General features: G+C 42.0%; 112 protein-coding genes and 2 tRNA genes (1 of these 114 cut by a window edge). 61 read left to right on the top strand and 53 right to left on the bottom strand.

Features of this window, described 5'->3' with window-relative positions:
- Positions 1 to 211: 211 nt before the first annotated feature.
- The 4 genes from LC608_RS10820 to LC608_RS10805 form a co-directional block, all read right to left on the bottom strand.
- Positions 212 to 673 carry a tRNA (cytidine(34)-2'-O)-methyltransferase gene (locus LC608_RS10820; RefSeq protein WP_229553529.1) on the bottom strand — a complete coding sequence of 154 codons (462 nt, stop codon included), beginning with the start codon at positions 671 to 673 and terminating at the stop codon, positions 212 to 214.
- A gap of 518 nt (positions 674 to 1,191) precedes the next feature.
- Complete coding sequence (gene hpnH, locus LC608_RS10815; RefSeq protein ID WP_229553528.1) at positions 1,192 to 2,211, bottom strand: adenosyl-hopene transferase HpnH; 1,020 nt, start codon at positions 2,209 to 2,211, stop codon at positions 1,192 to 1,194.
- Between the two features lie 168 nt (positions 2,212 to 2,379).
- Positions 2,380 to 3,363, bottom strand: a complete 984-nt coding sequence (gene hpnA, locus LC608_RS10810; protein ID WP_229553527.1) for a hopanoid-associated sugar epimerase — start codon at positions 3,361 to 3,363, stop codon at positions 2,380 to 2,382.
- The gene (locus LC608_RS10805; protein ID WP_229553526.1) at positions 3,363 to 6,077 is read right to left on the bottom strand and encodes an efflux RND transporter permease subunit; all 2,715 of its coding nucleotides are present in this window, start codon (positions 6,075 to 6,077) and stop codon (positions 3,363 to 3,365) included. Before LC608_RS10805 ends, hpnA begins: the two co-directional genes overlap by 1 nt.
- Here LC608_RS10805 and LC608_RS10800 point away from each other — a divergent pair.
- The 5 genes from LC608_RS10800 to LC608_RS10780 all read left to right on the top strand — a co-directional run bounded on the left by LC608_RS10800 (position 6,047) and on the right by LC608_RS10780 (position 11,264).
- Positions 6,047 to 6,247: a hypothetical protein gene (locus LC608_RS10800; protein ID WP_229553577.1), complete on the top strand. Its 201-nt coding sequence runs from the start codon at positions 6,047 to 6,049 to the stop codon at positions 6,245 to 6,247. The genes LC608_RS10805 and LC608_RS10800 overlap by 31 nt on opposite strands.
- On the top strand, positions 6,228 to 7,082 hold the full coding sequence (locus LC608_RS10795) for a ferritin-like domain-containing protein (protein WP_229553525.1): 855 nt from the start codon (positions 6,228 to 6,230) through the stop codon (positions 7,080 to 7,082). Before LC608_RS10800 ends, LC608_RS10795 begins: the two co-directional genes overlap by 20 nt.
- A complete protein-coding gene (locus LC608_RS10790) occupies positions 7,075 to 7,788 on the top strand; it encodes a phosphorylase (protein WP_229553524.1) in 714 nt (237 codons plus the stop codon). Before LC608_RS10795 ends, LC608_RS10790 begins: the two co-directional genes overlap by 8 nt.
- A 443-nt stretch (positions 7,789 to 8,231) precedes the next feature.
- The gene (locus LC608_RS10785) at positions 8,232 to 9,944 is read left to right on the top strand and encodes a bifunctional diguanylate cyclase/phosphodiesterase (RefSeq protein WP_229553523.1); all 1,713 of its coding nucleotides are present in this window, start codon (positions 8,232 to 8,234) and stop codon (positions 9,942 to 9,944) included.
- 195 nt (positions 9,945 to 10,139) lie between these two features.
- On the top strand, positions 10,140 to 11,264 hold the full coding sequence (locus LC608_RS10780) for a site-2 protease family protein (protein ID WP_229553522.1): 1,125 nt from the start codon (positions 10,140 to 10,142) through the stop codon (positions 11,262 to 11,264).
- Positions 11,265 to 11,413: 149 nt separating this feature from the next.
- Here the strand turns inward: LC608_RS10780 and nagA are convergent, their stop codons facing one another.
- The gene (nagA, locus tag LC608_RS10775) at positions 11,414 to 12,634 is read right to left on the bottom strand and encodes an N-acetylglucosamine-6-phosphate deacetylase (protein WP_229553521.1); all 1,221 of its coding nucleotides are present in this window, start codon (positions 12,632 to 12,634) and stop codon (positions 11,414 to 11,416) included.
- A 92-nt stretch (positions 12,635 to 12,726) separates the two neighbouring features.
- On the opposite strand from nagA, the gene purE reads away from it, so the two are divergent.
- The gene (gene purE, locus LC608_RS10770) at positions 12,727 to 13,245 is read left to right on the top strand and encodes a 5-(carboxyamino)imidazole ribonucleotide mutase (RefSeq protein WP_229553520.1); all 519 of its coding nucleotides are present in this window, start codon (positions 12,727 to 12,729) and stop codon (positions 13,243 to 13,245) included.
- Between the two features lie 36 nt (positions 13,246 to 13,281).
- On the opposite strand, the gene LC608_RS10765 is transcribed toward purE, so the two are convergent.
- Positions 13,282 to 13,467, bottom strand: a complete 186-nt coding sequence (locus LC608_RS10765) for a hypothetical protein (RefSeq protein WP_229553519.1) — start codon at positions 13,465 to 13,467, stop codon at positions 13,282 to 13,284.
- 283 nt (positions 13,468 to 13,750) lie between these two features.
- Between LC608_RS10765 and LC608_RS10760 the strand changes: the two genes are divergently transcribed.
- The 9 genes from LC608_RS10760 (at position 13,751) to LC608_RS10720 (ending at position 24,437) form a co-directional block, all read left to right on the top strand.
- Positions 13,751 to 14,530, top strand: a complete 780-nt coding sequence (locus tag LC608_RS10760; protein WP_229553518.1) for a class II glutamine amidotransferase — start codon at positions 13,751 to 13,753, stop codon at positions 14,528 to 14,530.
- Between the two features lie 470 nt (positions 14,531 to 15,000).
- Positions 15,001 to 16,146 carry a sulfate ABC transporter substrate-binding protein gene (locus LC608_RS10755; RefSeq protein ID WP_229553517.1) on the top strand — a complete coding sequence of 382 codons (1,146 nt, stop codon included), beginning with the start codon at positions 15,001 to 15,003 and terminating at the stop codon, positions 16,144 to 16,146.
- Between the two features lie 213 nt (positions 16,147 to 16,359).
- Positions 16,360 to 17,220 carry a sulfate ABC transporter permease subunit CysT gene (gene cysT / locus LC608_RS10750; RefSeq protein ID WP_229553516.1) on the top strand — a complete coding sequence of 287 codons (861 nt, stop codon included), beginning with the start codon at positions 16,360 to 16,362 and terminating at the stop codon, positions 17,218 to 17,220.
- A complete protein-coding gene (gene cysW / locus LC608_RS10745; RefSeq protein WP_229553515.1) occupies positions 17,207 to 18,082 on the top strand; it encodes a sulfate ABC transporter permease subunit CysW in 876 nt (291 codons plus the stop codon). The genes cysT and cysW overlap by 14 nt, the downstream gene beginning before the upstream one ends.
- A 149-nt stretch (positions 18,083 to 18,231) precedes the next feature.
- Entirely contained in the window at positions 18,232 to 18,498 is a 267-nt protein-coding gene (locus tag LC608_RS10740; protein WP_118168346.1) for an NIL domain-containing protein, read from the top strand.
- A gap of 473 nt (positions 18,499 to 18,971) precedes the next feature.
- Entirely contained in the window at positions 18,972 to 21,968 is a 2,997-nt protein-coding gene (locus LC608_RS10735) for a leucine-rich repeat domain-containing protein (RefSeq protein ID WP_229553514.1), read from the top strand.
- The gene (locus LC608_RS10730) at positions 21,965 to 22,585 is read left to right on the top strand and encodes a DUF4926 domain-containing protein (protein WP_229553513.1); all 621 of its coding nucleotides are present in this window, start codon (positions 21,965 to 21,967) and stop codon (positions 22,583 to 22,585) included. Before LC608_RS10735 ends, LC608_RS10730 begins: the two co-directional genes overlap by 4 nt.
- A gap of 832 nt (positions 22,586 to 23,417) precedes the next feature.
- Positions 23,418 to 24,080, top strand: a complete 663-nt coding sequence (locus LC608_RS10725) for an NIL domain-containing protein (RefSeq protein ID WP_229553512.1) — start codon at positions 23,418 to 23,420, stop codon at positions 24,078 to 24,080.
- An 18-nt stretch (positions 24,081 to 24,098) separates the two neighbouring features.
- Positions 24,099 to 24,437: an NIL domain-containing protein gene (locus tag LC608_RS10720; protein ID WP_229553511.1), complete on the top strand. Its 339-nt coding sequence runs from the start codon at positions 24,099 to 24,101 to the stop codon at positions 24,435 to 24,437.
- A 6-nt stretch (positions 24,438 to 24,443) separates the two neighbouring features.
- Here LC608_RS10720 and LC608_RS10715 read toward each other — a convergent pair whose 3' ends face one another.
- Together LC608_RS10715 and cysE are read right to left on the bottom strand one after the other, a co-directional pair.
- Positions 24,444 to 25,031: a Crp/Fnr family transcriptional regulator gene (locus tag LC608_RS10715; protein ID WP_229553510.1), complete on the bottom strand. Its 588-nt coding sequence runs from the start codon at positions 25,029 to 25,031 to the stop codon at positions 24,444 to 24,446.
- Positions 25,032 to 25,211: 180 nt separating this feature from the next.
- Positions 25,212 to 25,937, bottom strand: coding sequence for a serine O-acetyltransferase (gene cysE, locus LC608_RS10710; protein ID WP_229553509.1), 726 nt, complete (start codon positions 25,935 to 25,937; stop codon positions 25,212 to 25,214).
- A gap of 226 nt (positions 25,938 to 26,163) precedes the next feature.
- Here cysE and LC608_RS10705 point away from each other — a divergent pair, with 226 nt between their 5' ends.
- Complete coding sequence (locus tag LC608_RS10705; protein WP_229553573.1) at positions 26,164 to 26,634, top strand: Rrf2 family transcriptional regulator; 471 nt, start codon at positions 26,164 to 26,166, stop codon at positions 26,632 to 26,634.
- Between the two features lie 18 nt (positions 26,635 to 26,652).
- The gene (gene cysK / locus LC608_RS10700) at positions 26,653 to 27,615 is read left to right on the top strand and encodes a cysteine synthase A (protein ID WP_229553508.1); all 963 of its coding nucleotides are present in this window, start codon (positions 26,653 to 26,655) and stop codon (positions 27,613 to 27,615) included.
- 100 nt (positions 27,616 to 27,715) lie between these two features.
- Here cysK and LC608_RS10695 read toward each other — a convergent pair whose 3' ends face one another.
- A complete protein-coding gene (locus LC608_RS10695; protein ID WP_229553507.1) occupies positions 27,716 to 29,959 on the bottom strand; it encodes an ATP-binding protein in 2,244 nt (747 codons plus the stop codon).
- A gap of 576 nt (positions 29,960 to 30,535) precedes the next feature.
- Between LC608_RS10695 and LC608_RS10690 the strand changes: the two genes are divergently transcribed.
- On the top strand, positions 30,536 to 31,462 hold the full coding sequence (locus LC608_RS10690) for a cobalamin-binding protein (RefSeq protein WP_229553572.1): 927 nt from the start codon (positions 30,536 to 30,538) through the stop codon (positions 31,460 to 31,462).
- Between the two features lie 252 nt (positions 31,463 to 31,714).
- Here the strand turns inward: LC608_RS10690 and LC608_RS10685 are convergent, their stop codons facing one another.
- The 3 genes from LC608_RS10685 to LC608_RS10675 all read right to left on the bottom strand — a co-directional run bounded on the left by LC608_RS10685 (position 31,715) and on the right by LC608_RS10675 (position 33,012).
- Positions 31,715 to 32,017 (bottom strand): TMEM165/GDT1 family protein, encoded by a 303-nt coding sequence (locus LC608_RS10685; RefSeq protein ID WP_229553506.1) that lies wholly within the window; start codon positions 32,015 to 32,017, stop codon positions 31,715 to 31,717.
- 114 nt (positions 32,018 to 32,131) lie between these two features.
- Positions 32,132 to 32,560, bottom strand: coding sequence for a TMEM165/GDT1 family protein (locus LC608_RS10680; RefSeq protein WP_229553505.1), 429 nt, complete (start codon positions 32,558 to 32,560; stop codon positions 32,132 to 32,134).
- A gap of 101 nt (positions 32,561 to 32,661) precedes the next feature.
- On the bottom strand, positions 32,662 to 33,012 hold the full coding sequence (locus LC608_RS10675; RefSeq protein WP_229553504.1) for a YkgJ family cysteine cluster protein: 351 nt from the start codon (positions 33,010 to 33,012) through the stop codon (positions 32,662 to 32,664).
- 260 nt (positions 33,013 to 33,272) lie between these two features.
- On the opposite strand from LC608_RS10675, the gene psb30 reads away from it, so the two are divergent.
- Positions 33,273 to 33,416: a photosystem II reaction center protein Ycf12/Psb30 gene (gene psb30, locus LC608_RS10670; RefSeq protein ID WP_229553503.1), complete on the top strand. Its 144-nt coding sequence runs from the start codon at positions 33,273 to 33,275 to the stop codon at positions 33,414 to 33,416.
- A gap of 374 nt (positions 33,417 to 33,790) precedes the next feature.
- On the opposite strand, the gene LC608_RS10665 is transcribed toward psb30, so the two are convergent.
- Both LC608_RS10665 and LC608_RS10660 read right to left on the bottom strand, forming a co-directional pair.
- The gene (locus LC608_RS10665) at positions 33,791 to 35,902 is read right to left on the bottom strand and encodes a DHH family phosphoesterase (RefSeq protein ID WP_229553502.1); all 2,112 of its coding nucleotides are present in this window, start codon (positions 35,900 to 35,902) and stop codon (positions 33,791 to 33,793) included.
- Between the two features lie 240 nt (positions 35,903 to 36,142).
- A complete protein-coding gene (locus tag LC608_RS10660; protein ID WP_229553501.1) occupies positions 36,143 to 36,568 on the bottom strand; it encodes a hypothetical protein in 426 nt (141 codons plus the stop codon).
- A gap of 253 nt (positions 36,569 to 36,821) precedes the next feature.
- Between LC608_RS10660 and LC608_RS10655 the strand changes: the two genes are divergently transcribed.
- Together LC608_RS10655 and LC608_RS10650 are read left to right on the top strand one after the other, a co-directional pair.
- The gene (locus LC608_RS10655) at positions 36,822 to 37,073 is read left to right on the top strand and encodes a UPF0175 family protein (RefSeq protein WP_073645131.1); all 252 of its coding nucleotides are present in this window, start codon (positions 36,822 to 36,824) and stop codon (positions 37,071 to 37,073) included.
- Positions 37,066 to 37,500 (top strand): DUF3368 domain-containing protein, encoded by a 435-nt coding sequence (locus LC608_RS10650; RefSeq protein ID WP_229553500.1) that lies wholly within the window; start codon positions 37,066 to 37,068, stop codon positions 37,498 to 37,500. Before LC608_RS10655 ends, LC608_RS10650 begins: the two co-directional genes overlap by 8 nt.
- 239 nt (positions 37,501 to 37,739) lie before the next feature.
- On the opposite strand, the gene pstB is transcribed toward LC608_RS10650, so the two are convergent.
- The 5 genes from pstB to LC608_RS10625 all read right to left on the bottom strand — a co-directional run bounded on the left by pstB (position 37,740) and on the right by LC608_RS10625 (position 42,753).
- Entirely contained in the window at positions 37,740 to 38,567 is an 828-nt protein-coding gene (pstB, locus tag LC608_RS10645; RefSeq protein WP_229553499.1) for a phosphate ABC transporter ATP-binding protein PstB, read from the bottom strand.
- Between the two features lie 51 nt (positions 38,568 to 38,618).
- Positions 38,619 to 39,518, bottom strand: a complete 900-nt coding sequence (gene pstA, locus LC608_RS10640) for a phosphate ABC transporter permease PstA (RefSeq protein ID WP_229553498.1) — start codon at positions 39,516 to 39,518, stop codon at positions 38,619 to 38,621.
- Positions 39,519 to 39,523: 5 nt separating this feature from the next.
- Positions 39,524 to 40,465: a phosphate ABC transporter permease subunit PstC gene (gene pstC / locus LC608_RS10635; protein ID WP_229553497.1), complete on the bottom strand. Its 942-nt coding sequence runs from the start codon at positions 40,463 to 40,465 to the stop codon at positions 39,524 to 39,526.
- Positions 40,466 to 40,514: 49 nt separating this feature from the next.
- Positions 40,515 to 41,516 carry a PstS family phosphate ABC transporter substrate-binding protein gene (locus LC608_RS10630; protein WP_229553496.1) on the bottom strand — a complete coding sequence of 334 codons (1,002 nt, stop codon included), beginning with the start codon at positions 41,514 to 41,516 and terminating at the stop codon, positions 40,515 to 40,517.
- Positions 41,517 to 41,598: 82 nt separating this feature from the next.
- On the bottom strand, positions 41,599 to 42,753 hold the full coding sequence (locus tag LC608_RS10625; RefSeq protein WP_229553495.1) for a sulfate ABC transporter substrate-binding protein: 1,155 nt from the start codon (positions 42,751 to 42,753) through the stop codon (positions 41,599 to 41,601).
- Positions 42,754 to 43,297: 544 nt separating this feature from the next.
- Between LC608_RS10625 and LC608_RS10620 the strand changes: the two genes are divergently transcribed.
- The 3 genes from LC608_RS10620 (at position 43,298) to LC608_RS10610 (ending at position 45,607) form a co-directional block, all read left to right on the top strand.
- Positions 43,298 to 43,513: a hypothetical protein gene (locus LC608_RS10620; protein ID WP_229553494.1), complete on the top strand. Its 216-nt coding sequence runs from the start codon at positions 43,298 to 43,300 to the stop codon at positions 43,511 to 43,513.
- A gap of 7 nt (positions 43,514 to 43,520) precedes the next feature.
- Complete coding sequence (locus LC608_RS10615) at positions 43,521 to 43,946, top strand: type II toxin-antitoxin system VapC family toxin (RefSeq protein WP_229553493.1); 426 nt, start codon at positions 43,521 to 43,523, stop codon at positions 43,944 to 43,946.
- 92 nt (positions 43,947 to 44,038) lie between these two features.
- The gene (locus LC608_RS10610; protein WP_229553492.1) at positions 44,039 to 45,607 is read left to right on the top strand and encodes a metallophosphoesterase; all 1,569 of its coding nucleotides are present in this window, start codon (positions 44,039 to 44,041) and stop codon (positions 45,605 to 45,607) included.
- Positions 45,608 to 45,699: 92 nt separating this feature from the next.
- On the opposite strand, the gene LC608_RS10605 is transcribed toward LC608_RS10610, so the two are convergent.
- Positions 45,700 to 46,197, bottom strand: a complete 498-nt coding sequence (locus LC608_RS10605; RefSeq protein ID WP_229553491.1) for a DUF1772 domain-containing protein — start codon at positions 46,195 to 46,197, stop codon at positions 45,700 to 45,702.
- A gap of 193 nt (positions 46,198 to 46,390) precedes the next feature.
- On the opposite strand from LC608_RS10605, the gene LC608_RS10600 reads away from it, so the two are divergent.
- Complete coding sequence (locus tag LC608_RS10600; RefSeq protein ID WP_229553490.1) at positions 46,391 to 47,149, top strand: YebC/PmpR family DNA-binding transcriptional regulator; 759 nt, start codon at positions 46,391 to 46,393, stop codon at positions 47,147 to 47,149.
- Positions 47,150 to 47,388: 239 nt separating this feature from the next.
- The gene (locus tag LC608_RS10595) at positions 47,389 to 48,690 is read left to right on the top strand and encodes an FAD-dependent hydroxylase (RefSeq protein WP_229553489.1); all 1,302 of its coding nucleotides are present in this window, start codon (positions 47,389 to 47,391) and stop codon (positions 48,688 to 48,690) included.
- On the opposite strand, the gene LC608_RS10590 is transcribed toward LC608_RS10595, so the two are convergent.
- The gene (locus tag LC608_RS10590) at positions 48,653 to 49,273 is read right to left on the bottom strand and encodes a Uma2 family endonuclease (RefSeq protein ID WP_229553488.1); all 621 of its coding nucleotides are present in this window, start codon (positions 49,271 to 49,273) and stop codon (positions 48,653 to 48,655) included. The genes LC608_RS10595 and LC608_RS10590 overlap by 38 nt on opposite strands.
- A 264-nt stretch (positions 49,274 to 49,537) precedes the next feature.
- Here LC608_RS10590 and LC608_RS10585 point away from each other — a divergent pair, with 264 nt between their 5' ends.
- The 5 genes from LC608_RS10585 to LC608_RS10565 all read left to right on the top strand — a co-directional run bounded on the left by LC608_RS10585 (position 49,538) and on the right by LC608_RS10565 (position 53,590).
- Positions 49,538 to 49,912: a DUF433 domain-containing protein gene (locus LC608_RS10585; RefSeq protein WP_229553571.1), complete on the top strand. Its 375-nt coding sequence runs from the start codon at positions 49,538 to 49,540 to the stop codon at positions 49,910 to 49,912.
- The gene (locus tag LC608_RS10580) at positions 49,909 to 50,304 is read left to right on the top strand and encodes an ACP S-malonyltransferase (protein WP_229553487.1); all 396 of its coding nucleotides are present in this window, start codon (positions 49,909 to 49,911) and stop codon (positions 50,302 to 50,304) included. The genes LC608_RS10585 and LC608_RS10580 overlap by 4 nt, the downstream gene beginning before the upstream one ends.
- A 75-nt stretch (positions 50,305 to 50,379) precedes the next feature.
- Positions 50,380 to 50,754, top strand: a complete 375-nt coding sequence (locus LC608_RS10575; protein WP_229553486.1) for a pentapeptide repeat-containing protein — start codon at positions 50,380 to 50,382, stop codon at positions 50,752 to 50,754.
- A complete protein-coding gene (locus tag LC608_RS37515) occupies positions 50,702 to 51,052 on the top strand; it encodes a pentapeptide repeat-containing protein (RefSeq protein WP_374108388.1) in 351 nt (116 codons plus the stop codon). Before LC608_RS10575 ends, LC608_RS37515 begins: the two co-directional genes overlap by 53 nt.
- Positions 51,053 to 51,394: 342 nt before the next feature.
- The gene (locus LC608_RS10565; protein ID WP_229553484.1) at positions 51,395 to 53,590 is read left to right on the top strand and encodes a transglycosylase SLT domain-containing protein; all 2,196 of its coding nucleotides are present in this window, start codon (positions 51,395 to 51,397) and stop codon (positions 53,588 to 53,590) included.
- Between the two features lie 198 nt (positions 53,591 to 53,788).
- On the opposite strand, the gene LC608_RS10560 is transcribed toward LC608_RS10565, so the two are convergent.
- Positions 53,789 to 54,166 (bottom strand): hypothetical protein, encoded by a 378-nt coding sequence (locus tag LC608_RS10560; protein WP_229553483.1) that lies wholly within the window; start codon positions 54,164 to 54,166, stop codon positions 53,789 to 53,791.
- A 109-nt stretch (positions 54,167 to 54,275) separates the two neighbouring features.
- Positions 54,276 to 54,449 carry a hypothetical protein gene (locus LC608_RS10555; RefSeq protein ID WP_229553482.1) on the bottom strand — a complete coding sequence of 58 codons (174 nt, stop codon included), beginning with the start codon at positions 54,447 to 54,449 and terminating at the stop codon, positions 54,276 to 54,278.
- Positions 54,450 to 54,752: 303 nt separating this feature from the next.
- Between LC608_RS10555 and LC608_RS10550 the strand changes: the two genes are divergently transcribed.
- Positions 54,753 to 55,037 (top strand): DUF427 domain-containing protein, encoded by a 285-nt coding sequence (locus LC608_RS10550; protein ID WP_109012654.1) that lies wholly within the window; start codon positions 54,753 to 54,755, stop codon positions 55,035 to 55,037.
- A 141-nt stretch (positions 55,038 to 55,178) separates the two neighbouring features.
- Here the strand turns inward: LC608_RS10550 and LC608_RS10545 are convergent, their stop codons facing one another.
- The 10 genes from LC608_RS10545 to alr form a co-directional block, all read right to left on the bottom strand.
- Positions 55,179 to 56,258 carry a hypothetical protein gene (locus LC608_RS10545; protein ID WP_229553481.1) on the bottom strand — a complete coding sequence of 360 codons (1,080 nt, stop codon included), beginning with the start codon at positions 56,256 to 56,258 and terminating at the stop codon, positions 55,179 to 55,181.
- Positions 56,259 to 57,197: 939 nt separating this feature from the next.
- A complete protein-coding gene (locus LC608_RS10540) occupies positions 57,198 to 59,786 on the bottom strand; it encodes a HEAT repeat domain-containing protein (RefSeq protein WP_229553480.1) in 2,589 nt (862 codons plus the stop codon).
- A 69-nt stretch (positions 59,787 to 59,855) separates the two neighbouring features.
- Positions 59,856 to 60,296: a hypothetical protein gene (locus tag LC608_RS10535; protein WP_229553479.1), complete on the bottom strand. Its 441-nt coding sequence runs from the start codon at positions 60,294 to 60,296 to the stop codon at positions 59,856 to 59,858.
- 18 nt (positions 60,297 to 60,314) lie between these two features.
- Positions 60,315 to 63,317 (bottom strand): hybrid sensor histidine kinase/response regulator, encoded by a 3,003-nt coding sequence (locus tag LC608_RS10530; protein WP_229553478.1) that lies wholly within the window; start codon positions 63,315 to 63,317, stop codon positions 60,315 to 60,317.
- 118 nt (positions 63,318 to 63,435) lie between these two features.
- The gene (locus LC608_RS10525) at positions 63,436 to 66,261 is read right to left on the bottom strand and encodes a methyl-accepting chemotaxis protein (RefSeq protein ID WP_229553477.1); all 2,826 of its coding nucleotides are present in this window, start codon (positions 66,259 to 66,261) and stop codon (positions 63,436 to 63,438) included.
- Between the two features lie 60 nt (positions 66,262 to 66,321).
- Complete coding sequence (locus tag LC608_RS10520; RefSeq protein ID WP_229553476.1) at positions 66,322 to 66,819, bottom strand: chemotaxis protein CheW; 498 nt, start codon at positions 66,817 to 66,819, stop codon at positions 66,322 to 66,324.
- 4 nt (positions 66,820 to 66,823) lie between these two features.
- Positions 66,824 to 67,201: a response regulator transcription factor gene (locus LC608_RS10515; protein ID WP_229553475.1), complete on the bottom strand. Its 378-nt coding sequence runs from the start codon at positions 67,199 to 67,201 to the stop codon at positions 66,824 to 66,826.
- Between the two features lie 66 nt (positions 67,202 to 67,267).
- Positions 67,268 to 68,335, bottom strand: a complete 1,068-nt coding sequence (locus LC608_RS10510; RefSeq protein WP_229553474.1) for a response regulator — start codon at positions 68,333 to 68,335, stop codon at positions 67,268 to 67,270.
- Positions 68,336 to 69,127: 792 nt separating this feature from the next.
- Positions 69,128 to 69,209: transfer RNA gene (locus LC608_RS10505), tRNA-Leu, on the bottom strand.
- 165 nt (positions 69,210 to 69,374) lie between these two features.
- Positions 69,375 to 70,562 (bottom strand): alanine racemase, encoded by a 1,188-nt coding sequence (gene alr / locus LC608_RS10500; RefSeq protein ID WP_229553473.1) that lies wholly within the window; start codon positions 70,560 to 70,562, stop codon positions 69,375 to 69,377.
- Between the two features lie 303 nt (positions 70,563 to 70,865).
- On the opposite strand from alr, the gene LC608_RS10495 reads away from it, so the two are divergent.
- The 11 genes from LC608_RS10495 (at position 70,866) to LC608_RS10445 (ending at position 81,318) form a co-directional block, all read left to right on the top strand.
- On the top strand, positions 70,866 to 71,363 hold the full coding sequence (locus tag LC608_RS10495; protein ID WP_229553472.1) for an HNH endonuclease: 498 nt from the start codon (positions 70,866 to 70,868) through the stop codon (positions 71,361 to 71,363).
- Positions 71,364 to 72,149: 786 nt separating this feature from the next.
- Complete coding sequence (locus LC608_RS10490; protein WP_229553471.1) at positions 72,150 to 73,433, top strand: bifunctional oligoribonuclease/PAP phosphatase NrnA; 1,284 nt, start codon at positions 72,150 to 72,152, stop codon at positions 73,431 to 73,433.
- Positions 73,434 to 73,603: 170 nt separating this feature from the next.
- Positions 73,604 to 73,837, top strand: a complete 234-nt coding sequence (locus tag LC608_RS10485) for a PIN domain-containing protein (RefSeq protein WP_229553470.1) — start codon at positions 73,604 to 73,606, stop codon at positions 73,835 to 73,837.
- A gap of 149 nt (positions 73,838 to 73,986) precedes the next feature.
- On the top strand, positions 73,987 to 74,481 hold the full coding sequence (sixA, locus tag LC608_RS10480; protein WP_229553469.1) for a phosphohistidine phosphatase SixA: 495 nt from the start codon (positions 73,987 to 73,989) through the stop codon (positions 74,479 to 74,481).
- 108 nt (positions 74,482 to 74,589) lie between these two features.
- Positions 74,590 to 75,726, top strand: coding sequence for a citrate synthase (locus LC608_RS10475; protein ID WP_229553468.1), 1,137 nt, complete (start codon positions 74,590 to 74,592; stop codon positions 75,724 to 75,726).
- A gap of 389 nt (positions 75,727 to 76,115) precedes the next feature.
- Positions 76,116 to 77,234: an NADH-quinone oxidoreductase subunit NuoH gene (gene nuoH / locus LC608_RS10470; protein ID WP_229553467.1), complete on the top strand. Its 1,119-nt coding sequence runs from the start codon at positions 76,116 to 76,118 to the stop codon at positions 77,232 to 77,234.
- A gap of 144 nt (positions 77,235 to 77,378) precedes the next feature.
- Entirely contained in the window at positions 77,379 to 77,963 is a 585-nt protein-coding gene (ndhI, locus tag LC608_RS10465; protein WP_229553466.1) for an NAD(P)H-quinone oxidoreductase subunit I, read from the top strand.
- 195 nt (positions 77,964 to 78,158) lie between these two features.
- Positions 78,159 to 78,773, top strand: coding sequence for an NADH-quinone oxidoreductase subunit J (locus tag LC608_RS10460; RefSeq protein ID WP_308189855.1), 615 nt, complete (start codon positions 78,159 to 78,161; stop codon positions 78,771 to 78,773).
- A 59-nt stretch (positions 78,774 to 78,832) separates the two neighbouring features.
- A complete protein-coding gene (gene nuoK / locus LC608_RS10455) occupies positions 78,833 to 79,138 on the top strand; it encodes an NADH-quinone oxidoreductase subunit NuoK (RefSeq protein WP_006199065.1) in 306 nt (101 codons plus the stop codon).
- A gap of 6 nt (positions 79,139 to 79,144) precedes the next feature.
- Positions 79,145 to 80,065, top strand: a complete 921-nt coding sequence (locus LC608_RS10450; RefSeq protein WP_229553465.1) for an NAD(+) kinase — start codon at positions 79,145 to 79,147, stop codon at positions 80,063 to 80,065.
- 422 nt (positions 80,066 to 80,487) lie between these two features.
- On the top strand, positions 80,488 to 81,318 hold the full coding sequence (locus tag LC608_RS10445; RefSeq protein WP_229553464.1) for a GNAT family N-acetyltransferase: 831 nt from the start codon (positions 80,488 to 80,490) through the stop codon (positions 81,316 to 81,318).
- On the opposite strand, the gene LC608_RS10440 is transcribed toward LC608_RS10445, so the two are convergent.
- Positions 81,292 to 81,441, bottom strand: a complete 150-nt coding sequence (locus tag LC608_RS10440) for an EAL domain-containing protein (protein ID WP_229553569.1) — start codon at positions 81,439 to 81,441, stop codon at positions 81,292 to 81,294. The genes LC608_RS10445 and LC608_RS10440 overlap by 27 nt on opposite strands.
- A complete protein-coding gene (locus LC608_RS10435) occupies positions 81,374 to 81,682 on the bottom strand; it encodes a hypothetical protein (protein ID WP_229553576.1) in 309 nt (102 codons plus the stop codon). The genes LC608_RS10440 and LC608_RS10435 overlap by 68 nt, the downstream gene beginning before the upstream one ends.
- 274 nt (positions 81,683 to 81,956) lie before the next feature.
- Here LC608_RS10435 and LC608_RS10430 point away from each other — a divergent pair, with 274 nt between their 5' ends.
- On the top strand, positions 81,957 to 83,624 hold the full coding sequence (locus LC608_RS10430) for a glycosyltransferase family 39 protein (protein WP_229553463.1): 1,668 nt from the start codon (positions 81,957 to 81,959) through the stop codon (positions 83,622 to 83,624).
- Here the strand turns inward: LC608_RS10430 and LC608_RS10425 are convergent.
- On the bottom strand, positions 83,599 to 84,003 hold the full coding sequence (locus tag LC608_RS10425; protein ID WP_229553462.1) for a hypothetical protein: 405 nt from the start codon (positions 84,001 to 84,003) through the stop codon (positions 83,599 to 83,601). The genes LC608_RS10430 and LC608_RS10425 overlap by 26 nt on opposite strands.
- A gap of 38 nt (positions 84,004 to 84,041) precedes the next feature.
- Positions 84,042 to 84,614, bottom strand: a complete 573-nt coding sequence (gene cobU, locus LC608_RS10420; protein ID WP_229553461.1) for a bifunctional adenosylcobinamide kinase/adenosylcobinamide-phosphate guanylyltransferase — start codon at positions 84,612 to 84,614, stop codon at positions 84,042 to 84,044.
- 216 nt (positions 84,615 to 84,830) lie between these two features.
- On the opposite strand from cobU, the gene LC608_RS10415 reads away from it, so the two are divergent.
- The 5 genes from LC608_RS10415 (at position 84,831) to LC608_RS10395 (ending at position 89,004) form a co-directional block, all read left to right on the top strand.
- Positions 84,831 to 85,625, top strand: a complete 795-nt coding sequence (locus LC608_RS10415) for a hypothetical protein (RefSeq protein ID WP_229553460.1) — start codon at positions 84,831 to 84,833, stop codon at positions 85,623 to 85,625.
- 133 nt (positions 85,626 to 85,758) lie between these two features.
- Positions 85,759 to 86,691: a glycosyltransferase family 2 protein gene (locus LC608_RS10410; RefSeq protein WP_229553459.1), complete on the top strand. Its 933-nt coding sequence runs from the start codon at positions 85,759 to 85,761 to the stop codon at positions 86,689 to 86,691.
- A 142-nt stretch (positions 86,692 to 86,833) separates the two neighbouring features.
- Positions 86,834 to 87,790 carry a glycosyltransferase family 2 protein gene (locus LC608_RS10405; RefSeq protein WP_229553458.1) on the top strand — a complete coding sequence of 319 codons (957 nt, stop codon included), beginning with the start codon at positions 86,834 to 86,836 and terminating at the stop codon, positions 87,788 to 87,790.
- A gap of 32 nt (positions 87,791 to 87,822) precedes the next feature.
- On the top strand, positions 87,823 to 88,404 hold the full coding sequence (hpsU, locus tag LC608_RS10400; RefSeq protein ID WP_229553457.1) for a hormogonium polysaccharide biosynthesis acetyltransferase HpsU: 582 nt from the start codon (positions 87,823 to 87,825) through the stop codon (positions 88,402 to 88,404).
- 123 nt (positions 88,405 to 88,527) lie between these two features.
- Positions 88,528 to 89,004: a hypothetical protein gene (locus LC608_RS10395; protein WP_229553456.1), complete on the top strand. Its 477-nt coding sequence runs from the start codon at positions 88,528 to 88,530 to the stop codon at positions 89,002 to 89,004.
- A 43-nt stretch (positions 89,005 to 89,047) separates the two neighbouring features.
- Here the strand turns inward: LC608_RS10395 and LC608_RS10390 are convergent, their stop codons facing one another.
- The 4 genes from LC608_RS10390 to LC608_RS37510 all read right to left on the bottom strand — a co-directional run bounded on the left by LC608_RS10390 (position 89,048) and on the right by LC608_RS37510 (position 91,445).
- Entirely contained in the window at positions 89,048 to 89,446 is a 399-nt protein-coding gene (locus LC608_RS10390; protein ID WP_229553455.1) for a nuclear transport factor 2 family protein, read from the bottom strand.
- Positions 89,447 to 89,484: 38 nt separating this feature from the next.
- Positions 89,485 to 90,492, bottom strand: a complete 1,008-nt coding sequence (locus LC608_RS10385) for a zinc-binding dehydrogenase (protein WP_229553454.1) — start codon at positions 90,490 to 90,492, stop codon at positions 89,485 to 89,487.
- Between the two features lie 88 nt (positions 90,493 to 90,580).
- Complete coding sequence (locus tag LC608_RS10380; protein ID WP_229553568.1) at positions 90,581 to 91,375, bottom strand: aspartyl/asparaginyl beta-hydroxylase domain-containing protein; 795 nt, start codon at positions 91,373 to 91,375, stop codon at positions 90,581 to 90,583.
- Complete coding sequence (locus LC608_RS37510; protein ID WP_374108391.1) at positions 91,362 to 91,445, bottom strand: hypothetical protein; 84 nt, start codon at positions 91,443 to 91,445, stop codon at positions 91,362 to 91,364. Before LC608_RS37510 ends, LC608_RS10380 begins: the two co-directional genes overlap by 14 nt.
- A 47-nt stretch (positions 91,446 to 91,492) precedes the next feature.
- Between LC608_RS37510 and LC608_RS10375 the strand changes: the two genes are divergently transcribed.
- On the top strand, positions 91,493 to 93,007 hold the full coding sequence (locus LC608_RS10375; protein WP_229553453.1) for an amidohydrolase family protein: 1,515 nt from the start codon (positions 91,493 to 91,495) through the stop codon (positions 93,005 to 93,007).
- Here the strand turns inward: LC608_RS10375 and LC608_RS10370 are convergent.
- The 4 genes from LC608_RS10370 to LC608_RS10355 all read right to left on the bottom strand — a co-directional run bounded on the left by LC608_RS10370 (position 92,995) and on the right by LC608_RS10355 (position 96,060).
- Positions 92,995 to 93,906, bottom strand: coding sequence for a DUF4437 domain-containing protein (locus tag LC608_RS10370; protein WP_229553452.1), 912 nt, complete (start codon positions 93,904 to 93,906; stop codon positions 92,995 to 92,997). The genes LC608_RS10375 and LC608_RS10370 overlap by 13 nt on opposite strands.
- Positions 93,907 to 94,006: 100 nt before the next feature.
- Entirely contained in the window at positions 94,007 to 94,306 is a 300-nt protein-coding gene (locus LC608_RS10365) for a protealysin inhibitor emfourin (RefSeq protein WP_229553451.1), read from the bottom strand.
- Between the two features lie 131 nt (positions 94,307 to 94,437).
- Positions 94,438 to 95,517: a M4 family metallopeptidase gene (locus tag LC608_RS10360; protein WP_229553450.1), complete on the bottom strand. Its 1,080-nt coding sequence runs from the start codon at positions 95,515 to 95,517 to the stop codon at positions 94,438 to 94,440.
- 177 nt (positions 95,518 to 95,694) lie between these two features.
- Positions 95,695 to 96,060, bottom strand: coding sequence for a type ISP restriction/modification enzyme (locus LC608_RS10355; protein WP_229553449.1), 366 nt, complete (start codon positions 96,058 to 96,060; stop codon positions 95,695 to 95,697).
- A gap of 247 nt (positions 96,061 to 96,307) precedes the next feature.
- On the opposite strand from LC608_RS10355, the gene LC608_RS10350 reads away from it, so the two are divergent.
- A complete protein-coding gene (locus LC608_RS10350) occupies positions 96,308 to 97,510 on the top strand; it encodes a HAMP domain-containing sensor histidine kinase (RefSeq protein WP_229553567.1) in 1,203 nt (400 codons plus the stop codon).
- Between the two features lie 80 nt (positions 97,511 to 97,590).
- On the opposite strand, the gene LC608_RS10345 is transcribed toward LC608_RS10350, so the two are convergent.
- Complete coding sequence (locus tag LC608_RS10345; protein ID WP_229553448.1) at positions 97,591 to 99,861, bottom strand: bifunctional (p)ppGpp synthetase/guanosine-3',5'-bis(diphosphate) 3'-pyrophosphohydrolase; 2,271 nt, start codon at positions 99,859 to 99,861, stop codon at positions 97,591 to 97,593.
- A gap of 348 nt (positions 99,862 to 100,209) precedes the next feature.
- Between LC608_RS10345 and patD the strand changes: the two genes are divergently transcribed.
- A complete protein-coding gene (gene patD, locus LC608_RS10340; RefSeq protein WP_229553447.1) occupies positions 100,210 to 100,563 on the top strand; it encodes a heterocyst frequency control protein PatD in 354 nt (117 codons plus the stop codon).
- 138 nt (positions 100,564 to 100,701) lie between these two features.
- Here the strand turns inward: patD and LC608_RS10335 are convergent, their stop codons facing one another.
- The gene (locus tag LC608_RS10335; RefSeq protein ID WP_229553446.1) at positions 100,702 to 101,295 is read right to left on the bottom strand and encodes a TetR/AcrR family transcriptional regulator; all 594 of its coding nucleotides are present in this window, start codon (positions 101,293 to 101,295) and stop codon (positions 100,702 to 100,704) included.
- A 268-nt stretch (positions 101,296 to 101,563) separates the two neighbouring features.
- Here LC608_RS10335 and LC608_RS10330 point away from each other — a divergent pair, with 268 nt between their 5' ends.
- The 3 genes from LC608_RS10330 to sbcD all read left to right on the top strand — a co-directional run bounded on the left by LC608_RS10330 (position 101,564) and on the right by sbcD (position 105,871).
- Positions 101,564 to 103,153 carry a DHA2 family efflux MFS transporter permease subunit gene (locus LC608_RS10330; protein WP_229553445.1) on the top strand — a complete coding sequence of 530 codons (1,590 nt, stop codon included), beginning with the start codon at positions 101,564 to 101,566 and terminating at the stop codon, positions 103,151 to 103,153.
- Positions 103,154 to 103,828: 675 nt separating this feature from the next.
- On the top strand, positions 103,829 to 104,554 hold the full coding sequence (gene cysH / locus LC608_RS10325; protein ID WP_229553444.1) for a phosphoadenosine phosphosulfate reductase: 726 nt from the start codon (positions 103,829 to 103,831) through the stop codon (positions 104,552 to 104,554).
- Positions 104,555 to 104,617: 63 nt separating this feature from the next.
- Positions 104,618 to 105,871 carry an exonuclease subunit SbcD gene (sbcD, locus tag LC608_RS10320; RefSeq protein ID WP_229553443.1) on the top strand — a complete coding sequence of 418 codons (1,254 nt, stop codon included), beginning with the start codon at positions 104,618 to 104,620 and terminating at the stop codon, positions 105,869 to 105,871.
- Positions 105,872 to 105,891: 20 nt separating this feature from the next.
- Here sbcD and LC608_RS10315 read toward each other — a convergent pair whose 3' ends face one another.
- Positions 105,892 to 106,152, bottom strand: coding sequence for a hypothetical protein (locus LC608_RS10315; protein ID WP_229553442.1), 261 nt, complete (start codon positions 106,150 to 106,152; stop codon positions 105,892 to 105,894).
- Between the two features lie 158 nt (positions 106,153 to 106,310).
- Between LC608_RS10315 and LC608_RS10310 the strand changes: the two genes are divergently transcribed.
- From LC608_RS10310 to trxA, 5 genes are all read left to right on the top strand, one after another.
- On the top strand, positions 106,311 to 106,607 hold the full coding sequence (locus LC608_RS10310; RefSeq protein ID WP_229553441.1) for a type II toxin-antitoxin system HicB family antitoxin: 297 nt from the start codon (positions 106,311 to 106,313) through the stop codon (positions 106,605 to 106,607).
- Complete coding sequence (locus LC608_RS10305; RefSeq protein ID WP_229553440.1) at positions 106,604 to 106,828, top strand: type II toxin-antitoxin system HicA family toxin; 225 nt, start codon at positions 106,604 to 106,606, stop codon at positions 106,826 to 106,828. Before LC608_RS10310 ends, LC608_RS10305 begins: the two co-directional genes overlap by 4 nt.
- A gap of 460 nt (positions 106,829 to 107,288) precedes the next feature.
- Positions 107,289 to 107,819: a YdcF family protein gene (locus LC608_RS10300; RefSeq protein ID WP_229553439.1), complete on the top strand. Its 531-nt coding sequence runs from the start codon at positions 107,289 to 107,291 to the stop codon at positions 107,817 to 107,819.
- Positions 107,820 to 108,253: 434 nt separating this feature from the next.
- The gene (locus tag LC608_RS10295; protein ID WP_229553438.1) at positions 108,254 to 109,417 is read left to right on the top strand and encodes a GuaB3 family IMP dehydrogenase-related protein; all 1,164 of its coding nucleotides are present in this window, start codon (positions 108,254 to 108,256) and stop codon (positions 109,415 to 109,417) included.
- Between the two features lie 420 nt (positions 109,418 to 109,837).
- Positions 109,838 to 110,161, top strand: coding sequence for a thioredoxin (gene trxA / locus LC608_RS10290; protein ID WP_229553437.1), 324 nt, complete (start codon positions 109,838 to 109,840; stop codon positions 110,159 to 110,161).
- Between the two features lie 148 nt (positions 110,162 to 110,309).
- Here the strand turns inward: trxA and LC608_RS10285 are convergent, their stop codons facing one another.
- Entirely contained in the window at positions 110,310 to 110,903 is a 594-nt protein-coding gene (locus LC608_RS10285) for a MarC family protein (protein WP_229553436.1), read from the bottom strand.
- Positions 110,904 to 111,112: 209 nt separating this feature from the next.
- Here LC608_RS10285 and LC608_RS10280 point away from each other — a divergent pair, with 209 nt between their 5' ends.
- On the top strand, positions 111,113 to 111,925 hold the full coding sequence (locus LC608_RS10280; RefSeq protein ID WP_229553435.1) for a carbon-nitrogen hydrolase family protein: 813 nt from the start codon (positions 111,113 to 111,115) through the stop codon (positions 111,923 to 111,925).
- A 506-nt stretch (positions 111,926 to 112,431) separates the two neighbouring features.
- Here the strand turns inward: LC608_RS10280 and fba are convergent.
- The 4 genes from fba to LC608_RS10260 all read right to left on the bottom strand — a co-directional run.
- Complete coding sequence (gene fba, locus LC608_RS10275) at positions 112,432 to 113,511, bottom strand: class II fructose-bisphosphate aldolase (protein ID WP_094333634.1); 1,080 nt, start codon at positions 113,509 to 113,511, stop codon at positions 112,432 to 112,434.
- Between the two features lie 313 nt (positions 113,512 to 113,824).
- Positions 113,825 to 114,517 carry a Uma2 family endonuclease gene (locus tag LC608_RS10270; protein WP_229553434.1) on the bottom strand — a complete coding sequence of 231 codons (693 nt, stop codon included), beginning with the start codon at positions 114,515 to 114,517 and terminating at the stop codon, positions 113,825 to 113,827.
- Positions 114,518 to 114,622: 105 nt separating this feature from the next.
- Positions 114,623 to 114,694 (bottom strand) — tRNA-Lys (locus tag LC608_RS10265).
- A gap of 61 nt (positions 114,695 to 114,755) precedes the next feature.
- A protein-coding gene (locus LC608_RS10260) for an aldose epimerase (protein WP_229553433.1) crosses the window boundary here: on the bottom strand, positions 114,756 to 115,343 show its 3' portion. It continues 282 nt past the right edge of the window; only the last 588 of its 870 coding nucleotides appear in the window; its start codon lies beyond the right edge, outside the window — the gene reads right to left on this strand; its stop codon occupies positions 114,756 to 114,758.

Below are 115,343 nucleotides of genomic sequence, written 5' to 3'. Positions count from 1 at the left end.
TATCCCAAGTTTTATATACAGATTTCTTATAATAACCTTCCTATCCTTGTAAGTATCTTCCACTACAATTTCAGAAAATAACCAATTTTAGGTATCTTGTTTTACATATTATTGCAGTAATCAAGAAAACCTTTACTGCCACAAATCGTTCATATAATAGACACCTAAGAATTTCATAAGTATATTTACTTATGATCATGAAGGTAAAGAACTATTGTAAATAGCCTAGCTGACGACGGGTTTCAAATAAGCTAATTGCTACACTCACTGAAAGATTCAAGCTGCGAACCCCCGGTTGGCTCATGGGAATATACAGAGTAGCATCGCAATTAGACAAAATTGCTGGTGGTAAGCCAGTAGTTTCACTACCAAACAGCAACCAATCATCTGGTTGAAACTGAAAACTGACGTAATTACAATTTCCACCGACACTAAAACCCAAGCATCTGCCTCCACGCTGCTGATGTACGGTTTTAAAGGCTTCTAGGGATTCATGATAGTGCAGTTTGACGTAAGGCCAGTAATCCAATCCTGCTCTTTTGAGGTAGCGATCGCTAATTTCAAATCCTAAAGGCCCCACCAAATGCAACTCTGTACCCGTAGCAGCACAAGTACGGGCAATATTACCTGTATTAGGAGGAATTTGTGGGTTAACTAAAACTACCTGTGGCATTGACCGTATAATCTACGTATTGTATAAAAAAATTTCTTGTCAATGTTAAATCTACCAAAGGGTAGAGGCGATTCATAGGTTTTGTTAATAATAATCAAGCATCCTTCATTAATTAGATTTTTAAAACGAAGTCCAAACCCTCCCAGAGCAATGTCTAAGAGGATGTTTAGTTAAAATCAGTAAATATTAAGTTTTGTGTAGAATCAGAAAGGGCTTGTGTTTTTTAGGGCTAGTACTGCAACGCGGAAGTCAAAAGTCACGCATAATTTTATTCCGAGCTTCTTGCACCATTTGAAATGGTGAACCAGCGCTGCGGGAGGGTTTCCCTCCGCAGGCGACTGGTGAACCCGAAGGGTATGTTTTTTTCCGCGCCCGCTTTACTAGTAGTCTGTCAATCTAGTGGTCTATCGTATTATTAGTTATGAGGGCTTCGTAGTAAGCACTGAAGTCCTTAAAGATTTAGGACTAAAGTCCTTACTACGAACTTTTTTACCCATCAAAATTAATGACATAAATTACTAGCCCCTGCCAAACATACTACCAAGGGCACGCGCCATATTTTGCGGTTGCATTGCATCCATTGCGGCGGTGGGTTCGTAGCCGCAGTGAACCATGCAATCGGCACACTTGGGATTACCACTCTTCTGACCGTATTGACTCCAGTCAGTTTGTGCGAGTAATTCCTTGAAGGTAGAGTAATAACCTTCGTTTAGGAGATAGCAAGGTTTTTGCCAGCCGAGAACGCTATAACTTGGGCTACCCCAAGGCGTGCATTCGTAGTCCTTTTCACCAGTGAGAAAATCTAAGAACAGTGGATTGTGATTGAAGTTCCAGTTTTTTTCACCAGCTTTGTAGGGAGCCAGAATTTGCCGGAAGAGGGTGCGTGTTTGTTCTCGGTGGAGAAAATGATCCTGATCTGGTGCCCACTCGTAACTGTAACCGGGAGAAATCATCATCCCGTCAGTATTTAGCGTTTCTAGAAAGTCAAAGAACTCTTGCATATCTTTGGGTTTAGTACCCTCAAAGATAGTGGTGTTAGTGGTGACACGAAAACCTTTAGCTTTAGCGGCACGAATCGCTTTGACAGCAATATCAAAAACACCTTTGCGATCAACGCACTGATCGTGCAACTCCCGCATCCCATCTAAATGGACACTAAAAGTCAGGTAAGGAGAAGGTTGAAACTTATCCAGACTCTTTTCTAACAACAAGCCATTAGTACACAAGTAAATATATTTCTTGCGCTCAATTAATCCCTGAACAATCTCATCAATCTGGGGATGTAGAAGCGGTTCTCCTCCAGGAATTGAGACAACCGGTGCGCCACACTCTTCCACTGCGGCAAAGCACTGTTCTGGGGTGAGATTTTGCTTTAAAATTTCCTTTGGATGTTGGATTTTACCACAACCAGTACAGGCTAGATTACACCGAAAAAGAGGTTCCAACATCAATACTAAAGGGAAGCGTTTACGTCCTTTCAAACGCTGGGTAACAAGATACTTCCCAATATCCATAGCTTGTTGTAAATTAACTGCCATTGTTGCGATCGCTCCTCTTTTAGATATGAAAACACCACGGGAAAAGAAAAAGCCCTGGCGAATAGAATTCGCGGCTATACAATAAGATAAAATTCAGGTTTTTTAACCCACGGAGGTGGGTTTTGCCTGTATAGATGCGGTTTCTAACCGCCCTTACTGCTATATTTCTCATTTAACATACCCCTGAGCAACAAACCAATCTACAGCATCCTTGAGTGCCACCTTTAACGGAGATTGAGGTAGACCCAACTCTCGTACAGCCTTTGCTGCATCGTAATACATAGGTTGTTTCGCCATCCGAACGCCATCCAACGGCACTGAGGGCGATTTCCCCAAGGGTGCGAGAATTTTTTCATCAACCCAGGCAACACTAAGGGGCAGCCAAGCGGGTACTGTTCGTTGAGGTGCTATTAGACCTGTGAGATCAGCGAGTTGTTCGAGTAGTTCCTTGAGGCTTAGGTTTTGATGACCTAAGATATAGCGATCGCCTGATTTACCCCGTTGCAAAGCCAGTAAATGTCCCCATGCCACATCTCGCACATCGATAAAATTCAAACCAGTATCTAAGTAAAAGGGCATTTGCCGTCGTAAAAACCGCAGGATTATATCACCTGTCGGGGTAGGTTTGATATCCAAGGAGCCAATGGGGCTGCTGGGATTGACTATAACTACTTCCTGACCTTTAGCAACGGCTTGTATGGCTTCTTGTTCAGCGAGAAACTTAGACTTTTTGTAGTCACTCACCAACTTTTCTAAGGGACTCTGATGTGTTTCATCGACGACTTGGCCAGATGATCCTACCCCAATTGCCGCTACTGAACTGGTATAAACGGTGCGCTCAATGCCAGCTTTGCGGGCTGCTGCCAACACATTGCGCGTACCCAAAACATTGTTATGGAGGAGTAACTCCCGGTCTGTTTGCCACAGGGAATAATGGGCTGCCACATGAAATAGATATTGACAACCTCTCATCTGTTGCCAAAGATTTGGATCGTTCAAATCGCCTTTGACAATTTCCACCTCTAAACCACGTAGATTATCCAAATTGCTGCTTGAGCGGACTAGGGCTTTGACATCATATCCCTGTTGCAGCAACAACCGTACTAAGTGGGCACCAATAAAGCCCGTACCCCCGGTGACAAAAACTTGCATCAATTTCTCTCCCTCGCCTGAAATCGGGGAAACCAATCATCTAAAATTGCGTAGACTACTGGCACAACAATCAAACTGAGGATAGTTGAACTCACCAGTCCACCAGCGATCGCTACAGCCATTGGCGATCGCAATTCCGAACCAGCGCCAAAACCTAATGCGATCGGTAGCATCCCTAAAATAGTGGAGGCAGTGGTCATCATAATTGGTCTGAGGCGCACTAGTCCGGTGTTGAGGATTGCCTCGGTGCGATCTAAGCCAGCGTTGCGTAACTGATTGATGTAATCCACCAGCAAAATGGCATTTTTATTTGCCAATCCCAGCAAAAAGACGAAGCCGATCAGTGAGATCATGCCAAAGTCGCTTTTGGTGATTAGTAGTGCCAACATTGCCCCCACTAGCGCTAAAGGCAAAGAGACACCAATCACCAGAGGGTCTACCCAGCTTTTGAACAGCCAAATTAGTACAATGACAATACACAGGGCAGATAGAGCTAAAGTACTGCCAAAACTGCTAAAAACCTCACCTTGGCTAGCAGAGTCTCCTCCTAAATTTAAGGAAACATTAGGGGGTAACACCGCCTTAGCTTCAGCTACCACTTTGTCAGTAGCATCACCCAAGGATAAATCCTTGCCAAGATTAGCACTCACATAAGCCACGCGCTGATTATTCAGACGCTCGATTTGAAAAACTGCACCTTGTGGATTTGTTTCACCTGTAACTGTGACATCAGCGAATCCCGGTAGTTTCTGAATTCTCTCTTTAATTGCTTTGACTGCTTTGCTTAAGGCTTGGAGATCGTTACCACGTAAAGCTATCTGGAGGGGTTTTTGACCGCCAGAATCAACAAATTGAATATCTTCAACACTAGTAGTTACCCCAGAAAGAGTAGGTAATGAGGAGCGGAATTGGTCTTGTAGTTCCCCAGTAGTGATTGTGCGATCTTTTTTAAGCTTTACATATAGTATCCCTTTGTTCGGCTCACCCTCACGGGAACCAACAGTGGTAAATACCGTTTCAACTGCTGGTGATTTTCTTACAACCTCTTCTAGTTTCTTCGCAACCTCAAGAGAATCATTTAAAGGATTGGGAATGGGGAGTGGGGAGTTGGGAGAGACGCGATTAATCGCGTCTGCACTAGGGAGTGGGGATTGGGTATTTGGGTTTCTCCTCTGCCCTTCTAGTCCACTAGGGATACTCGGCAAAGGAGCCGTATAAGCAATATTAAATTCGCCGCGATCGAGTTTAGGAATAAAGCCTTTGGGAATTAGTGGAATCAGTGCTATACCTGCGATGAAGCTGAGTACAGCTAACCCGATAACTATCTTGCGGTGATTCAAAGACCAACTCAGCAAGTTTCTGTAAAATTGGGTAAACGCTACCCAGATTCTTGCTTCTCGACGCGGGGAGAGCGAGGATTTAGGTTTCAGCCAGTAGATAGCCAGAACTGGAGATAAAGTCCGAGCAACTAGCATAGAAGCAAGCATCGCGGCTGAAACAGTGATGCCAAAAGGCTTAAAGAACTGACCGATTACCCCACCCATCAAACCTATGGGCAGAAAAACCGCTACTGCTGTCAAAGTGGCGGCGGTGACTGTTAAACCAATCTCATTTGTAGCTAAAAGCGCTGCTTGGCGAGGAGTTTCCCCATCATCTACGTGTCGCATGATGTTTTCCACATCAACGATCGCATCATCAACAATACTACCAATCACCAAAGCTAAAGCCAGCAAGGTAATTGTTTCCAGGTTGAAGCCGAAAATCGCCATGACGATAAACGTCGCCAACAAAGACGTCGGAATCGCCAAGGCAGAAATTAGGGTGGCTCGCCAATTCCACAAAAAAGGAAAAATTACCACTATTGACAACAAGATTGCTTCCATCAGCGCATCAATTGTTGACTTGGTGGCTTGGCGGATATATTCTGCTTGAGTAGAAGCTAAAGTGAGTTTGACATCCTTCAGACTAGACCGCAGTCTTTGGACTTCTTTCTCAACTCGACTCACTACTTCCAAAGTGTTAGCACTGCCACGTTTGATTACCTGAAATGCGAGTGCATCTTGCTCGTTAAATCGGACTAATGTTGCCCCTGCTTGGGGAATAGCTGCACTCGCATTCAATGGATTTAGAGGAGGAGTTGCAGTAGCACCACCCAACAGGGAGACTTTTAGGACTCCTGGCAGTTTAGCGATCGCACTCACAATCTCGTCTTTCGCCAACTTTGTCAAATCTGTAAGATTCCGCGTGGGACTCTCAATGGCATAACTAATGGCGGCTGACTCATTTAAATTCAGGGGAATAATTTTAGAAGTCGCCCCTTGAGGTAGAGCCAACTGCTTGAGGGCAGTTTCAACTTCTTTGGTCGATGTTTCTAAATTCGTCCCAACGGCGAAAGATAGGGCAACGGCTGTTTGACTAGGATAAGTGGATGAGCGAATATTCTCCAGTCCTTCTAGGGAGCGGAGGCGTTCTTCCAGGGGTTTAGTGAGCTTCGCCTCTGTATCCAGGGCAGTTGTCAGGGGGGCTGTAGCATTTACAACCACCACTGGAAAGGTAATATCTGGAAACAAGGCATACTTGAGGGAACTGAAAGCCAGAACACCAGCTACTGTTACGGCAATCCAAAAACTCACCGTCAGCCACGAAAATTGAATCGCCAATTTAGAAATATTGAAGACTTCTCGTGCGGATTTGGAGTTATGAAGCTTTACCATCTTGGAAAATTATCGTGTGGGTGACACAATTATTTAGTCATGCTACAGCAATCACCTTCGGTTTGCGAGTTTTGGTTACTACTAAACGGCAATATTACTTATTGTCACTCAGATATGACCCAATCTTTAATACAAAAGGAAACTTCAAAGATGAAACTTGGTTCTGTTGAGCATAAGGAATTATTCTGTCAAAGCTTTATAGAAAGCTACAGGGAATACGAACCTGAGAATCTGCCATGGCCAGATTTGGACGATACAGCCTTGACTTTGCTACGCAGTATTCCCTTCTGGGATAAAGCTTTGGATACAGAGCGACAAGCCGGAGCAGTAGTTAGTGGTTACGCAGCGATAGTGAATGACCCTATTTTACAAAAGACGATCGCTCTCCAAGGTAAAGAAGAATTACGCCACGCCCGCCTACTTCAAACATTAATTGACCGTTACGGTATCCAAATACCAGAACGTCAACCCATTGAAGTTCCCCAAAATATTGAGCCAGTCTTTACGCGCTTTGGCTTTGAAGAGTGCCTGGATACCTTCTTTGCTTATGGGCTATTTGCGATCGCTCGTGAAGCTAATGTGTTTCCAGAGTCAATCTTCACAATCTTTGATCCGATCATAGACGAAGAGACACGCCATATTGTCTTTTTTGTCAACTGGTTTACCTATACACAAATTCATCGTGGCCAGGGATTTACCCCTCTGCGGAGTATCAAAACCCTCTGGCACTACGGCAAGGCACTCAGCAATTTGATTGCCGTCTTTGGCAATGATGACCCCAGTAAGACTGGCTTCGCCGTCACGGGTACTGACATCTTTACCAAAGACCTCACAATCGAAAAATTTCTCAGCATTTGTCTATCAGAAAATCAGCGCCGGATGAGCAAGTATGATCCGCGTCTACTGAAACCGCAATTACTACCCAGACTTGCCAGTATCGCCCTCCGCATTCTTGAGTTAATACCCAAACGCAAACTTGAAACTGTCGAGAGGGCTAGTGCCTAATTTTTTGCCCAATACCACAATTCTGGTACCTCAGGGAGCAGAATATAAAGCTGTCTGTCGCGGGTTAAGCGGCGTTACTAGTTCCATCCCAACGGTAGTAGCCATACCTGTTGGGATGAAGCCTTTACTTAAATACCTACAACAAGGACAATTTTTAGCTCCATCCAGAGTGCTGATTATGGGTATCTGTGGCAGCTTGAGCGATCGCTATACAGTTGGTGATATTGTTTTGTATCAAGATTGTGTTTATCAAGGGAAGCGGCTAGAGTGCGATCGCACTTTCACAGCACAATTACATTCAGCACTCAGGAAAGACGCGATTAATTCCGTCTCTCTCTACTCCCCACCAAATTTAGTCAAATCACTGACAAGCGATCGGGTAATTTGGTCTGCTGCCGAAAAACGCCGTTTAGGTGAGATGGCTGCTGATGTTGTTGATATGGAAGGATTTACCGCCCTAGAGTTTTTCAATGCGGCTGGAGTTACAGTGGCAATGCTGCGAGTAGTCAGCGACGATTGTCAGCACGATATCCCCGATCTCACACCAGCAATTAACTCTGATGGCTCCCTAAATCCTTTCCCTTTGGCGATGGGAATGCTTCGACAACCCCTTGCTGCAACTCGGCTGATTCGAGGTTCGTTAACAGCATTAAAGGTGTTAAAGCAGGTTACAAATCACCTCTTTTCTGGAAATAAACTGGAATAAGTATTAGGCAACTAGTACTGCAAGACGGAAGTTAAAAGTCAAAAGTCAAAATTATTATGGAATCAGCTTTTTAGGGATTTTAAATGTTTGCTCTATTTCTGCCGTGACGTGCTAGAAGCCGCTCTATATAAACGCACAAAATAAGGCTTGGTCAGACTTGAAGCTTAACCCGGATTTATCACTAAATGAGAATAAAGAGGAGTCAAAAACTGGTTTTAAGCCTCAGTAATTCAGTTACGTATTAATGCTGAAATACTTACAAAATAAGTTTTACACAAACTTTATCCTTATATATATCAAGTAGAAACCTAAATTGGGAAGCATAATATATAACCTTATCAGGGTTGGGTTCTATGAGAGCTAATTCCACTGGAATGTGAACTAAAAATACTTTTTTGTCAGGATAGCTCGGAACTAATTTGCTCCCCTATCGAACATTATTTATGAAGCTCAATCACAACCTCTACCTGTACTCCTTCCTAGCTAATTTCGGATCGCTCAAGAAAAGTTACACCGTTAAAATCATGTCGGTGGCATTTTTGGGCACTCATGTACCACTTCTGACTTTACTTTTGAGTTTCGTCATCTCAAACTCCTATTCCTTGGAGATGGCGGCGCAAGTTATGATCATTGCTCTGTTGGCAACGTTAGCGGGTACAGCCGCCACCCTCTATGCGCTAAATCATCTCCTCAAACCGGTCATTTTGACATCTGCTGCATTGCAAAATTATTTGAACACCAAAACCCTACCTGAATTGCCCACAGAATTTGCTGATGAAGCGGGTACATTGATGGCAGATACCTCACAAACTCTTCACAAATTAAATGAGTTAATTCAGTACATCACTAATTATAATGACCTGACTGGATTGCCCAATCGTGATTTATTCTGCGATCGCCTCCATGAAATTCTATCCAAATCTGAAAATAACCAGCGCCTGGTAGCTGTCTTTTTGCTAAGTATTGATGATTTCACTGGGATAAGTCATGGGTTGGAGCATGAGTTAATAAATTTATTGTTAAGAGCAGTTGCCCAGAGGTTATCAACCTGTATGGCACAAACAGATATTCTTGCCCATCTGAGCGGAGATGAATTTGCGCTTGTCCGAACAGAGATTCATTCTTTTGAAAATGTGATTAAGCTATCTCAGCTACTGTTGAGTACCCTGAGCAAATCTTTTTCTGTTGGGGGTAACTCGATTCATATCACCGCCAGCATTGGGATTACAATTAATGACCTAAATGAGCGCAATAGCGTAGACCAACTCTTGCAACAGGCTCATATAGCGCTTTACCAAGCAAAGCAGCGAGGACGTAGCCAATACCAATTCTATTCACCGGAAATTAATGCTCAATTACAGGAGCGACTGACATTAGAAAATGAATTACATGGGGCGCTTGAGCGCAACGAAATGGTGGTTTATTATCAACCTCTGATTGATTTACATAGCGGACAAATTACAGCTGTGGAAGCGTTAATTCGCTGGCAGCATCCTACTTTAGGTATGATTTCTCCAGCAAAGTTTATTCCAATCGCAGAAGCCAATGGTGCGATCGTACAAATTGGCGAATGGGTTTTGCGAACTGCTTGCGCCCAAAACCGTGCTTGGCAGCTTGCTGGATTTACCCCAATTAGGATGTCTGTGAATCTGTCATCTCGACAGTTTGAACAACCATATCTGGTTGAAGTCATCAATCAAATTCTTGAGGAAACTGAACTCCAAGCATCCGATCTGGAACTGGAAGTAACGGAAAGCTTCTTGATGGGTAACATTGAGCGATCAGTCAAAACCTTAAAACAATTACGAGAACTCGGTATATGGTTGGCTCTAGACGACTTCGGCACAGGCTATTCCTCCCTGAGCTACTTGAAGCGCTTTCCTGTGAATATACTGAAGATTGATCAATCATTTGTGCAGGATGTTGTGTCGAATCCTGATAGCGCTGCCGTCACCGATGCCATTATTGCCCTCGCAAAAAGCCTCCGGTTAAGTATCACGGCAGAGGGAGTAGAAACCCAAGAACAGCTTGACTACCTGAAAATGCAGGGATGTGATGAAGGTCAGGGTTACTACTTCAGTCGTCCTGTCCCTGCTGATGTAATTGCCCCCATGTTGCAGAAAATTTCTCAGCAGATAGAGACAATTCCAGCATAGCTGGATGCCTAAGCCCTTTTTAAGGAGAGGCAGGGGGAGCAAAGGAGAAATAGCTCCTCATTGCCAATAACCGCACCTTTACAGACGGACACCACTACCGCCATCAAGATTAAAATCTCTTAACCTTTCGTTACACTAAAGACATTGAGAAGGAAGAAAGCAAACTTCTCGAAGCTGAAATCAAAGGTGAATGACATGAATGGCACAATTCGCGTTGGTAATCTCTTCGGAATTCCCTTCTATATCCATCCGTCATGGTTTTTAGTTCTGGGTTTAGTAACTTGGAGCTATAGCAGTGGACTGGGCGCACAATTTCCCCAATTGTCTGCGGGATTAGCTTTGCTACTGGGATTGATCACAGCGCTGATGTTATTTGCCTCTGTCGTCGCCCATGAATTAGGCCACAGTTTTGTTGCGATTCGTCAGGGAATTGATGTCAAATCTATCACGCTGTTTATATTTGGCGGTTTAGCTAGCTTAGAAAAAGAGTCAAAAACCCCAGGTGAAGCTTTTTGGGTAGCGATCGCCGGACCCTTAGTTAGTTTCCTACTGTGCGGTATCGTTACAGCTATTGGTATTACTACAACTGCATCAGGGCCGTTAGCAGCAATTCTTGGTGTTTTAGCTTCTGTTAACTTGGCATTAGCCCTGTTTAACCTGATTCCTGGCTTGCCTTTAGATGGCGGAAATATACTGAAAGCTCTTGTTTGGAAAATTACAGGCAATCCTTATAAAGGTGTGACCTTTGCTAGTCGAGTTGGGCAAATCTTTGGTTGGGTAGCAATTCTTTCAGGTGTACTTCCCCTAGTATTATTTGGCAATGCCGGTAACTTCTGGAATTTGTTAGTTGGCTTCTTCTTATTGCAAAATGCTGGTAATTCGGCTCAATTTGCCAGAGTGCAAGAAAAACTCACAGGTTTGACAGCCGAAGATGCTGTAACTCATGATAGCCCGATTGTATCTGCTAATCTTACTCTGAGAGAGTTTGCCGATGAGCGAGTCATAAGTGGGCAAAACTGGCATCGGTTCTTAGTAACTGATGATGATGGACAATTAGTAGGTGCGATCGCAGTTGATAATTTACGAACCATCCCAACAGCACTGTGGTCAGAAACTCAAGTAAAAGAAGTCATGCGACCAATTACCGAATCTACCACAGTTCAATCCGATCAACCTCTGCTAGAAGTCATGCAGGTACTCGAACAACAAAAGCTATCTGTGCTTCCCGTGATTCGTAAGAATGGTGTCCTAGTTGGAATCTTAGAAAAAGCTGCTATTATCCAGCTACTTCAAAGCCGAACCCAACCTAATCCTGCATAGTTCAATGAAGAAGCAGAGGAGAAAAGGGGGCAAGAGGTGAGAACTTGCAACAAGTTTTCCCCTTGTCTCCAAGTCTTCTTCTCCCTGCTCCCTGCCCCCTGCCCCCTTGCCTTAAAAGCGATGGGGTATTTTTTTATTTGGAAGTTCCATTAGATGGGGTTGAGAGCAACAGATAAATTCCAACTTCCTGCTTTCTTCACCATCTCTGCGGTAAGAACACGTTGCCAAGTTAATTCTTTTGTAGTCTCATCCCAATGCCAGCGTAATAAATTAGCGGGTTGACTATTGGCAATTCCTGGTAAACCAATCGCTTTTCTAGGTGCATTAGTAGCTAGTAAAATTGCACTTTCTACGTCACAAATTCCCCACTTCACCAAATTCTGCACTCCCACCAATAAAGGTAAAGTCGTCCCCGATAAAGTGCCATCTGGCAGTCGTGCAGTACCGTTTTGAACTTCAATTTGCCGAGTATCCCAAGGATACACGCCATCGGGTAGCCCCAGAGGTGAAAGGGCATCACTGACGAGGAACAGCCCTTTTTCGTGATAGCTAGCGCGAAGTAAAATTTGCAGCATCGTGGGCGAAACGTGTTCACCATCAGCAATAAAACCACACATTACATTAGGATGAGTAATTGCTGCCCCTAATAATCCTGGTTCGCGGTGATGTAATGGTGGCATGGCGTTGAAAGCATGAGTTACCATCGTTGCACCTTCCTCAAAGGCATGTTGCGCTTGGGTCGCTGTTGCTTGAGAATGCCCTAAACTAACAATAATCCCCAGAGAACGCAAATATGGAATTACTTTACCAGTGGGATCTAACTCCGGTGCTAAGGTGATGATTTTTACAACATGAGCATAATTACCCAGAACCCGCTTTACCTGATCAATTGTTAAGGGTAACAAGTACTCTGCTGGGTGTGCGCCGCGCTTTTGAAAATTCAAAAATGGCCCTTCTAGATGTACTCCCAGAATCTTGGCACCAGCTTTTTGAGTGGAGATAACCTCAGCAATAATAGCAAGCGATCGCTGAATATTTTCGACTGAAGTTGTTACAAGTGTTGGTAAAAATCCATCTACCCCAACATCCCACAAAAATCGTGAGATTTTCTGAAGTATGTGAGCATTTTCAGGCGTCAATTCGGGAAATGCCAAACCCAACGCACCGTTAATTTGCAAATCAACTCCGCCTAAAGAAATCCAGTCACCTGCTACATCTAGTAGGGACACACATCTGTGCATCCCTACTGTACCCATTGGTAAGATTTGCTCAATTATGCCCTCTTGGTTAACCAAGAGCATCTGCAAATCTTTGTAACCAGGCACTCTAGCATTGATAATATCTACAGGATTTTGTGTTGCTTGGGTCATCACACTGGCTAGGGAATAATTAAACCTGACCCGATTTTAGATGGAACAATCGGCAATTAATCCAAAATCCAAAGTCCAAAATCCAAAATTCTATGACTCCCTTAGTTGGTATTATCATGGGCAGCGATTCTGATTTGCCCACCATGAAAGACGCGATCGCAGTTTGTGAAGAATTTGGCATTGAAAACGAAGTGGCGATCGTTTCTGCTCATCGTACCCCAGAACGCATGGTGCAATATGCTCAATTTGCACACCAACGCGGTATTAAGGTAATTATTGCTGGTGCCGGTGGTGCCGCACATCTGCCGGGAATGGTAGCGTCTTTAACTCCACTTCCTGTTATTGGTGTTCCTGTACCTACCCGTAACTTACAGGGTATTGATTCTTTGTATTCTATTTTACAAATGCCTGGGGGTATTCCTGTGGCAACAGTGGCGATCGGTAATGCCAAAAATGCCGGACTTCTAGCAGTACAAATCCTCGCAACTCATCAACCAGAATTGCTAGAAAGAGTGCAGCAATATCGCAAAACTTTATGTGAATCAGTAATTGCAAAGCAAGCAAAACTAGAAGAATTAGGCTATGAGCAATATTTACAGCAAATGCCTTAAGTAATTCGTAATCGGCTACGCTAACGTAATTCGTAATTAGTTAAGAAAGCGCATTTGCTTATTAGGCGACTCCATTTGCTTGTTTGGCAACTCCATTTGCTTGTTTAGCGACTCCATTTGCTTGTTTGGCGACTCCATTTGCTTGTTTGGCAACTCCATTTGCTTGTTTGGTAACTCCATTTGCTTGTTTGGTAACTCCATTTGCTTGTTTGGTAACTCCATTTGCTTGTTTGGCGACTTCCAGAAATTAAATTATTCAATTTAGGGAGCGAAGACGATCGTTAGATTCTTCCTCCCCTGCTTCCCCTGCTCCCCTGCTCCCCCTGCTCCCCCTGCTCACCAAAGCGATGGGTATTTTTTTCTTGGAAGTCCCTAGGCGACTCCATTTGCTAGACAGACTTAACTGAAAAAGTCTAAGATTGAAGCGATCGCTCCAGAATCAAGGCAGCATTCTGAAGTATCTTGATCCTGAGGCCGTAATCAAAAATTGAGAGCGACAACATCCATGTGTCAATTGCTCGGAATGAATTGCAATGTTCCAACGGATATTTGCTTTTCTTTTGAAGGGTTTTCTGCACGGGGAGGAAAAACGGATCACCATAGCGATGGTTGGGGCATTGCTTTCTTTGAAGGAAAGGGATGTCGGATGTTTTTAGATGCCCAACCTTCTGTTGCTTCTCCTGTAGCAGAGTTTGTGCGGAGTTATCCCATCCACTCAACCCATGTCATTGCCCATATCCGTAAAGCCACTCAGGGTGAAGTTGCCTTACACAACTGCCATCCTTTCCGCAGAGAATTGTGGGGTCAGTATTGGGTGTTTGCCCACAATGGTAATTTGCCAGATTTTGACCCAGAAAATTTGGGCTTTTATCAAGCTGTAGGTGATACAGATAGTGAAAAAGCATTCTGTATGATGCTAGAAACATTGCGATCGCGCTTTCCTCAGGGTAAGCCTGACATAAAGGAACTGTACCCTGTGCTGCAAGAAATTACTGCTGTAATTGCAAACGTTGGTATATTTAATTACTTATTGTCAGATGGAGTCCACTTTTTTGCTTATTGTTCAACCAACCTCAGCTACATTGTCCGCCAAGCGCCCTTTGCAGCTGCCCATTTAATTGACCAAGACATGACCGTAGATTTTCGGGAGGTGACTACAGAACGCGATCGCGTTGCTGTCATTGCCACCACACCTCTGACTGACAACGAAGTTTGGACACAAATACAACCCGGAGAATTACTTGTTTTTCAGGATGGACTACCCCTGAAATATGCATCCAGTTAATAATAAGTAGTCGTTCAATTTTTCCCATTTAGATAATTTCTAGATGGGTTTTGTTTTTTATATTGAGCAATTTACAACTATAGTAATCCTATCTGAGTTGTGACATCGGAGCGCGGGTTGCCCTCAGATTCAGCAATATCTGGTTGCAGCTTATATTTATTACTCTTTATTGCACTCAACTACTTTATTTTGTTGCACTGCGTTGAGCGAAGCCGATAGACTGTCCTCAAAAATTAGCTAATCCCGTAGCAAGTTGCTTGATACACTAGATAGACAATTGTAATGACAATTTGATAGTTGAAAGTAAAAACATTGTAATTTTTCACAAAACTGCTAAAATCACCATATTCTTGATAAAGAATGTGAGCTTTGTTGGTGTTTGCAACTAGATACATGGAATTATCCAGTATGATAAACACTATATAACTGTATTCCCATCAATTATTTGTAGATTTAGCGGAGGAAATAGAATGAGTTTGTGGCAACGCCCACTGAAAAGATTACAAGCGATAGCTGAACATAGAACGTATCGGTTCAGACTAAATTCGCTCAAAGGCTTTGTATCACTCTTTTTGGTAGGGACTGTATTGAGTGTGGCGCTTGCTGCCTGTTCTGGTGGAGGATCTGGGAGCAATTCTTCCTCTGAAACCCCTAGTGCTATTCCTGTGGCTGCAAGCAAAGATAATGTTGAACTAACTCTAGTTTCCTTTGCAGTTACCAAAGCGGCTCACGAAGCAATTATTCCTAAATTTGTAGAACAGTGGAAGAAAGATCATAACCAAACTGTCGTGTTTAAGCAAAGCTATGGCGGTTCTGGTTCCCAAACTCGCGCCGTTATCGATGGTTTGGAAGCAGATGTTGTTCACTTGGCACTAGCTGGAGACACCTCAAAGATTGAGAAGGCTGGATTAATTCAATCAGGATGGGAAAAAGAAGTTCCTAATAATGGTATTGTCTCCAAATCAGTAGCAGCATTAGTCACTCGTCCAGGAAATCCTAAAAACATCAAAACTTGGGAAGATTTATCTAAAGAAGGTATCAAACTAATTACTGCTGATCCGAAAACATCAGGAGTTGCTCGCTGGAATTTCTTAGCTCTTTGGAATTCAGTGATTAAAACTGGTGGAGATGATGCTAAAGCGACTGAGTTTGTAACCAAAGTGTACGGCAATGTACCCTTGCTGACGAAAGATGCCCGTGAAGCTACTGATGCCTTTTTCAAACAGGGTCAAGGTGATGCCCTGATTAACTATGAAAATGAGATTATATTGGCAGAACAAAAGGGTGAAAAATTGACTGCGATTATCCCTGATGTCAATATATCTATCGATAATCCCATCGCAGTGGTAGATAAAAATGTTGATAAGCACGGTACGCGTGAAGTTGCCGAAGGTTTTGTCAAATATCTATATACTCCAGAGGCTCAACAGGAGTTTGCAAAATTGGGATTCCGACCGGCAGATGATACTTTGAGCCTAAGTAAAGAAGTTGCAGACAAATTTCCTAAGGTAAAAACTTTGGGTACAGTTGCAGACTTCGGCGGTTGGGATGGAATCAATAAGAAGTTCTTCGCAGAGGGAGCGATTTTTGACCAGATTCAAGCCAAGAAAAAGTAATTAGTCATTAGTCAATGGTTGGTGTCAGTAGAAAAAAACGACCGACTACTGACAAAAAACTTTGGCGTTGCTAAATCGAGGGATGAATGTGGATGTAGAGACGTTGCAATGCAACGTCTCTACAAAGATTTTAAAATGACGCAAAATTATTTGTCATATCCCAATCAGCAACGCCAAAACTTCTTGTGATTTTTAGATTTTGAATTTTTGACTATGACAACTGTATCTCCGTCTCTGAAAGTTGAACGCAAAACACCGTTCTGGAAGAAATTGGGGCGGGTTCCTTGGACTTGGCGAATCACCATAGGATATCTGACAGTGATGTTGTTTATCCCTATCATTGCCATGTTCCTGAAAGCAAGTACGGAACCTCCGGCGAGATTTTGGGCGATCGCAACCAGCGATGTAGCATTAGCCACTTATAATGTCACTTTTGTTACGGCAATCTTTGCTGCCTTGCTCAATGGCGTATTTGGTACTCTGATTGCTTGGGTTCTAGTTCGCTACGACTTTCCCTTCAAGCGTTTGATTGACGCCACAGTGGATTTACCCTTTGCACTACCAACATCGGTAGCAGGGTTAACACTGGCAACGGTTTACAGTGATAATGGCTGGATAGGTTCACTACTAGCTCCACTGGGAATTAAGGTATCTTTTACCCGCACGGGAGTAGCAGTAGCAATGATATTTATCTCACTACCTTTTATCGTGAGAACTGTGCAACCCGTGCTTCAAGAAATGGAACGTGAAATTGAAGAAGCTGCCTGGTGTTTGGGTGCTTCTCAATGGCAGACGTTTTGGAAAGTGATTTTGCCACCTTTATTTCCGACAATTTTAACTGGGGTTGCCTTGGGTTTCTCCCGTGCAGTTGGGGAATATGGTTCGACTGTGATTATCTCTTCCAATACGCCTTATCAAGATTTAATCGCACCTGTGCTGATTTTCCAGCGATTAGAGCAATATGACTATTCTGGTGCAACAGTAATTGGCATAGTTTTACTATCCATTTCATTAGTACTACTATTGGCAATTAATTTCTTACAAGCATGGGCAAGGCGATATGACAGTAGATAAGCCAAGTTTTCACTCATCTGCATCTGATACCGATATAGCCAAGCCTAAAGAGCAGAAGAGTTGGGTACCAATACTTTTAATTGGTATAGCGATCGCCTATTTAGCCCTAGTTCAATACATCCCGGCAATTAACGTTTTTGTCCAAGCCTTCAGCAAAGGAGTTGGGCCGTTTCTATCTAACCTGACGCGGCCAGCTTTTCTCCATGCAGCTTGGCTGACGCTATTGCTGGCTGTGATTTCTCTACCTTTAAATACGGTATTTGGTTTATGTGCAGCTTGGGCGATCGCTCGTCATAAATTTCCCGGACGCGCCGTAGTTTTGAGCATTATTGACCTGCCGTTTTCCATTTCGCCCGTAGTCGCAGGATTGATGATTGTGCTACTTTACGGACGTAATGGGTGGTTTGGCCCTTGGCTTCAGGCTCATGATATCAAGATAATCTTTGCCTTTCCAGGGATGGTGCTGGCTACAGCCTTCGTGAGTATGCCCTTTGTGGCGCGGGAAGTAATTCCTGTTTTAGAGGAATTTGGTAAGGATCAAGAAGAAGCTGCTAGAACTTTAGGTGCGGAAGATTGGCAAATATTTTGGCGCGTCACCTTACCCAGTATCCGTTGGGGCTTACTCTACGGTTTAATTTTGACCAATGCCAGAGCAATGGGTGAATTCGGCGCGGTTTCGGTGGTATCTGGTAACATTGCTGACCAAACTCAGAGCTTACCACTGTTTGTAGAAGACGCTTACAAACAATATGAAACCGAAGCTGCCTTCTCTGCGGCTGTACTGTTAGCGTTGCTAGCAGTAGTAACCTTAGTGCTGAAGGAGCTTTTAGAACGGAAAACCCGCATTAAAGATGTTGAATAGAAAAATCAATAGATTATAGTTATCCTTTGAATAGGATACAAGCAAATCATGGGACATGGTACGATCTACTTAGTACCTATCAGGAAATTACCGCTAGGGTTAAGAGTAGTTCTGTACCAATCTCTATCAGGGATTGAAATAATTCAGATATGGCTACTGACAATACACTTACCAACAAACGAATTCGACTAAGAATTCCCAAAGATTATCACCAGGAACCTGTAATTTCTCGCCTGGTATCTGACTATGGGCTGACTGTGAATATCACCGCAGCAATTTTGGGAGCCAATGCTGTCGGTGATGGTTGGTTTGACCTTGAATTACAAGGAACAGATGCACAAATTCAGAGTGGGTTAACCTATCTCCGCGACTTGGAATTGGAAGTCTGGGATGACACTAAAGCAAGTGATTGGTAAAATCAAACGCAGGTGAAATTAAATCACTTTGAGTTTACTAACGCTTTTTTATGGCTCTCACGAGATAAAAATCAGAAACCAATGTTTGTGATTAGTTTTTATAAATCTAAGCGTAGGTTGGGTTGAACAAAGTGAAACCCAACCTACAAATATTTTATTTTTGCATAGTAATAAAAGAAAGTATTTAGCGATCGCTCTCTGGAGAAAAACTTTTTGGTTTACTAATATATGCGATCGCCTAAATCTGCAATATCCCAAATAGCGAACTGACAGATCGCCAAAAAATGATGGTCTATAGCGATCCTAAATGAGTTGTGAAAATCGAGAGACTCAGATCCCCGACTTCTCAAAGAAGTCGGGGATCTTATTTATTTATTGTTCACGAATGATTTAGGACTGCTATAGCATTTTTCCCTAATCAGTTAAGATAATCTTCATCAATCTTCTTTCCTTTTACCCTTCTCCTTGGAATTATGACGCAGGATGAATTGTTGGTACTGATAGATCGCGCGGCGGCTGAGGGTTGGCAAGAGTTAGACTTGTCGGGACAGGAGTTGACTGAGTTACCTGTGGAAATTGGTAAGTTGAAGCAGCTTGAGTCTTTGATTTTGGGAAAGAAGGTTGAAGGTTATGAAGAAGTGGAAGACCACGATCTCCAAAAGGTTTCAGGCAATAATTTAAAAACGCTTCCACTCGAACTATTGGGTTTGCCTAATTTGCGTAAATTAGATATTAGTGACAATCCTTTAGAGAGCATTCCCGATGTGGTAATGCAAATACTACATTTAGAGGAACTTATCTTAATCCGAGTAGAGCTAACTGAAATACCAGAGGCGATCGCTAATTTGACCAATTTGACGCAGCTTCACCTCAATTCCAACAAAATTACCCAGATTCCAGAGGCGATCGCTAATTTGACCAATCTGACGCAGCTTCACCTCAATTCCAACAAAATTACCCAGATTCCAGAAGCGATCGCTAATTTAACCAATCTGACACAGCTTCACCTCACTTTCAACCAAATAACCGAGATTCCAGAGGCGATCGTTAATTTAACCAATCTGACGCGGCTTCACCTGGGTTTCAACCAAATAACCCAGATTCTAGAGACGATCGCTAATTTAACCAATCTGACGCAGCTTTACCTCAGTTACAACCAAATAACCCAGATTCCAGGGGCGATCGCTAATTTAATAAATCTGACGCAGCTTTACCTCAGTGACAACCAAATAACCCAGATTCCAGAGGCGATCGCTAATTTAAGCAATCTGACGCAGCTTGACCTCAGTCGCAACCAAATAACCCAGATTCCAGAGGCGATCGCTAATTTAAGCAATCTGACGCAGCTTCACCTCAGTCGCAACCAAATAACCCAGATTCCAGAGGCAATCGCTAATTTAACCAATCTGACGCAGCTTCACCTCAGTGACAACCAAATAACCCAGATTCCAGAGGCAATCGCTAATTTAACCAATCTGACGCAGCTTCACCTCAGTGAAAACCAAATAACCCAGATTCCAGAGGCAATCGCTAATTTAACCAATCTGACGCAGCTTGATCTCAGTGGCAATCAAATAACCCAGGTTCCAGAGGCGCTCGAAAATTTAACCAATCTGACGCAGCTTGATCTCAGTGGCAATCAAATAACCCAGGTTCCAGAGGCGCTCGAAAATTTGACCAATCTGACAGAGCTTTACCTGCATAACAACCAAATAACACAGGTTCCAGAAGCGCTCGAAAATTTGCCGAAATTGGAAACACTAGATTTACGGGGAAATCCGCTTCCTATTTCACCAGAGATTTTAGGATCTCCTGATGATATTGGTTCAGTTGAAGATATTTTCAATTACTTGCGATTACTCCGTAGCGGTGAAGTGCGTCCACTCAACGAAGCCAAACTCTTGCTCATCGGACAAGGCAGCGTCGGCAAAACATCCCTCATCGAGCGACTAATCCGCAATAAATATGACAAAAATCAATCTCAAACCGACGGACTCAATGTGGAAACTTGGAACGTGCAGGTCAATAGTAAAGACATCCGTCTAAATGTTTGGGACTTTGGCGGACAGGAAATTTATCATGCCACTCATCAGTTTTTTCTGACTAAGCGCAGCCTCTATCTCTTAGTCTGTAATTGTCGCACCAGCGAAGAAGAAAACCGCATCGAATATTGGCTGAAACTAATCGAAAGCTTCGGCGGAGAGTCCCCCGTGATTATCGTTGGCAACAAAAAAGACGAACAACCCCTCGACATCAACCGCAAGGCATTACGCGAAAAATATTCTAACATCCAAGCGATTATCGAAACCTCCTGCCAAGACAATATCGGCATTGATGAACTTCGCACCGCCATTTTGCAGCAAGTCAGCAACCTCAAAGAAGTCTACGATCTTCTACCCCTGACATGGTTTGAAGTTAAACAACAACTCGAATCCATGCCCCAAGACTTCATCAGCTACAACCGCTACATCGGCATCTGTCACGAAAACAAGATTACCGAAGACCAAAACCAAGATCAACTCATCGATCTCCTCCATCGGCTTGGCTTAGTTCTCAACTTCCGCGATCACCCCATCCTCAAAGATACCAATGTCCTCAAACCCAACTGGGTGACAGAAGGCATTTACGCGCTCCTGAGCGATGAAAACCTCAAAACTAAAACCAAAGGCATTTTCACCTCTGATGATCTCGCCTCTATTCTCAATCAAAAGCGCTACCCCATTGAGCGTCACAAATATCTGATTGGGCTGATGAAAGAATTTGAGCTTTGCTTTGAATTAGATTGTAAACCACCACAATTTCTAATTCCGGGACTTCTGCCCAAAGACCAACCAGACGAAACAGAACTAGAAGGCGAAACCCTCGAATTTCAATACCATTACAAAGTTCTCCCCGAAAGTATCATTTCCCGCTTCATCGTCATCACCCACGAAAAAATTCATAACCAAATCTATTGGCGCAGTGGCGTAATGCTGCAACATCAAGAAAACAACGAAATCTACAACATCGCTCAGATCAAAGCCGATCCCGAAGACAAAAAAATCTTCATCACCATTAGCGGACGCAAAGAAACCCGTCGCTTATTTCTCGGCATCCTCCGCGATGTCTTCAAAAAAATCCACAAAAGTCTCCCCAATCTCGAAATCACCGAATGGGTTCCCGTCCCCAAGCATCGCAACCATCCGCCCCTCGACTACCAAGAACTCCTCGGACTCGAATCAATGGGTGAAAGCACAATCACCATCGGCAAACTAAAATTAAAACTCGATCTGCGTCAACTTTTAGATGGTTACGAAGACATTGGAATACGTCAAAGAAAACAGACTGGCTTAGATGTAGAAGTCTCAGAAGATAATCCTTACAATATTTCCGTTAACATTAACGATCATCGCCGTTCTAAAACCTTTAACCAACATGGAGAAGGCGATAATTTTGGAGGCGATCGGGTCGAAGGCGATAAAACAGGATGAAGTTACCCAACTTTGAATTAGCGTATTCCCAGCCAATTGTCGAAATCCTCGCCCCCGAAATATACGAAGTAGAATTGAGCGATGATGACGGTCAAACCTATGCCATGCAAGCCTTACCAGCCCATCAAATCCTTAAACTCCATTACAAACCCCTAAAAACTATGTCTACCAACATAAATCAATTCGGCAAAGGCGATAACGTTGCAGGTGATAAAATCCAAGGTGATAAAATTCAAGGTGATAAAAACCAAAATGACTTCAAAAACGCAACTATTGGAATTGTCGCTCAAAACCAAGCCCAAGCCACAGTAACCAACCTTAATCAAACAAGCGGCGCAAGCGTAGCAGAACTAATGCAAATCATCAGTACCATGCGTCAAACTGCCGCCCAATTCCCGCCAGAAATCCGCGACGACATGATCATCGATATTGATGATGTAGAAGTAGAAATTCAAAAGCCAGAAAAAGAACGCAGTTTACCCAAACTCAACAAGCGTTTAGTAGCTTTACTAACTGCTGCTACTCTAGTCGCTGCCCCGATCGCAGGTATAACAGACTTTACAAACAATGTTATGGAAATAGGTAACAAATTAGGCATAGAACTAATTAAGCATTAGTCTTTGATGTGCGGGTTGGTGTGCAGTGGTTTGGTATTGAAAGTAGTTATCGCGTGAAAAATATTTTCTGCTTTTTCGGCCAGGATTCAGAATGAATTCTGACTCCTGAATTCTGTTTAATAAAAATTATTTGTTGGCTATTCAATATAACTCAATACGGTTAAGTTAAGGGTAAAAACTAAAAGTAGTGTAGCTTGGATTGAGGAACGAAATCCAACATTATCAACCATTTGTTGGGTTTCGCTATTGCTCAACCCAACCTACTATTTTTCGCAAAGCAAAGCGTATTGAAATATAACTTCGGTTTCTGAACCCATGTTGCTTATCATCAGCGATTCAAACGAAACCCACATCAAAATCAGTCTTCCTTCCGGTTTCAAAGCCTTGAAATAATAGGTTTTTGCATCGTTTGAGTTGCTCGTCCCCATCAATGCGAGCCAATCAATTATTTCGATTAAAAAACCTTAAAATTGCGTTTCAAGCTGTGGAAACACTTAAATATTATTATGTCATACATCTATACTACAGATATCTTAAAATGTCAACTGTATTAGTACTAAAATACTCAAGATAAACTGAGCATAGTTACGTGCATTTACTCATTGCTGTTTTGCGATCTTTGTGAGAATCTCCTTTAAATAACAATAAATGCATTAAATCGATGGTGTTACCGTAGTTTAATAGAAGCCAGAAATATGAAAATCTCTATGAGGCTGACACTCAAGCAAGGACAGTTGAGTTGCAGGGATACGGCATTAGCAAAATTCTCTGCCAAACCTAAAAATTGCGTAGGCACAACCCAACCTAGGCATCGCTATTGGGAATTAATCTGATGTCTCAGAGTAAATCTATAGAACCCGCTTCAGTCCACAGCCGCATTCTCGTGCCTCAACGGTATAACAGGCAACCTGTAATTTCTCGACTGGTGTCTCGTTATGATTTAACCGTCAATATTAAAGCTGCATCCCTGACATCCGACAATGATAGCGATGGCTGGTTTGACTTGGAACTTTCGGGAAATCCCCAAAAACTGACAAATAGCTTATCTTACTTGCAAGGATTGGGGGTGAATTTGCTGGAATTAGCCATCGCTACCCAGATTCAACCCAACCAGCAATCTTTAACTTTTCCATATCCAGCTAGCATGAGTCCCAAAAACTCTGTATGGCTGACAAATCAATGGCAAGAACAATTCCAGCAATGGATTTCTCTGGGCCAAACTAGTCGATTGCGCTTGCAAGTGTGCGTCTTAAAATCTTATTACGAAGAACCAGTGATTTCCGAATTAGTTTCTCGTTATGGACTAACAGTCAATATCACCAGTGCTACACTCCAACCCGATACGGAAGATGACGGCTGGTTTGACTTGGATTTGTGGGGGAGAACAAAGCAACTCTACTCTAGCCTGAGTTATTTAGAAAAACTGGGGCTACCAATTTGGCTAGATTTGTCTAGCGTTTATAGCGATGTCTACGATGGGCTACGCCTACGCTAATTAATAACTCACTACCCAATGGCAGCATTAAATAACCATCAAAGCAATTCCCAAACCAGATTATCACTGGTTTCTTCAGTTTATGCAAAAAGCCAAGTCACCCAGATTCGTCTGCGGATATATATTCCTAAATGCTATCTGCAAGCGCCTGTGATTTCGCAGTTAATTTCTACTTACGGCTTAGTAGTTAATATTACCAAGGCTATACTACAATCAAATACAGATCAAGAAGGATACTTTGACATTGAATTGCGGGGAACAGTGCCACAAATCTCTAGCGGTCTGGCCTACCTGGAATCCCTGAATCTGAGAATTGTGGGTAAGCCGAATGCTGACGGCGATAGCTGGTTTTGCTGAAATAATCTAAATTTCGTAGTACCAAATTTCTTCTTCTCGCAGTACAATTCGATGCAAGGAAAGACGAGAAATCAGTCCCTCTTGCTCAAACTGCCCAAGAATACGAGTGATAGTCACACGAGTTGAACCGAGCATTTCCGCCAAGTCTTCGTGAGTCAGACGCATATCTATTAAACGTCCTTTCTCAACTTCCGAACCAAACTTTTTAGATAACCATGCCAACAGCTTGATTAGCATGGTTTCAACTTTTTTATGGCTACGAATAACCATCAATTCTTGAGCCTGTTGAATATGGGTAAGTAGAGTTTCTGTTAGTTGAGTGCATTCCTCTAGAGATAAAACCGTTGCCTCTACTTTAGTTAGGCATTCCATTTGGTAAGGATCTAATTTTGACAAAGCCTTACCAACGACATCTCCAGGGCCCCACAATCCCAGAGCGACGGTTGTACCATCTTCCAGATAGGTAAAAGTCCTGATAAAACCCGTTTCAATCTTCCAGAGTCCATTTTGATGCTCTGGTAGAAATGACCTACGGGCAAAAACTTCTTTAGTATTATTACTTGAGCTAGATAAGCTTGTGTATAAAGCCACCATAATATATAAAACTATTCTCCGATAAATTAACCGTAGTATTATATTTATATCAGGTTCTAAGAGGCTATGAAGATTTTAAAGAGGGGATTGGGGAAGAAGCAAGGGAGCAGGGAGTAGGGAGCAAGGGAGTAGAATTTTCCCCTCTGCCCCCTGCCTCTTTTCAATGCCCAATGCCCAAAATTAAATTCCCGCACCATCGAGAAAATCTTCAATTATCCCATCAGAATTATTGCTCTTAGGGTTGTCGGTTGGTTCGTCGTTAAGCTCAGTTGCGGATAAACTTGATTGTTGCAACTCCTCGAACTGTTTCTCTAGAGCCTTGACGCGTTCAAATAAAGCGCGGATGACTTCAGCTTCTACGTCGCGTACTTTATCATGATCCAGAACATTGGTAGACGAGTTGTTCTGACGAGTCACGCGCCCTGGAATCCCCACTACAGTAGTGTTACTGGGGACATCTCGTAGCACCACAGAACCTGCTCCAATACGGACGCGATCGCCAATTTGAATATTTCCCAATACCTTTGCACCCGCTCCCACAACTACATGAGAGCCTAAAGTTGGATGGCGTTTGCCGCTTTCTTTCCCAGTCCCGCCAAGGGTTACACCTTGATAAATCAAGGCATGATCCCCCACGATCGCAGTCTCGCCAATCACTACTCCCATCCCGTGGTCTATAAATACTCCCTGGCCAATTAATGCCCCAGGATGAATTTCAATTCCGGTTAAAAACCTACTAATATGAGAGATGAGCCTTGGTATAAAGGGAATTCCAATTTTATACAGCCAGTGTGCTAATCGATGAAACACTAAAGCTTGGAGTCCAGGGTAACAGAACAATACTTCTAGCCAGTTACGGGCTGCTGGGTCACGCTCAAAAATGGTTCGCAAATCAGTTAGTAGCATACTCTGTTAAGGTTTTCGTTGGTAGGTGAGGCTCTGAAAACAGAAACTCAGGATAATTCCCACTAAAAGATCAGGTCATTTATGGGAATTGTGTAGGATAATAATCTACGGTAAGTCGATAGGATAAAGTGCTTTTGTGGGTAATAAGTGGGATGCTATCACATTCCACACTTTGAAAAAAATTATTTTCGCATTAACTGCGATAAGTCCCCCAATTCACCGTAGTATGTTGAGTACAGCCTTGAATAGCCAAAACTACGCTCTCTTGGATCTGTCTTCCAAAGTGGAATACGCACTGCTGGCACTCTTAGAACTGGCAAGCCACCACGGAAAAAAGCTTCCTCTAACCATGAGCGAGATCACTGCCAAGCAACCCATACCTGAGCGCTATTTGGAACAAATTTTGACCAACCTCCGGCGTGCTGGTGTGGTGCAGAGTCAACGCGGCTCTAAAGGAGGTTTCGTTTTAGTTCGTGAACCTTGGCAGATTACAATACTTGAAATTGTCACTTTGGTAGAAGGCGAGCGAAAAGAGAAAGATACCTCTGAATCTGCGACTCTGGAAAAGACTCTGGTTTATGAAGTTTGGGAGCAAGCTAACGCTGCCTCAATTGAAGTTTTGGGTAGTTATACACTCCAAGACTTGTGCCAGGAAAGGGAAACTCGCGCACAGCAAAGTCCGATGTATTATATTTAGACACCAAGGAGTACTGACATGCGGATAGCCAAAGATATCACAGAGTTAATCGGCCGAACTCCTTTAGTTCAATTAAATAAGATTCCCCAAGCTTCAGGAGCGGTTGCTCGGATTGTGGTGAAGCTAGAAAGCATGAATCCAGCATCTTCTGTCAAAGACAGGATTGGTGCGAGTATGGTGGAAGCGGCGGAGGAAGCAGGCTTAATTCACCCTGGAAAAACCATTTTAGTAGAGCCGACTTCTGGAAATACAGGAATTGCGCTGGCGATGGTAGCAGCTGCCAAGGGTTACCATCTTATTCTAACGATGCCTGACACAATGAGCCACGAAAGACGATCCATGCTCAAAGCTTATGGCGCTCAACTAGAGTTAACGCCAGGGGTAGAAGGGATGCGAGGAGCGATCTCTCATGCAGAGCATATTGTAGCTAAAACGTCCAATGCTTATATGTTGCAGCAGTTTCGCAACCCCGCTAACCCAAAAGTTCACGCCGAAACCACAGCCGAAGAAATTTGGAATGATACCGATGGAGAGGTAGATATTCTTGTGGCGGGAGTGGGTACTGGTGGGACGATTACCGGAGTTGCAGAAGTTATTAAAAAACGGAAACCGAGTTTTCAAGCGATCGCAGTTGAACCAAGCAACAGCCCAGTATTAGCAGGCGGTAAATCAGGACCTCACAAAATTCAAGGTATTGGCGCGGGATTTGTCCCAGCAATTTACCGTTCAGAACTGGTGGATGAAGTGATTCAGGTAGCGGATGAGCAAGCGATCGCTTACAGCCGTCGTCTCGCAAAAGAAGAAGGATTACTATCGGGGATTTCTACTGGTGCTGCGTTGTATGCTGCTATTCAAGTAGCACAACGGCCAGAAAATGCAGGTCGCCTAATCGTGATGATACAGCCCAGCTTCGGTGAACGCTACCTCAGTACTTCACTGTTCAAAGACCCAGAGGAAAATGAGTGGTTGAGCAAAGTTTAATTTTTAGATCTTAGGGACTTCCAAAAAATAAATAAATTATCTAGTAGGGTGTGTTAAAGCGAGAGCATAACGCACCTATTATCTATTAGGCGGTGATTTTTTACTGCGATCGCTCCGGTCTAAATTGGTGTTTTTTAATCTGAAAATCGCTAGAATTCAAATATCGTGCCAATATTGACTCTAATTGAACTACTCGAATTGGCTTGATAAGATAGTCGTTAGCACCAGCTTGCAGAATAGAAAGCTTTTCTTCAGGAGGTTCATTAAAGCCCATCATCACTACCTGCAAATCTGAGAAATAAGGCTCTTGTTTGAGAACATTTAGCTCCCAGCCATTAGCATTACCTACTAACTGGACATCCAACAAAATTAGATTTGGCTGGAGGTTTCGCACTTCTTGTAAAAAGTTATTTACGCTGTCTATCCACTTAACTTGATAGCCAATTGTCTGGAGATAATCTTGCAAAACTCTGGCAGAATTTTCTTCTTCTTCCACAAGTAAAATGATTTGATTTTGGGGGTTAGCAGGGAAAGATTTTGCTCTTGTATCTTCCTGTTCTCCTTTATCTTGTCGTGTTTGCATCTCCACTGGATTTGGTAGAAATAGAGTGAACTGACTACCTTTTCCCAAAATCGATTTAACACTCACATCTCCACCATGCAAATGCGCTAATTTACGTGTTAACGCTAAACCTAAACCAGTACCTTCATACTGCCTATTTAACCGACTATCAAGCTGTTTAAATGGTTCAAATATAAATTTAAATTGATTTGAGTCTATACCAATTCCAGTATCTGAAACTGTAAATGTTATTCCTTGCGATACATTTTTCACTACTAGCGATACCTGACCGGCTGGAGTGAATTTAATCGCATTGGTGAGCAGGTTGAGTAGCATTTGTTTAATACGCCGCTCATCACCAATACAAATATCCTCTTCTACGTCAATTTTACAGGTGAGTTGCAATCCCTTTTCTAAGGCGCGATCGCGCACTGTCCATATAGCATAATTACATAAATCTGACACTGGCAAAGGTGAGAGTAATAGTTCCTCTTTGTTTGCTTCTACTTTAGATAAATCAAGAATATCGTTAATCAGTGCCAGCAGATGTTCACCACTACTGTATATACAACTTACATATTCGTTCTGCTTTTCATTGAGAGAGCCAACTATTTCTTGTTGCAACAACTGCGATAAACCCATAATTGCATTGAGAGGTGTCCGCAACTCATGACTCATGGTTGCTAAAAATTCACTTTTTGCCCGACTAGCAGCTTCTGCTGCTTCTTGAGAGGCACGAAGTTTCAATTCTGTTTCCTTACGTTCAGTAATATCCTCAATCATCGCTAGAAAAAACTCAGGTTCACCATTGCTGGCTGGTATAACAGAAACAGAGATATGAGTCCAAACTAAGCTACCATTTTGATGCAGGCAACGTCTCTCCATCTCAATCCGATGTCTTTCGACAAACTGTTCATGATGTTTGGAAGGTTGGAAGCCTACTCTCGAAGTTTTCTTTAAGTCTGTGTGAATTCCTGATATCAGTTGTTTGTAAAGTTTTAAATCCCCCCTTTGTGTGCAAATGTAATCTGTAAAGTGCTTGCCGTATAACTCTTCTCGGCTATATCCTAAAATCTCGCACAGTGCCATATTAGTATCGACTATCTGCCCTTTGATATCTATAAGTCCAATGCCGATAGAACAACGCTCAAAAATCGCCCGAAATTGCACCTCACTCTGTCGCAATGCTTCTTGTACGAAGTTTCGCTCCTTGGCTTCTATAGCCAGCGTCACGAAATCTGCAATGGAGCCGGCAAAAGTCTCTTCCTCCAAAGTCCATTGGCGTTTTTCGCCTATGTGTTCGTGACAGACTACGCCTATCAAACGGCCCTCTAGCCAAATCGGTGCATTCAGTAGGGATGCAATGCCCCAAACTGAAAAATAGGACTCGGATAATTCTTGGGTTCTTTTATCGTTTATGGCATCATCTGCGGCAATGGTACGTTCTTCTTCTAAAGCCTGGAAATAAGCTGGATAATTTTTTTCTGAAAGCGAGTTACCAAAGCTATGCTCCTTGGTGCTTACATCATATAAATCGATGCATTCAATTTTTGAATGTTCTTGATTATATAACCATACACCAACCCGCTTTACTAAAAGCGTCCGAGCAGCAGCCTCTGTGATTTCCTTTAAGGCTGCATTGAGATCACCTTGCTGAAATGTCTTGCTTCTTGCTAGCTGCACCAGCGTTTGGCTTTGTTTTCGCCGATGATTTTCTTTGATTTGCAAAGCCTTTTGGGACTGGTTGCGCTCTGTAATATCTCTAGCTGACACCACCTGCATTAGTTAACCTCAAGAAGAAACAATTTTGCCTTGCAGTTTTATGGAAAAAGTAGAACTGTCTTTGTATAACTACAACTACTTGATCTGGCTTTTCATAACCGGAATATATATATTTTCTAATTAAAATTTATGGTTTTAGATAACAAGTTTTAAACCAAATTTTGCTCATCGCTTCTATTACTTCATGCCAGTGATTTTTGCCAGGGGATAATTAGCATTTCCAAGAATTTTACTATCAAGTAATTCTACTATAGGAATCGTATTTTATTTTTGAAATTATCTACTTGGGCGGGGAGTGGGGAATAGGGAATAGGGAATTAGGCTTTTCGATCTGTACCGAGCTTTTTCAGAAATCAAATATTAGTTCTATATCAAGTAGTATCAGTAGTATATTATTTTGAATTTGGGTCTAGAGACTGAGGGCTACGAAAGACTCTTCCGAATACTGAACACTGAGTTTAATTTATTGCTGAGTGTTAACTACCAAAACACGCTTAATTCTCCTAGAGAAAGATGCCTAATGATTCAAATTTTGCGAAAATTGAAGTAATGGCAGGTTTTGTGGAGGTGGAGCGAATGACGGATAGTAATGTGAGAATTGTTTCCCTGATTCCCGGTGGAACAGAGATATTAGCGACACTAGGCTTGGTTGATGCTATTGTGGGGCGATCGCACGAATGCGATTACCCTCCAGAAATCCTCGATCGCCCCATTTGTACCGAAGCACGCTTAAATTCAAATGCCTCCAGCGGCCAAATTCACGATCAAGTGAGTAATTTATTGCAATCTGCTCTGAGTATTTACCAAATCAAAACAGATGTTTTAGAGAAATTGCAGCCTACCCACATTCTCACTCAAGACCAGTGTGATGTTTGTGCTGTTAGCTTACACGATGTTGAAAAGGCAGTTGCTACACTCATTGACAGTAAACCGCAGATTATTTCTTTACAACCCAATCTTCTCCAGGATATTTGGGCTGACATTGAGCGAGTCGGTAACACCTTTGGCGTAGACTCTGTAAAAGTCATAGAAAATTTAGAAGCTCGCGTCAAAATTTGTCAGCAAAAAATCCAGGGACTTTCGTTAAATGAACAGCCTACTGTCGCCTGTATTGAATGGACTGATCCTTTGATGGTAGCCGCCAATTGGATTCCAGAATTAGTTAACTCAGCAGGAGGACAGTCTCTATTTTGCGCTACAGGTCAGCCTTCTCCGATTTTGCCGTGGGAAACACTATTAACAACCGATCCTGATGTAATTGTTTTTATGCCTTGTGGCTTTGATTTAAATCGCACTCGCCAAGAAGCCAATTTATTAACTCAACATTCAGACTGGGAAAAATTGCACGCTACTAAGGCTGGCAGGGTATATATCACTGATGGCAATTCTTATTTCAATCGTCCAGGGCCACGACTGGTAGATTCTCTAGAAATTTTGGCAGAAATTTTGCATCCAGAAATTTTTCAATACGGCTACAAAGGAACTGGTTGGGAAGTTTTGTAAAGAAGAATTCAGGAGCCAGAATTCACTATGAATTCGAGTCCGACTGGGTGATATTATGTCCGCTTGCTTGCTTATTAAACCCGGAGAACCCCACCCCGCCAAAGCTGTGCTTTGTCTCCCCTCCCCGTCGGCAGGGAGGGGTTCTTTTATTATGGGTAATTTGGGGGACATAATATAATATTTGTTTCAAACCTTGGCAGGTTCCAATCCCCCACGAAGAATAATTCTGATTCCTGGATTCTGAATTCTTCTTTAAGGTGTTTGTTGAGAATCTGCCGATGGTTGATTGTTAAATAACAGCAGACGTACAGCGAGGATGGCAAATCCGACAGCCGCGATCGCTTTTAACAAGCGCGTAGGTAATAATTCTGCTACTGCACCCCCTGCTAATGCTCCCAACAGACTTGTCAACAGCAATGCGCCTGCTGCACCAAAAAATACTGCACGCGGAGAATTACAACGCCCTGAAAGTGCGATCGCCGCTAGCTGACTTTTGTCACCCAATTCTGATAAAAAAACTGTAATAAAGCTTAGTCCTAAAAGATGCCAATCCATATTATTAAGGGGGAAGGGGGAAGGGGGAAAGCAGGGGAGGCAGGAGAAGCAGGGAGAGATGAAGGAGAATAACTACTAACTTCTAACTCCTAACTCCTAACTCCTAACTTGTAACTAACCTTTGAATACATCCCAAAACAGCATTAGAGAAATCACTAACAACATCACGCCTGCTGATTTTTCTATAGTTTTTGGGCTGAGTCTGGTGGCTATCCAACTACCTAAAAGCACGCCTAATAAGCTGGTGGTTATCAGCGCAGCCGCAGATCCGATAAATACCACCCACGGCGAATGAGATTCTGCACTCATTAATAGGGTTGATAGCTGAGTCTTATCTCCAATTTCTGCTAGAAAAATGGTTATAAAAGTTGTACCAAAAATTACTACTGCTGATTGCTGCTTCTGAGGACTATCGGCAACTACAGGCTGAACTGGTTGGGCGATCGCAGGAGTTAAGTTAAGATCATTGCTGTCTTTCAGTTCTAGCTCTATCTCAGTCTGAGATATGCCAGAAATGTCCAAAGGAGCAGAATCAAGTTTCACAGGCAATAGTTTTGTTGCAAGGTTGTTTTCATATTTCTATCATATTCTCAGATTGTTGTAATAAATTGCAATTCTAGATACTAAAACGAGGAGTGGGAATGTCACAGCCCAACAGCTTGATTGAAGCGTAGTATTTCTAGACTGCGATCGCCATATACTCCTTCTATTTGCTGGCGACAGCAGTCAATAGCAAAATCGTTGACTTCTTCTGGTTCAACACCATACATATCTTGAAATACTTCTGATTCCACACGACAGAAACGAGGACGATCTGAGTAGATGCGACATTCTCGCGTGGTATGGTCGAAATTAACGCACCATCCCCCTTCGCCTACCATGCTGAGGTAGAGTTCTAGTTCTGGTGGTGAGAGATACTCATCCAAATCTGGACGCTCTGCTGGATCAAGATTACAGCAGGCTCCACATTCTTTTACACATTGCCAAGTTGACATTTTAGATTAGGGGGTAGGGAGATGAGGGAGATGAGGGAGCAGGGGGAGCAGGGGAAGCAAGGGAGAAGAGTTTTCCCCTCTGCCCCCCGCACCCTGCCCCTCTGCCTCTTCCCCATGCCCCTATTTTACGTTTTTATGTCTTTTCTTATAATTTTGTTAAGTAAATTAAATCTAACAGGCCATAGCCAGATATGATCTATTGCGGGTTTTGTAATTAAGTTATTGAATTTTTTAAGACAATTGGGAGGAGAAAAAGAAAAATGTTTGACGCTGTATCTGATTTGTTTAACGCTTTTACCAGTATCAATTGGGAAGTTATTTTCCAATTGCTTTCCGTGGCGCTAATTGTGATTGCTGGGCCAATGGTGATCTTTTTGCTGGCATTTCGCAACGGCAACCTGTAAGAGTTATGAGTGCTGATTGAGAGTTAGGAGTGAGGAGTTAGGAGTGAGGAATTAAATTTTATTCTCAACTCATAACTCATAAATCAGCACTCAAAGTGTCACAGTCACAAGTGTTAATAATTCAAAATTCTAAATCAAAGACATTTCAGAGGGGGATTTAAACCCCAATGGTTCCTGAGCAGTTCGGTAAGCTCACTGTAATATCTGTCTTACCCCTATGGGGAAGCAAGGTACACATAGCGTTCTGCTTTTTAAAGACTGAAACTGATGCTAGATGTAAATATAGGGGTCTTAAACCCTTTAATTTACAATAAGTTAATTAAGAATTCCAAACTTCTAACTCCTGTAGAGACGTGATTAATCGCGTCTCTACTCTAACTCCTAACTGATAACGCCTGAAGGGCAGCTTGGATGATACTGTCATACTGTGGCTGAGAGATATCAACTTCTTTGGCGTTTTGGCGATTAGTGCCTAGTAAACCAATTATATGTCCTGGTTGCATCGCTAAGACTTTGCCTTCAGAGTTTTTAATTCTTAATTCTGCTTCAAGACCGTTTTTATAGAAACCACAAGTATACTGTCGTTGGTTGTATTCAAAAGTGCTGCTTGACGGGGTAGGTGGCGCAGCAAAAAATTGTTGAAGCTGAATTGGCAGTCTGACTCCTATTAACTCTAACTCAATAGTAGTGTTACCGTTAAAGTAATTTTCTCGCAGTTTGTAAGCGACATCTACTCGCGTCGGTAAGCGGAAATAGTCTCCCCAACGCCAAGCGATCGCTTTAATTTTATACTCCTGATTATCAATAGTTTGGGCAATTGTCAGTTTAATGTGACCCTTACCGACGATTTTTTGCTCAACCACTTGAACATTAGGTGTCCAAAAAACTGGATCGGGGTTGTCCATACCACAGGGGTGCAGAGCATTAAGCTGTTGATAAAGCTGCTGATTGATGTGATTAAGGTTGACTTCGGCATCAATTTTGAGCAGAGGCTTGAGATGGTGGGGTTCAAGACACTGGTTAGCAAACTCAATCAAACGCGATCGCAACACCTGTAAATTCTCTGCTGGTAAAGAGAACCCACCAGCTGCTTTGTGTCCGCCAAATTTCCCTAGTAAATCGTGACAATATTCCAAAGCTTCAAACACATGAAACTCTGGAATTGAGCGTGCAGAACCCCGTATATGTCCCTCATCCTCATAAGTACCGATGAACACGGGAACGCCGTAGCGTTCTACCAAGCGGGAGGCGACAATCCCAATAACGCCATGATGCCAATTGGGTTGAACAACAATTAATACACGGTCTTGCTGTAAAGATGCAACAAATTCTGTCTCCACATAAGCGATCGCTTCTTGTTCAATTTGCTGACACATCTCCTGGCGACTGGCATTTATTTGTTCACATCGCATTGCAAGTTCCAGCGCCACCCCCATATCATCTGTAGTCAGCAATTCAATCACAGTCTGGGGATTACCAATCCGGCCAATAGCATTAATTCGCGGCCCTAAGCGAAACCCAATATCTTCAGGCTTCAGGGATTTGGGACTGGGGACTGGGGATTGGGGACTGGGGACTAGGGATGGAAGCTTTTCCCTATCTCCCCCTGCTCCCTCATCTCCCCTCGCTTGCACACCGCCTACCTGAATCAACGCCTTTACACCAGCTAAGTTGGATTTGGGTAAATGCTGTAAACCACGTTTTACCCAACGGCGATTTACGCCAGTTAAGGGAGCTAAATCTGCGATCGTTCCTAGCGTAAATAGTGCTAGCATCGGCTGGATCAAACCCTTAGTCTCCCCTAACTGCTGTGCTAGAGACACTGCCAAAATGTAGGCAACACCAACACCAGCAACACCCCGATAAGGTGAGGATTCAGCTATTAGTTTAGGGTTGAGGATAGCGTTAGCCGGAGGTAATTTTTGGGGGATATCGTGGTGATCGGTGATAATCACTGCAAGACCAAGTTCTCTAGCTCTAGCAACTGGTTCAAACGCAGAGATGCCATTATCTACAGTGAGAATTAATCCCACACCTTCGCTGTGGAATTCTTCAACTATGCGTTTATTGATACCGTAACCTTCATGCATCCGGCTGGGAATAGCATAATCTACTTGTGCGCCTAAAGTGCGGAGACTACGCAAAAGTAGAGCAGTGCTGGTCATCCCATCAGCATCGTAGTCACCACAAATAGCAATTTTTGTTTGAGAAGCGATCGCATTTTGCAACAACTCCAAACTAATCGCCAAATCTGGGAAATCTTCTAACGGCGAAGGTAAGACTAAAGACTCTGGATTTAAGAATGCTTGTACCTGTTCTGGTGTTTCCATACCCCGATTAATCAACAACTGGCTGACAATGGGTGAAATGTTTGTCAAAGCTGCCAGATTTTGAGCAAATTCTGGTTTTTGTGGATAAATTTGCCAGCGCTGATCGGGTAAGCGTCGGTGAGGTTTTGATAGTTCAGATACAGGTCGTTCTAGCACAATACAAGTTAGTAGTTAGAAGTTAGGAGTTAGAAGTTAGGAGTTAGAAGTTTTTAATTAAAAGTTATTTCGGTGTTGCTGAATCGAGGGATGAATCTGGATGTAGAGACGTTGCAATGCAACGTCTCTACAAGGATTTTTAAATTACGCAAAATTATTTTTCATACTGCAATCAGCAATGCCGTTATTTCTTAACTCATAACTCATAACTCCTAACTCCTAACTCCTAACTTTTTTCTGTTAAAACACGTTGATTCTACCATCATCCATAATATATAACGAGCGATCGCCAGGAGAGCGCAAAGTTGGACGGAGTTCGAGCCGCAATGTGCCAAAGTTAGGTTTGGAAACAATTGCTTGTAGTGATAAACCCTTTTCGCTCCAAAATATCAGAGATGTATTTGGCTCAGTACCCTCTATTTGTTCTAGATTTAATTTCTGTCCTGGACTCAAGGATATTGCATCAGTCCCTGAAGGTTTTTGAATTTTGATCGGGTTAGGTGTGCTATTTAGAACTTCAACCCGGATGTGTTGCCCAGGTGTAAACTGAATTGGGTGTGACCCACACTTAGAGGCACAAGTTCGAGCTAAAGTATTACTGGGATTATTGATTGATGCTACTAGAATGGTAGCTGTAACTAAAGCCAAGGACAAAAGCTTAAACATAATACACAGTATAAGTACTAATATTAAATATTACTCTAATCTCGGACTATTAAGCATCAGCATATTTTCCAGAATTAAGCTAATGCAAAGCAACATCAGCGCATCATTCTTCGATAAGCGATTTAATCGTGATTTAGCCAGTCGTCGAGTTGTTGTTGAGTCACTACTGGGTGCGATCGCTTCGCTATGCTAGTTGGACTGGTGTAAGCCATAATCAAGACAGAATTAGGAATCAGGAACACAGAAGTGAATCATGCACATCCTATCCCTTCATTATCCCGATGACTTACTTATTACCTCCGGTAAATCACCCCAAGCGTTAGAAGCAGAACTCACATTTTTGCTCGCAGTCAAACTATTTGAGCTACGCCGACTATCGCTTGGTAAAGCCGCCGCCTTTTGCAGCATGAACAAACCGCAGTTCATGTACGAACTAGGACGTTTGCAAATCCCTGTTATCAACTTAGATGATGACCAAATCGCCGACGAATTGCGCGATGATTAACTCTGTCATCGTTGCCGATAGCAGCCCCCTCATTTACTTGGCAATTATCGCACAACTGGAACTTTTACCCCAACTTTATCAGCGAATATTACTTCCCACAGCCGTATGGGATGAAGTAACAATCCAAGGTGTAGCTTTACCTGGCGCACAAGCCGTCAGTCAGTTAACTTGGTTGGAAATTCAAGCCCCTGAAGCCCTGATATTAGAACCATTATCAATCCTAGTTGATCGTGGAGAAGCTGAAGCTATTGCCTTGGCTCAGTCCACTCCAGATAGTACGGTACTTTTGGATGATGCTCAAGCACGAAGGGTTGCAGAACGCTTAGGAATTCGCCGGATAGGGACTCTTGGCATTTTGCGTAAGGCGAAAAAAGCAGGGTTGATTGTTGAGCTAGTTACGCACCAATGGAATTTATATCCGACCTAGCCTCATTGATGCAGTGCTACGGGATGTCGGAGAAATAGACTAATCGCGGGTTCAGATAAAACTCAAACAAAATTTTTTGAGTGTTATGTAGCATAGGGTGACTCTCCTACGCATTATAGATTGAGTCTGTAGTGCGATCGCTATTTTAGTGAGTCTAGTATCACAAAACAAAACCCTGTACAAAGTTTTACCTTATTGTACAAGGTTGTCTATTATCCTAAATACTTAGTACAAGCTCTTTAACCGAAACGTCCACTGATGTAATCTTCAGCTTCTTTAGTTTGAGGAGAACTGAACATTTGCGCTGTCGGATTAAACTCAACTAATTTTCCGCGACGTTTGCCATGCTCGTCAATTTCTGTATTGAAGAAAGCCGTGAAATCTGCGACTCTAGAAGCTTGTTGCATGTTGTGAGTCACCATAATAATGGTGTATTGCTCCTTGAGTTCTAAGCAGAGTTCTTCTACTTGGCGGCTAGAAATTGGGTCGAGAGCAGAACATGGTTCATCCATTAATAATACATCTGGCTTCATGGCGATCGCACGAGCAATGCAAAGTCGTTGCTGTTGTCCGCCAGATAATGCAGTACCCTTCTCTTTGAGTTTGTCTTTGACTTCATCCCAGATAGCAGCGCGTCTGAGAGAATCTTCCACCAATTCATCGATGTTACCTTTATAACCGTTAGCACGCGGACCAAAGGAAATATTTTCATATATTGACTTAGGGAAAGGATTCGGTCTTTGAAAAACCATTCCGATTTGGCGGCGTAATTTTACAGAATTTATCTTAGGATCGTAAATATTGCGATCGCGGTAATTCAGTCTACCCTCAACTTTAGCTCCAGGGATTAAATCATTCATCCGATTGAAGCAACGCAGTAAGGTACTTTTACCACATCCTGAAGGGCCAATAAAAGCAATAATTTGTTTTGCAGGAATCTTTAAATAGACATCTAAAAGAGCCAAAAGTCCCCCATAATAGACCTTTACACCTTCAACATTGAAGACGTTATTCTCCTGGTCGATTGTGGCACTATCTAATTGACTTCTACTGTTGCTATAAGTCATTTTGCGTATCTCCTAATAACTGTGAATATATCCAATTAGATATTTAATTATCTAGTGTATTGTAAAGCGTTGGCGGATATAAATTGCTACACCATTTAAAACTAAAATCAAGAGTAACAACGCAATAATTGTTGCTGCTGCTGCACTAGCAAAACCTGGTTCAGGACGAGTAATGTAACTGTAAATTTGAATGGGTAATGCCATAAATCTCTGGAACAAACCAGGGTTAAAGGTGAGAAAACCCACAGCACCTACAACAATTAGAGACGCTGCATCACCAATAGCACGGGATACAGAGATAATTACCCCTGTCAAAATACCAGGAACAGCATAAGGTAAAACGTGACTGCTAATAGTTCGCCATTTAGTGACACCTAATCCATAAGAAGCATTTCTTAGGGAATCCGGGACAGCGCGAATTGCTTCTCTTGCTGTCACAATAATTACTGGTAAAGACAACAAAGATAAAGTTAACGCACCAGAAACCAAAGCGGGGCCGAAGCCAAGCAAATAATTGAAAACTCCCAAACCCAGCAATCCGTAGACAATGGAAGGTACACCTGCCAGATTGCTGATATTAATCTCAATAATCACTGTCCACCAAGCTTTAGGTGCATACTCTTCTAGATATAAAGCTGCTCCAACACCAATTGGTACAGTGACTAAAATCACAATTATTCCTAAAAGAATACTACTGACAATAGCTGGACGGATGCCACCTTGGTCAGGAAAACGAGAAGGAGTTTCTGTTAGAAAGCCGGGTGTTAAAAATCTGGCTAATCCATCTCGAAAAATATCGAAAAGTAGCAAAGCCAAAATAAATATACCAATCAGCAACCCTAACAAAAAAAGTATTTCAAATACTTTTCCTAATGTCTCCCTACTTTCAACATTCTCAGTAAACTCTGCCGCCGAATCCAAAGACTCATCTCGTTGATAACTTGTCGTCATACCTATTAATCGTACTTTTCTTTAAAGCGATTAGCAATCCAGAAACTAACAATATTTAAAGCTAGTGTGAGTAGAAATAAAAGAGCGCCCACAGCATATAAAGTCTTGAAATTAAGACTACCACGCGGACTATCTCCACCAGAAATTTGCGCCATGTAAGCTGTCATCGTTTCTACTGATTCCGCAAAATTAATCGTCAGTTTTGGTTGTTGACCTGCGGCGATAAGGACAGTCATCGTTTCACCCACAGCACGAGAAATACCCAAAATAATTGAGGCTATAATTCCAGAAAGTGCTGCTGGGAGAACTATTTTAAAAATGCTTTCTAGTTTAGTAATACCTAAAGCATAAGCTCCTTCCCGCAAAGAACGTGGAACAGCTTGAATTGCATCTAAGCTAATAGAACCAACAGTAGGAGTAATCATTACTCCCATCATTAAGCCTGCACTCAAGGCATTAAATATTTCTAGAGGAATAATATTTCGCAGTAATGGTGTGAGAAATAACAGTGCAAAGTAACCATATACTACTGTAGGTATTCCCGCCAACAGCTCTACTGCGGGACGTAAAATTGCTGCTACTTTTGGTTGAGCATATTCACTCAAGTAAATTGCAGAAGATAAACCCAGAGGAATAGCAACCGCCATAGCAATAACTGTAGTTAAGAAAGTGCCAGCTATCAACGGCCAAACACCAAAATGTCTATCTGCAAATAGAGGCGTCCATTTAGTATCAAGAAAGAATTCGGCAAAGGAAACTTCTTGGAAAAAACCAAATGCCTCCTGAAAGATAATTACGACAATACCAAAGGTTGTTAGAACCGAAACTAAAGCACAAGCAAATAAAATTACCGCAATAATCTTTTCTGAGATATCTTCAAATGCATTTTTCTCTAATGACTTTCTGAACTGGAGAGAAGGGTCGTCTTGAAAATTGGGATTTTGCATAAATTAGTTAAGCCTTTACTAAATTCATACTACAAAAACTGGTCTTTATTTAAATAAAGTTGATGATTGGTTCACCTGGTTTTGCTTTTTTGAATTTTGTCCCAGTTTCACCACTAGCCAATTTTTGTTTTACCTTGACGTAAGCTTCATCAGGTAATGCTACATAACCAACGCTATCTACCCACTTCCAAGAATTTTCTAGATAAAAATCTACAAACTCTTTGACTGCTGGCTTGCTATCTAAGGATTTTTTACTAACATAGATAAACAGAGGACGAGACAATGGGGTATAGAGATTTTTGATTACATTATCTATAGGAACTGGTTTCTCACATTTACCTGTGGGACTTTCTACAGCAACTAGATTGAGTTTATCTTGGTTTTGAATATAGTAAGATATGCCTACATAACCTAAAGCTGATGCTTCACCTGAGACTCCTTGCACAAGTAAGTTTTGATTGTGACTGGGAGTATAATCTGTACGACCATTTTTGGCTTTGCCGGTAACAGCTTGAGTCATATAATCAAATGTTCCAGTATCAGAAGCCGGAGCATACAGTTTCAGTTTTTGGTTAGGAAATTTGGGATTAACTTGATTCCATGTCAAGATTTTGCTGTCTGATTTAGCGCCCCAAATCTTACCCAATTCTTTAATAGTCAGACATTTGGCAAAGTTATTTTGACGATTAGTAATTACAGCAATGCCATCTAAAGCTATAGGCAACTCGACAAATTCAATATTCTTACTTTTACATTTTTTAATTTCTTCATCTCTAATGGTACGGGAAGCACCAGCTATATCAATATCGCCATTACAAAATTTACTGAAACCGCCACCAGTACCACTTGAGGCAACACTAACTTTTGCTTCAGGTTTCACTTTACCATATTCTTCTGCAACTGCTAAAGAAACAGAAAAACCTACTGCTGCACCATCAATACTCACCTGACTTTTCAATTCTTGTCCACTGTTGCAAGCAGTTATACTGCTGGCAATAAGCATTAAAGATGTCAGGAAAAAGCTATCCTTAAATCGGCTACGAAAGCTCATAATTTATCAATTGAGATAAAGTGATCAGAATTTCTTATGCTTGGCTATCTGTAACTAGCTCATGCGGCATTAAAAAAAGATATTACGCTTTACTTGCAGCTTGAACTTTATCAAAAATTGCCCCATCTCCAAAAAACTTTTTCTGGATAATATCCCAACCACCTAAATCTTGAGATGTGAATAAAGTTTTAATTGGCGGATGTTGTGAGGCTACTTCTTGGGTAACAGTCGGATTAACAGGACGATATTGTAATTTTGCAAATTCCCGTTGAGCTTCTGTTGAGTAAAGAAAATCAACAAAGGCTTGTGCAACTTCTCTTGTACCGTGCTTATCAACGTTTTTATCTACTATTGCTACAGGATTATCAATGGAGATATTCACTTGGGGTACAACATAAGGCAACTTAGCCCCATTTTTACCCGCCAAAATTACCTCATTTTCGTAGTTAATTAAGACATCTCCCTGACCTTTTTGGAAAAATAAATCGCTAGCCTCACGGGCATCTTTAGTTAAAATAGGGGTATTTCTATAAACTTTAGTGACATAATCTAGCGCTGTCGCCTCATCACCGCCTGTTAGAGTTACCGAACCCCAAAAAGCTAAGAATTCCCAAATAGCAATACCAGAAGTTTTCGGGTTAGCCGCAATCACTTTCACGCCATCTTTTGCCAAGTCTGCCCAAGTATTGATACTTTTTGGATTGCCTTCGCGGGTAACGATCGCAGCAACCGATCTACTAACAATACCACTTCTGGGAGCTTTAATTTCCCAGCCTGATTTAATCAAACCTGCTTGTTGAATTTTGTTGACATCCAGAGGAAGTGCTAAATGTACTATATCTGCTTCTTGCGAACCGGCAATGACAGCAGCAGTTTGAGCGCCAGAACCTCCATAACTTTGCTCAAAGGTGACGTTCTGGTTATGTTCTTGCTTCCATTTTTCGACAAATTTGGGGATTATCTGGTCATGAGCTGCTTTGGTGACAGAGAAAGAAACGAGTTTTATCTTAACATCATTTTTGCTAGCTGAACTGCTTCCACAGGAGGCAACTGCTATACTCAAAAAAGCACCTATGAGAAACAGGCTTACAAAGCTTTGCACAGTGTGTCTATTGAACCAACTCCTAATTGTGTGTTTATCCGAGAGTTGTATAGCCTGCAAAGCTTTCATGACATAAGCCTGTATCCCCTCACTTAGTAATTTACTTAATTGTGTCAGTTGTTGCGACTTACTCATCAGAATCACCCCTAAATATACGGTATTTATCGGCAGATACCGTAATTAAAAAGATTATAGGATATATAGAACAATAGTTATCATCTGGCTTTAATTATTTTTAGTAAGTTTTTACTAAGTCAGGAGTTCCTGATTAAAGTAGCAAAAATAGTGTTTAAGCTATGCGCTTTTCCCACCTCCAAAAGGCTGATTTATTTACAGCCTACATACGTATTTATATATAAAATTGCCAGAATAATTTATTGCTAAGAATTCGGAAAAAATCAAAAACCTTTCCTCTTTTGTTCGTAAGATACCTCTAAGAGGTTTTGCTATGTAAAATTTGTTCCTCTTGCCTGTCGGTGAGGAATTTGAACTTTAGTTCAACACAGGCAAAGGTTCATCGAACTCACTTAACATTAGTTCAGTTGGTAGCTTAGAAATTCTGAAAAATCGATACAATTTGTAAGACAGATATAAGTATCTTCACTAGTTATTGCATCGTTTACTCTACCCCTATTGCTACAACCAGCTTAGGATAGACTAAAATCATTTTTTGCAAACAATGGTAGAAAAAATCACAGCCGTCTTTAATGGCAAAGTCTTCTATCCGGCTGAACCAATCGCACTGCCAATCAATACCCGTGTGCGAATCAGTATTGAAATTTTACCGCCAAGTGAACATGAAACGGTATCATTTCTGCAAACGGCGCGATCACTCAATTTAGATGGGCCACCCGACTGGTGTACCAATATAGATAAATATTTATACGGTAAATAAACTTTCCATGCATTCTGAAGTCTTTCTTGATACATCCTTTGCCATTGCCTTATCTGCACCGAGCGATCGCTTGCATGACCGAGCCTTACATCTGGCTAAAATGTTACAAGCAGCAGAAACTCGTTTGGTGACAACACAGGCGGTAATGTTGGAAATTGGCAATGCCTTATCCCAACAACCTTATCGTCAAGCGGCAATCATATTATTAAATTCTCTAGTAGCAGACTCCAAAGTAGAAATTATCCCCCTTTCCCAAGAACTCTACGAACGTGCTTTCGAGCTATATCGAGAACAAACAGAGAAAGAATGGGGATTTGGGGATTGCGTATCTTTTATAGTGATGCAATATAGCGGAATCACGGAAGCATTGACTGCTGATGAGCATTTTCAACAAGCAGGTTTTCGAGCATTACTACGAGAAAATTTGCCTTAAAAATTAGGTATTGGTTATTCACAAATGACTAATGACAATTAAATATTTCGTTACAATCTGCTTATGCATTAGGCATTCAAGAGTTATCAGCCATGAAATTGATTTCCGATCCACCGATTCCTGTAAAAATTCAAAAGATGAAGGAACGGGTGCGGTGGATGCATCCAAGTTTTGTGCAACGGGGAATTGATCAAACCAGCATAGTTATTGACGATCGCAGAGAAGATAGTCCAGAATTTTCCTTTATGGTTATCGGTGATTCTGGCACTCAATCGCATTATCGGCAACATCCCCAACGAAAAGTTGCTGAACTAATGTTGACTCACCGCGATGATTGCAGTTTTGTGTTGCACACAGGCGATGTAATTTATGTGGTAGGTTCCCAAGAGTATTATTCAACAAACTTTATTGAGCCTTACCGGGAATTTCTTGTCGGTGGCGACAACCCGAAAGACATTCCTTATGATCGCATGGTGTTTAATCTGCCATTCTTACCAGTACTAGGTAATCATGATTACTATGATGTGCCGTTGATGTACCGTTTATTTACTGGAACAACATCTTCATTGCGTCGCCTGTTCCGCTACAAAGATATTGAGATTGGCTGGCATGGATCGTATCAAGGTAATGCTTATGCACGAGCATTTATGGACTATACAGGGGCGATGTCTTCCCCAGAATTAGAACGTCATTTAGATCAACACTACACTGCTAAAACCAACACAGGACGCTGTTTGCGTTACGAACCTGGACAGTTTACCCGCTTACCCAATCGCTATTACACCTTTCGTTATGGCGGGATTGATTTTTTCGCACTGGATTCTAATACCTTTAATACACCATCACCTTTACCTGCAACTCAAGAGGGGGAAATTTACCGTCGGGAATTGCAAAAGCGTCGCCAGGAAATAGATCAAGAAGAATTGCAGATATTGGAAATATATAATCGCCTCAATCCCGATAAATCCACTGACGCGGAACAACTTGATGATCTTAGTGCCAAATTAGACCAAATTGATGAGATTAAAATCGATATTGAAAAACAATTGGCATCTCATAAAATGCCTGCGATAGATTTTGAACAACTTGAATGGTTGCGTAGCAGACTAATCGAATCTTGGAACACCTCCGAAGTACGCGGACGTGTAATTTTTTTCCACCATCCGCCCTATGTTACAGAAGCTACAAAGTGGAATCAAGCACAAACCTTGGCGGTTCGCCACCGCTTACGCTGGGTATTTGAACAAGTGGCAGAAACTCTTGGTTCTCTAATTAAAGAACGTCCCATAGTGGATTTAATTTTAAACGGTCATGCTCACTGTTTAGAGCATCTTTGCACAACTGATACCGGATTTGCTGACTCCCACATTAACTGCATTATCTCTGGTGGTAGTGGTCATCGTCCCCGTTATCAACGGCAAGAGGGGACTGAATTAATGGAAACTTTTACGGAAATTCCAGGTAAACCCACTCGGAAAGTTGCCGATTCAACGCTTTTTGTGGGTCGTCATGATTACAATTTCCAGAACCGCCTGCCTTACTCATGTGTGCGGATTGATGTTCTAGATGGTTGCCCACCCAAGTTTATCATCAGACCGCTTATTACTGAACGGGTTGAAGATGAGTGGCATAACCGCGAACTTGAACCTTTTGTGATTTAAACGGCGATACAGTTCGCGCAGTTAATTACATACTAAGTACAATCTACTAGTTAAGAATGTCAAGAGTTGATTATTTAACTGCATCAGACTATTCAGACCAGATCGCGCACATACCGTACAGGTGTTTCAACTAGAACAGAAATTACAAGCGCACTGAGTGCGGCTAGATAACAAAAAAATCGCGCTAGGTGTGAATATTCCCAGTGGTGGCGGAGTTGTTCCCAGTTTGCCGGAATCGATTCGGGTGTGGCACTGCGAATGACCACGTTTGCGGGTTCTGTGAAGGCAAAGAAAATTACTGGAAATGCCAGCAGCATAAATGTGATCGCCACTAACGTCAGTTGCAAAGCAGGACGACGCTTACGGACTAGGACAGCCAGAGCGATCGCTGTCAGTAGCGCAGTAACTTCAACAAATCCACCAATATTGGGAGGTCCAAATGCCACATAGAGACTATTTTGAATTGCAATGTATTGCGACGCAGAGTACTGCATTTTTGCCGGAAGTTCTAGCGCATGGCAGAATGCCATTCCTGTTACCAGGGCAGACAGGATGAGGGTTATAAAACGCCAACTTTTTATAAGCATCATGAATCCTCCTAAATGACGCTCTCGTTTGCCAGTTGATTCCCATTTCTGAATTCAGCCATAATTCAAGTATGACAATTAATAGTAAAACACCTCCTGCTGTTTTTTAGTTTCGTCGAACTCACGTTATCTTAAATCATGGTTATTGCAAGCGTTTATATCTTAATCTTAAATAGAGTTTTGATAATTTCAGATTATGGCAGGACATAGTAAATGGGCAAATATTAAGCGCCAAAAAGCGGTAGTGGATGCAAAAAGGGGAAAAACCTTCACTCAGTTATCGCGGGCGATTATCGTTGCGGCTAGAAGTGGTGTACCAGATCCGGCGCTGAATTTTCAACTTCGCACGGCAATTGACAAGGCAAAGGCAGCGAGTATTCCCAATGATAATATTGAACGAGCGATCGCTAAAGGTGCAGGCACTTCTGGCGGCGATAATGCTACTTTTGAAGCGATTCGCTACGAAGGTTATGGCCCCGGTGGTGTAGCGATTTTAATCGAAGCCCTCACAGATAATCGTAATCGCACTGCTGCTGACTTGCGTGTAACTTTTAGTAAAAATGGTGGCAATCTTGGTGAAGTAGGTTGCGTTAGCTGGATGTTTGACCAAAAAGGCGTTTGTGTAGTGCAGGGTGTGTTTGACGAAGAACAGCTTTTAGAAGCATCCCTCGAAGGCGGTGCTGAGTCTTATGAGATGACTGAAGATGAGATGGCTGAGGTATTGACTGACATTGGCAATTTAGAAACCCTTAGCCAGACACTCAAAAATCAAGGCTTTAAGGTAACTGATGCCGAATTGCGCTGGATTCCTAGTAATAGTGTAGAAGTTACCGAGCCAGATCAGGCGCGATCGCTTTTCAAGTTAATTGATACTCTAGAAGCCTTGGATGACGTACAAAATGTCACAGCTAACTTTGATATAGCAGAAGAATTAATGGCTCTCAGCATTTCTTAATCACAATTCAACAGGCATTATAAGCAAATAGCAGTTATTTTTATAAAGTCAAAAATGTTACATATAACTTTGAAATGCCAGCAACTCTGATGGTTGTGAGTATTTTTGAGCAAATATACCAGGCGTGTTTTTACAAAAGTGAGATGCTTCCTCTCAATCAGTGGTTTTTTTAATCAACTTGCTCAAGAGGGCGCGATCGCGTCAAAATAAGAGTTAAGATGCTGTAACTTAACTTAACAATGACCATAACGCAGCTTGAGCAAATTTCCCCTCAACCTACACCGCCAGACTTGCGGGGATATGAATATGATTTGGTAATTGTCGGCGGTGGGATTATTGGGTTAACTCTAGCCTCTGCTTTAAAAGATTCTGGCTTGAGTGTCTTGCTGATTGAAGCGAAAGTGGCATCAGCAGCCGTAGCTAAAGGGCAAGCTTATGCAGTTCATCAGCTTTCGGCGCTAATTTACCAAGGAATTGGAATTTGGGACAAAATGTTGCCTCAAATAGCCAAATATTACCGAGTTCGTCTTTCTGATGCCGATTATCCCAATGTGGTGGAATTTACCACAAATGATATAGATACAGCATTGGGTTATGTGGCGGAACACCAAGCGCTATTGCAGCCTTTGCAAGAGTTTGTCCAAGATTGTCCAAATGTGACTTATCTATGTCCGGCTGAAGTGGTAAATACGCAATACCAGAAAGATATAGTAGCGATAGATATTAAAGTTGCCGATCAATTATACTCAGTTCACAGCAAATTACTGATAGCAGCAGATGGGGCGCGATCGCCAATTCGGCAAGCTGCTGGCATCAAAACATCTGGCTGGAAATATTGGCAGTCTTGCATCGTGGCATTTGTCAAACCAGAAAAACCCCACAATAACACCGCTTACGAAAGATTTTGGTCTAGCGGGCCCTTTGCGATTTTACCTTTACCGGGGAACCGTTGCCGCATTGTATGGACAGCCCCACACGAAGAAGCAAAAGCTTTATGTGCCTTAGATGATGAGCAATTTTTAAGAGAACTCACCCGTCGCTATGGCAATCAGATGGGGAAATTGGAATTACTAGGCGATCGCTTTGTATTCCAGGTACAACTTATGCAAAGCGATCGCTATGTTCTCCCCCGGCTGGCATTAATTGGTGATGCGGCGCACAATTGCCATCCTGTGGGCGGACAAGGTTTAAATCTGGGGATTCGGGATGCAGCAGCTTTGGCGCAAGTAATTCAAACAGCGCACCAAGCGGGTAAAGATATTGGCGACATTCAAATTCTCAAAGGTTATGAACGCTGGCGCAAGCTGGAAAACCTGACAATTTTAGGTTTCACCGATTTATTAGATCGGATGTTTTCTAATAACTTCTTACCTGTGGTATTGGTGCGTCGGCTGGGTTTATGGTTTTTGCAGCGAGTACCTGTATTAAAAGTGTTTATGCTGAAGTTAATGATCGGTTTGAAGGGGCGGACTCCAGAATTAGCAAAACGACAAGGCTTAAAGGCTACACCACAGCAGCTTGAAAAATTTGATTTGGGGTAAGATTCAATTCAGGAAAAGTTTGGGAAACAATGCGATCGCGATCTCGAAACTTACTTATTTGATATTCCTCATCAACCAAGTTACACACCGTGATTGTCGGTTGTTTGGGGTTGCCGATAAAATTACGTCCACCCAAGGCAGCATAATCGACAATCCAGTATTCCGGGATACCCATCTCTTCATAGTCAGCATACTTCAAGTAATAATCGTCCCGCCAGTTAGTTGATACAACCTCAATTGCCAAAGGTATTGATGCACCCAAACTAACGGTAGATTCTTTTTTCCATAATTTTTCGTTTTCCAGATTTGCACGGTTTAGCACCAACACATCTGGGAAGTAACCAGAATCTTTTTCAGGAGGTCTAACTATAACTTGGTTGGGCATGAAGTATGGCAATCCTAGACGTTTGATTTCAACAGGAATTTCGATACCTAGAAATCCTTTAACTTCTTCATGTTCCCCTACTGGTTGCGCCATTTCAACAATTTCTCCTTTATGTAGTTCGTAGCGGACTCGTCGATTTTCGGGTAGCCAATCGACGAATTCCTCAAAGGTTACTAGCTTGGGTATGGCTTGAGTCATGACTCTTGAGAATTACTAATGATAGAAATATTATCTCTAATTAAGAGGACTGTAGACAACTTTTCCACTTGCTAATACTGTTATCTAGAAAGTTTCAGTCTAATAACTAGCTAGGCTGCTCTAACCTCAATATCGTGAATTCTAAGGAGAAATCACTTGACTGATTTTAAAAGCCTTTCAGACTTTCACTCAGATGTGGTAAGCAAATGCTCACCCGACTTTTTGCTAAGATAGGATGCAATGAATTCTCAAGGATCTGAGGGTATGACTCTAGGATCAAGTGAACAAAGAGCTATCAACCGTACAGAGCGGGGATTGGCGATTGCAGGCACTCGCATTACCATTTATGACGTGATGGATCATCTCGTAGCGGGACGACCACCAGAATTAATCTTGAATTGGCTTCCATTGACAAAAAAGCAACTGGAGTCGGCTCTATCTTACATTGAGACGAATCGTACTGAGGTTGAAGCTGAGTATCAAGAAGTTTTGAAAACAGCAGAAGAAATCCGGCAGTATTGGCAAGAACGGAACCGAGATCGCCTTACTCAGATTGCCGCGATACCGCCTAAGCCCGGTCAAGAAGCTCTATGGAAAAAACTCCAAGCGCAGAAAGCTAAACATGCAGTGGAGTCATGAATTTTCTGATTGATTACAACCTTCAGAAATACGCTGCTATTCTTCTGGGAAAAATTGCAAATGATGGTTGGCTTGATCTGATCCCTTTGTCTTTTATCTTTTTTCAAGACATTGAATTGCCAACGGATAGCAATGATCGAGTTGTATGGCAACTCGCTCAACAAAAGCGAGTGATTTTGCTGACTGCGAATCGCAACATGAAAGGAGAGGATTCATTAGAGCAAGTTATTCGCCAAGAGAATACACCTGATTCATTGCCAGTCATCACAATTGGAAATCTTGACCGTTTCAGTAAAGAAGCTAGCTATCGCAGCCGATGTGCTGACCGTATTATTGAGATTGTGCTTAATATTGAGAACTACATGGGAGTTGGACGCATTTTCATCCCATAAGTAAGCTGTTCCAAATCTAACTTGCATAATTAGGGCGCTATTGTTAATGGTGGAAATGGATTCTGGAGTTAAGGTATGGAAAAGATTACTGCTGAGGACTTGCTCAGACGCTATGCTGCTGGGGAGCGAAATTTTCAGCAAATCATTTTGGAGTACGCTGACTTGAGTGGGGTTGAACTGGAAAATATCAGTCTGAAAGGTGCGCGATTTTCTTATGTCAATTTGAGCAGTATTAAGTTGTGGGATTGCGATTTAACGGCTAAGTTTACTTACTGTAACCTTACGGATGCTGTCAAAAGAGGCAGGGGAGTAGAGAGCGGGGAGCAGGGGGGAGGATTGGAAGGAGCTTGTACTCCGACCAATCGAGAACGCCCTGGAAGGGCGGGGCTTAATACCCATGTTCCGCTCCGCTTCACGGCTTCTCTGCGAGACGCTGCGCGAACGGGATAGGCATTGCTCCCCCTGCTCCCTGCCCCCTGCCCCTCCGCCTCTTCGGTTATCGAGCATTGTGACTTGGGATGGGCTTGGATTCTTTGACTGCGATTTGAGAGGTGCTACTTCGACCTACGCCAATCTGACCAGCGCTCATTTCACCAGAGTCAACCTTCAAGGTGCTAAACTGGGCGGCTCCGGCGAAGATCCTTGTGAGTACTGGGACGTTATTCGACACGATGGGGTTTTCGTCCCTGGTTTTACGAGCAACCTTTATATTGCTGAAAGCAAAACTAAAGGGGATTATGTTTTCTGATAGATGCTCTGAAGAAGTTGCAGAGTTTACCTCTGCCTTAAGGAAAGCAGATGGTGGATTATTATGATCGCAAATGATCAAGCTAATGGCAAAAAATCATCACACTTAAAAGAGACTGGGTTTTCACTGCACAAGTGGGGGCGACGAATTGTATTTATGATATACCCAAGATAGATGTAATAGTATCTAATATGTGTTAATTACTCATTACTAACAACGGTAGGATTGAAAATTAGTATTTTTCTACATAAAATTAAAAATCTAAAATAAAAAATTGGTAACACTGATGGTTAAGAGTGTTAAAGTTTCAAGAAATTCACCGGAACTTTTCAGCGGGTATTCATGCTGAAGAAATTACAGAAAAAGCAAATTTCGATAATTGCGGGTGCGGCACTGTTTGCCTTTTTAGCTGGGGCAATGGTATCAGCACCTCAGATTGGCAAGTCTCTGGGGCAATGGCTCAAACTGAGTCAAAATCAAGCAGAGCAAACATCAGAGGGTAGCATTGCTCAATCAGCCGTCTTTCCACTGGTATCACAATCTCTGCCAGAACGGGCGGCTAAACTAGCAGAGATTGCCCGACAGTCGCGATCGCTAGACCGAAATCGTGCTCGTTATCTTTTGGCGAGTGATTACATTGAAAGAACCCAAGCGAAAAAAGCGCTGGCTTTACTAGACGGGCTAGATAAAGACTATCCTATCCTCGCGCCCTATATTTTACTGAAACAGGCCCAGGCACAGGCTATCCTGGGTGAGGACGGCAAAGCCTCGGATCTTAGGCAAAGTGTTTTGAAACTGTATCCCAAAGAAGCGGCCACAGTCAAAGCACTATATCTGATTGCCCAACCGAAGCAACAGGAAATAGCGATCGCTCAATTTCCTTCTAACCCTCTGACTTGGGAAATTATTCGTAAACGCTTGCAAGAAAATCCCAATCAGCCACAATTACAATTGATTTTGGCTAAATATGCCTATGACCAACCTGGGATAGTGGGCGTTTTGGATCAGCTAGTAAAACAGCCTACCCTCAAATCCGAAGACTGGGAACTCATTAGTACAAGCTATTGGGAAAATAGTCAATTTCTCAAAGCCGCGAATGCTTATGTCAATGCACCTAAAACATCGCGTAACCTCTACCGTACCGCACGGGGGTTACAGGTAGGGGGCAAAGATAAAGAAAAAGCGATCGCCACCTATAAACAACTAGTACAGCAATTTCCCAACAGCGAGGAAGCTGGGACTGCACTACTACGATTAGCAGAAACCGCAAAAACACCTAAAGACGGCTTACCTTATCTTGAGCAGGTAATTAGTAAATTTCCCAAACAAGCTAGTACTGCACTAGTACAAAAAGCTAAAATTCTCCAAGCTACTAATAATCAAAAGTCAGCTAGTGAGGCGTGGCAATTACTCATAGCCAAATACGGAAATTCTGACGAAGCGGCAGAGTATCGTTGGAAAATCGCTCAAGGTAAAGCCAATGCTAAAGATTACGTCGGTGCTTGGCAATGGGCAGAACCAATTGTCAACAACAACCCCAACAGTATTTTGGCTCCAAGAGCAGGCTTTTGGGTAGGGAAATGGGCAGCTTCACTAGGCAAACAGCAGGAATCTCAAACTGCTTATGAGTATGTGATTAGCCAATTTCCATACTCATACTATGCATGGAGAGCCGCAACGATGCTGGGGCTGAATGTTGGCAACTTTGATAACGTGCGCGTCATGAACCCGGAAGTAATCACACCCCAGCGTTCAGTACCGCCTGCTGGTTCTGAGACTTTCAAAGAATTGTATCTGCTGGGTCAAAACCGCGATGCCTGGTTGCAATGGCAGACAGAATTTCAGAATAAACTTCAGCCAACTGTAGCAGAGCAATTTACTGAAGGGTTGATCCGACTGGCAAGGGGGGAAAATCTCATAGGAATTGATAAAATTTCTAAATTGGAAGACCGGGAAATACCAGCAGAAGTTACCCAATATCAGGCTCTGAGCAAACAAATCACCTACTGGCAAGCGCGTTATCCATTTCCCTATCTGCAAGAAATTGAAAAATGGTCTATTGAGCGTAAACTTAATCCTCTGCTAGTAACTGCTCTGATGCGTCAAGAGTCGCGGTTTGAACCAAAAATCAAATCCGTCGCTGATGCTACTGGCTTAATGCAGGTGTTGCCGAGTACAGCTAAATGGATCGCCCCACAAATCAAGGTGGATTTCAAAACAATAAGTCTAGAAAATCCCAACGATAACATCATGCTGGGTACATGGTATTTGGGTCATACCCACGATCAATATAACAATAACTCGTTGCTGGCGATCGCCAGTTACAATGCTGGCCCTGGTAATGTCTCAAAATGGCTGCAAACTCAAACTACACAAGATCCAGATGAGTTTGTTGAACAAATTCCCTTTGATGAAACCAAAAATTATGTGCGTCAAGTATTTGGCAACTATTGGAATTATCTGAGACTTTACAACCCGGAAATTTCGGGCATTGTAGCAAAGTACTCAGCTACACACCCAAAATTGCCGACGCGGTGATTTCGCCCAATCGAATGAGCAAGTAGAATACGTGAGGTTCAAACTCTCTCCCTGGCTTGAACCAAAGATAAGACTTAGAAGCAAAGCACAAACCCGGAGAATCTTCAACTCCGGGCTTGTGGGCAGATATGGCACTCAAAAATTTTAGTACAGCGATCGCTTTCTATCACCTATTTACTAACTTTAATTCATCTGTACTTAGCTACCTGTATCATTACCATTGATCATTGATGTAAACTGCGACTCGACCGCATTAACATAACCTTGATCGTTCAAAAGCTGTGCTGGTAACCTATTAGCCTTGATAGCAGCCTGAACCACATCTTTCGCTGTCAGCTTTCCTATTTGAAATTCATATATCAAAGTACCTGCACTGGGAATACCCTGCTCTTTGAAAGCACCTTGATAAGCTAGAAAGGCAATATTGAAAGGTTGAAGATAGCTGGTATTAGGCGAATCTCTGTTGATTTGTCCGACACCGTTGCTGTTATTAACTGTTTGAGCGTCAACAATTCCAGGTACAAAAGCAATACAAGCAACAATAAGTGCAGAATTTATCAAATTGATAATTTTCATCAATTTCTCCTCAATTAAGCTAGGTTAATTAGTTTTACCTAGTAACAAAATCCTATTTTTTAGTAATCTTAGGCTCTTGACATTAATTCACTATCTTCTGAATTCTTCTTTAATCAAAATTACTCAGACCCATCATTTGATATGCAATAAAGGCAGTATCAAAAGATTGGAGATAATTTACATTCTTCGGATAGCTATATAAAATGTCAGAGTTTGCAGCTGTGTCCATTGATGCGCTACTTTTTTTATTTTTTGCTGTATGATCGTTAGTGATTTTAGACATAGAATTAATCCTTTTACAGATATTTTTTACTTTCGGCTATAAACTGAAATTAAAGTTTTTTGCTAATTAAGTTTCCATACCAATATGCTAGGAAATATTCATGAAGGAAGCAAATACTTTTAATTTTTAATTTGATAAACAAAAGTGATGCCAATTAATACTGGCATTGCAAAATTTTCTATAAACCTTACTGACTATTTGCTTGAGCTTGGATGAATTCTGATATCAGTTAGCCGTTAAAGAGGATAAAATAAGCTGATCGTGTCAAAATGTTAAGTGTATAGTTTATTTGCAAACACACTTATGCCGAAAGCAATTTGGAATGGCGCAGTTTTAGCCGAGAGCGATAATACCGTAGTTGTGGAAAACAACCATTATTTCCCTGCTGACAGCATTAACAAGCAATACTTCACAGACAGTAGCACCCACAGTACTTGTCCTTGGAAAGGTGTCGCTAGCTACTACAGTATCGACGTTGATGGGCAAATCAATAAAGATGCTGCTTGGTATTATCCCAGCGCCAAGGAGAAAGCTAAGAATATTGAAGGCTATGTGGCATTTTGGAAGGGTGTAAAAGTTGAGGCTTAATAAAGCTTCCTGAAAGTATTTTAGTTTCAGAGACATTAATATTATGTCTGACTAATTGCCCATAAAATAATTAGCCCGCGCAGAGACAAATCTGAGCGGGCTTCGTATTTAAACTATTTGCAGATTTATTTTAATACGTAATTATACTTTCGCCTTGCGAAATGCTGCAAGATTTCTCTTGGCCAGCAAAGCCAGACTACAAGCAAGTATACTACCTGCGATCGCGCTTGGTTCGGGTACTCTTGTCAGTAAAATAACGTCACGGACTGTAACAGTTATGTTGCCTCCTGCTCCGGAATTATTGCTACCACCAGCGATCGCGCTTGGTTCGGGTACTCTTGTCCCGAAAATGCCACTGGCTATAACAGTTACGTTGCCACCTCCTCTTAAATTATTGCTATCACCAGCGATATCGCTTGGTTCATTGGGTAGTGCGATTATAAAACCATTAGGGGCGTTGATATTTATGTTGCCTCCTACTCCTGAATTATTAGTACCACTAGGGATCGTTCTTAGTCTAGCTGCTGATCTCAATATAAGAAGATCGGTATTGAGAATTATGTTACCTGCTGAACCATTGCTGGTTTGCTCAGAATTGATGTTGGCGCCATTGGAAATCCTTAGGCTACCAGTAGAAATAGTTAAATTGCCAGCGTTAGCGGTGTTACTTAGGTCCCTTACCTGACTACCATCGGTCAACCTCAGTGCATTAGTATTGATATTCACACTACTGTTACCGTTAATAGTGCTATTAATAAGCCTCAGTTCACCAGTAGGGTTATCTATTTTCAGATTGTCGCCGTTGATGGTGCTATTAATAAACGTTAGGTTACTAGAATTGTAAGCGTTGATATTACCAGCGATCGCTAGCCCAGAAAGTTTAACATCGGCGGCGTTAATGTTAAACACGGGGAAGTGATTATTACCACTGATGGTAAGTAAGTTAGCACCTGGGCCATTAATAGTTAGGTTTTTAGCGATTGTAAGTGCCCCACTTGTTAAGCTAATTGTACTGGGATGACTTTCCAGCAAGAACTCTACTACGTCATTGTTATTTGCAATGTTGATGGTGTCTCGCAACGAGGCAACGCCACTGTCATTGAGATTGTTAACCACAAAGGTAGCAGCTTGTGCTGATTCCACTTGCATTATTACCCAGCCTAAAGCAACGGCTGTGGAAATAGCTTGAGCGACAGCCTTTTTTCTATTGTTTTTTGTCACCTAAAACTCCTCGTATTAATTTGTCAAAAAATAAAAAACTCACTTGTACAATTACATAGATAGATCATAATGTTTAAATTTAATTTGCAAAGGGGGTTTTCATAATTCGCAGATTCAAAACCTAATTGAAGAACTTTTAGAAAGCTGTGAAATATTGCCCGTATTGCTATAAATGGTTCACTATGCGGCAAAATTGTGCGTAAAGCTCAGTGACTATTGTAGACATCGCTATTTGCTGCCGTTTTAGGATAGCAAATAGTGATCGTCTATTATTCTTGATGTTGCTGTTTAAAGTCAGCTAATATTAGTTGAATTTCTTCTGCTGAGATGTCTTCTTGTTCAGATTTTGAGTATATGGTTACTAAAATAAAGGCAGGGAGAAGTTTGTTGAACTCACGAACCTACACTTACTGAAGCATGGCGATCGCTTGGTGTGCGGTTTACTGCCACTCATATAACTTTATAATTAGAGCTAACAAGCAAAAGGCATAACCTAAAAAAACAAGCGGAACTATTTGTGACAATAACTTCTGTATTCATAAGCTTTGCTTAAGCATTTGCAACAAAGGTATAATCATTTGCTAAAAACACTTCTATATTGATAAGCTTTGCTTAAGCATTTGCAAGAAAGGTATAATCATTTGCTAGAAACGCTTCTATATTGATAAGCTTTGCTTAAGTATTTGCAACAAAGGTATAATCATTTGCTAGAAACACTTCTATATTGATAAGCTTTGCTTAAGCATTTGCAAGAAAGGTATAATCATTTGCTAGAAATGAACAAACAATTGTTACTAAGGTTCAAGCATTTGTAACAACGGCTTCTATTTTTGTAACGAATAGACAAGCTGTAGTTACTTACCGCACCACATTTGCAACGTCGCTGCTGTAAAAGTACTTAAATTATTCTTGTGAGGAGGATTTTCTTTAAGCTTCGCATCAAGTAGCAAAATTATGCTGATGCCAAGCTTGATAAAAGGCTGGATAAGTCATAGTTTGGGCGCAGTGCCAAATTACCTGATAGCAATCTTTCCATTGCTCAAAGTCATTTTCATAAATTTCATCTGATAAGTACTTCTTTAAAGGGCTGACTACTACCGTCATCTTTTCATATTCTGTTAAAGTTTCCCCTAAGCTAGATGCCCCTAGCCTACGGATATCTTCATCTTGAGAAGTAAGAAGTAATGCCTCTAATACAGTAATAGCTATGGGAAGATTATCTTTGGTTATTTTCTCTAAGCTAGATGCTGCTAGACTACGGATATCTTCATCTTGAGAAGTAAGAATCAACTCCTCTAATGCAGTAATAGCTTTAGGATTATATTCCGCTATTTTCTCTAAGCTAGATGCCGCATCTAAAGGAATATATTCATCTGGAAAAGCAATGATTAATTGTATTAGTGCGGCAATTGGTGTAAAATTATCTTTATCTATTTCTCCTAAACTAGATGCTGCTAAAAAACGGGTATATTCATCTTCCGAAGTACAAATTAACTCCTCTAATAGAGTAATAGCGTTGTGATTGTCTTTGGCTATTTTACCTAAGCTATATGCTGCTAAAAAACGGGTATATTCATTTTCCGAAGTATCTATTAACTTCTCTAATGCAGAAATTCCTATAGGATTATCTTGGGCTATTTTAACTAAGCTAGATGCTGCTAATCCAGGAATATATTCATCTTTAGAAGTACTTATTAATTCCAGTAATATAGCGATAGCTGTAGTATTATCTTTGGCTATTGCTCCTAAAATAAATATGGCTTGCTCACAAATTACTTCATCTTGAGAATTACTGATTAAACCCACTAATACAGCGATAGCTGTAGAATTATCTTTGTCGATTTCTCCTAAGCTATAAGCCGCTTGCTCACGAATTAGTTCATCTTGAGAATTACTGATTAATTCCTCTAATGCCGCGATCGCTTTTTTGCTATCCGTCTCTACAAGTACAGCCTTAGCCTTTTCTTCTATCTGTTCACCAAAGGTGTGCCATTCCTGTTCTTTGGTATTGAAATAACCAAATCCATACTTAATAATTTGCGCTACTATTTTATCAGTTTTAGAATAACACCTAAACTCGGCAATTCCTGCTGCTGCTAAAAAATAAGCGCGATATTCATAAAATCCTTTATGTACATTTACTCTATTCCACTTACCACATCCATCTTTAAAGTTTACTAAAGCATCGATAAACTGTTGCTTTTGCTGTTTAAGGTTTTCTTCTGATCGCCCTAACCAAAATAATATTGTTTGCTTCCATTGCGGTTCAAAGATTCGATAAGTTCCTCGTGTTGGGTTGTCAGGAACATGATTAAGAAAATCGTGCCAATCACTCACCGTTAACGCTGCAAAATATTCCTGAAAGTTAGGATGAAAGAAAGCATAAACTTCTTCCTCACTTTCCGCTACTCTGTCTACCAAATTCAACCAACCAACATCACGGGCTAATTTAAACAGTTTTTCACCCATTTCTTGACGTGCTAAACTCCGCCGCAAGCGAAACCTCGCACTACTGTTAATGCCTGCAAAGGCTAATTTGCTTAAAACGTGGTGTAATTCATCCTTTAAATCATCAGATTGATATAAATCAGGAAATAACTCTGATTTCCATTCATAAAAATAGCGGGTAAACCTCTGGTAAAGTGCAGCTTTCGTTTCTGGTAATTCCCCATGCTTATCCAGATAAAAAGTCTGACACAACAGCGACAAACGCAGAGGATTTTTCACCAATTTACAAATATTTTCATGTTTAGTTTCTTTTAATTTGGCTTTTAGTGCCTCCCCTTTTTGGGAATCATTAGCACACTCAAACCACTGCTGAATAAAGTCATCAATTTGTTCTGGTTTAAACTCTTGGGTTTTATAAGTATCAAATCCTGAGAGTGTATTATTAACCTTGGCATCCCAAACATTTAACCGACAAGTTAACACCACCCGCGCCTGTCTCAGAGATGCTGTAAGTTCTTGATTAATTTTTGCTAATGCTTGCACAGGTGAATTTTCACCTATTTCATCCACACCATCTAACAGTAGCCAAACTCCCCCCTTACCAAAACGCTCAATTAATTGACGTTCCATTTCTGGGGTGACGACAATATCAGATTTAACTAATCTCATCGCTTCAGGAAGCCATTGCTTGAGTAAATATTCTTCAATGGTTCTTCTCTGTAAATTGGCGAGAGAAATACTGATAACTAAACCTTGAGTTTTGTCTTTAACAAAAGAAGCAATGCTACTCAATAAAGTTGTCTTACCTGCCCCCGGTTCGCCGATGATAGCAATATGCTTTTTGTCTCTTTGTGCTTGTTGTGCTATCACTTCTGTGATAAACGCGTCATGTTCATAGGTGTTGACAATGACTTCTTCGGTTAACTTATAGATATTTTCTCTGTCTTGATCTTCATTTAGCTGTCGGCGTTGCTGCTGTTTGCGTTCCACCAAGCCCAAGGGAACATAAATCTTAATTTCAAAACCTTGTTCTGTAGCTTCGCGTCTGAGTCTTGCAGCCTCCTGCTGACTTTTCAGCATTGCAGTGCAAACTTCACGCCAGTCATCGGGAGTTAACTTTGTCCCATCCTCCCCTGGGGACGACTGTAGTCAAAACGTTTGGTTAATAGTCTGATTATTGACTGTGCCTTGATTTACAACCCCAATTTTTTCTGCTAGCTGCGTCAGATTTTGAATGCTTGGCTGTTGAGACTTGAGGGTATTTTCTATTTCTTGAATTTTTTGAGTGAGTTTTGGTTCTGCTTTTGTTGCTGTTTCCACTTCCACAACTGCTTGAGCAATTTCTGAGTCTCCATCTGCTGCGGCTTTCAGTTCTAGCACTGCTTGACCATAATCTAAACGCTGCGGTTCATTTGCTTCTACAGCATTGGTGAGTAATGGCGATTTATTCTTTTGCCGGAGTAATCCTATTAACTTGCCACTTAGCGTCCATGTAGCATCACCAATATTTTCGCCGATTTTCTCTTGTGCTTTAGTCCAAAGTGTAGTTGCGATCGCAGTAGCAACAGCTGTCAATGTTACAGTTACCATAAATTCACCACAAATAAGTTAATTAGACGCTGCCTTTTCTGCAACAGTACGAATTATTTCCTCCAGCGTCTGGAGTAATTCTTGCTCGTTGTAAGGTTTAGAAAAGTAAGCCCTAGCACCCAATTGCATCGCCAATTGCCGATGTTTATTGCTGCTACGAGAAGTCAGCATTGCAACTGGAATATTTTTTGTATCAACGTCTGAATTTATCTTGCCTAAAAAGCCATAACCATCAAGGCGAGGCATTTCAATATCACAAATTACCGCCTCTACTCTCAATCCACTATGGAGTTTTTCTAAAGCATCTTGACCGTCTTTAGCTTGCTCTACTTGATACCCTCCTTTTTCAAGGGTCAGTGCTAAAAAGCGGCGAACATTAATTGAGTCATCTACAATCAAAACTGTACCTTTCTGCTTAATAGAGGCTGCTGATACTTTGTTTTCATCAAATATTAAGAACGGTGTCTTTAACCTTGCAGATGGCAATTGAGTACCTTTGGGAGTCCGCCTATTTGTAGCAATCCAATACAGTAACTCATTAACATTAACTAGTGGCACTACTCGACCATCACCAAGGATTGTGCAGTTGCTGAAGCCTTCAGGTAAAGGTATATTTCCCTCGACTTGGCGAATAGCAACTTCCTGTTCACCCCAGCAACGGTCTATTTGGATCGCTACTGGCTGATTATTACCTTTGACTACTAAGACGCTGTTAGCATTAATTGCTGCCGGAGTTTCTAACTCTGAGCGATCGTAGCGCAAGCAATTAAACTCTAAATATTGATTCAAGCGAATCAGTGGTAGCATGTTTCCTTGCCAATTTAGGACTTCGCTACCTGCCATTTGGAAAACTCGCTCGTCTTGGAGTAAAGATATTTCTGAAATGACATCTGTGGGAAATGCCAATAGCATTTTGTTGATTTCTACCAGCAGAACTCGCGCCACGGAAAGGGTAAATGGTACTGATAAGGTGAAGGTAGTACCAACCCCTGGTTCTGTATCAACTTTCACATCTCCTCGAATCAGTTTGAGGTTGTTACGAACCACATCCATACCAACACCGCGACCGGATAATGCTGTGACTTGTTCGGAGGTAGTAAAACCTGGTTCAAAAATTAGTGATAATAGTTCTTCATCACTAGCATTAGCGAGTAGAGAAGCATCCAATCCCATAGCTAAAGCGCGGGTGCGAATTTTCTCCAAAGAAATGCCCCAACCATCATCACGGATAGTAATGAGGGTGCGATTGCTGCGGTGAGTAGCTGTAATTTCAATCAATCCTTGTTCTGGTTTACCCAAAAGGCGGCGGGTGCTAGAATCTTCGATACCATGATCGAAAGCGTTTCTTAAGAGATGCATTAAAGGTTCGTTTAATGCTTCTAAAATGCTGCGTTCAATTAAAGTATTGCCACCGTCAATTTTTAACTGGACATTTTTCCCATACTCTACATTTAAATCGCGCAAGGCTCTGGGAAAACGTTCAATTAAATCGGACAGGGGCCGCATTCGGATGTGATTTAGCTTTGTTTGTAACTGTTTGGATGTTTTGTTTATTTTACGAGCAATTTCGTCTGTATCATCTACGCTGAGTTGAACGTCAGTTGTTACTTCCTGTACCTGAACAATGGTTTCCATAACTTCCTGCGATCGCAGGTTTAAATCGTTATAACGATCCATTTCTAAAGTATCAAATTCTCTCTCTATGCCTTGTGGTTGTTGGCCATTTTCAATTTGCACCGACACCCCAGCTTGAGTGGAAATTTTGTCATAAGCGATACGTAATTCCTGATTTTCGCGGTCGAGAACTTGGACTCGCTGGTTTAAGTTCCGAACGAGTTTGCGTAATCTTTCTAGTTGCGAGTTTAACCCATTTCGCTGAACAACCAGTTCGCCAAATAAATCATTAATTTGCTCTAGTTGTTTGCTGGGAACTCGGACGCTATTATCATGCGTTTCCCGCTCTTTAACAACGCCATTTGGTTCGCCTTTACCTTCGCTATATCTGGCATCTGGAGGATTGTTTTCTCTAGAAAATATTGTATTATGCTCTGTGACATTGACAGCATTTGCATCATCGGCGAATTCTACATCTACAAATGTAAAACTAGCAGCGATTGCTTCATGATTAGTCCAATTTTCTTTAATGTTTTCTGGTTGCCAAACAGCTGTTGACGCTACTTCTGTGTCTATGTCGATATGTGGTTTCACTTCTGCTGGTAATAGCGGCTGGGATTGCGTATCACTAGTATTGAAGTCAAGTTCTGTAGGTAAATTATCTAGTTGATTTGTCAGCACCAAAGCTTGCGATCGCCGCCATGCTTGCAATGCTAACCGGGCAATTTCGGGAATGCCCGAACTACTAACAGTTTCCAATTGCTGCGTTATTGACTCACAAAGCTTGGTAAAAGCTGCCAACTGGAGCATTTCACCCAAACCGCCCAATTCAGCAGCCATGATCACAACTTCTTCATGTAATCCGGGCTGTTCGCTATCTGCCAATATAGATTCTAGACGCTGCAAACACTCTTCTACTTCTGTACTAAATAGCAAGGGAATAACATCTTGCCCATCTTCTGGAGATAGCATGGTTGAGGCATCTTCAGGGGTGGGATCACCCAAGCGATCGTGCAACTCATCAAAAATTGGGTAACAAAAAGTTGCTAACCACTGATCTTCGACAACATTTCCTTCTGCAAGCAATTCTACAATCTGACGCAGCCAGTCAACTCCAGATAGCAATAAACTTTGTAACTGTGTATCAATTTCGAGAGATTTTTTTTTAGTTTTTAAAACTTTAAAGGAATCTTCCAGACGATGCGCTAAATCACTTAGCGATTTAAATCCCATCATCCCCGCGCCACCTTTGATAGAATGAGCGGCCCGGAGTGCAGCATTAATTTTATCTAAATCAATGTGGTTACTAGTATCGATTTCTAGTAATACCCCTTCTAAGGTATTTAAGTAATCAGTTGCTTCTTCCAGAAATTGCATCTGGATTTCTAGTTCTTTGTCTTGTAACATAGTTTTTGTTAATAGTCATTGGGCATTGGGCATTGGTCATTAGTAAAAAGACAAAATACAAATGACAACAGACAAATAATAAAAGTCATTGGTCACTAGCAAATAGCAAATGACACACTTAACTAACTTTGAAAGCCTCGACAGTCTCTTGTAACTGATGCGAAATTTCCACAGTTTGTTGTAGAGATTCGGAAACTTGGCGAGAAGAATCGCTAGTGCGTTGTGAAACAGCAGCGATATCTTTCATTAATTGGCTAACACTTTGTGATGTTTCAACCTGAGATGCAGTTGCAGTGGAAATCGACTGTACTAAGGAGTCAATTTCACGCGATACATCCAAAATTTCACCCAGACTTTGTTTAGCCTCCTCCACAATTCGAGTTCCTTCTACAACTTGGGTAGTACCTATTTCCATCGCTAGTACCACTTCACTGGTTTCTCGTTGAATATTTTCAACAATTTGTTCAATTTCTTGGGTTGCTGCGGCACTTCTAACTGCTAGTTCGCCGACTTCTTCAGCCACTACGGCAAAACCTTGACCTTCTTCACCCGCACGCGCTGCTTCAATACCGGCGTTAATGGCTAGTAAGTTAGTTTGAATAGCGATTTGGTTAATCAACGAAACCACGCGAGAAATTTGTTGCGAAGATTCTCCCAAACGTTTTACTTTCTTAGCAGTTTCACCCACAGTTTTCCGCAAAGACAGGATGTTTTGTACTGTTAAATCCATCGCGTGTCCACTCTTAGTAGCGGTGTGAGCCGCATGATTGGCAACAAAAGCAGCTTTTTCGGCACTTTCGGCTACACCTTTCATAGATAGGGTCATTTGGTCAACAGCATTAAGGGTGCGGTTGATTTCAGCAGCTTGGGTAAGTGCTTCCTCTGCTAAATGGCGGATAGCTCCTTCGTTAGAGCCAATGGCAGTATTAACGTGGGTGGCAGCTTCTTGAACTTGAGTAACAATATCCCGGAGGCTTTCTACAATGGAGTTGAAAAAGTCGGCAACAGTACCTATTTCCCCAGCCGTCACGTCTGCACGTACTGTCAAATCGCCTCTGGCTGCACCTTCTACCTCATTGAGCAGTTGTAAAAGTTGCTGTTGCAGCGTTTCTTGTTGATGCAGTTCGTCGCCAGAACCGATTACTCCAACATTTCTAGATTGTATCTCTTCTAATAACTTGGCTTGTTCTAAGGCATAGCCGATTTGAGTTGCTATCTGTTGAAACAAGTCAATTTCCGGCTGTTGCCAAACACGAGGAGTTTCGCACTGATGAGCAATTAATAAAGATAAAAGCTGTCCTTGGGCAAGAATTGGTACGATCAAATTACCTTTGACAGCAAATTTTTCCAAAAGTTGGACGTAACCGACGGCATTTTTCAAGCTTTGGTCTTGATGAATGTTTGCAATTGCTTGCACCTGTCCATACTGATCAGTTTCTATATAACGTTCCCGAAAATAAGGATCGTCAATTTTCACTCCGAGCATTTCCGGCCAATTATCAGTTACCGATTCAGCAACGACAACGCCATTCCCAGTATTTTGATTTAGACTATAAATGATTACCCGGTCTGTTTTTAGCGATCGCTGAACTTCTTTTACTGCTGCTTGATAAATATCTTCAGTTTTAAGAGTTTTCCGAATTCGTAGGGTAATATCTGTTAGTAATTTTGCCCCTTCAACGTCCAGTTCTTGTTCTTTAACTAAGACCTGCAATTGTTCAGCCATCTGGTTGATATTCGCGCTTAATACCCCTAATTCGTCTTCTCTTTCAATTTCCAGACGGGTATTAAATTTACCTTGACCAAGCTTTGCTAATGCCGCAGTCGCATTTAAAATTGGCTGTGTAGTAAGTTTAGCTAACCGAGATGCGATCGCAGCTACAATCAATGCTGTAACTGCTGTGCCAATGCCTATAATCCACAACAATTGTCTTTGCGGCTCAAATACAATTGCTGTGTCTGTAGATAAAACTACTTGCCAGTTTAAATCTGGTAAGCCATCTAACTTAGTGGCTGGTACGTAGCTGACTAGTTCTTCTTTTTTACCAGTTTTGGGAACTTCTATAAAACTATCTACCTTATTGGCTGCTACCAGTTTAGGTAAATTAGAATACTCTCCCTTTGCCTCTTTCCCTAATAATTCCTTTTGTGGACTCAAGAAAACTGTTCCCGAAGCATCGAGCAAATGGTATTGTTGCCCATTGACTACGTAGTTTTTGATGACTTCCTCTAAAGATTTTACGGGCATCCGCGCTCTTACTACACCAATGGTTTGGCCCGTCCTTATCTCTTTCACAGGTGCAGCTATATAAATACTTAGTACACCAGTATTTTTTACTGCTTCAGGTTTACTGATGACAGGAGTATCTTTTTGTAAAGCCTCTTGAAAGTAGGTAAGCTCTTTTTGGTTGTCTAAAGGTTCGCCTGTGGATTGGACAATTAACTTACCTTGGCGATTAAAAACAGCAACGCTGTCATAAGCTTTGTAGGCTTCGATAACTCCATCTAAGATTGCTTGTTTATCTTGAGTGGTGATACTTACACTAGCCTGGGGACTTGTCAAAAAAAGTAAACTTGATATTACCTGAATATCTCCGTAGCGCCCCAACATGAAACGGTTAACTTTATCACTCAAGCCAATGGCTTCAGCTTGTTGAGATTGGGTAATTTGCTTAGTAATTGATTTGTTGACAAAGCTAAAAGCGATCGCACCGATGCCCAATACTGGTATTGTACCGATTGCGATCGCTAAAATAGTCGCTTTCTTAGCCAATCCGAATTTTGTAAAAGAGGCAATAGTCTGATTTAGTAAAGAATTATTAGCCGTTTCACTAGTAGTCTTAGCTGGTAGCTTTATGACACTACCATTTATTTTTTGGGATGAAATCAATGATGCTCGTTTTTGAGCGCCACTATCTTGATTCGTATTGGTTTTATTAAACATAAAAGTACTTCTCTTAACTATGTGAATAAGAACACTAAAAATTCTTTTTAGTAATACACCCTAATCACTGCGGAGAATAGAAGACTGCACAATTGCCTGAGCATCTAATACCAGTAATATTTCTTCTTTTTGGACAACGCATCCACATAAATAAGGAACTAAACTGGATGCCACTTGTCCTATAGGAGAATGAATATCATCAGGAATAAACTTAGTAGTACCTTTGATTTCTTGCACCACTAAACTTAATACCAATGATTCCACTTGGATAACAATGGCACTATACTGTCGTAGTCGATAATCTAAAGATTCTAAATTAAGCATTCTTGGCAAATCAACAACCCAAATTATCCGACTCCGCCAATTCATTAATCCTAATATACAGGTGGGCATATTAGGCATTGAGGTTACAGATTCAATCGGTACAATAATTGCTTCTTGCGTATGTTTCATTGATAAAACAGCAGCAGTCTGTTGATTTAGCTGAAACTTCAGATAACCGTCTGCTAAATTATTTTGGGTTTCTTTTGAAGGAAGTGTAATGTTTATACTAGTCATTGATTCAAATTACCACTGATTTAATAGTACGTAGCAGAAGTTCACGGGTGTAAGGTTTAGTTATGTAGGCATCTGCACCTTGTCTCATTGCCCATAAACGATCAATTTCTTGATTTTTGGAACTACAAATTATAATTGGCACTTTTGCAGTAATCGGATTTCTTCTCAGATAACGACACAATTCAAATCCGCTCATTTCTGGCATTACTACATCAGTAACAATCGCATCTGGTTTTTCTAACACAGCTTTTTCTAAACCCTCTTTTGCACCACTTGCTTTAATTACGTTGTAACCACTTTCTTTCAGATAATGGCTCATTAATTCTAATTCGCTGGGAGAATCTTCTACAATCAGAATTGTGCCAAGTAAAGTCAGACTCACTATTAAATCTCCTAAAAAAATAAATTAAGGCGATTAAATTTGTTATAGCTATTGGTTGTTAATAAATTAACCAAGATGTTTAAAAACCATTTTTAGCAATTCTGATTGTGTAAAAGGCTTAGTCAAATATCCTGACGATCTGACTATTTTCGCCTTTGCCCTATCGATAAATCCTGTTCTACCAGTCACCATAATAATAGGCGTATGTTTAAAAGCTGAATGTTTCCGTAATAAGGAACATAGCTCGTAGCCATCTAAACTTGGCATCTCAACATCTAGCAAAATCAGATCGGGCTTACTCCTAAGAATTTGCATTAAAGCCTTTACAGGATCGTTGATCATCACAACTGTAAATGTGTTTTCATCCAAAAAGTGTTTAATGGAATTCAAAACTGTTTGGCTGTCGTCAATGCAGGCAATTGTATATAGTTTTTTACCAGAAGGTAGCTGAGTAGTTTTCTTATTTTCAGAAATATCAAAATTGATTGGTATGGGTAACTTTTGCCCAAGTTTTATTTGCAGTTGTGGCTGAACTTGAGACGGTTGTATTTTAGACAAAACTTGGGAACCCCCACCAGCCGGAATTGATGACTGGATATTTTGCCGATTTCGTAATTGTTTTTGACACTGTTCAACAAGCAATCGCAAATCCAGGCGACAGAACTTTGGTAATTCATCCAAAGAGCTTTCTGGACTGAATTCATAGCTAGCTTCTTTTAAACATAGAAATGATTCCAGTACTTCCTTTGCTAATTCGTCTATCAGGCTTGCTGCTTGCACAGAAGTAATATAATCCTGATTTACTAACCAACAAATAGCTTGGTAATCCGCATTGGGTATTGATTGATGTTCATTCTTCGTCTCAAACATCAGCCGCATTTGCACACGAGCGGCGCTGTTAAGAGCAGGAATTTGCTGGCTCAAGCGCCGCAAGTGACTGTCAAGCCGCTCAAACAGTTTATCTGAATAGGAGGCATAAGTAAGTTTACCGTCCTCTAGATAAATTGACCAAGAAACTATTCCAGTAAATATGTTTAAGCACCCTGTAGCACGCCGACTGGTTAATTGTGCCAACAGAGATAGCGGATGTAGTTTCTGGAACAACCTGTAGCTACCTATAGGAGTTATGCTCATTTTGCTTTTACTTCAGCTAAATTCGATACGTGTAAGCTAAATTCGTATAAAGTTATTCCACAATTAAAATCAAGTAAAAAGCATCAAACTTTTGGATTTTCAAGTACATCAACTTATTTCTAGACTTAGTGGTGAAACTCAACGAAAACAGCGTTATTTTCAAATAATCAAATCTCAGTAAAATCGTAAATTATTATTAATTTACTTTCCGTTACTGAGATTTACAGGCTTTTTGGGCAATAAGACATAAGAATGTCAAGACTAGATGAAGCCACTTTCCATTGAGTAACCCCAATCTGACCACAGGAATAATACTGATTTTGTAGATAGTGATATATTTGAACTTCTGTATTTACACTGAAGTTATATTTAGTCTTTAATCAGGTAAGCAGTATATGAAGCTACTTTGCGTCGAGTAACTTCAACTTGACCACAGTAATAATACTGGTTTATTGATAAAAATAAATTTATCTTTTAATATTCACACTTAAAAATGTAGATAAAACAGAATACAAAACTTATCTTTTGTAGCGACAGCGTAACGCACCGAAAGCACTCGAAATGGTGCGTTAGAGATATAACATACTTTACCTACGAAACTAGTAGGTTATTAAATCCATGTTTTTTATATTTGAACAGAAATCTGGTAATGACAAGCCTTTTAAAGGCAGGATTTCTGATGTGTAAATCCTATTTAGGCAATGCAATATTTAAATAGGCTGGCAATTAACCCTGAAATTTTAACTCAAGTTTAAGCACCAGCCTAGATAAGGCAATTCAATTTATTAATAGTGCGGATGAAAGGACTTGAACCTTCACTCCTTTCGGAACTAGAACCTAAATCTAGCGCGTCTGCCAATTCCGCCACATCCGCATCAGTTTACTATCATACCATAAGAAATTATTTTTGGGAATAGGGAGTGGGGAATGGGAGGCAGAGGTAGATGAAAAAGCAGCTCTTGGGGCAAGGGGGAGAAAAAATTACCTCTTTCCCCTCTGCTCCAAGCTTTGTGCCCCTCTGCCTCTTCCCCATGCCCAATTACATAACCGCAACACGAGGCAGACGATGCTTAAACCCACAGAGAATTTCCCAAGAAATAGTGTTTAGTTGTTCTGCCCAATCGTCTGCTGAAATTTTTTCTTTTCCCTGTTCCCCTAGCAAGGTGACTATTTCCCCTTCTTGGATATTGGGTATAGCACTCACATCCAACATCAACTGATCCATTGTAATTGCCCCGATTTGCGAAACTCGCTGACCGCGAATTAACACCTGCATTTTGTTGGAAAGATTACGAGGCACACCGTCAGCGTAGCCAATTCCGACGACGGCGAGGCAAAGTTCACGCGGGGCAATAAATTTATGCCCGTAACTAACAGCTGTTCCTGCGGCAATTGTTTTAACTTGGGTAACTCTTGCCTTAAGTTGCAAAACTGGCTTGAGATCGATCGCATTTTGTAAATGGGTTGCTGGGTAGAGTCCGTAAACTGCTAAACCTACTCGCACAATGTTGTAGTGCAATGCCGGATTTGTCAGTGCAGCAGCTGAGTTTGCCAAGTGCAAGCAAGGTGGCTCAATTCCCATTGCTTTGATTTGAGCGATCGCTTCCTCAAATCGTCTATGCTGTTCTTCCATTGCCGTAGTATCAGGATCATCTGCTGTTGCCAAATGAGAATAAATACTGGCAATAGATAGATGTGGTAAGCGTTGTACTAATTGCACAAATTCGCCAGCTTGCTGCCAATTAGTTCCTAACCTAGACATTCCCGTATCTAATTTGATGTGTACGGGTATGGGAGAATCATAGTTTATGGATTCTAGAGTGTCGGAAAATACTAAAGCTTGTTTAGGGCTACAGAGTGTGGGCTGAAGTTTCCAATGTGCGATCGCGTGAATCTGCTCTGGTGTATGAGTTGCTCCTAAAATCAAAATAGGTGCTTCAATCCCGCCTTCTCGCAATTGAATCGCTTCTGGAACTGTAGCGACTCCCAGCCAACTCGCTCCCGATTCGATTGCAGTTTGGGCGACTGTTATCGCTCCATGCCCATAAGCATCAGCTTTTACTACTGCCATCAACTCAGTATGCGGCGATAAAAACTGTACCAATTGCTTTACATTGTACGACAACGCCCCTAAGTCAATTTCTACCCAGGCTCGTTGCGAAAACCACTCATAGGTGTCGCACTGCTGATTAGGATCTACACCAGGGATTTGTTTGCGACTTAACATTTGTACTGACTCCTATCCCACCACGGCTAAACTTCCAAGTTATCTATATACGCTGACTAAAGCGAGATCAGATTAAATAGGAAGTGTAACCTTCATATTGGAATTGCTACAAGATGTTGCAGTAGTAAAGTAAAAGTTAAGATTTATAACTTGCGAACAAAGCCAGAGACGCTCCTCAGTTCTCAACTTCTTACTCATAACTTAATTGCCGAATTATCCTGAAAGTATAATTTATTCTCATCTCCCTAGTAGGATGTATTTGTGTTAACATTTATGTAAAGCTAATACCCTGAGCGCAGATAAATGGGGAAGGTTTTAGTCTTAAACGCCTCTTACGAACCTCTCAATATAACGAGTTGGCGTCGTGCTGTGGTTCTGTTAATCAAAGGCAAAGCAGAACATGTGGAACACAACGGCAAATTCCTGTACTCGGATTTTCCGTTGCCGACCGTGATCCGGTTGCGTCATTACGTGCGTGTTCCTTATAAAGAAATTCCTCTGACTCGCCGAAATATATTGCACCGTGATGGTCATGCGTGTCAATACTGTGGTTATACAGGGGATGAGTTGACCCTAGACCATGTAATACCGCGATCGCGCGGCGGGGGCGATAGCTGGGAGAACATTGTGACTGCTTGTGTGCGTTGCAATGTCAAGAAAGGCAGTCGAACTCCTAATGAAGCTCACATGCCTTTACGTCATCCTCCTCGCCAACCTTATAGCAGCCTCTATTTCGAGGTCAGTAAACATCTTAAGAGTGGACTGCATACAGAGTGGCAAAAGTATGTTATAGGTCTTTGAGCAAAAAAGCAGAGGAGCAAAAGAGAAAGAAGAAACATCTTTTTGCTTTGGGAGAGTGCCAATAAATTTAGTTATCGATTGTTAAAAAATTGGTGGCTATATTTGGTCGCAACTAATGCGATCGCGTCTCCCAAACAGGCGCAATGCCTCAACACTCAAGCCTCTACACTTATGTACGGGGCTTGCTCCCTAGTTTATGCCTTCTTGCACTAGTACAGCACGGCGGAAATAAACCTACTATTTCATTACAGCCAAAAAGCCCAAAATTATAGGTTTTTGACGTTTTGACTTTTGACTTCCGCCTTGCGGTACTAGACTTCGCTCTAAATTATCAGAATTTTCAAAGCGGATAAAAAACACCCATTGTTCAATAGAATAATTGTTAATTGCTCAATACTCACAAGAATGAGAGTATTGAGCCTAAGACTATTTCAAATATCAAGGAGTAGACCTAAAGTGTAAGATATAAATTATACCCTAAGCCAGATTAAAATCCCACTTATTGAATTTAAAAAGACAAAAAAAGCTCCTCAAACAGATTTATGCTGTCAGATAAAGTCCTATATAGTAAACTTTTTTGTTTCCAGCACCTATAGGTCTAAGAGTGGAATTTACTTCATTATTGGCTATTGTTGAGCGCTGCTGTGACTGACAAAAATATACTCAGATGTATAGTGCAATGTCCTGATATTTTTGCGAAGATCAAAATAATGCGGCTGAATTCAGTGAATTGCTGATTATAGTATTTCTGAATTAAAAGAGCCTCACACTTTAAAAAAGTTCCCTATGTACTTGAATTCTCCCGTTACTCAGTTTGAGAGTTTGTCATCGACCACAGAGCCAAACCCAGAGGAACCTGAAATAGAGAAAACGCCAGTGGAAGTTTCATTTAAAACTCCGTCATTACCGCCATCGGTAGGTGAAGGAGCTATATATCTTAATAACCGTGGTAATTCCCTGGCACAACAAAAGTCAGAAGAACTGCAAAGAACCCTTCTGGCACACCGTCATGATCGCCAACTGGTAATACTGCAAGATTTTCCTGATCCTGATGCCCTTTCCTGTGCCTGGGCTTATCAGTTAATTGCCCAGCAATATGATATCAAATGTGAAATCATTTATGCTGGCGCATTGAGTCATCAAGAAAATATTGCCTTGGTGAGGCTGACTAATTTACCTATCCAACGCTGGACGCAGCAAACCTTGAAAACCAAGGATTTGTCATGTTATCAAGGTTTTGTATTAATTGATAACCAAGGAACCACTTCACATCTAGTGTCAGCAGTGCAGCAGGCTAGAATTCCCCTAGTAGCCCTCATCGACCATCACAGTATCCAAGGAGATCTGCAATCAGAGTTTGAGGATATCCGTCCTTATGTCAGAGCGACGGCAACAATTTTTACCCAATACCTCCAAACGGGATTATTGGCATTAGATAGCAGCATAAATCAACACGTCAAATGCGCTACTGCCTTGATGCACGGCTTGCGATCGGATACAAATCGGTTAATGCAAGCGCAAGAAGAAGACTTTATGGCAGCAGCGTATTTAAGCCGATTTTATGATGCTCAACTGCTAAACGCCATTTTGCAGGCGAACCGTTCCAAGCGGGTAATGGATGTGATCGAGCGATCGCTAAAAAATCGCATTGTCCAAAATAACTTTTCCATTGCTGGTGTTGGTTACTTACGCTACGAAGACCGTGACGCCATCCCTCAAGCGGCTGACTTTCTCGTTACCGAAGAAAACGTCCACACCGCCGTAGTTTACGGCATTGTTCACGATGAAGACGAAGAACTGGAAATAGTCATTGGCTCCCTGAGAACCAGCAAACTTACCCTTGACCCCGATGAATTCATCAAAGAAGCCTTTGGACAAGATAGTGCAGGGCGCTTTTTCGGCGGTGGAAGAACAAGCGCAGGCGGCTTTGAAATTCCAATGGGCTTCTTATCTGGCAGCAACGAAAATTCCGCATACGCGAAAATGAAATGGGAAGTATTCGACGCTCAGATTAAGCAAAAACTGCTGAGGTTAGTTAATCCCAGAGATCATCCAATTCAGTCGGAGTAGGAGGAGAACAAGGAGATGGGGAGAACTCCTAACTCATGTAGCAGTCAAAGTGTTTGCTCAGATAGCATCCCTAAGTCATTCGTGATAAATAAACTAAAATTCCCGATTTTTTAGAAAAGTCGGGAATCTTGGTCTTTTCACAGAGGCTGAACTGATTAAGGATATAATTCGTGCCTTTACAAACACTCTTAAATTTCCTCAAGCAGTTTTACATCATTAAGATTGACCAGGCTGTATCTGATACAGCAGTTGATTTATTGCGGTCTTATCGGCTCAGTCATAATTTGGCCATTCCTGATAGTCTCATTGCAGCTACAGCAATAGTTTGGAATTACCCGTTTCTCACAAAAAACCAACGGGATTACAGATTTATTCAAGGTTTAAACCTATTGCCATATCCGTAACATAGAACACCTAACGCCGCGTTGCACCGGACAGATGGCAGATCAACAAATACGTAATAATGATTAAGATTAGGATAGGTTAATTGACAGCAGACGTAAATCCTAACTAAGCACGGGCTACGCCCCGCTATGCTAACAGAACTCAAAGTATGGAACTATATTTAATTCGTCATGGCATCGCCGAAGACAAGGGATTAGGCATCAAGGATGAGGAGCGCAGCCTTACTAAAGAAGGACGGCAGAAAACTGAGAAAGTTGCTCAGAAACTTGTTAAATTGGGCTTAAACTTTGATTTGATTCTCACCAGCCCCTTAGTGCGGGCCCGGCAAACGGCTGAAATCCTTATAGCAGAAAAATTAAGCTCCAAATTAGAGGAATCTAGCCACCTCGCCCACGATGGTCAAATTTCTAGTTGGCTCAAAGACTGGTTAGAGCCAAGAAATTATTCCCAAAATACCCAACTAGCGTTGGTTGGACACGAACCTGATTTGACCAATTGGGCAGAAATTCTCCTATGGGGGGAAGTCAAAGCAAGCTTAGTCTTGAAAAAAGCAGGTATGATTGGGATAAAACTACCAGAAACAGGTTCTCCTCTGGGTCGTAGTCAGATGTTTTGGTTGACACCACCCAAGTACCTGCTATAACAGTTTTTCAACATTCTCGATTGTTGTTAGAACGGCTACTGTTATGGCGACAATAAATTTCTGGTAAGTTAGCTAGATCAGATATTTCACAAAGCGAATGGTGTTGCCATGATGGTGTGCGAATACAAGCCTGGTTTAGAAGGCATTCCCGCCGCCCAATCAAGTATCAGCTATGTTGATGGGCAAAAGGGACTACTAGAATATCGTGGCATCCGGATTGAGGAACTAGCAGAAAAAAGTACATTCCTAGAAACTGCTTATCTCTTAATCTGGGGCGAACTGCCAAGCAACGAAGAATTGAAAGCATTTGAGCACGAAGTTCGTTACCATCGGCGGATAAAATACCGCATTCGGGACATGATGAAATGCTTTCCTGAAAGCGGTCACCCAATGGATGCGCTGCAAGCCTCTGCTGCTGCTTTAGGGTTATTTTATTCGCTCCGGGATTTACATAATCCTGCCTACATTCGGGATTCGGTAGTGCGCCTGATAGCAACCATTCCCACGATGGTGGCGGCATTCCAACTGATGCGGAAAGGCAATGACCCAATACGTCCCCGTGATGACTTAGACTACTCCGCCAACTTTCTATACATGCTCGATGAGAAAGAACCCGATCCTTTGATGGCGCGGATTTTTGATATCTGCTTGATACTTCAGGTCGAGCATACAATGAATGCTTCCACTTTCAGTGCCAGGGTGACAGCTTCCACCTTGACTGATCCTTATGCTGTGGTTGCTAGTGCAGTGGGAACTTTGGGAGGGCCCTTGCATGGTGGAGCCAATGAAGAAGTAATTCAGATGTTGGAAAAAATTGGCTCTGTAGAAAATGTCCGTCCCTACATAGAGCATTGTCTGCAAACTAAATCTAAGATTATGGGCTTTGGACATCGTGTGTATAAAGTGAAAGACCCACGAGCCATAATTTTACAAGGACTAGCAGAACAACTGTTTGAAAAGTTTGGGCATGACAAGTTCTATGATATTGCCCTAGAAATGGAACAAGTGGTAGGAGAAAAACTCGGTAGCAAAGGAATTTATCCCAATATTGACTTTTACTCCGGTTTAGTGTATAGGAAGATGGGGATTCCCACAGATTTGTTTACGCCAATATTTGCGATCGCTCGTGTTGCCGGTTGGTTAGCGCACTGGAAAGAACAACTAGCAGAAAACCGAATTTTCCGTCCTACCCAGGTTTACAACGGTCGGCACGAAGTTACTTATACCCCCATTGACCAACGGTAAATGGGCAAGAGGGAGGGGGCAGACGGCAGAGGGCAGAGGGAAATGAAGAAGGAGGGGAGCAGACAGCAGGGGGAAAAGGGGAAACTTTCTCGCCAGCAAAGCGCACCCTGCCCCAATTCCTCTTTTCCATCCCCCCTGCTCCCTGCTCCCTTGCTTCTTCCCTTGTCCCCCCGTCTCCTCAATAGCAATCTCAATGCCAACCATAAGTAGAAGTTCTCATCTCGCTTCAGAGGGCTAAAACCATCCAAGGATATACTAGGCATGGGCATTAGCAACAAATCTTCAATCAAGCGTCATTTGGGCAAAAATTAAAAATGGGTGAATTTACAGGTATTAATTTAACTAATAGTTGTAATTCACCATGACTCGATGTCTTAAAGAGTGGAAACATGAACTCAGGAATTGACCTCCAAGGAACTTTTATTGAATCCCTCCGGGATTTAGGTATACCACCAGGAACAGCCAAAGCAATTTGGATGCCCCTACCAATGATACTGATGCTGATTGGGGCAACAGTGGGGGTATTAGTTGCTACTTGGCTAGAACGAAAAATTTCCGCCGCCGCACAGCAGCGAATTGGACCAGAATTCCAGGGGCCTTTTGGGTTACTGGTACCTGTAGCGGATGGTTTGAAGTTGGTATTTAAAGAAGATATAGTACCAGCCAAATCTGACCCTTGGCTGTTTACCCTTGGGCCAATTATTGTTGTGATTCCGGTGTTTCTGTCATTCCTGATCGTCCCCTTTGGGCAGAACATCGTAATTACCAATGTGGGCATGGGCGTATTCTTGTGGATTGCCTTGTCAAGCATTCAACCCATTGGTTTGTTAATGGCTGGCTACGCATCTAATAATAAATACTCCCTCTTAGGAGGGTTGCGGGCAGCAGCGCAATCTATTAGTTATGAAATTCCTTTGTCGCTAGCGGTGTTAGCGATCGCTATGATGTCTAATAGCCTCGACACCGTTGATATTGTCAATCAACAGTCTGGCTACGGCATTCTGGGCTGGAACATTTGGCGGCAACCAATCGGTTTTCTGATCTTTTGGATAGCCGCCCTAGCTGAATGCGAACGATTACCCTTTGACTTACCAGAAGCGGAAGAAGAAATCGTCGCAGGCTATCAAACTGAATATTCAGGTATGAAATTCGGTCTTTTCTACCTGGGTTCTTACGTTAACTTGATTCTTTCTTCCTTACTAGTAGCAATTCTCTACCTGGGCGGTTGGGACTTTCCCATTCCCCTCAACCTCATCGCTGGTTGGCTGGGAGTCAGTGAACTAAATCCCGTGTTCCAGATAGTAACTGCTGCTTTGGGCATCACGATGACCGTGTTCAAAGCCTATTTACTAGTGTTTGTCGCCATCCTGTTGCGCTGGACAGTGCCACGGGTACGGATTGACCAACTGTTAGATTTAGGATGGAAGTTTTTATTGCCAGTTGGCTTGGTTAATCTTCTATTAACCGCCGCCCTGAAACTAGCCTTTCCCTTCGCCTTCGGCGGGTAATGAGAGAGTTAAGAGTTAAGAGTTAGGAGTTATAAGTTATGAGTTATGAGTTATGAGTTTTTAATTAACTCCTCATTCCTCACTCCTAACTCCTCACTCCTCCCTCCTCACTCCTAACTTTTATCCCCTTAAAAGAGAGACAAAATGCTAAAGTTCCTGAAACAAGTTGGTGATTACGCCAAAGAAACAGTACAAGCTGCGCGTTACATTGGTCAGGGGCTTTCTGTCACCTTCGATCACATGCGGCGGCGTCCGATTACCGTACAGTATCCTTACGAGAAACTAATTCCTGGCGAACGGTTTCGCGGTAGAATTCACTTTGAATTTGATAAGTGTATCGCTTGCGAAGTCTGTGTTCGCGTTTGTCCAATTAACCTGCCTGTAGTAGATTGGGAATTCGACAAAGCCAGCAAAAAGAAAAAACTCAACCACTACAGCATTGACTTTGGAGTTTGTATCTTTTGCGGTAATTGCGTGGAATTTTGCCCCACTAACTGTCTATCTATGACAGAAGAGTATGAGCTTTCCACTTATGATCGCCATGAATTGAACTATGACAGCGTAGCGCTAGGTCGTCTGCCCTACAAGGTAACAGATGATCCAATGGTTACACCACTGCGCGAACTAGTTTACCTACCCAAGGGCGTCCTCGAACCACATGGACTGCCCGCAGATGCGCCGCTTCCTGGTGCGCGTCCAGAAGACTTGGTAGAACAAACGGAAAAATAAATGTAATTTGTCATTTGTCCATTGTCATTTGTCCTTTGTTATTTGACCAATGATTAATGACTAATGACCAATGACCAATGACCCTTCGGGTGACGCTCCTGCGTCGCTACCGCTTCGCTAACGCCAGTTGCTCATGGGGGAAAGCCCCAAGACCGCACTGGCTCACCAATGACCAATGACTAAGGACAAAAAACAGTGAATCTAGCGGAAGGAGTACAGTTTGTATCGCTTGGCATATTAGGCGTGATGATGATTGGGGCAGCCATAGGTGTAGTGCTGTTCTCCAACATCGTCTATTCTGCCTTTTTGCTGGGGGGTGTGTTCATCAGCATAGCGGGAATCTACCTGTTGCTAAATGCTGATTTTGTTGCAGCTGCACAAATACTGATTTACGTTGGGGCGGTTAACGTGTTGATTTTGTTTGCCATTATGTTGGTGAACAAGCGGGAGGATTTTGTAGCATTTCCCAACTCTTGGGTGCGGAAACTACTAACAGGCCTAGTCAGTGTCGGATTGTTCGGTCTTTTAAGCACGATGGTGCTGGCTACTCCTTGGGCTTACTCAGCTGCTCCTGTGGCGGGTGGCGAAAGTTCTATAGTTTTAATTGGAGAACATTTCTTCACTGACTTTCTACTGCCTTTTGAATTGGCTTCCATTTTGCTGCTGATAGCAATGGTAGGAGCAATTATTTTGGCACGCCGCGAGTATTTGCCAGACTTGTTGACACCATCCAAACTGGGGAAAACTGTTTTCACTTTGCAAGAACGCCCCAGAGAACTAGTATCAACAACCAGCGAAACAAAAGAGTAATATTTACGACCTGATTCGTAGATAAATAGCCAGATTTTTCAGGAGGGATATTCAGATTCATGCAACTCCAGTACTTTCTATTACTAGCAGCAGCTTTATTCTGTATCGGCATCTACGGTTTAATTACCAGCCGCAACGCTGTGCGGGTGCTGATGTCAATTGAGTTACTGCTCAATGCTGTTAATCTGAATTTAATGGCATTTTCCAACTTCCTCGACTCAACATTAATTAAGGGTCAGGTTTTCACAGTATTTGTGATTACCGTGGCCGCAGCCGAGGCGGCGGTGGGTTTAGCGATCGTGCTTGCCATTTATCGCAACCGCGATACCGTCGATATGGAGCAGTTTAATCTCCTGAAATGGTAATTGTGCGTGCAACTCAAGCAGGTAATCATTGCTTATAAAGCGCGGGATGCCCGGAGTAAACAATGGGCAGAAATCTGTGCTAAACAACTAGAAAGCCGCGAGTGCCAGGTGTTGATGGGGCCTAGCGGGCCAAAAGACAACCCCTATCCTGTCTTTTTGGCTTCGGCGGCTCAACCAATCGATCTCGCCTTGGTACTCGGTGGCGATGGTACTGTTTTAACTGGTGCCAGACATTTAGCCCCAGCTGGCATCCCTATTCTGGGAGTGAATGTGGGAGGCCATCTGGGGTTTTTAACTGAGTCGGTGGAAGAGTTTCAGGATACTGAGAAACTTTGGGATCGACTGTTTGAGGATCGCTATGCTATCCAACGACGGATGATGTTACAAGCTGCTGTTTATGAGGGTCACGGGTCTAATTTAGAACCAGTTAGTGAGCATTATCTGGCTCTGAATGAGTTTTGTGTCAAACCCGCCTCCGCAGATCGGATGATTACTTCAATTCTGGAAATGGAAATTGACGGTGAGGTAGTCGATCAGTACGTCGGGGACGGGTTGATTATTTCCACCCCCACAGGTTCCACTGGTTACACTGTTTCTGCTAATGGGCCAATTATGCATGATGGCATGGAGGCGCTTACCATCACTCCTATTTGTGCAATGAGCCTTTCTAGTCGCCCTCTCGTTTTACCCCCTGGTTCTGTGGTGAGTATTTGGCCTTTGGGGGATTACGATTTGAGTACCAAGCTGTGGACAGATGGAGTTTTGGGGACTTCAATTTGGCCGGGACACCGCGTTGATGTGCGGATGGCAGATTGTCGGGCTAAATTTATTATTTTGCGCGAGAACAATTCCTACTATCAAACACTGCGGGAGAAGTTGCTTTGGGCAGGTACAAGGGTTCACTACAGCAATAATCACCGTAATTAATTAAGTATTTTAGAGTGCATTTACCGCAGCGATCGCACAGGCGATGGCGTACCCGCCCGCCGTAGGCATCGCAACCAGAATTATCCAAGCCCCTGGATTTATCCGGGGGTTTTCTGCCTTAATTTTGACTTATGCTTACTGTTTCACTTTAATTTAACGTGAGTTCAATAGATTACTGAACTGGATTGATTTATAGCCTATATCAAAAGAAAATTTTGTATCTTATTGCCAGATTTTTTCGGAATTAATCTCCATAATAAAAGCACTCTACCCCTAATTCAAGAGAGTAAAAAAGCTGTCTAGAGGTTCTTTTATCAAAAACCGTCTCAATCACACTTCGACACATTAATGCATAATGCGAGCTATTTGTATACAGCCTAAATCCTAGTAAAATATTTTCGCAAATCTAAGTAGGAAGATAGATGGAAGTTTCTGGACGCAACATCAATTACCCACTGAATCCTCCTGCCCCTCTTGAAGATTTTCCCGTCCTTCAAACTGAAAAATATACCCTACGGTTAGCATCAACTGAAGAAGAATTAGAATCAATTTTTCGGTTACGCTTTGAAGTTTTTAATCTTGAACTAGGCTTGGGATATTCTGCTTCTAACTTTACCCAGATGGATATAGATAAGTTTGATGCGGTTTGCCATCATTTAATCATGATCTCCAAACAAACGGGTAAAACCATTGGAACTTATCGGATGCAAACCTATGCAATGGCTTCTCAAAGATTAGGCTTTGATGCTGCCGATATATTTAATCTTAATGCAATTCCCAATTCTGTGCTTCAGGCATCAGTTGAAGTTGGACGTGCATGTATAGCTAAAGAATACCGCAATATTCAAGCACTGTTACTACTCTGGGAAGGATTGGCAAATTATCTCATCTGGAGTAGAAATCAATATTTCTTTGGCTGTGCATCATTACTAACACAATGCCCTTCAGAAGCTACTTGCACTTATGATTATTTTCAGCAAAATGGCTTGATGCATCCAAGTATTTTGGTTTCTCCAAATTCACAATTTTGTCTAAAAATGCCTTATAAATGTCCAGATTCTTTCAATGTTGAAATACCTAAAATTTTGCAAGCATACTTAAATATTGGAGCTAAAATATGCAGTATTCCAGCTATTGATCGGCAGTTTAAGACTATTGATTTTTTAACTATATCTAATGTTGCAGAGTTTGCCAGATGGCGTTATCCAAATCCTTTCAAAAAACCCTTACCACTGAGGGTTTGTCACGATTAATGCCACTGCTGCCGTGTTATCCAACGGACGTGAGAAAAAATATCCTTGTCCACATTCACAGTTCAACTTTCTCAGAAATGCTAGCTGCTCTTTTGTCTCCACCCCTTCGGCTGTCACATCCATACCTAATTTGTGTGCCAGTGTGATAATTACCTGAAAGTCTGCCATTAGTAAGGGAAACAATTGGTTGGTAATAAAGCTGAAACTCGTGGCGTTCGATTGCTCGCTGTAAATCGTTCTCTAACTGCAATTTAACCAGAGCGTTAGTATACATTTCTTGGTTGAATAGTTTATAGCGGGCTTTGTCCAGATCCTTGGCTCGGTACATAGCTTGAGAACTATAACCGGCAAAGCGATCGCCCAATGCACGGTAGCTGTGGAGTCGCCCTACTATAGATGCGCCTACACTTGGTGTATTTTACACTCTATTGATATCTCGGTTTGAAAACCAAGTGCAGTTTTGCGGGATTTGATACAACCTTGTTCAATTCTTTTCGTAATTAATAAAGAAGAGGTGTTGATTGCCTATCTTCCCAATCGAATAAAAGTACGGTTGGCGCTAGAACGGGGGTAGCTGCGACACCTCATCTAGTACGCTTAATTAGATGATTTGAGAAAACTTTTTAGGAAACCCACTTATGCGCCATCTCAAATTTGCTCCGAGTTGGTTGCGATTTTTAATTATTTTTTTATTGACGATGGGTATATTGTTTCGCTTTTTTAACCTTAACAGCAAAGTTTACTGCCATGATGAAACTTATACTTCATTGCGGATTTCTGGTTACAGAACAACTGAAGTCAAACAACAAATTTTTAATAATCGTGTCATTACTAAAGAAAGCTTTGCCCAGTTTCAAGGTGCAAATCAACAAAAAAGCTTAAATGACACAATCATGAATTTGGCAAAAGAAGATCCTTACCATCCACCGCTTTATTACATAATAGCCAGATTGTGGATGAACATATTTGGTAATTCGGTGACGGCGATTAGAAGTTTATCTGCCTGCATCAGTTTGCTGGTTTTCCCTTGTGTTTATTGGCTATGCCGAGAATTATTTAATGTGCCATTATCGGTTCCTGGTGTAGCGATCGCACTCATAGCAATTTCTCCAATTCAACTAGTTTATGCCCAAGAAGCACAAGAATATATTCTCTGGTTAGTCACTATATTATTATCCAGTGCGTCTCTGCTGCGAGTAATGCGACTGGAATCACAAGATAAAGATGAGGCAGTAAAAGAACAAAAAAGACCAGATTTATTCGCTATCTGGAGCATTTATGCAGTAACTTTAGCTATCAGTCTTTATACATGTCTTTGGAGTGCCTTTGTAGCACTTGCTCACGGAATTTATGTAACGATAACTGCCAAATTTAAGTTTACTGAAACTGTCAGAACTTATCTGTTAGTATCACTGGTAGGTTTTTTAGCTTTCATGCCTTGGATAACAATTGTGATGGGTGACTTTTTTCAATTTTTGCTTTCAGCAGATAAAGCAAGAATCCAGTCATCTTTCATGCCTACATTTCCATTTTTACTGATGCAGTTAAGCCGAATTTTTTTTGATATAGACCTTAAGCTAGATAATCCTCTAAACTATTTAATTACAGCACTATTTTTAATTCTGGTAGGATATTCAATTTGTTTTCTTTGTCTAACGACTAACTATAAAGTCTGGTTTTTTATTATCACATTGATTGTAGTGCCAGCACTACCCTTAATACTGTCAAGTGCTGATGGCATACAATTATCTACTGAACCATATTTCGTGCCATCTTATTTAGGCATCCAAGTAACTGTCGCTTATTTACTAGCTACACAAATATATAATGAAAGCGTGCCACGCCGGAGCATTTGGCAAATAATCATGACATTAGTGATTATTGGTGGACTGATTTCTTCTAAGGTGAGTTCCCAGGCAGAAACTTGGTGGAATAAAGGTACGAGTTATGGCAATCCACAAGTTGCCCAAGTCATCAATCAGACAAGTAGTCCACTTTTGATTAGTGATGCTTTGGGCAATAATTATGGGAATGTTTTGTCTCTGAGCTATCTTTTGGAACCAAAAGTGCGATTTTTGTTGATAAACAACCCAAAAACCCCCACAATCCCTAATGGGTTTACTGATGTATTTTTACTCAATCCTTCAGACACTTGGCGCGAAACAATCGAAAAAAATTATAAATTAAAGACAGATATTGTTTACAGCGATCAATATTATTCAGTCTGGAAATTGGCTAAATCTCCTAAGTTGCGCCGACGTAATATCTCAATTAATAAGGCTAGAAGCGATCGCGAATTGTTTTGAGTTGATCTTGAGTCTTTATTGGCTCTCGCGGTGCTGGTAATTCGGTATTAGGCCAGTTTGGTAAATCATTGCAGGGGCATAATAACGCTGGCATCCCGACGTTTCGCGCGGCTACTGGCATACTGCAACGGCTGCAAGGTAGCATCTCCCAAGCTGGTGTCAACAGTTCAGCAATGGTTTCGTGTGTACCCTCTAGGTAACAATCACCCGATTCCGGTGAGAGAATTTTTTGCCAGCACTCTTCAAATTCTTCACTATAGCGATCGCCATTTAGCACAGGTTGGGGCAAAAAGCTTGCCTTACCGTTGCTCGTAATCACTTTCTTACCCAACTGAAACCAGTAGGCAAGATATCCTCTAACTTCTTGTTTGGTTGCCATATTACAATTTTAAATTTTGGATTAATTTGAATCAATAGTTAAGAATCTTGACTCCTTACTTCTCCTGCCCCTCTATTTGGCAATGGGTAACCAAGCCTGCTGAGATTGAGAACATGACCACCAGTAACTAAATAAACAGTATTGCTAAGTACACCTAGCTGGCGCACTAAAGAACCCAGGCGATCGCGGAACGCCCTCCCAAGAGGATAAGCTGGTATCACACCCCAACCTACCTCTTCTGCTACAAACACCATATCAGCAGCCACCAGATCCACCGTTTCTAACAACTCTGCAACGATGTTTTCCCAGCTAGATTCGTCCTCTTCTAAGAGATTCGCAACCCAAGTTCCTAAAGAATCAACTAAAAGACAGGTATAAGGTTTGGCATCAGCGAGGGTAGCAGACAGTTCCACAGGTACAGATAAAGTTAGCCACTCTTGGGGGCGACGTTGTTGATGTTCTAAAATGCGTTGATGCCATTCTTCGTCATCTGGGTTATCGGTGGCTGTTGCTACGTAAACAACAGCTTTTCCTGACTGCATAGCCAGAGTTTCCGCCCATTCACTTTTACCAGATCGTGCTGGCCCTATTACTAAGATGATTTTACCCAAAGTTGTTTCCTGAATATTTTAACAATATGCCTACGGTTGCAATTTATCACCGCAGTTTTTTACTTTATCGACAAAATTTTTAGTTTCAAATAACTTTTAAGAGATAAAATTAGCACCAGCATCATTGATGCCAAAATTGGCAAAAGCCGAAAATTCCCACAACCCCATTCTTAATTATCCAACACCATCGGGGACAGCAAACCTTAGGATGTCTTTATGAACGCAGGCTTAAAACGCATAGAAGCAACTCTACATGATTTAGGGAATCGCGGCACTGCCTCTGCCGCCGAAGCTGGTGATTCGACGACAAAACGACCTTTCTCGTTTAGAATCAGTGTCGGAGCCAACGAATCCACAGAAAGTACACAAACTCCATCCTCTCAGGAACAAACAGTTGACACTGAGGGAGATTATCCTGCTGAACAAGATTTCTTTCCTCACCATGAGTCTGTGCAAACCTTTCAAGCAGAAGAAGATGGTAGCAAAACACCCAGCCTACCCAAGTTGAAAACTCCGAGCTTTAGTAGCCATCGCCACGGGGCGAATCCAGGATTGGCGATGAATCTATTGCAAGAAATTCAGGAAACTGTCGCCGGGTGGCAAATAGAACTGCAAAATATTTTGAAGCAAATTCAGGATATTTACTTAGAAGGACCAATTGTCAATGGCTGGTTAGAATCCAATCCCACCGAACCAGAAGCAGGAGGAACCGCAACACTTCGCCATGCAGAAGTTGACCGTCTGATGAACTACGTAGAAGAAATTTGCGCCACTGGTGGGAAAGTATCTTATCAATCATCTATTACTGGCTATCGCCTCTGTGGTGTGGACGATACAGGTAAAGTCTGGTCGCGTCCATGTCCAGCAGATCAGATTCCCAATGTTAGCATGGCGATCGCACGTTACCAAAAGTTACGTCAACTCTTAGGACGCAAGCAATCTTTGGAAACCCGCCTGAGTCAACTGGCCCAAACACTTGTAGTTTTACACGGTCATATTCAACAAACGTAAAGTTTTAAAGATTATTTCCGAAGAAACTCGGTTGGTGGGTCGGTAATTTTTAGTTTAGATTAACTCTCAGCAGGTGTACCTTGGATTTCAGATTTTATCTAAAATCCCAAATCTAAAATCCAAAATAAAAGCTATGCCAGACACCCAAATCTCTGCCATTATCTGTACCCACAATCGAGATACCTATTTAGGGGCTGCAATTGATAGTCTTTTAGCGCAGGATTTTGCTGCTGACTTTGAAATTGTGGTAGTTGATAATGGATCTAGCGATCGCACTCGTGAGGTTGTAGAACAAAGGGCCCACAATCCGCGCCTGAAGTATGTATTTGAACCTACCATTGGTTTATCTGTCGCCCGTAACACGGGTGCAAAAGTAGCTAGTGGTGATATTCTTGCTTATCTAGATGACGATGCAGTTGCTAGCAAGGGCTGGCTACAAGTTTTATATTTTGCCTATTACAATAATTCTAAACTAGCGATCGCAGGTGGCAAAGTCACTCTCATCTGGCCTCCAGGAATTCAACAACCACAGTGGCTATCTCCCGGATTAGCGGCAAATCTCGGTGCATACGATTTGGGTGACAGTATCATCTATATCGAGCAACCTGGCTTAACACCCAGAGGCTTAAATTACTCCATCCGCCGCAGTTTCCTAGAAGAAATTGGCGGTTTTGATCCTCATCTTGGTCGAGTGGGAAAAAATTTATTATCAAATGAAGAACTGCAAATGACCGAATTTGCCCTACAGCGTAATTGGCAAGTCGCTTATCTTCCGGAAGCGCTGGTTGCTCACAATGTTGCTCCAGAACGCCTCCAACGCTCCTGGTTTTTAAACCGGGGATGGTGGCAGGGTATTAGTGAATGCTATCGAGAACAACTCGCTGGTAAAGCCGGAATTGCTCAATTACAGCGAGGTGGCGAACGGTTTGTGCGCGGCTTGTATAAGGCATTGCAATATTTTTCTGACCCAGCAGAACGGTTTGACAAACTTGTATATGCTTACGGTCAGATTGGTTACTTAAATGCTGCTATTCAAGGTCTTTTATCCACATCAAATAAGAAATAAAGAAGAATAGAAAATTCAGAATGCTTTTTTCTTGGGTATACAATCCGCAATCATATTCAAGTCCATTCTAACTCCTAACTCTTGTACAGACCCGATTAATCGCGTCTGTACCCCTAACTCCTAACTCCTAACTCCTAAATATATGTCATCTAAAATACCAGTTTCTGTATTAATTCCGGCAAAAAACGAACAAGCAAACTTGCCTGCTTGCCTTGCTAGCCTCAGCAGAGCAGATGAAATATTTGTAGTAGATTCTCAAAGTACTGATAACAGCATTGAAATTGCTAACAGTCACGGTGTAAATGTCGTCCAATTCAACTTCAATGGACGCTGGCCCAAAAAGAAAAATTGGTCTTTAGATAATCTCCCTTTTCGTAACGAATGGGTGCTAATTGTAGATTGCGATGAGCGTATTCCCCCTGAACTTTGGGAAGAGATTGATCAAGCAATTCAAAACAAGGAATATACAGGTTATTATCTCAACCGCCGCGTATTTTTCTTAGGAAAATGGATTCGTTATGGCGGGAAATATCCCGATTGGAATCTACGTTTATTTCAACATAAAAAAGGTCGCTACGAAAACCTACATACAGAAGATATTCCCAATACTGGTGATAACGAAGTTCACGAACATGTGATTTTGCAGGGCAAAGTTGGGTATCTCAAAAATGATATGCTCCACGAGGACTTCCGCGACCTTTACCATTGGTTAGAACGCCACAACCGCTATTCTAACTGGGAAGCCAGCGTTTATTTTAATATTCTCACAGGTAAGGATGATAGCGGCACTATCGGCGCGAATCTATTTGGTGATGCAGTGCAACGCAAGCGCTTTTTGAAAAAAGTCTGGGTACATCTGCCATTTAAACCCATTTTACGATTTGTTTTATTTTATATTATTCAACGCGGTTTTTTGGATGGCAAAGCTGGATATATCTATGCACGCTTGCTGAGTCAATATGAATATCAAATTGGCGTTAAACTCTACGAATTACGCAACTGTGGTGGTCACTTAAATACTGCAACTACCCCGAAAGAAGGAGCAGGGGAGCAGGAGAGCAGGGAAGCAGAGGGAGAGCTATTGACTATTGACTCCTGACTACTAACTTCTAACTCCTAACTCCTAACTAAATGAGTAATGACCAACCTTTCGTAGATTTACGCAAATATGACCAATCTTGGTTTGATCGGGGGCGTCCAGGTTGGTATATTTTATTATGGTGGCTTGTGCAAGCGATCGCCTTTCCCCTGACTCCTCAACCGTTAAATATTCTGCGTTGTGCTTTGCTAAGACTATTTGGCGCTCGTATCGGTAAAGGCGTATTAATTCGACCCACCGCCCGCTTCACCTACCCTTGGAAAGTTACCATTGGCAACCACAGTTGGATTGGAGATAACGTAGTTTTATATAGCCTCGATCAGATTCGCATCGGTGAACACTGCGTAATTTCGCAAAAAAGTTACCTATGTACTGGTAGTCATGATATCCAAGACCCTGGCTTTGGGTTGAAAACAGCGAGTATCACCATTGACAATGGTGCATGGGTAGCAGCAGATTGTTTCATTGGTCCAGGAGTGCAAATCGGCGCTAATGCTGTGATTGGCGCTCGTAGTAGTGTTTTTACTAATATGCCTGCTGGGCAAGTTTGTTGGGGAAGCCCTTGTTGTCCCAAGATGGTTCGGATAAAACTTGATTCCCCCATAACCCCATGATTTGATGGATAGGCACCGAGTTTCAAGTTTGCTTACCCGTCACGCAGACAATGGATTTGGGCAAGCAAAATTGTAAGCAGCAGTGGTAATATATTTTTACGGCTGCTCTAATCCTTGCTATTGATGAACGAACTATTGGATGAAACGCTGTCAATCAAAATTGCTGAAAGTATAAACAGCAGAGCTAGCACTCCGTTTGATAATGCTTACAAAGCAGCATTATCCACTGAGGGAGCAAGATATATTCAGGGATTTTTAGCTTTTGCAGGGAAACCATACAGACCGATTGAACACGGTTGGATTGAGGTAGGCGACGCTTCCGATGTCCGTATTGTCGATCCTACATTACCGCACCTAAATAAAAATCCCCAAGAACTTTGGTATTTTGCAGCACAAAGGCTGACCGTTAAAAAACTGAAAGCCATCCTTGAAGAATCGAAAGAAGATTATCCAGAAGATGATCCATTGCCAATTTATGGCGATCCACCTTATGAATATTACGGTGATGTGATGTTGGGTGGTCAAGACTATTTAGCAGCATATCAAGCCGCAGAGGCTAAATGCCGAGAAATCAGCGAACTCAACCCTGAGAGTAACTAAGAAGAGTGTATTAAATAATTCGTAATTCGTAATTACGAATTATTTAATTCGATTTTCCATCGCTGCCAAAGTATTCCCTATAACTGCAAATTTTGTCTCCACGCACATCAAAAGAAACTGCTACCCGATTTTTGTAAGGCTGTCCGAACAAAAGCCCCTCATCCTGAAACTCAAAGACAGCCGTTGTTTCATTGCTAGTAACACGGTCTAAACTAGTCAGATTCAAACCAGGACTGAAGGATTCAAAAGCGTACTCGAAAAATTCTTTAGCTCGCTCTTTTCCCACATTCAAACCGTGGAATTTTCCCATTGGAAACCAAAGAGTAAAATCTTCTGTGAGCATATCTAACAACGGTTCCCACTCTCCTGTTGCCATACCATGCGTCAGATTCTCAAATGCCTGTTGAGCAACTTTTAAAGTATTTTCTGAATCTTGCGTCATTTTCACCCCCGACCGGATGTAAACTAATACCGTATTACTTAAAATCTCACCACCACTTTGCCACAATTCTGCCCACTGAGGAGATATTTTACAGCGTCGGGTATAGATTCTATGCCTTGAAACTGTGTTGGGTCAACAGCAACTTTGAGTTTGTTTGTGTAGAACAGGTTTAAAAGGCGATCGCGTGCCTCTGCCATATATTCTTTATAATGAGGCATAAGAAAGCCTCTCACAGAAGCAGCTTTCCAAAATAGCTGGTGATAAATGCGTGATTGTGTAATTTGCTCTACATTATTTCCGTATTCGGAGATAAAACCAACCACTACTAAACGTCCACGCACGTCCAAGTTTTCAACGCAAGTATCAAATACTGCTTTGCCTACACACTCAAAAATTAGATTAATCCCATTGGGGTATTCTTGCTTGAGGACTTGATTGAGGTTTTCTGTGCGATAGTTGATAATGCGATCGCACCCTAATTCCTTTAATAAATCTGCCTTAGCTTCAGAACTGCAAGTACCAATGACATGATTCCCGGCTAACTTTGCCAATTGCACCGCAATATGACCGGTTCCTCCTGCTGCTGCTGTCACTAGAACCACTTCATTACTTTTCATCTCTCCCACTTGTTCCAATGCAACCAAAGCTGATACACCTGTAGGTATTAGTGTTAGCACCTCTGGCGTTGCTTCCCGCACCTTCACCGCTAAGTTTGCATCGATAAGCTGATATTCTCGATAACCGCCACCACGCGCCGTAGTTATTACAGCATCATTTATTTGAAAATCTTTAACATTTTCACCTACAGCAACAACTTTTCCCACTGCTTCCACACCCAAGTCAAAGGGAGGAATCAAGTTAATATATGGAACATCACCACGACAAAGTAAGGTGTCAAAGCCACCGTTAACGCCAGCAAATTTGTTTTGAATTAAAAGTTCACTAGACGCAGGTTTAGAAATAGGAAGTTCGACAATTTCAATGGCAGATTTAAAATCTTGATTAAGTTGCTTTGCTATTAACTTTTTGTAAGCTTTTGCGTTCATTTACCTATATTAATTTAAAAAATATAAATGTAGGGTGCGTTATGTTTTTAGCTAACGCACCATCAACAATCTATGCATTAGACTAAGCTTATAAAGCTTTATCCCACTCTAATTGATGAGCTAAACCATACTTGATAAAATCTTCTTCTTTAGCTTTATCGCTTTTACCAAAAACACCTAAGCTGTAAGGATTATCTTGCATCCGTTGTGTAACTTGCTTTTTTTCAAATCGGATAACTTCATCTCTAGGTTTATCCGGTTTAAAAAAGTCTACAACCAAGACAGTTCTATCATAATTAGTGTAATTATGCGGACAGTGTGGATAGCTATGATCTAAAACCAGGAATTTTCCTTCATGCCAATAAAGTTGCTCATGGCATATTTTCATAGCCACATCTCCCTCTGGCACGATTAATCCTAAATAGCCACGATTCATGTGAGGGTTATAGTTTACATGCAGTTTGATATCCAAGCCTGGATAGAATGTTCCAAAATACACATTTCTGATAATTCCATCATCGCTAAAGTTTACTTTTTCTATTACTTTAGCCAAATTTGGAAAATATTTCTCTCTTAATATAAGTGCTTTTTGTGATGCATCATCTGGCCCATAATCAGGATATTGTATTTGATGCACCTGAATATATTTTTCAATAAACATACCTTGAAATAAAATACCAAAAGCACTGTATTTTGCATCACCCTTAGTTTTTATTGTTTGACTTTTAGGGCCCAAAATATTATAAGTTAACTTTAACTCGTCATCAGATGCATTCTTAATAAAGTGTGTAAACTCATCTCTAATCACTTGCCAGTTATCTTCAAAACTTTTGAGGAAAGTAAATTTTTTGGGGTCTATATGATACTCATTAAAACTTTCCATTGTCTTTTCTCCTGAAGATGATTTCATAAAAAACCGTTATATAATGATGGGATTTGGTCTTCGTCCCAATTCGATGTTGGAATTCCTGACTAAACTCATTTTAGTGTGAGGTCTACTGTGTCTGAAACTCCCGTATTAGATAAAATTATCAAAAATGTGCGGGTAGTTCGTCCCCATCAGGATGCAATCGAACTACTTGATTTAGGCATTAAGGATGGAAAGTTTGCTCAGATTGCCCCTAATATTAGCCCAGACACAGGTAAAGAGGTATTTGATGGCAAAAACCTTTTAGGCTTTCCTGGGGTCGTGGATGCCCACATGCACATCGGTATCTATCAACCCCTCGACAAAGATGCTGTAACTGAAACCAAAGCAGCCGCAATGGGAGGCGTGACTACCAGTCTGAATTACATCCGTACAGGACAGTATTATCTTAACAAAGGCGGCTCCTACCGCGATTTTTTTCCAGAGGTGTTAGCGTTATCCGCAGGTAATTTTTTTGTAGATTACAGCTATCACATCGCACCTATATCTAGCCAGCATATCGACGAAATACCTTTATTGTTTGAAGAACACGGTATCTCTTCGTTTAAAATCTTCATGTTTTATGGCGGATATGGGTTGCATGGTTTGTCAGACCAGCAAAACCTCTTTTTAATGATTAATAAAGAGGAACGGTACGATTTCGCCCATTTTGAATTTATTATGCGTGGTCTAACTCGCTTGATGGAAAAGCATCCAGAAGCGCGAGATACTATCAGCTTGAGTTTGCATTGCGAAGTTGCAGAAATTCTCAACGCCTACACCAAAATAGTTGAAAACGATTCTAGTCTTAGTGGATTACACGCTTACAGTGCAGCACGTCCTCCCCATTCCGAAGGTTTAGCAATTTGTATTGCTTCTTATTTGGCGCATGAGACTAACTGTGCAAATATCAATTTGTTGCACCTGAGTTCGCGTAAAGCAATGGAAGCAGCTTTGACTATGCAAACTGCTTTTCCTCATATCAACTTTCGGCGAGAAGTTACTATCGGACATTTGTTATTAGATGTCGATACTCCCAATACAATTTGGGCAAAAGTCAACCCTCCTATTCGTCCCCGTGCCGATGTGGAATACTTATGGCAAGCAGTACTCAACAATCAAGTAGATTGGATAGTTAGCGACCACGCTTGCTGTTCTGCTGAACAAAAAAGAAGTGCTAAAGACCCGAATAATATTTGGTTAGCAAAGTCTGGTTTTGGCGGGACAGAATATTTACTTTCTGGTGTATTTAGTGAAGGTAGCAAGCGGGGGATGTCCTACAATCACATGGCTAAATTACTATCTTGGAACCCATCCCGGCGCTTTGGTTTGTTAGAAAAAGGTGATATTGCTATTGGTTATGATGCTGACTTGGTGCTGTTAGACCCTAATGAAACCTTTGTGGTTAGTGCTGCTGAGTCGCAGTCACAACAAGGTTACACACCCTTTGAAGGAGTGGAGTTAACTGGGCGGGTAAAAAGTACTTTTTTGCGCGGAAATTTGATTTACAACAATGGAGAGGTTATAGGTTCACCTATTGGGCGCTATTTAAAAAGACCTTCTAGTAATCCACATGGAAACCTTAGCTTAAAAACCTATGTGTCTTGAGGTGCGTATGAAAAAACTGTTCCGGCTTTTGATAAATCTCTGTCAACTCGAATCAAAAATAAACCACCATCATCCGTTCTATGTCGGGGGATAGTACTAAAACTAGGACAATATAAATAGTGGTCTTTTAGGAATCGGTAATTCCCTACGTCGCAGTATCCGGCCAAGCAATAGCCCTCTTCATTATAAGATTGTATTTCTGAATACTTGCCGTCAAAATGTGGCAAGATGCTTATTAGCCAAGTTCCACTACCATTATCATTTTTCCTTAGCCACTTCTTACTTGCTTGGACAAATTGAACTGTATCTGTTCTACCCCACGGTAGTAATTTGCTATCCAATGCTGGAATAAACTCATTTAAACTAGCATCTGGATGATCATTTAGTGTATTTTTATATTTAAGAAAACCGTTTTCCATCCAGAGGATTTCTACTTCCTCATCACCTAGCACTTTCCAAGGGCCTACTCTCACTCCTGCGGGGATAAAGGAGTAGCCATGCTTTCTTAACTGCCACTCTCCCACTTGGATTGCACCCCTAAGCACGAAAATCTCCAAATCAGAAGTAAAGAAGCCAGATGGTGCTTCAAACTGCCGTGGTATTACAACTCTTGAGGTTGATGCACCACTGTCATGCCAAGCAAGTAATCGCCTACTACCAAATGCTACATTATCTGGCATTTCACTCACTCGCCAACCGTGTTCTTCTGGTACAGTATTTGTATTAAAGAATTGGTACTGGCGGGGTACATACTCTTTCGAGATTGCTGTACGCCTTCCTGATAGGTTCATGCGCCCTCTTCCGTCTCCGCCCCAATCCTCTTTTAAAGATGCTACGTGCAAAAAATCATCAGTTTGGTTTTCTTCTGCGGAATTAAAATTTATATTTTCTTCGCCCACGACTTCGCATTCTCCTAGTTATATGCTTCTCTTTAGGCATTCAATTTTATATTGCGTTGACTGGATTTTCATCCAAAAATTAAATTGTTAATTTAGCAAATTACCTTTTTTGTGCTGTAACTTGTAACCATTCAATCAGGGGTCTTAAGGTTCCTGGCAATGCTGCCTCACTAACAGTCACTGTATGCTGCTTACCGTTATCTTCTACTGTTAATTTATACTGAAAGCGATCGCTCTGAGGATTTAGCGAGGTAATGTGTTCAGGTAGCCTAAATAAATCAGCAACTTCCACCAGTCGCACAAGTGTGCTGGCTTCGTTTGGCGGGAGAGTATCTGTATCAAGGCTTGTTTTCTTGGTAATCCCAGCAAAGCCACCCGTGCGTTCAAAGGATATCCGCATTTATTTTGCTCTCCGTTGTGCTACTTGGTTGGGAAAAATACAAGTACTGGGAGATGATAGTTTTCACCTCCCGGTTTAGCAATAACAAGTAGTACATATAAAAGCTAGAAGTTAAGAAAAAACTCCTAACTCTAAATAATTCCTACCTTTTGCCAACCATTCTGTACAGCTTTTTGCTCATCACTGTCATTACCGTAGACTTCGCCTGCAACTTGAATGGTGACGTTGGCAGCTTTTTTAAAATCCGCTTTGGCATTTAAGCGATCGCGTAAAGCAATATACCAGATTTTGCCAACTGTTTCCCAAGCATAACCACCAATCTCAACAGCCGCTAGATAAAAGGCATGGTTAGGGATTCCTGAGTTGATATGCACCCCGCCGTTATCATCAGTACCAGTATATTTATCTTTCATGTGGGCTGGTTGCGGATCTTTACCCAATAGTGGGTCATTGTATGCTGTTCCTGGGGCTTTTAGCGATCGCAGGGCAACACCTTTAACAGTGGGTTTCAAAAGGCCTTCGCCAATGAGCCAATCTGCCTCTTGTGCAGTCTGATTTTTGCTCTTTTGTTTCACTAAGGAACCGAAGACATCAGAAAACGATTCATTCAGTGCCCCAGGTTCGCCATAATACTGTAAACCCGCTTCATGCTGGGTTATACCATGAACTAGTTCATGCCCAATAACATCTATTGACTTGGTGAAGCATTGAAACATTTCTCCGTCGCCATCACCATAAACCATTTGGTCACCGTTCCAAAAGGCATTGTCATATTTAACGCCATAATGCACGGTGGAGTCTAAACGTAGTCCTTTGTCGTCGATGGAATTGCGATCGAATATCTCATAAAATAATTCATAAGTAGCACCAGCAGCATCGTAGGCTTCATTAACTGCTTCATCACTGCTGGGAGGATCTCCCTCACCACGCACTAATGTACCAGGAAGTTGCTGGCCATATTTTGCATCGTAGATAGTGCGCCGCTTTTCACCCGGAGAAGGTGCAAATGAGACATTACCTATAACATCTCTCCGTCCACGAAACTGTGCCGAAATATTTAATGTATGAAAAGCCCAACTACGCTGCTGAGGGTTGCCATTTACAACGACATTTTCCAGGATATGGGATGGGATAATACAACAAATAGGGCATCTAGAGTTAAGTAGATGTTCAGACTTGAATCCGGTTGATTTCTTTTTATTTCGAGCCATCCAAGATAGCCTCCTTTTAAAATTAAATATTGACAAACAAAGGAACATAAAAACAAATCCAAATCGTGTGTCCCTGGTTTGTTTTGTGAAAAAATTTTTCTACTCTGTATTTTCGGATAGGTCTGTGGAGGATGGATAGTACATTGATTAGTCTGTTCCCTAAAAATAACGAATCGATTACAACTCAATCTGTTGAATAATCTGCATTGTTTCCACACTGACGGTGCAGACTCTTTGTAGTAAATCTATTACATGTGCTTTGTAATCTGCAAAGCAGTATGTATTGATTTTTTCAGCAATAGTAGGGTCTTTAGGTTTCTTTTCTTTGTATTGATCTAAAATCCATTCTAAAGCACAACGGTTGCCAAGGCTATATTCCCAAGCAATATTGGGGATACCTTCTAAACTTGTGACATCATCTAAAATAATGGTTCCATTGGCTGTATCGGCTTTGAGTTTTACCTTTGGTGTCCTATTTGTAGCGAGAGGTAAATCAATTCGTTTTAAAGGATAGGGTTCGACAGTTTCATTATTGATGTGCAAAAGATATCTATATAAATACACTGAAAACTTTAATAGTGTTGAGTTGTCCTACTATGTCTGTAACCACAATCTACTTGGTTAAGCGATCGCTCTTTCATTTATGTATGTTGAAATAAGCTAAAGTAATTAGTTAAGTAAAAAGTTGTCTTTTGACTAACCTCTATCTTCTGTTAGGTGCGAACCTGACATTAAACGTACTAATCTACCTCTAATGGAACAGGCTTCGCTGTATTTGGCTAGGCAAAAGATGGATTTTAGTCAGACTCTAATTGCAAAAAGTGATGCTATTCTTGATCAATGGGTAGAAGCGGTTTACCAAGATGAACAAATTGAAGCTACTAATGAACTTACTTTCAATGCTGTACGGGATAGCTTACCCCGTGTTTTGAAAGCATTAGCAACAGTACTTTCTGAATCGGAAACGAGCGATTTGCAAACAGTAGTAGATGCAAGTTTAGAACACGGCACACTCCGCGCCCAACAGGGATTTGAACCAGCAGAAATTGCGCGAGAGTATCGTTTACTCCGGTTTGTGATTTTTTCCTTTTTAGAAGAAGATTTATTACAGGGATCTGCACAAGATGTGCTAAGGGCTGTTCGCTTGATTGATACAGTAATTGATGAAGCGATCGCGCGTTGCTTTAACAGTTATACTCAAGGACGATTACAAGAGCTTAAACAACTCCAAAGTCAGTTGCGGTTGACTAACCAAGAATTAACTCGTTTGGTTCGCGCTAATAAAGATAACCTCTCTCATTTGGCTCATGAACTGAAAACGCCCCTCACTTCAATCATCGGTTACGCAGACTTATTTCTGCGCCAGCAGCGTCAACAACCAGAACTCAAAGACACCCATGGAAATCTTGAAAGTATCGAGCGAGTTCTCAAAAGTGGTAGACTTCTTGTCCGGTTAATTAACGATACTCTGGAAATTTCGCGCTATGATGCCGGACAGATGAAATTGCAGCCTACTTTAACCGATGTGCGTAGTTTAATCAACTTTGTTTTAGAGATGATTGAGCCATTAGCGCGTGCTAAAGAATTATCCTTGGTTGTTGAATGCGAACGCGCCCCAAGTCAAGTTATCACAGATCCGCTTCGGCTTCAGCAAATTTTGACAAATCTGCTGAGTAATGCAATTCGCTACACAGAATCTGGTTCAATTCATTTGGAGTGTTGGACGGTATCCCAACAGCAGTGGGCTATCTCTGTTACTGATAGTGGTATTGGTATTTCTCCAGATGCTCAAGCACAAATCTTCAATCCCTATTTTCGGGAAGTAACTGCTCCCCAAGTCCAAAGTTCTGATGGTACAGGATTAGGTTTGGCCATAGTCTCTCGATTGGTTCAGTTAATGGATGGTGAAATTAAAGTAGATTCACAGCTAGGAAAAGGATCTACATTTACAATAATTTTGCCATTAGAAACCATCACCTATGATCGGGGCTAATTATTCCAAGGAAATTTGAAAGTGAAATCGCACTTAATAAATTGGTGCGTTACACTGCGTTAACGCACCCTACCAATCACCTACTCGTCAATTTGACCAACGCGGCGGATATTCAAAATGTCGCTCATTTTCTTAATTTGGACAAACACTTGCTCTAATTGAGAGCGATCGCGTATATCTATTCCTAAGTCCATCAATGCAGGTTGACCAGCACAGGTTTTCACCTGAGCATGGCGGACATTAATTCCTTGGTCACTCAACCGTGACAAAATATCTTTTAGCACTCCTACGCGGTCAAGAGCTTCAATTTGAACATCTACAGGATACGTGTGCGGGCGACCACTATTTTCGGCGGCGGGGTTCCATCTAACTGGTACTAAGCGCTCATACTCCACAGTTTCCAGATTATTGCAGCCTTGGCGATGAATCGAAATCCCCCTACCTCGCGTCACCACACCAATAATTGGTTCGCCAGGAATCGGGGTACAACACCCAGCTAAATAATACACCAACCCCTCTACCCCAATAATTGGCGAATCACTGGCGCGGGAGATAGGTGTAGGTGCATCCCGCAAAGCTTTTGATGTAGTTGGTTCTTTGGGGATAAATGGCGACACGGTGGAAATTGGTTGTTGTGCCTTCGCCACTTCTCGCCAACGATTTAGCACCAAGTTCAATGTCACTTCCCCGTAACCCAAACCAGCGAGTAAATCGTCCACACTGTGGTAGTTACACTTTTGGGCGACAGTCTCCATTGCATCAGACTTCAGCAGGCTATCAAAACCAGTTTTACCGAGTTCCTTTTCTAACAATTCCCGTCCACGGGCAACATTTTCTTCCCGGCGCGATCGCTTGTACCATTGTTTTATTCGATATTTCGCCGCCGAACTTCTGACAAAGTTCAACCAATCCAAACTCGGATGGCAGTTCTTTTGGGTGAGAACTTCTACAATATCGCCATTTTGTAGCCGCGTTGACAAAGATACCATTCGCCCATTCACCCGCGCCCCTGAACAATGGTTTCCTACTTCCGTATGAATGCGATAAGCAAAATCTACAGTGGTGGAACCGGGACTTAAAGGAACAACATCTCCCTTAGGGGTGAAGACATAGACATCATCTTCAAATAGATTATCTTTGATGCTATCAAGATATTCTTGTGCATCCTTGAGATCAGTTTGCCATTCGAGCAGTTGTCGCAGCCAAGTAAACTTGTCATCCGTCCCTGTCAAATGGCTAATACTAGAACCCCCTGTTTCTTTGTACTTCCAATGGGCGGCAATCCCGTACTCGGCAATATGATGCATTTCGATTGTCCGAATTTGCACCTCTAAGGGACGGCCAGTTAGTCCAATCACCCCAGTATGTAACGACTGGTAACGGTTAGGCTTTGGCAGCCCAATGTAGTCTTTAAATCTCCCAGGAATTGGGCGAAAAGCATCATGAACCACCGCCAACGCCCGATAGCATTCCTCATTGCTTTGAACAATAATCCGCAGCGCTGCCAAATCGTAAATTTCATGAAATTCCTTTTGCTGGCGGTGCATTTTTTGGTAAATGCTATAAAGGTGCTTGGGACGACCGCTAATATCCTGAAAGCGGATTCCGGCTTGCTGCAAACGCTCTTGTAACATGTTCGTAGCTTTAGCCAATTTCTCTTCTCGCGCCGTCCGTTTTTCGGAAACAAGCTCTTGCATTTGGCGGTAAGCTTCTGGTTCCAAATACTTAAAAGCCAAATCTTCCAGTTCCCATTTAATTCGCCAGATCCCCAAGCGATTGGCTAAAGGTGCGAAAATATCTCGCGTTTCCTGGGCGCTGCGGCGGCGGCTAGCCTCTGACATGTATTGTAAAGTTCGCATATTATGCAAACGATCTGCCAATTTCACCACAATTACCCGAATATCTTGCGCCATTGCCAAAAACATCCGCCGGAAGTTTTCCGCTTGACTTTCGGTTTTGCTAGTGAAATTGATTTTAGAAAGCTTGGTGACACCTTCAACCAATTGCCGCACTTCTGCGCCAAAGCGTTCTTCTATTTCTTGACTTGTTACTTCTGTATCTTCAACGACATCATGAAGAAATCCAGCTGCTATCATAGCAGCACTGCCTCCCAAATCATGCAGCAAGTCAGCTACAGCAACAGGATGAGCGATGTATGGTTCTCCCGATTTGCGGTATTGACCTTGATGCAGTTGGTAAGCAAATTCAAATGCGCGACCAATTAAGACTGCATCACTATGCCTTCGATCATCTTCCGGTGCGCCGCTACTTGTTGATGACTCCTTCAAACATTTCTTTAACCATTCCGGAATGGTTATATCAATTGATGAATTTATAGCTAGACTGCTCATACAATTGGGTTGGGATAGGATCGGTAGATTAAGTGAATGATAAATAAAACTGGCAGCATCAACCTAAGAAGATGCTGTCGCCCAGAGACGGCTAAAAAACGAGTGTAAGGATGATTCTCCAATTGCCGATAGCCCAGCGTTAGGGGTAGCGTTCGCCCAGCGTCTCGTAGCGAGGTAGGAGCGTCCGGTAGTCATCCAATTTGAGTTTCAAGGATCATAAAGAAAATTCATTGATGGCAAACAAAGCCTCAAATCCTGATTTGAGGCTTTTAGTGTTGATAAGTCTTTAAGAAAGTTTATTGTAGAAGAAAAATTACTTGACATTAATACTATCTTAACTAGCACCGGATGTCTTTAAACCGTGAGAAATATTTGGCACTCGTAACCTTGCTAGAGCAATTACGTTCAGATGCCGCAACTACCCAAATTGTTTCACCAGAACTGCGGCAGCGTGTAGCCTCGTTGCAGCAATTCTTTCGGGAGCAGATTGTACCTTTGGCAGATGAAAACTCGCGAGTGCAGTCTTATCAAACCGAAATAAGCAAGCAACTGCGCTTGTTGGCAATAGATGTGATGTTTTTGCAAGGAGCGCGGCAAGCATCTACTGCACAAACGAGACTTCAAACGATTAGCGATCGCTTGACAACCCTCATTCAATACTGTGATGCCATCCTGCAACCAGAAGCGGAAGGAGAAAAATAACAATTGTTCACCTTTTTCTCTAATTTCTCCATCATCTCATTTATGACCTATGATGGAAAGTTATTTTAGCAACAAGTTGGGAATAGGGAGTTAGGAGTTAGGAGTTATAAAAATTCTTCCCCAATGCCCAATGCCCCTTTAACTAATGCCAATACCTTTGAGGAGAAGATTCATGGTGCGGCGCATGTACGCTTCTACTGGCTCGGTTGTGGGCTTGAATATCAGTGCATAATATAGTGACCCGCTCACAAGGTCAATAATTAAGTCTACGTCTGCATCCTTGTGAATTTCACCTCTAGACTTGGCACGCTCAAGTACTTTAGAAAAAGCTTCACGTCGGAGTTTTGTATATTTTGTCCAATAAACCTCTGCAAACTGAGGATTGCTAGACGCTGTACTAATTATCAGGGCGAGTGTCTGACGACCAAGGGGACTATCTATTTTTTTGGCGGCATTATTAATTAGGATATTCATGTCTCCCCAAAACTTGCCAGTATCGGGGATCACTAAATCATCTCTCAAACTTTCTATCGCGTCTGCAACTAGTTCTTCTTTGGAAGTGTAACGCCGATAGATAGTCGTTTTACCAACTCCAGCACGAGAAGCGATCGCTTCTATACTCATGCTTTCATATCCTACCTCTGCAAGCAGATCCAAAGTCGCTTCCACAATAGCCTGATCGGCTTGGATGCTGCGTGGTCGTCCAGAGGGGCTGTTAATTTGCTTACTCATAAAATATCATCCCCAAGCAATATCTTCTTGGCCATTTGCTTCTAGCTTTGGGCATAGAACATAGCCTATAGGAAACAAATAAGCCCTATAACCCAATTCTTATGCATGAAAACAGCAGCAGTGACCATCCATCCTTAGCATAGGTAGTTCTGCCACTTTTCATTGAAGTCTCCCTTGACCGTTTCAATATGATACGCTACCGTAGCGTATATATACAAAATTTAATTTTAGCTTTGGCGTAAGTGTCCCAAATATTATTTATCTAACAATGACTACCAATATTAAAAATTCTAGTTTTGACGAATTTGGTTATGTCCACGGGCCATTGAAGTGGGCGATCGCTCTTACGGCTTCCCTTGGTGCTATCTTAGAAGTGATTGATACCAGTATTGTTAACGTTGCCCTGACTGACATACAAGCCAGCCTTGGTGCAACTGTTAGCGAAGTAGGCTGGGTGGTAACTGGATATGCGATCGCAAATGTTGTCTTAATTCCCTTATCTGCATGGTTGGGAGATTACTTTGGACGCAAAACCTACTTCATATTCTCGTTGATTGGCTTTACTCTTGCCTCGGTTTTATGCGGGTTGGCATTTAATTTACCGATGCTAGTTTTTTCTCGAATACTTCAAGGTTTATGTGGTGGCGGATTGCTAGCTAAAGCCCAAGCGATTTTGTTCGAGACTTTTCCACCTGCTGAACAGGGTTTAGCGCAGGCAGTTTTTGGAGTAGGTGTAATTGCTGGGCCAGCTATCGGCCCAACTTTAGGGGGATTCCTGGTAGATGGTTTGGGCTGGCGGTGGATTTTCTTTGTTAATATTCCCTTCGGGATCATTGCAGTGGCGATGTCCTTTGCATTTTTGCCCAAAGACAAAGACAAAAACGAGACACAAAGCCAAGCCGTCGATTGGTTGGGGATTGGGTTTTTGGTCATTGCTATTGGCTGTATGCAAACTTTGTTAGAAGAAGGAGAGACAGACGACTGGTTTTCCTCGGGTTTCATCACCACGTTAGCGATCGCTAGTATTATCGGCTTAGGGTCATTTATTTGGCGAGAACTGAAAACAGATCACCCTGCTGTAGATTTGAAAGTTTTACGTCACCGCTCATTAGCTGCGGGAAGCGTTCTCTCAGCAGTTGTGGGCATGGGGCTTTATGGCACACTCTTTGCTGTGCCAATATTTGCTCAGAGTGTGCTGCACTTTACGGCAACGCAGACAGGACTATTATTAGCACCTGGGGCTTTAGCGTCTGCGATCGTTATGGTTTTATTAGGCAAACTCTCTAGTAAAATTGATGCCCGATTTTTAATTGCAATGGGCGCTGTCGGATCATCTGGAGTCATGTTTCAACTAGCAGCAATTACCCCACAAACCGGCACAGATGATTTATTTTGGCCATTGGTATGGCGTGGGGGTTTTACTGTGTTGATGTTTCTCCCTTTGAGTTTGGCAGTTTTAGGCCCACTACCCAAACAAGATGTTTCTGCTGGTTCTGGTTTCTACAACCTCACCCGACAACTGGGTGGTAGCATCGGCATTGCCTTGCTCACCACTCTGCTTGACCGACGACACGCTTTCCATCGGGACATTTTGTTAGCAAAACTTAGTCCTTATGACCCAGAAACCAATCAGCGCCTCGATGCACTCAACGGGGCACTCCAAAGCCAAGGCATAGATGCGGCAACCGCTCAACAACAAGCACTAGCTTTAATTAGTCAAATACTAGATACCCAAGCTGCTGTTTTATCTTACGCAGATTGCTTTCGAGTCGTAGGGATAGGGTTCCTTTGCTCATTACCTTTGTTATTATTCCTGGGTAAAGGCGGTGCAGGAGCGAAAGCGCCAATCGGTCACTAGTACCGCAAGGCGGAAGTCAGCCCCTACGGGGAAGTCAAAAGTCAAAAATAAAATTAAAAGCCCCACTCAGTTTTGAGCAGGGTTATGTGAAGTTTTATTGCTAAAATTAGAAATGTTTATTTTAAAAAAAGTTCATTATTGTAATAACGCTAACGCTGGTCAACATCATTAAAGCGCCCATGATTATAGATTCACCTAAGCGATTGGGGGATTTTGAAGTGTTCATTTAAGTAAAATCCTTTTTATTAATTGTTCCTTAACCATATCAAAATCAGTATAAGTATCTATAAGAGCATTGTAAAACTTAAATTACCGTAAACTTTCTTAGTAATTACTTAATTTATACTTAAATATTTTTACTGAGAATGTGTTATTCTCCTAGTTTCTCCAATACCGTTGGGTTAAGGAATTTCTTGGTTGAGGCAGACAGGGGGCAGTTCGGGAAGAGAACCTGTTCTTGAGAGAAAAATTACTCAACAATAACCCTCTTTCTTCAAGAGACTCCCCTGCCTCCCCTGCCGAACCGTATTAATCATTTCCCCACTACCCATTCTCCAGTTCCACAATGTAGTAATTTCCGAACAGAATAATTACCTTATCTCCGGGCGGAATACGTGCCTTTGTGGGGTAAAATAAATCTTAGTCAAGGTAAAAATATTTGAACAGAAGATTATCATGACAGTATCCACGGCATCTAGAAACCAAGCGATCGCTTTTGACTTAGAAAAATTAAATGAGCAATTTGAAACTGCCACTCCCAAAGAAATACTGGCATGGTCTATAGAGAATATCCCAACGGGACTGGTGCAAACAAGCGCCTTTAACGTGGATGACATGATAATTACCCATATTCTTTACAGTGAACTGAAGCATCCCGTTCCTGTGATCTTTCTCGACACCTTGCACCACTTCCCTGAAAGCCTAGAATTAGTAGCCAAAGCCATACAAATCTACAACCTGGATCTGCAAACTTTCAAAACTCCAGATGTAGACACCCGCGAAGCCTTTGAAGCCAAATACGGCGACAAACTTTGGGACAAGGATATTGCCCAATTCCATCACATTACAAAAATTGAACCATTGCTACGGGGTCTAGACGAACTCAACAGCGTCGCTTGGATAACCGGACGCCGCCGTGACCAAGCAGTAACCCGTGCGAATATGCCCATATTTGAATTAGATAATAAAGGTCGGCTGAAAGTAAATCCCATAGCTACCTGGACACGTAAAGACAGCTGGGTTTACGTGGCTGAACATGGAGTCATCTACAACCCTCTACACGACAAAGGTTATCCCAGCATAGGTGATGAACCCATCACCACCAAAGTCGGCGAAGGCGAAGACGAACGCGCCGGACGCTGGCGGGGAAGTGATAAAACAGAATGCGGAATTCATATTTAGTTGTTATGTATTAGTCATTAGTCATTAATATGTTAGACAAATGACTAATGACTAAGGACAAATATGATTAAAATCCTCCATCTCTCCGACATCCACATGGGAAGCGGCTTCTCTCACGGACGAATTAATCCCACAACTGGATTAAATACACGATTGGAGGATTTTGTCAATACTTTGTCTATATGTATTGATCGAGCGCTGACAGATGCTGTTGATATGGTGATATTTGGTGGCGATGCTTTTCCAGATGCTACACCGCCGCCTTACGTACAACAAGCTTTTGCCAGCCAGTTTCGCCGTCTCATGGATGCCAATATTCCGACAGTGCTGTTGGTAGGCAACCACGACCAACACTCCCAAGGACAGGGAGGCGCGAGTTTAAATATTTACCGCACTTTGGGAGTGCCAGGATTTGTTGTCGGTGACACATTAACCACTCACTGCATCGAAACTCGCAATGGCAAAGTGCAAGTAATCACCCTTCCTTGGCTCACCCGTTCAACTCTGATGACTCGCCAAGAGACTGAAGGTTCGTCTTTGGCGGAAGTCAACCAACTCTTAACGGAACGTCTGCGAGTTGTTATGGAAGGGGAAATTCGCCGTCTTGACCCCGATGTGCCAACTATCCTTTTGGCTCACTTGATGTCTGACAATGCTACCTTGGGCGCAGAGCGCTTTTTGGCAGTAGGTAAAGGCTTTACTCTGCCCTTATCTTTGCTAACGCGACCTTGTTTTGATTATGTAGCGTTGGGACATGTCCACCGCCACCAAAATCTGAATAAATCCAACAACCCACCGGTGATTTATCCAGGGAGCATTGAGCGGGTAGATTTTAGTGAAGAAAAAGAAGACAAAGGCTATGTGATGATAGAACTTGAGCGAGGGAAGGCTGAATGGGAATTTTGTCCCTTAACAGTTCGGACTTTCCGCACCATTGAGGTGGATGTCTCAAAAGCAGATGATCCGCAAGCGTTGTTAATGAAAGCGATCGCTAAGTATGATATTCAAGATGCTGTAGTGCGGCTAATTTACAAACTCCGCTCCGAACAGATGGATTTAATTGACAGTTCTTCTCTACATACTGCTTTAAGTCTCGCTCACACCTACACCATTCAAGCAGAATTATTGAGTCAATTAGCTCGCCCCCGGATTCCTGAATTGACTGCAAGTAGCAGCATCGACCCAATGGAAGCCTTGAAAACTTACTTGAACAACCGCGAAGACCTCAAAGACATAGCAACATCAATGATGGATGCAGCACATAAGTTGCTAGCAGATGATGTAGAAGTTTGGCTGGAAGCAGCAACTAATGAATAGGATGTCTGCCAATTATATATTCATGTTTTAAGGGTAGCGATCGCTTGATTATATTTTCTCACTGTAGGGGCGATCGCTCTTTCAATAATGAGAGAATTTGACACTCTCCGGGCTGAAGCCACGGAGATTCTTGGTTCAACGAGTCCACTTAGATTAAACCCCTTGCGGTATCTAACCCAGAGGTGGTTCTCTCCCCAAGCGTTGACTTTCCGAGTGCCCCTCGGTAGTTGGATTGCTCCAAGAATTTGTTTTGAATTAATTCTGTGTTGCCTAGTCCCCATGAAGATTTTACCTATTCCTGGGCAGGAACTAGAACTATGGAATAGAACCCCATATCTTCAATTGTCAAGGTACAGATTGCCGCTAGGCAGTTAGGTTTTTATACAGGTTAATTACCGTTCCTGTTGAAAACATTTTACCACTATGAGCATCTTTTAAGATGCAACTAGCTTTCATCCCCGTCTTGAAAGCGCGGGGTTTTCAGCATTTTCTTTATAATATAACTTCAGGGAAGTTGATGATGAAGCGAGAATTTAATGTAATTATTGAACGAGATGCAGACGGCTACTTTGTTGCTTCCGTCCCAAATCTTCCTGGTTGTCATACGCAAGCCAAAACTTTAGATGAGTTAATAGAGCGTATTAGAGAAGCGATTGAACTTTGTTTAGAATTTGAGGAAGAACAGCAAGATTTACTGGACTTTGTTGGTATTCAGCGAGTCGCAGTTGATATATGAGTCAATTCCCAAGCGTCACAGGAAGGGAAGTTATTGCAGCCCTTAGCAAAGTCGATTTTGAAGTGGCTAGGGTACGTGGTGGTCATCATATTATGATACACAGTGATGGGCGCAGGACAGTAGTTCCTGTACATTCAGGTGAAACAATTGGTCGTGGTTTACTGGCACAAATATTACGCGATTGCCAAATAACTCGTGAAGAATTTAGGGAATTGTTGTGAGTATTAATAGCTATTTGTGATCAGCGATCGCCTGCTTATATATTCTCACAAAATGTGCGATCGCTGCATCTCAAGACAAATTTTTTAGAAGGATTTAACAAAGGCAATGCCAAACCTACCAGCGCTTGCCTGACTTTACAATATTTTAGGATAGGTATTTTCTAGATAACATGAAAAGTCAACTACTAAATGGGGTTCTTTGAGAAGATGCTAAAACCCTTTGATGGATTGTCCGATATCGGTTAGGATAATCCATCAATTAGAGAAAAAACTTAAAGTACGCTTAATCGCGCTGCAACACGAAAATCACCCAAATATAAATTTGGACAGACTTTATAGGAGTTTGCTACTCTACTATCAATTGTTGTTTTTCTTCTAGCCAGAGGAAATTTTGGACTTAGTATATTAAAGTTATTGAGCCTTGAATAAGCTATTTTTTACACGTAAATCTTTTCATTTTATGGCTTTTGTCCTACCGCTAATGAGCTGGTGGGGATACAAAGAAGTACAAAACCAAATTGTACAGCCGCAAGCAGTTGTAGTGTTGGGTGGTTCAACGAGACGTTTAGAGCGAGAGAAGTTTACGGCCGACTTTGTTCGCCAGCATCCAAATATACCAATTTGGATTACTGGGGGTAGTCCAGCTAGATTCACCCAACGAGTTTTTAGCAAAGCTGGTGTTGATCCCAAACGTTTACACTTGGACTATGAAGCCGTAGATACTGTTACTAATTTTACTACCTTGGTAGATGATTTGCAAGCTCGTGACATCAAGAGCGTTTATTTGATTACTTCAGATTTCCACATGCGCCGGGCTTGTGTTATCGGCGAAATTATTTTGGGTAGTCGAGGTATTTATTTAAAACCAGTGCCAGTTCCTTCAGAAAAACCACCTGAATCTATTGAAAAATCTATTCGCGATGGAGCTAGAGCGATACTTTGGATAACTACTGGTTACACTGGTGTGGATACAGTTAAAAATAAACGGTAAATCAAACCAATTTTGGATTTTGGATTTTGGAATTGAAAATCTTCAGATTCAGAAGGTTTATCGATTGGAAACGATACAAACTATTCCAATTTTGTATCATTTATGAGAATTTGTCTGATCTTGACCTAAGCAAATATAGGTAAATTAAGAGAACTAATGCCAATAAGATTGACATTAACTCAGTAATAATAGACACTATCATTGTCCAATTGCCACAAACTAGCGCAACACCAACTCTCAAAGAACACAATATAAAAACCAATTAACAATTTTTGCTCATTTAGCTCCCTGGTAAATAATTTGCGTCCATCAAAGTTTCGAGCGGCGGTTTGCTTGGGTAGCTCAAATTTATCTGTGTAGTTCAGGAAAAAAACGCCCCAACATATCTCACAATTTGATACCCTAGCTTAAACAGATTTAAGAAAAATTAAAGCGTGGAAATTCAACTTGGGCGGGGAAAAACAGCTCGCAGAGCTTACGGAATAGATGAAATTGCTCTAGTCCCTGGTAACAGAACACTAGACCCCAGTTTGGCAGATACTAAGTGGCGTATTGGTAATATTGAGCGAGAAATCCCGATAATTGCTAGTGCGATGGATGGTGTAGTAGATGTTCGTATGGCTGTACGTTTGTCACAGTTAGGAGCATTAGGTGTCCTCAATTTAGAGGGTATTCACACTCGCTATACTGACCCAGAGCCAATATTAGATCGGATTGCCTCTGTGGGGAAAGATGAATTTGTTGCCCTGATGCAAGAACTCTATGCCGAACCAATAAAGCCAGAATTAATTGAACAACGGATTCAGGAAATTAAACAACAAGGTGGCATTGCGGCGGTAAGTGCGACTCCAGCCGGTGCAAGTAAATACGGTGAGGCAGTAGCCAAAGCTGGGGCAGATTTATTTTTTGTACAGGCTACAGTAGTTTCTACTGCACATCTATCACCAGAGTCTGTAGTACCACTTGATTTAGCAGAATTTTGCCGTTCCATGCCCATTCCCGTGGTGTTGGGGAATTGTGTGACTTACGAAGTCACTTTGAATTTGTTGAAAGCTGGGGCGGCTGGCGTACTGGTGGGAATTGGACCTGGTGCCGCTTGTACGTCCCGTGGGGTGTTGGGTGTGGGTGTACCACAGGCAACTGCGATCGCAGATTGTGCAGCAGCACGAGATGATTACTACAAGGAAACTGGCAACTATATTCCCATTATTGCTGATGGTGGTTTAATCACCGGTGGCGACATTTGTAAATGCATCGCCTGCGGTGCCGATGGTGTGATGATCGGTTCTCCCTTTGCTAGAGCCGCAGAAGCCCCAGGACGAGGTTATCATTGGGGCATGGCTACTCCCAGCCCAGTGTTGCCCCGTGGCACCCGGATTCGCGTTGCCACCACCGGTAGCCTAGAGCAAATACTCGTTGGCCCAGCAGGGCTAGATGATGGCACTCACAATCTTTTAGGAGCCTTAAAGACCAGCATGGGCACTTTAGGAGCCAAAAATATTAAAGAAATGCAACAAGTGGAAGTTGTGATTGCGCCTTCCCTGTTAACCGAGGGTAAAGTTTACCAAAAAGCTCAACAATTAGGTATGGGGAAATAAGGGAATAGGGAGATGAGGAAGAAGCAGGGGGCAGGGTGCAGGGGGAGATGAAGCAGTTCTTGCTGGCGGCAACGGGTAGAATAAAAAATTACCTCTTTCTCTTTCCCCTCTGCTCCCAGCTAAGATCCCCTCTGCCTCCTTCCACTCCCCACTCCCCAATTCTTCAATAAATTTTTCCAGCCCCCTAAACAATTGCTGGAAAAATTCGATATGTCGCCTACAATAGAGATAGCGGAGACGAATGTTTCCGTTCACTCCTCACACCACACTCCGCCCGGACTACTGTTCGGGCGGTTCCTTATGTTTATAAATAAATTCTAGAGCTTCTTTGCAAATGTACATCGTCGGACTTCTAAGCTGAGGTTTTTGCTATGGTAGAATTTTCACCAAGTTCAGATATTATTGACGAAGGTTTTAGGCATGTCAACAGCCGCGCAAGTTACCGATTCTAGTTTCAAGCAAGAAGTACTCGACAGCGAGGTACCCGTTTTAGTTGACTTTTGGGCACCCTGGTGCGGACCATGCCGTATGGTAGCTCCTGTTGTCGATGAAATCTCCGAACAGTACAAAGGTCAAATTAAGGTCGTCAAAGTCAACACGGATGAAAATCCTCAAGTTGCTAGTCAGTACGGCATCCGCAGTATTCCCACATTAATGATTTTTAAAGATGGACAGAAAGTGGATATGGTAGTCGGCGCTGTGCCTAAAACTACATTAGCTTCCACTCTCGAAAAGTATCTTTGAAACTCAATTGGCAATAAACTCCTCTTGAGTTATCCATCTTGTTCTAACTTTAGGTTAATTTTTATAAACAAGTTTGAGAGGCGCGAATTCCTCGTCTCTCAAACTTATTTACATTTGTATACAGTTTCAGAATATTTTTAGGAGTTTTCTAGCTCAAAAACAACTCCCTAATTCCCGTACTACCAATTTCCACGGCTAGCGCCGCTAACAAAAAACCCAAAAGTTGAGTCACAATCACTCCACCTTCTGCACCAATCCACTGGTCAATGAGATTTGCTAAACGCAAAATTAACCAAGTGACAAACATCGCTCCTAAGATACCCACCGCCACAGCAATATGCGGACTCTGTGATTTCGACATCAATAGCATCACCGTCGTCAAAGTCCCCGGCCCAGCTAGCAGTGGTAAAGCTAATGGAGTAATTGCGACATCGCGTCCTTCTTCAATAATCGGCTGATCTAATTCTCCCCGCAGCATTTGCAAAGCAATTAACAGCAACAATAGTCCTCCTGCTACTCGCAAAGAGCCGATACTGATTTCCAAGTAATTTAAAATTATTTGCCCTGCAAAGGCAAATAGCAAAAGAACTACGATCGCAATGACAATTGCTTTATCTATGACTTTGTTTCTTTGGTCTGGCATCATGCCCTTAGTCAAAACTAAAACAATCGGTATATTGCCCACAGCATCCGCCAAGACAAACACAGCGATAAATGTTTGAATGAGAATAGAAATATCCACAGTAGACAGTTTTTATCAAGGTTTGATCACAACCTAATCTTTATCTTGCTCAGTTTGCTATGACCCAGAGGAAGATTAAGATCAGCATAAAACAAGTCTCGTAAAGAAAATCTTGGCTGAGGCATTTCTAATTAAGTTCCACAGATGTTGAAGTAACGATATATTTTGATAATCGCTTTTCCATAAATCAACTGTTCGTTGTTGAATCTATGAAGTCTTATTTAGCCGCCGCTATTCAATTGACCAGTGTGCCCGATTTACAAAAAAATTTGGCACAGGCAGAAGAATTAATAGAGCTTGCCGTGCGTCAAGGTGCTGAATTGGTAGGTTTGCCAGAAAACTTTTCCTATATGGGAGAAGAAAAAGATAAACTCGCGCAAGGTGATGCGATCGCTCTTGAAAGTGAAAAGTTTCTGAAAAAAATGGCTCAACGCTTTCAAATTACGATCTTGGGCGGCAGCTTTCCAGTTCCGGTAGACAATACAGGCAAAGTTTATAACACCACTCTACTCATTGACCCAAACGGTCAAGAACTTTCTCGCTACTACAAAGTACACCTATTTGATGTTGATGTCCCCGACGGCAACACCTATCGAGAATCCAGCACGGTTGTGGCTGGCACGCAACTACCACCTGTCCATGTTTCAGAAAAGCTTGGTAATTTAGGACTTTCCATTTGTTATGATGTCCGCTTCCCTGAACTGTACCGTCATCTGGCAGATAAGGGAGCTGATGTTATCTTTATTCCCGCGGCCTTTACCGCCTTTACTGGCAAAGACCATTGGCAAGTACTACTACAAGCCAGAGCCATCGAAAATACCGCCTACGTCATTGCTCCTGCCCAAACAGGCAATAACTACGCCCGCCGTCTAACCCACGGCCACGCCGTTATTATCGACCCTTGGGGCGTAATTTTAGCCGATGCCGGGGAAAAACCGGGAATTGCGATCGCAGAAATCAAGCCCACTAGGCTCGAACAAGTCCGTCGTCAAATGCCATCTTTACAACATCGGGTGTTCTAGGGAGTGGGGGCACGGAGAGCAATACCGCCCTTATGAATATAGGGCTTCTCGAATGGAAGCAATATACTTTGACCTCACTTCCAAACCTCTCTCCTAAAAGGCTATGCGTTACCCACATCTTTCTTTACAATCTTGAAACCCTGGTTTTATAACTATTTTCAAAACTGAGGGGTTAGGCATACTTGACAAATTTGCGTTTAATACTTTTGCTAAAACTGCGTTTTTATTGAGAATCAATAACGAACGAATAGGGTTATAAAAACCTGAGTGAATGCTTTCGCAAATCTTAAGAAAGATCCGGGTAATGGATAGCCTAAAAGGAGAGAGGCTTTGAATTTTGCTCCCCTTCCCTTGCAGGGAAGGGGCTGGGGGTTAGGTCTATATTCCATGCAATTGAGAACTGCTACAAAAAAAAACCGGGTGTTTACCCGGTTTCTGACAACATTAAAATTATTAGTTTTTTAGGAGCATAGTCTTGCTATGCTCCTATTTATTTGTTGTCAAAATTAAACTTTAGCAGCTGCCTTGGTAACAACGTTGAGTTCACCTTTAGCATACTTAGCAGCAAAATCTTCCAAGGAAATTTGCTTAATCTTGCTTGCGTTGCCAGCTGTGCCAAATTGCTGATAGCGTTCAGCACAAACCTTCTGCATGTATGTAATAGAAGGCTTGAGGAAGTGACGGGGGTCAAATTCCTCTGGTTTCTTAGCCAAAGCTTCACGTACAGCAGCAGTAATAGCCAAACGGTTGTCGGTGTCGATGTTTACTTTACGTACACCGCTCTTGATCCCTTTTTGGATTTCTTCTACAGGTACACCGTAGGTTTCAGGAATTGCACCACCATACTGGTTAATCAGTGCAAGCAAATCTTCAGGTACAGAAGAAGAACCGTGCATTACCAAGTGGGTGTTAGGCAGACGGCGGTGAATTTCTTCAATGCGGCTGATTGCCAAAATTTCCCCAGTCGGCTTGCGGGTAAACTTGTAAGCACCGTGGCTTGTGCCAATGGCAACAGCCAAAGCATCTACTTGGGTTGCTTCTACGAAGTCAACAGCTTCATCGGGGTCGGTTAACAGTTGAGAGTGGTCAAGTGTACCTTCAAAGCCGTGACCATCTTCAGCTTCACCAGCACCAGTTTCTAGAGAACCCAAACAACCGAGTTCACCTTCAACACTTACACCCAAAGCATGAGCTACATTTACAACTTCGCGGGTAACATTAACGTTGTACTCGAAGCTAGCGGGGGTCTTAGCATCAGCTTCTAAAGAACCATCCATCATCACGCTGGTGAAGTTGTTCTTCATTGCTGAGTAGCAAGTAGAAGGAGCATTACCATGATCTTGGTGCATGACAATGGGAATCTGAGGATAGGTTTCTACGGCTGCCAAAATCAGGTGGCGGAGAAAGTTTTCTCCTGCATAATTACGAGCGCCGCGTGAAGCTTGCAAAATTACAGGGCTATCTGTCTCGACAGCAGCCTTCATTATCGCCTGAATCTGCTCCAAATTGTTAACGTTGAAAGCTGGGATGCCGTAACCGTTTTCAGCTGCGTGATCCAACAGCAGCCGCAGTGGTACAAGCGCCATAGATAGTCCTCCTAATGTGGTTGTCAGCTAGTCGGTCTGAGAAAAGCGTATTTATTACGCTAAATCTTAAGAGTTTTTTCAACTTATAGGAAATTATAACTAGTGTCGTGTGTCTATGTTGAAAAAGTTTACGCCTTCGTTATTATAAATGTGTTCTATACTTGCCCTCTACAGCTGTAGTATGCCCTATACTTGCTCTGTATTGTTGTACATTTAGTTACCCTACATTTAGTAGCTCTGGTAGCCCATTATCCAAAATGGTCATCTCAAAGCGATCGCACTCCTAACTATTTTGACATTACCAGCGATCGCATCAGGCAAAAGGCTCTAGTATCTGAACAAATGCTGCGTGTTCAGGAGATTGCAAGCCTGTTTGTAAAACTGTTAACACAGACTGCATATTCCCCGCTAATAACTCTGCAACCTCTAACCACAACCCTGGAAAAATTTGACTTCGCAAAATACCATTACTATCAGTAGCCAACTCTAGATATTCACCCTGTTCCAAATAGAACCAGGTCAATTTCTGATCAAGTACTTGCCAGACGATATATTCTTTGACTCCATTACGACGATAGGCTTGTTTTTTAGCATGGAGGTCGATGGCGACACTACTAGCAGCAATTTCAACAATTAACTCTGGTGCGCCTTCAATATAATCATCGTCACTCAGCCTTGCTTGACCACCCGCTTCTAGGCTGATCAGAAGTACAGCATCTGGTTGGGGTTCGTTATCTAAATCTAAGCGCACGGTGGGTTCTACTCCCAAAGCTACACCAGGTGTAGGGACTTCGTAAGTACCGAGCCATGTAAGAATCCAACCATGCGGTTGACCATGACTTTTAAAACGCAAAGCAGCAGGCATGATGTAGACAATTCCCTCAATCAATTCGGCTTTTTTCAAGTTAGGCATAGCGTTATAGCGACGCTCAAATTCATAAAGGCTGAGTTTGTCGCCATTTTCCAGAAGGGGAATTGTCCAATGCTGTGGAAGTGTTTTTACCATGACAATGGTGTTTGGGATTAGTCTATGCCTATCCTACCGAATTGCAGAAATTTCTTGGATGCTGCGATCGCCTTCTTTTAATCTAATAATATTATGTTAATTTTATGGGTCGCCCGGGGCTCGAACCCGGAACAAATCGGTTAAAAGCCGAGTACTCTACCATTGAGTTAGCGACCCTTTCGCTGCATTTCGCAACTTTGCAATCATAGCATAGACATCTGTAGATTTGTAAAGTGGTTTAGAAAAAATTAGCAGTCAACCTTATAGATGCTGTATGGCTAGCTCCTGGTGCTAACACAGTCAGGTTATCACCAGTATTGAGAGAGTTACGGGTGGCACTCCACGGTTCTAGACAGTAGAATTCTTTGCCTTTGACTGTCCAAAATACCAGGTAGGTAGAGAAATCATCATAATCTAAAGTGAGTTTTAACTTCCGGCTGCCATCTATCGCAGTGGCCGATTTACTCGTTAGCTGTCCAAAGGCAAAATCAATTTCATCACGACTAAAGTCAAAATTGCCATCAAAAGTGTGAAATTCCTTAGTTTGATTGTCTTGATACTGCTTAGAAGGAATTTCAAGCTCTAGCTGAGTTTTATCACCACAGAGAAAGTAGGGATGGAAACCAGCCGAAAAAGGCATTGGTGTGGATGACAAGTTTTGATACTGCTGGCGGACTTCTAGGGTATTACCTTGAAGTTCGTAGGTGAAAGCCAGTTGAAAATCAAAAGGATAAACTGCCTTAGTTTGCTCATTGCTATTAAGAACGACAGTAAGACTAGCTTTATCTCCAGTTTCTTGTGCTGTTGCTTTCCAGGGCAATTCACG

The sequence above is a fragment of the Nostoc sp. XA010 genome (assembly GCF_020829625.1).
Lineage (GTDB): Bacteria > Cyanobacteriota > Cyanobacteriia > Cyanobacteriales > Nostocaceae > Nostoc.
The sequence above is the reverse complement of the archived record's forward strand: the minus strand, read 5'-3'. Positions and strand labels throughout refer to the sequence as shown.

Coding starts and splice junctions, on each gene's coding strand:
- LC608_RS10820 (WP_229553529.1), bottom strand. CDS start 673: ATGCCACAGGTAGTTTTAGTTAACCCACAAATTCCTCCTAATACAGGT.
- hpnH (WP_229553528.1), bottom strand. CDS start 2,211: ATGGCAGTTAATTTACAACAAGCTATGGATATTGGGAAGTATCTTGTT.
- hpnA (WP_229553527.1), bottom strand. CDS start 3,363: ATGCAAGTTTTTGTCACCGGGGGTACGGGCTTTATTGGTGCCCACTTA.
- LC608_RS10805 (WP_229553526.1), bottom strand. CDS start 6,077: ATGGTAAAGCTTCATAACTCCAAATCCGCACGAGAAGTCTTCAATATT.
- LC608_RS10795 (WP_229553525.1), top strand. CDS start 6,228: ATGAAACTTGGTTCTGTTGAGCATAAGGAATTATTCTGTCAAAGCTTT.
- LC608_RS10785 (WP_229553523.1), top strand. CDS start 8,232: ATGAAGCTCAATCACAACCTCTACCTGTACTCCTTCCTAGCTAATTTC.
- LC608_RS10780 (WP_229553522.1), top strand. CDS start 10,140: ATGAATGGCACAATTCGCGTTGGTAATCTCTTCGGAATTCCCTTCTAT.
- nagA (WP_229553521.1), bottom strand. CDS start 12,634: ATGACCCAAGCAACACAAAATCCTGTAGATATTATCAATGCTAGAGTG.
- purE (WP_229553520.1), top strand. CDS start 12,727: ATGACTCCCTTAGTTGGTATTATCATGGGCAGCGATTCTGATTTGCCC.
- LC608_RS10765 (WP_229553519.1), bottom strand. CDS start 13,467: ATGGAGTTACCAAACAAGCAAATGGAGTTACCAAACAAGCAAATGGAG.
- LC608_RS10760 (WP_229553518.1), top strand. CDS start 13,751: ATGTGTCAATTGCTCGGAATGAATTGCAATGTTCCAACGGATATTTGC.
- LC608_RS10755 (WP_229553517.1), top strand. CDS start 15,001: ATGAGTTTGTGGCAACGCCCACTGAAAAGATTACAAGCGATAGCTGAA.
- cysT (WP_229553516.1), top strand. CDS start 16,360: ATGACAACTGTATCTCCGTCTCTGAAAGTTGAACGCAAAACACCGTTC.
- cysW (WP_229553515.1), top strand. CDS start 17,207: ATGACAGTAGATAAGCCAAGTTTTCACTCATCTGCATCTGATACCGAT.
- LC608_RS10740 (WP_118168346.1), top strand. CDS start 18,232: ATGGCTACTGACAATACACTTACCAACAAACGAATTCGACTAAGAATT.
- LC608_RS10735 (WP_229553514.1), top strand. CDS start 18,972: ATGACGCAGGATGAATTGTTGGTACTGATAGATCGCGCGGCGGCTGAG.
- LC608_RS10730 (WP_229553513.1), top strand. CDS start 21,965: ATGAAGTTACCCAACTTTGAATTAGCGTATTCCCAGCCAATTGTCGAA.
- LC608_RS10725 (WP_229553512.1), top strand. CDS start 23,418: ATGTCTCAGAGTAAATCTATAGAACCCGCTTCAGTCCACAGCCGCATT.
- LC608_RS10720 (WP_229553511.1), top strand. CDS start 24,099: ATGGCAGCATTAAATAACCATCAAAGCAATTCCCAAACCAGATTATCA.
- LC608_RS10715 (WP_229553510.1), bottom strand. CDS start 25,031: ATGGTGGCTTTATACACAAGCTTATCTAGCTCAAGTAATAATACTAAA.
- cysE (WP_229553509.1), bottom strand. CDS start 25,937: ATGCTACTAACTGATTTGCGAACCATTTTTGAGCGTGACCCAGCAGCC.
- LC608_RS10705 (WP_229553573.1), top strand. CDS start 26,164: ATGTTGAGTACAGCCTTGAATAGCCAAAACTACGCTCTCTTGGATCTG.
- cysK (WP_229553508.1), top strand. CDS start 26,653: ATGCGGATAGCCAAAGATATCACAGAGTTAATCGGCCGAACTCCTTTA.
- LC608_RS10695 (WP_229553507.1), bottom strand. CDS start 29,959: ATGCAGGTGGTGTCAGCTAGAGATATTACAGAGCGCAACCAGTCCCAA.
- LC608_RS10690 (WP_229553572.1), top strand. CDS start 30,536: ATGACGGATAGTAATGTGAGAATTGTTTCCCTGATTCCCGGTGGAACA.
- LC608_RS10685 (WP_229553506.1), bottom strand. CDS start 32,017: ATGGATTGGCATCTTTTAGGACTAAGCTTTATTACAGTTTTTTTATCA.
- LC608_RS10675 (WP_229553504.1), bottom strand. CDS start 33,012: ATGTCAACTTGGCAATGTGTAAAAGAATGTGGAGCCTGCTGTAATCTT.
- psb30 (WP_229553503.1), top strand. CDS start 33,273: ATGTTTGACGCTGTATCTGATTTGTTTAACGCTTTTACCAGTATCAAT.
- LC608_RS10660 (WP_229553501.1), bottom strand. CDS start 36,568: ATGTTTAAGCTTTTGTCCTTGGCTTTAGTTACAGCTACCATTCTAGTA.
- LC608_RS10655 (WP_073645131.1), top strand. CDS start 36,822: ATGCACATCCTATCCCTTCATTATCCCGATGACTTACTTATTACCTCC.
- LC608_RS10650 (WP_229553500.1), top strand. CDS start 37,066: ATGATTAACTCTGTCATCGTTGCCGATAGCAGCCCCCTCATTTACTTG.
- pstB (WP_229553499.1), bottom strand. CDS start 38,567: ATGACTTATAGCAACAGTAGAAGTCAATTAGATAGTGCCACAATCGAC.
- pstA (WP_229553498.1), bottom strand. CDS start 39,518: ATGACGACAAGTTATCAACGAGATGAGTCTTTGGATTCGGCGGCAGAG.
- pstC (WP_229553497.1), bottom strand. CDS start 40,465: ATGCAAAATCCCAATTTTCAAGACGACCCTTCTCTCCAGTTCAGAAAG.
- LC608_RS10630 (WP_229553496.1), bottom strand. CDS start 41,516: ATGAGCTTTCGTAGCCGATTTAAGGATAGCTTTTTCCTGACATCTTTA.
- LC608_RS10625 (WP_229553495.1), bottom strand. CDS start 42,753: ATGAGTAAGTCGCAACAACTGACACAATTAAGTAAATTACTAAGTGAG.
- LC608_RS10620 (WP_229553494.1), top strand. CDS start 43,298: ATGGTAGAAAAAATCACAGCCGTCTTTAATGGCAAAGTCTTCTATCCG.
- LC608_RS10615 (WP_229553493.1), top strand. CDS start 43,521: ATGCATTCTGAAGTCTTTCTTGATACATCCTTTGCCATTGCCTTATCT.
- LC608_RS10610 (WP_229553492.1), top strand. CDS start 44,039: ATGAAATTGATTTCCGATCCACCGATTCCTGTAAAAATTCAAAAGATG.
- LC608_RS10605 (WP_229553491.1), bottom strand. CDS start 46,197: ATGATGCTTATAAAAAGTTGGCGTTTTATAACCCTCATCCTGTCTGCC.
- LC608_RS10600 (WP_229553490.1), top strand. CDS start 46,391: ATGGCAGGACATAGTAAATGGGCAAATATTAAGCGCCAAAAAGCGGTA.
- LC608_RS10595 (WP_229553489.1), top strand. CDS start 47,389: ATGACCATAACGCAGCTTGAGCAAATTTCCCCTCAACCTACACCGCCA.
- LC608_RS10590 (WP_229553488.1), bottom strand. CDS start 49,273: ATGACTCAAGCCATACCCAAGCTAGTAACCTTTGAGGAATTCGTCGAT.
- LC608_RS10585 (WP_229553571.1), top strand. CDS start 49,538: ATGACTCTAGGATCAAGTGAACAAAGAGCTATCAACCGTACAGAGCGG.
- LC608_RS10580 (WP_229553487.1), top strand. CDS start 49,909: ATGAATTTTCTGATTGATTACAACCTTCAGAAATACGCTGCTATTCTT.
- LC608_RS10575 (WP_229553486.1), top strand. CDS start 50,380: ATGGAAAAGATTACTGCTGAGGACTTGCTCAGACGCTATGCTGCTGGG.
- LC608_RS37515 (WP_374108388.1), top strand. CDS start 50,702: ATGTTCCGCTCCGCTTCACGGCTTCTCTGCGAGACGCTGCGCGAACGG.
- LC608_RS10565 (WP_229553484.1), top strand. CDS start 51,395: ATGCTGAAGAAATTACAGAAAAAGCAAATTTCGATAATTGCGGGTGCG.
- LC608_RS10560 (WP_229553483.1), bottom strand. CDS start 54,166: ATGAAAATTATCAATTTGATAAATTCTGCACTTATTGTTGCTTGTATT.
- LC608_RS10555 (WP_229553482.1), bottom strand. CDS start 54,449: ATGTCTAAAATCACTAACGATCATACAGCAAAAAATAAAAAAAGTAGC.
- LC608_RS10550 (WP_109012654.1), top strand. CDS start 54,753: ATGCCGAAAGCAATTTGGAATGGCGCAGTTTTAGCCGAGAGCGATAAT.
- LC608_RS10540 (WP_229553480.1), bottom strand. CDS start 59,786: ATGCTGAAAAGTCAGCAGGAGGCTGCAAGACTCAGACGCGAAGCTACA.
- LC608_RS10535 (WP_229553479.1), bottom strand. CDS start 60,296: ATGGTAACTGTAACATTGACAGCTGTTGCTACTGCGATCGCAACTACA.
- LC608_RS10530 (WP_229553478.1), bottom strand. CDS start 63,317: ATGTTACAAGACAAAGAACTAGAAATCCAGATGCAATTTCTGGAAGAA.
- LC608_RS10525 (WP_229553477.1), bottom strand. CDS start 66,261: ATGTTTAATAAAACCAATACGAATCAAGATAGTGGCGCTCAAAAACGA.
- LC608_RS10520 (WP_229553476.1), bottom strand. CDS start 66,819: ATGACTAGTATAAACATTACACTTCCTTCAAAAGAAACCCAAAATAAT.
- LC608_RS10510 (WP_229553474.1), bottom strand. CDS start 68,335: ATGAGCATAACTCCTATAGGTAGCTACAGGTTGTTCCAGAAACTACAT.
- alr (WP_229553473.1), bottom strand. CDS start 70,562: ATGTTAAGTCGCAAACAAATCCCTGGTGTAGATCCTAATCAGCAGTGC.
- LC608_RS10495 (WP_229553472.1), top strand. CDS start 70,866: ATGGGGAAGGTTTTAGTCTTAAACGCCTCTTACGAACCTCTCAATATA.
- LC608_RS10490 (WP_229553471.1), top strand. CDS start 72,150: ATGTACTTGAATTCTCCCGTTACTCAGTTTGAGAGTTTGTCATCGACC.
- sixA (WP_229553469.1), top strand. CDS start 73,987: ATGGAACTATATTTAATTCGTCATGGCATCGCCGAAGACAAGGGATTA.
- LC608_RS10475 (WP_229553468.1), top strand. CDS start 74,590: ATGATGGTGTGCGAATACAAGCCTGGTTTAGAAGGCATTCCCGCCGCC.
- nuoH (WP_229553467.1), top strand. CDS start 76,116: ATGAACTCAGGAATTGACCTCCAAGGAACTTTTATTGAATCCCTCCGG.
- ndhI (WP_229553466.1), top strand. CDS start 77,379: ATGCTAAAGTTCCTGAAACAAGTTGGTGATTACGCCAAAGAAACAGTA.
- nuoK (WP_006199065.1), top strand. CDS start 78,833: ATGCAACTCCAGTACTTTCTATTACTAGCAGCAGCTTTATTCTGTATC.
- LC608_RS10445 (WP_229553464.1), top strand. CDS start 80,488: ATGGAAGTTTCTGGACGCAACATCAATTACCCACTGAATCCTCCTGCC.
- LC608_RS10440 (WP_229553569.1), bottom strand. CDS start 81,441: ATGGATGTGACAGCCGAAGGGGTGGAGACAAAAGAGCAGCTAGCATTT.
- LC608_RS10430 (WP_229553463.1), top strand. CDS start 81,957: ATGCGCCATCTCAAATTTGCTCCGAGTTGGTTGCGATTTTTAATTATT.
- LC608_RS10425 (WP_229553462.1), bottom strand. CDS start 84,003: ATGGCAACCAAACAAGAAGTTAGAGGATATCTTGCCTACTGGTTTCAG.
- LC608_RS10415 (WP_229553460.1), top strand. CDS start 84,831: ATGAACGCAGGCTTAAAACGCATAGAAGCAACTCTACATGATTTAGGG.
- LC608_RS10410 (WP_229553459.1), top strand. CDS start 85,759: ATGCCAGACACCCAAATCTCTGCCATTATCTGTACCCACAATCGAGAT.
- LC608_RS10405 (WP_229553458.1), top strand. CDS start 86,834: ATGTCATCTAAAATACCAGTTTCTGTATTAATTCCGGCAAAAAACGAA.
- hpsU (WP_229553457.1), top strand. CDS start 87,823: ATGAGTAATGACCAACCTTTCGTAGATTTACGCAAATATGACCAATCT.
- LC608_RS10395 (WP_229553456.1), top strand. CDS start 88,528: ATGAACGAACTATTGGATGAAACGCTGTCAATCAAAATTGCTGAAAGT.
- LC608_RS10390 (WP_229553455.1), bottom strand. CDS start 89,446: ATGACGCAAGATTCAGAAAATACTTTAAAAGTTGCTCAACAGGCATTT.
- LC608_RS10385 (WP_229553454.1), bottom strand. CDS start 90,492: ATGAACGCAAAAGCTTACAAAAAGTTAATAGCAAAGCAACTTAATCAA.
- LC608_RS10380 (WP_229553568.1), bottom strand. CDS start 91,375: ATGGAAAGTTTTAATGAGTATCATATAGACCCCAAAAAATTTACTTTC.
- LC608_RS10365 (WP_229553451.1), bottom strand. CDS start 94,306: ATGCGGATATCCTTTGAACGCACGGGTGGCTTTGCTGGGATTACCAAG.
- LC608_RS10360 (WP_229553450.1), bottom strand. CDS start 95,517: ATGGCTCGAAATAAAAAGAAATCAACCGGATTCAAGTCTGAACATCTA.
- LC608_RS10350 (WP_229553567.1), top strand. CDS start 96,308: ATGGATTTTAGTCAGACTCTAATTGCAAAAAGTGATGCTATTCTTGAT.
- LC608_RS10345 (WP_229553448.1), bottom strand. CDS start 99,861: ATGAGCAGTCTAGCTATAAATTCATCAATTGATATAACCATTCCGGAA.
- patD (WP_229553447.1), top strand. CDS start 100,210: ATGTCTTTAAACCGTGAGAAATATTTGGCACTCGTAACCTTGCTAGAG.
- LC608_RS10335 (WP_229553446.1), bottom strand. CDS start 101,295: ATGAGTAAGCAAATTAACAGCCCCTCTGGACGACCACGCAGCATCCAA.
- LC608_RS10330 (WP_229553445.1), top strand. CDS start 101,564: ATGACTACCAATATTAAAAATTCTAGTTTTGACGAATTTGGTTATGTC.
- cysH (WP_229553444.1), top strand. CDS start 103,829: ATGACAGTATCCACGGCATCTAGAAACCAAGCGATCGCTTTTGACTTA.
- sbcD (WP_229553443.1), top strand. CDS start 104,618: ATGATTAAAATCCTCCATCTCTCCGACATCCACATGGGAAGCGGCTTC.
- LC608_RS10315 (WP_229553442.1), bottom strand. CDS start 106,152: ATGGGGACTAGGCAACACAGAATTAATTCAAAACAAATTCTTGGAGCA.
- LC608_RS10310 (WP_229553441.1), top strand. CDS start 106,311: ATGCAACTAGCTTTCATCCCCGTCTTGAAAGCGCGGGGTTTTCAGCAT.
- LC608_RS10305 (WP_229553440.1), top strand. CDS start 106,604: ATGAGTCAATTCCCAAGCGTCACAGGAAGGGAAGTTATTGCAGCCCTT.
- LC608_RS10300 (WP_229553439.1), top strand. CDS start 107,289: ATGGCTTTTGTCCTACCGCTAATGAGCTGGTGGGGATACAAAGAAGTA.
- trxA (WP_229553437.1), top strand. CDS start 109,838: ATGTCAACAGCCGCGCAAGTTACCGATTCTAGTTTCAAGCAAGAAGTA.
- LC608_RS10280 (WP_229553435.1), top strand. CDS start 111,113: ATGAAGTCTTATTTAGCCGCCGCTATTCAATTGACCAGTGTGCCCGAT.
- fba (WP_094333634.1), bottom strand. CDS start 113,511: ATGGCGCTTGTACCACTGCGGCTGCTGTTGGATCACGCAGCTGAAAAC.
- LC608_RS10270 (WP_229553434.1), bottom strand. CDS start 114,517: ATGGTAAAAACACTTCCACAGCATTGGACAATTCCCCTTCTGGAAAAT.